The following is a 115,343-nucleotide window of genomic DNA, read 5'->3' as shown; positions in this document are numbered from 1 at the left end:
TCATCACCGCGGCCAGCTTGTCCGAGTGCTGCTCGCACTTGGCCTGCAGGTCGGCCAGGTCCACGTTGCCCATGGCGTCGCAGGCGGTCACCACCACCTGCATGCCCACCATCTGCGCGCTGGCCGGGTTGGTGCCGTGCGCGGAGGAGGGGATCAGGCAGACGGTGCGGTGGTGGTCGCCGCGGCTCTCGTGCCAGGCCTTGATCGCCAGCAGGCCGGCGTACTCGCCCTGCGAGCCGGCATTGGGCTGCAGGCTGATGCCGGCATAGCCGGTGGCCTGGCACAGCCAGGCGCGCAGCTGCTCGTCGAGCTCGGCGTAGCCCTCGAGCTGATCACGCGGCGCGAAGGGGTGCAGGTGGGCGAACTCCGGCCAGGTGATGGGGATCATCTCGCTGGTGGCGTTCAGCTTCATGGTGCACGAGCCCAGGGGGATCATGCTGCGGTCCAGGGCCAGGTCCTTGTCCGACAGCGCGCGGATGTAGCGCAGCATGCCGGTCTCGCTGTGGTGCGTGTTGAACACCGGGTGCGTGAGGTAGGCGCTGGTGCGGCGCAGCGACTCGGGGATCAGCGGCTCCACGCCCTTCTCGAAGGCCTCGAAGCCGGGCACGGCCTGGTCGCGGCCGGCGAAGGCGGACCACAGCAGGGTGAGGTCCTCGCGGGTGGTGGTCTCGTCCAGCGAGATCGACAGCGTGGTCGCGTCGACGTGGCGCAGGTTGGCGCCGGCGGCCAGGGCGCGCTCGGCGATGCGGCGCACCGCCTCCTCGCCGGCCTTCACGCACAGGGTGTCGAAGGCGGTGGCGTTCACGGCCTGGAAGCCCAGCTGCGCGAGGCCGCGCGCCAGGATGGCCGTGTAGGCCGCAACGCGCTGCGCGATGCGCCGCAGGCCCTGGGGGCCGTGGTAGACGGCGTACATGCTCGCCACCACCGCCGGCAGCACCTGCGCGGTGCAGATGTTGGAGGTGGCCTTCTCGCGGCGAATGTGCTGCTCGCGCGTCTGCAGCGCGAGGCGGTAGGCGGGGTTGCCGTGGCTGTCCACGCTCACGCCGACCAGGCGGCCGGGCAGCGAACGCTTGTACTCGTCGCGGCAGGCCATGTAGGCGGCGTGCGGGCCGCCGGCGCCCATGGGCATGCCCAGGCGCTGGGTCGTGCCGACCACGATGTCCGCGCCCCATTCGCCGGGCGGCACGATCAGCGCCAGGGCCAGCAGGTCGGCGGCGGCGATGAAGGCGCCGTGCTGGGCGTGGGTCTTGTCCGCGTCGGCGCGCAGGTCGTCGATCCGGCCGGTGGAGGCCGGGTACTGCGCGAGCGCGGCGAAGTGCTCGCCGGCCAGGGCCGCGGCCCATTCATCGGCGGTCGTCGTGACCAGCACCTCCAGGCCCAGGGGCTTGGCGCGGGTGCGCACCACCTCGATGGTCTGCGGGTGGCAGTCGCCCGAGACCACGAAGCGGTTGGACTTGCTCCTGACGCTGCGCTTGGCCAGCGTCATCGCCTCGGCGGCGGCGGTGGCCTCGTCCAGCATCGAGGCGTTGGCGATGGGCATGCCGGTCAGGTCGCAGACCATCGTCTGGAAATTGACCAGCGCCTCCATGCGGCCCTGGCTGATCTCGGCCTGGTAGGGCGTGTAGGCGGTGTACCAGGCCGGGTTCTCCAGGATGTTGCGCAGGATCACCGGCGGCGTGAGCGTGCCGTAGTAGCCCTGGCCGATGAAGCTGCGCATCACCTTGTTGCGCGAGGCGATGGCCTTGAGCTCGGCGAGCGCGGCGGCCTCGGTCACCGCCGGGGGCAGCTTCATCTCGGTGCTGCGCGCGATCGAGCGCGGCACGATGCCTTCGATCAGGGCGCGGCGCGAGGCTTCGCCCACGACCGAGAGCATGTGGCGCTCGTCGGCCTCGGAGATGCCGATGTGGCGCGGGATGAATTCGCTGGGGTTCTCGAGTTCGCCCAGCGGGCGGGCGGCTTGCATCAGCATCGCGGCGGGTCCGTCAGAGGTGTTGGGGAGGAAGGGTCAGGCGCCGTTCTTGGCGAAGGCGTCGTAGGCGGTCTCGTCCATGAGGGCGTCGACCTCGGCGGGATTGGCCAGCTTGACCTTGAAGAACCAGCCGGCGGCCAGCGGGTCGCTGTTGGCGAGCGACGGGTCGGCGCGCAGGGCCTCGTTGACCTCGGTGATCTCGCCGTCCAGGGGCATGTACACGTCGGCCGCGGCCTTGACGGACTCGACGACGCCGGCGACCTCGCCCTTGGCATAGCTGCGGCCGACCTCGGGCAGGTCGACGAACACCACGTCGCCCAGCGCATCCTGCGCGTGCACGGTGATGCCCACCGTGGCGGGGCCGTCGCCCTCGGCGCGGATCCATTCGTGGTCGGGGGTGAACTTCAGGGTCATGGTTTTTCTCCGGTTGTTGTCTCGTTGAGGGGCGTTGCGGCGGTTCAGCCGCGGAAATAGCGGGGCGGCACGAAGGGTAGGGGCGCGACCTCCATCGGCACGGCCTTGCCGCGCACGATGGCGTCGACGCGGGTGCCGTGGGCTGCCAGCGCGGCGTCCACGTAGGCCATGGCGACCGGCTTGTCCACGCTGGGGGCCAGCAGGCCGCTGGTGACCTCGCCGACGCGTCGGCCCTGCGCGTCGCGCAGTTCGGTGTGCTCGCGCACCGGCACCCGCTCCAGGGCCACCAGGCCGACGCGCCGGCGCGCCGGGGGGGCGGTGCCATCGAGCTGGGCCAGCACCCGGGCGGCGCCGGGGAAGCCGCCCGCGCGCGCGCCGCCGCTGCGGCGCACCTTCTGGATGGCCCAGGCCAGGCCGGCCTCGACCGGGGTGGTGGTGGTGTCGATGTCGTTGCCGTACAGGCACAGGCCCGCCTCCAGGCGCAGCGAGTTGCGCGCGCCCAGGCCGATCGGCATGACGCCGGGCTGCGCCAGCAGCGCGCGGGCCAGGGCCTCGGCCTTGCCGGCCTCGACGGAGATCTCGAAGCCGTCCTCGCCGGTGTAGCCGCTGCGGGTGATGAACAGCTCGGTGCCATCCCACAGGAAGGCGGCGCCGGTCATGAAGACCAGCTTCTCGACCCCGGGCACCAGGCCGGACAGGGCTGCGGCGGCCTGCGGCCCCTGCAGCGCCAGCAGGCCCCGCTCGGGCAGGGGCACGACCTCGCAGCGCGAGCCGATGCGGGCCTGGATGTGGGCGATGTCGCCGGCCTTGCAGGCGCCGTTGACGACGACGAACAGGTCGCCGCCGCGGTTGACGAACATCAGGTCGTCGATGATGGTGCCCTCGTCGGTGAGCAGCAGGCCGTAGCGCTGTCGGCCCACCGCGAGATCGACCACGTCCACCGGCATCAGCGTCTCGAAGGCGGCCGCGGCGTCGGGGCCGACCAGCCGCAGCTGGCCCATGTGCGAGACGTCGAACAGGCCGGCGGCCGCGCGGGTGTGCTGGTGTTCGGCCATGAGGCCGGCCGGGTACTGCACCGGCATCGCGTAGCCCGCGAAGGGGACCATGCGCGCGCCCAGTTCGAGGTGCAGCGCGTGCAGCGGCGTGTGCTGCAGGGAGGGCTCAGGGGTGGCGTTCGGGGCGGACATCCGGGTCTCCGGGAAAGGGCTGCGGGCCATGGTACGACCATGTGGTACGACCATGGGGGAGCCCTGCTGTCCGCTTTACCTGAGAGATTCACCCCGCGCGGGGGCTTGCTCCTTCGGTGGGTACCGCGAAAGTACCTCTCTCCAGCAAGGAAACGCGGCGCGAGCGCCGCGCGTTGCCAGTCCTGGGTGCCTGAGCGTTCGGCGATGAGCCTGCGCCTTCGGCGGCCTGCTCGGGGGCAGGCGCTCTCCTGACAACCCGGCGATTGTAGCCGCCAGGCGGGCGCCGTTTACATGTTGGCGTAGTTGGGGCCGCCGCCGCCCTCGGGCACCACCCACACGATGTTCTGCGTCGGGTCCTTGATGTCGCAGGTCTTGCAGTGCACGCAGTTCTGCGCGTTGATCTGCAGGCGGTCGGCGCCGGTGCTGTCGTCCTTGACGAACTCGTACACGCCGGCCGGGCAGTAGCGCGCCTCGGGGCCGGCGAACTTCGCCAGGTTCACGTTCACGGGCACCGAGGCGTCCTTGAGCGTGAGGTGGGCCGGCTGGTCCTCGGCATGGTTGGTGTTCGAGATGAACACCGACGAGAGCCGGTCGAAGGTGAGCTTGCCGTCGGCCTTGGGGTACTCGATGCGCGGGCACTGGTCGGCCGGCTTGAGGTACACGTGGTCGGGCTTTTCGCGGTGCAGGGTCCAGGGGATGTGCCCGCGCAGCACGAACTGCTCGATGCCGGTCATGACGGTGGCCAGGGGCAGGCCCTTCTTGAACCACTGCTTGAAGTTGCGCGCCTTGTTCAACTCGGCGTACAGCCAGGACTGCTCGAAGGCCTCGGGGTAGGCGGTGAGCTCGTCGCCCTGGCGGCCGGCGCCCAGGGCCTCGAAGGCGGCCTCGGCGCACAGCATGCCGCTCTTGATGGCGGCATGGCTGCCCTTGATGCGCGACGCGTTGAGGTAGCCGGCGTCGCAGCCCACCAGCGCGCCGCCGGGGAACACCTGCTTCGGCAGGGACAGCAGGCCGCCCACCGTCAGCGCGCGGGCGCCATAGGCCAGGCGCTTGGCCGGCTTGCCGCCCTCGGGCGTGTCGAAGTACCAGCGGATGTTGGGGTGCGTCTTGAACCGCTGGAACTCCTCGTAGGGCGAGAGCCAGGGGTTGGCGTAGTCCAGGCCGACCACGTAGCCCACGGCCACCTGGTTGTCCTCCATGTGGTACAGGAAGGAACCGCCGTAGGTGTTGTTGTCCAGGGGCCAGCCGGCGCTGTGCAGGGCCAGGCCCGGCTTGTGGCGGGCCGGGTCGATCTCCCAGACCTCCTTGATGCCGATGCTGTAGCTTTGCGGGTCGCGGCCCTCGTCGAGCCTGTACTTCGCGATCAGCTGCTTGCCCAGGTGGCCGCGCGCGCCCTCGGCGAACACGGTGTACTTGGCGTGCAGCTCCATGCCGAGCTGGAAGTTCTCGGTGGGCTCGCCGTCCTTGCCGATGCCCATGTTGGCGGTGGCCACGCCCTTGACCGAGCCGTCCTCGCGGTAAAGCACCTCGCCGGCGGGGAAGCCGGGGAAGATCTCCACGCCCAGCGCCTCGGCCTGCTGCGCCATCCAGCGCGTGAGGTTGGCCAGGCTGATGATGTAGTTGCCTTCGTTGTGGAAGTTCTTCGGCAGCAGCGCGTTGGGCGTGCGGGTGGCGCCCTGCTCGGTGAGGAAAAGGAAGATGTCCTCGGTGACGGGCTGGTTCAGCGGCGCGCCCAGGGCCTGCCAGTCGGGGAACAGCTCGCTGATCGCGCGCGGGTCCATGATGGCGCCGGACAGGATGTGCGCGCCGGGCTCGGAACCCTTCTCGAGCACCACCACCGACACCTCCTTGCCGCTTTCGGCAGCCAGCTGCTTCAGGCGGATCGCGGTGGCCAGGCCCGCGGGGCCGGCGCCGACGACGACCACGTCGTACTCCATCGCTTCGCGGGGTCCGTATTGCGACAGGATCTCTTCTTGCGTCATGTTGTCTCGCTGATAATGGTTCCAGTCCGTCTTGAGCCGCTGCCCCGAGGGGTACCGGCGCACCGCGAACGATTCTATTGCCTGCCGCGGGACGCTCCGGCGCACCCTGGCGCCCCGAGGAGACGACATGAGCTACACCATCGACCTGTCCGGCCGCGTTGCAATGGTCACCGGCGCATCCAGCGGCCTGGGCGCGCAGTTCGCGCGCACCCTGGCGCGGGCCGGCGCCGCCGTCGTGCTCGCGGCCCGCCGCGTGGAGAACCTCAAGGACCTGCGCGCGCAGATCGAGGGCGAGGGCGGCGACGCCCACATCACGCCCATGGACGTGACCGACCTCGACAGCATCCGCGCCGCCGTGGCCCATGCCGAGACCGAGGTCGGCTCCATCGACATCCTGGTGAACAACGCCGGCGTGGGCACGACCCAGCGCCTGCAGGACGTCTCGGAGGAAGACTTCGATTTCGTCTTCGACACCAACGTGCGCGGCGCCTTCTTCGTCGCGCAGGAAGTCGCCAAGCGCATGCTGGCGCGCGCGCGCGGCGCGGCCCCCGGCACCTTCACCGGCGGGCGCATCATCAATGTCTCCTCGATGGCCGGCCTGCGCCCGCTGCCGCAGATCGGCGTGTACGCCATGGCCAAGGCGGCGGTGGTCCACATGACCAAGTCGATGGCGCTGGAGTGGGGCCGCTTCGAGATCAACGTGAACGCGATCTGCCCCGGCTACATCGACACCGAGATCAACCACCACCACTGGCAGACCGAGCAGGGCCGCAAGCTGGTGGACATGCTCCCGCGCAAGCGCATCGGCCATCCCGAGGACCTCGACGCGCTGCTGGTGCTGCTCGCCAGCAGCGAGAGCCATTTCATCAACGGCTCCATCATCGCCGCCGATGATGGCTTCGCCCTCTAGGGTGTGTCATCGGATTCCCCGGGCCGCGCTCCTGCCTTGGCGGGATGGGGCGCAAGGCGCAAAACCCAGGGCAAGGCTGTACGCCTTGCCCGGTTTTGCAACGCAGCGCACCGCCCGCCAAGGCAGGAGCCCTTCGGGTTGGGGCGAAATCGGGCGTCTTGCACGCCTCGTCGCTTGCATGGGCATCAGCCCATGCCGCGCTCCGTCGGTGCGCAATCCATCCCGATTGCGCCCCAACGCGGGCCCGGGGAATTCGAGGACACACCCTAGTGCTCCGGGGCGTCCTGGCGGGCCTCGCGGCCGGGGCCCTGTGGGGCCTGGTGTTCGTCATGCCCCGCATGGTCGAGGGCTTTTCGGCGGTCGACCTGGCCAGCGGCCGCTTCGTGGCTTACGGCGCCTTCTCCGCGCTGGTGATGGCGCTGGCGCGCCGCCCGCTGCCCACCCTGCGCCAGGCGCTGGGCGCCCTGGGCCTGAGCCTGCTGGGCTTCACCGGCTACTACACGCTGCTGGTGTTCGCGGTGCGCGACGCGGGCGCCGAGGTGCCCGCGCTGATCATCGGCACCATCCCGGTGTGGGTGATGTTCCTCGGCAAGCCGGGACACCTGCGCTGGATGGCGCTGCTGCCGGGCCTGCTGCTCACGGCGGCCGGCCTGGCGCTGATGATGTCCGCGCCGCAGGCGCAGGAGCCGGGCTCGGCCGTCCACTGGTGGCGCGGCGTGGCGCTGGCCGTGGTCTCCCTGGCGAGCTGGACGGCCTTCGCGCTGCTCAATGCCGCCTGGCTGCGCCGGCACCGCGAGGTGGCCGCCACCGACTGGGCCAACTGGCTGGGGGTGGCCACCGGCCTGGGCGCCCTCGCGCTGTGGCTTCTGGCGGGCTCGTCGCCGGCCGAGATGCTGGCCCAGCCCCAGGCCGGGCGCTACCTGTTCCTGAGCCTGGCCACCGGCCTGGGCTCGGCCTGGCTGGCCACGATCCTGTGGAACGTGGCCAGCCAGCGGCTGTCCGCCAGCCTGTGCGGGCAGCTGATCGTCAGCGAGACGCTGTTCGCGCTGCTCTACGCCTTCGCGTGGGAGGGCCGCTGGCCCGACCCCGCACAATCCGTCGCCTGCGTGCTGTTCACGCTGGGCATCCTTTCCTCCGTCAAGGCCCACCGATGAAGATCGAGATTCCCGAGAAGAAGAAACTGGTGTTCGAGATGACGTTCCCCGTGCGCTGGGGCGACATGGACGCCATGGGGCACGTGAACAACACGGTCTACTTCCGCTACCTGGAGATGGCGCGGGTGGACTGGATGCAGTCGCTGGGCGGCCCGCCCACGCCCACCGGCCAGGGCCCGGTGATCGTCAACGCCTTCTGCAACTTCTACAAGCAGCTGGAGTACCCCGACGTGGTGCTGCTTCGCATGTACGCCAGCGACCCCGGCCGCACCAGCTTCGAGACCTGGGCGACCATGGCCCGCGCCAGCGAGCCCGACGTGATCTGCGCCGCCGGCGGCGCCACCACGGTGTGGGTCGATTTCCCCAGGCAGAAGTCGGCGCCGCTGCCCGACTGGCTGCGGCCCCACCTCGAGTAAGGCCCGGCCCTACCCTACTTCTGCCGCGGCACCCGCCCGAGCAGGTAGAACTCGGGATTGGGCGCCATGCCCGTGACGTTGGCCATGCGGTTGGACAGGCCGAAGAACGCGGTGATGGCGGCGATGTCCCAGGCGTCCTCGTCGTCGAAGCCATGGGCCTTCAGGGCCTCGAAGTCGGCGTCCTCGACCTCGTGCGAGCGCAGGCAGACCTTCATCGCGAAATCCAGCATCGCGCGCTGGCGCGGCGTGATGTCGGCCTTGCGGTGGTTCACCGCCACCTGGTCGGCCACCAGGGGCTTCTTCTCGTAGATGCGCAGGATCGCGCCGTGCGCCACCACGCAGTACAGGCAGTGGTTGGCGGCGCTGGTCGCGGTGACGATCATCTCGCGGTCGCCCTTGGTGAGGCTGCCGCCCTCCTTGAGCATCAGCGCGTCGTGGTAGTCGAAGAAGGCCCGCCACTCGGCCGGCCGGCGCGCCAGCGCCAGGAACACGTTGGGCACGAAGCCGCTCTTTTCCTGCACCTCCAGGATGCGCGCGCGCATGTCCTCGGGCAGGCCGGCGAGTTCGGCCAGGGGGTAACGATTGCTCACAGTTGTCTCCTTGTATCGCTTCGGGGCCAAGCGTAGCGTGCCTCGGCCATTGATGAGTCTTGCGCGTGGCCCGGCAGAAAAGCTATCGCTGCGATTCATGCAATTGGCTTTGTCCATTTTGCAGCGGCAAACACACTTCGCACCGAACCCCCGACCCCACGACCAGGAGAAGATCGAATGAGCATCCAGCGCCTGACCACCGCCTCCGGCATCCCGGTGGCCGACAACCAGAACTCGATCACGGCCGGTCCGCGCGGGCCCATCCTGCTGCAGGATTTCCACCTGCTCGAGAAGCTCCAGCACTTCAACCGCGAGCGCATCCCCGAGCGGGTGGTGCATGCCAAGGGCTCCGGCGCCTACGGCACCTTCACCGTCACGCACGACATCACGAAGTACACCCGGGCGGCGCTGTTCAGCGCGATCGGCAAGAAGACCGAGACCTTCGTGCGCTTTTCCACCGTCGGCGGCGAGCGGGGCAGCGCCGACACCGAGCGCGACCCGCGCGGCTTCGCGATCCGCTTCTACACCGAGGAGGGCAACTGGGACCTGGCGGGCAACAACACGCCGATGTTCTTCATCAAGGACCCGATCAAGTTCCCCGACTTCGTGCACACGCAGAAGCGCGACCCGCAGACGAACCTGAAGTCGCCCACGATGATGTGGGACTTCTGGAGCCGCGCGCCTGAGTCGCTGCACCAGGTGACCATGCTGTTCTCCGACCGCGGCACGCCCGACGGCTACCGCCACATGGACGGCTTCGGCAGCCACACCTTCAGCCTGATCAACGCCGCCGGCGAGCGGGTGTGGGTGAAGTGGCACTTCAAGACCCTGCAGGGCATCCGCAACCTGTCCGCCGCCGACGCGGTGCGCCTGGCCGGCGAGGACCCGGACTATGCGCAGCGTGACCTGTTCGATGCGATCGCCCGCGGCGACTTTCCGCGCTGGAACGTGTTCATCCAGGTGATGACCGAGGACCAGCGCATCGCCTGGGAGGCCCGCACCGGCTGGGACGCCTTCGACCTCACCAAGGTCTGGCCGCATGGCGACTTCCCGCGCCTGCCGGTGGGCGTGCTGGAGCTCGATCGCAACCCCGAGAACTACCACGCCGAGGTGGAGCAGGCCGCGTTCTCGCCGGCCCATGTGGTGCCGGGCCTGGGCTACTCCCCGGACCGCATGCTGCAGGGGCGCCTGTTCGCCTACCACGACGCCCAGTTGTACCGGGTGGGGACCAACCACCAGCACCTGCCGGTGAATCGCCCGCGCTGCCCCTTCCACAACCAGCAGCGCGATGGTGCGATGGCGATCCACAACGGCGGCGCCGCGCCGAACTACAACAGCGTGCAGGCCGGCGGCGTGGACACCCGCGGCTTCGGCCACGGCGACCCGGGCTGGGTGCTGGACGGCGTGGCCGGGCGCAGCGATCCCCGCGCCACCAGCGACGACTTCACCCAGGCCGGCAACCTGTTCCGCCTGATGTCCCCGGACGAACAGGACCGGCTCACCACGAACATCGCCCACGCGATGGCCCCGGTGGCCGCGGAGATCCAGGAGCGCCAGGTGGCCCACTTCACCCGCGCCGACGCGCGCTACGGCGCCGAGGTGGCGCGCAAGCTCGCGGCGCAGCGGGCCTGACGCTGCGGGGATTCAAGTTCCTGGCGGTCGCTGCCGAAAAGCGGGGGGACACCCCCGTCCTACCCGGTGACTTCCATGAACCTGATCCGATCCCTGCGCATCGGCCCGCGCCTGGCGGCCGGCTTCGCCCTCCTCGTGCTCCTGCTGGCGGTCATCGCGGCGGTGGGGGCTTCCCAGATCCTGGCCGTGCGCCAGGGCATGTCCACCCTGGTGCTCGATCGCTACGGCAAGGTCGAATTGATCAACGGCATCCAGAAGCAGTTCCTGATGCAGGGCGTGCGTATCCGCAACCTGGTGCTCGTGTCCGACGCCATGCAGGTCGAAACCGAGATCGCCGAGATGGAGGACACCGTCCGCTTCATCTCGGCCCGCATGGAGCAGCTGCGCACGGGCATCACCGACGAGACCGGGCGCGGCCTGCTGGCCGCCGCGGCCCAGGTGCGGGGCACCTTCCTCAAGGCCCGCGAGGAGATGGTCAGGCTGGCCCAGGCCGGCAAGGTCGCCGACGCGCGCAAGTTCCTGGTGGACGAGGCCATCCCCGCGCACCAGGCCTACTACGACGCCCTGGACAAGCTCAGCGCCTTCCTGGCCGCGCAGGCCAGCGACGCCCAGCGCGCGACCGACGCCCTGGTGATGCGGGCGCTGTGGGTCATCGGCATCCTGGCCGGCGTCGCGGTGCTGGTGGCGGCGGCGGTGGCGCTGGCGATCAGCCGCTCGATCAGCCGCCCCCTGGCCCAGGCCCTGGCGGTGGCCCGCACGGTCGCTGCCGGCGACCTGACCTCGCGCATCGTGGCCGACGGCCGTGACGAGCCCGGCCAGCTGCTCGCCGCGCTGCAGGCCATGAATGACAGCCTGGTGCGCCTGGTCGGCCAGGTGCGCACCAGTAGCAGCAACATCGCGACCGGCGCCAGCCAGATCGCCACCGGCAACGAGGACCTGAGCCAGCGCACCGAGCAGCAGGCCTCCAACCTGGAGGAGACGGCGGCCTCGATGGAGGAACTGACGTCCACGGTGAAGGCCAATGCCGAGACCGCCCGCGAGGCCAGCGAGCTGGCCAGCGCCGCCAGCGCGGTGGCGCAGCAGGGCGGGGCGGCGGTGGGCGAGGTGGTGCAGACCATGCAGGCCATCACCGCGTCGAGCCGCCGCATCGCGGACATCACCGGGCTCATCGACGGCATCGCCTTCCAGACCAACATCCTCGCGCTCAATGCGGCGGTGGAAGCCGCCCGGGCCGGCGAGCAGGGCCGCGGTTTCGCGGTGGTGGCCGGCGAGGTGCGCAGCCTGGCGCAGCGTTCCGCCGCGGCCGCCCAGGAGATCAAGGGCCTGATCGGCGACAGCGTGGCCAAGGTCGAGGCCGGCGGCGAGCAGGCCGACGCGGCGGGCCGCACCATGGCCGACATCGTGGCCCGCGTGCAGCGCGTGAGCGACCTGATCGGCCAGATCAGCACCGCCACGACCGAGCAGGGGCGCGGCATCTCCCAGGTCGGCGACGCGGTGACGCAGCTGGACCAGGTGACGCAGCAGAACGCCGCCCTGGTGGAGGAGAGCGCCGCCGCCGCCGAGAGCCTGAACCAGCAGGCGGTGCACCTGGTGGCGGCGGTCAGCGCCTTCCGCCTGGAGGCGGGCGCGGCGGCCCTCGTGGCCGCGGCTCCCCGCGCCGCCGCCGCGGCGCCGGCCAAGGGCGCCACCCAGGCGCCGGCCCACACGACGGGCCACACGACGGGCCACACGACGGGCCACACGACGGGCCACGCCCCGGCGCACGCGGCATCCCCAGCCCCGGCCCACGCGCCTGCCAAGGCCGCCCAGGCGGACCGCGAGCCGGCGATCGTCAGTCCCCTGTCCGGCAAGCCCTCGCCGGCTGCGGCGGACGGCTGGGACAGCTTCTGAGCGCTGCGCGTGCCGTCCTGGCGGGGGTTCAGACCCCCGCCATCAGCTTGTGCACCAGGTCCGCGGTCGTCCCGGACTTGTACTTGCGCATCAGGCGGGCCCTGTAGATCTCCACCGTGCGGTGGCTGATCGACAGGGCCTTGCCGATTTCCTTGGAGGTCATGCCATCGAGCAGGCGCGCGGCCACCTCGCGCTCGCGCGGCGTGAGCTCGGCGCGCACCGGCCGCTGCGCGCTCAGGTCCTCGAACGACCAGATGCCCGCCTCGTGCGGGTGCTCCCGATTGAGGGCGCGGCCGGTCACATGGCACCAGAACATCTCGCCGCTGGCGCGCTTCATGATGCGGTCGTCGGCGTAGTAGCCGCGGGCATTGAGGATGGGGGCGATGCGCGCGCCCAGTCGCTCGTATTCGTCGGCGCTGGGATACAGCACCTGGAAGGTCTGCCCGATCAGGACCTCGCGCGCCGCGCCGAACATCTCGCACAGGTGCTGGTTGCAGTCGACGATGCGGCGCTCCCGCGAGAGGCACAGGCCCACCGGGGCGAGGTCGAAGGCGGTGCGGTAGTCGATGGTGTCCATGCGGGTGGCTCTTTACGGGATACTACGTAACGTGCTACGTAGTATCGTAGCGCCATGCCGGGGCTGTCCATGCCGCGGCGAATCCACCAGGAGACACATCCCGTGAACAAGGTATTCCCCTCCGCCGCTGCGGCCCTGGCCGACATCGTGCGCGACGGCCAGCTGCTGGCCGTGGGCGGCTTCGGCCTGTGCGGCATCCCCGAGGCGCTGATCGACGCACTGCGCGACTCGGGCGTCAAGGACCTGACCGTCATCTCCAACAACGCCGGCGTCGACGGCTTCGGCCTGGGCAAGCTGCTCGACACGCGCCAGATCAAGAAGATGATCTCCAGCTACGTGGGCGAGAACAAGGAGTTCGAGCGCCAGTACCTGGCCGGCGAGCTCGAGCTGGAATTCACGCCCCAGGGCACGCTGGCCGAGAAGCTGCGCGCCGGCGGCGCGGGCATCCCGGCCTTCTTCACCAAGACCGGCGTCGGCACCCTGGTGGCCGAGGGCAAGGAGCTGCGCGAGTTCGACGGCGAGACCTACGTCATGGAGCGCTCGCTGGTGCCGGACATCGCCCTGATCAAGGCCGACGTCGCCGACCGCTCGGGCAACCTGCGCTTCAACCTCACCGCGCGCAACTTCAACCCCGCCGCGGCGACTGCCGGCAAGATCTGCATCGTCGAGGTCGAGCGTGTCGTCGCCACCGGCGAGATCGCCCCGGACGACGTGCACCTGCCCGGCATCTACGTGCACCGCATCGTGCACAACCCCACCCCGGAAAAGCGCATCGAAAAGCGCACCACCCGCGACCGCAAGTAAGGAGACGGACATGCCCTGGACCCAAGACCAGATGGCCGCGCGCGCGGCCGCGGAGCTGCAGGACGGCTTCTACGTGAACCTCGGCATCGGCATCCCGACGCTGGTGGCCAACCATGTGCCCGACCACATCGAGGTCTGGCTGCAAAGCGAGAACGGCATGCTGGGCATCGGCCCCTTCCCGTACGAGGACGAGGTCGACGCCGACCTGATCAACGCCGGCAAGCAGACCGTCACCACGATGAAGGGCTCGTCGATCTTCGGCAGCGACCAGTCGTTCGCCATGATCCGCGGCGGCAAGATCAACCTGTCCATCCTGGGCGCCATGCAGGTCAGCGAGAAGGGCGACCTGGCCAACTGGATGATCCCCGGCAAGATGGTCAAGGGCATGGGCGGCGCCATGGACCTGGTGGCCGGCGTGCCGCGCGTGATCGTGCTGATGGAGCACGTCGCGAAGAAGAAGGACGGCACCGAGGACCTCAAGATCCTGCCCCAGTGCACCCTGCCGCTGACCGGCCTGGGCGTGGTGGACCGCATCATCACCGACCTGGCCGTCATGGACGTGACGCCCCAGGGCCTGAAGGTCGTCGAACTGGCGCCCGACGTGACCCTGGAGCAGGTGCAGGCCAAGACGGGCGTGAAGCTGATCGCCTGACCGCCCGCCAAGCCCAGGCAAAAGGCCTCCCTCGGGAGGCCTTTGTCATGGGCGTGGCGCCTTGCTCAGGGCGCCGTGAGGCCCAGCGCCGCGGCGAGTGCGGGCGTGGGCATCGCGCCTTCCTTGACCACCAGCTCCCCGGTGACGGCATGCTTGGCCACGATCACCGGCACCCCGCCGAAGCCGTAGCGGTTCATCAGCGCGGTGTTGGCCGCGACCTGGGCCTTCTGCGCGTCGAGGTCGCCGATGGCGGTGATGCCGCCCTGCTTGGCGCTCATCGAGGCTTCGTGCTGGTCCATCGCCGCCACCGGGTCGGCCGCGGCCAGCAGGGCCGCGCCCTGCGGCGCGCTGGCGGCATTGAGCAGGCCCACCGGGATCCAGATGAAGCGCGCCTGCGGCTTGAGCGGCTTGGCCGCCGTCCACAGCGCCGCGCAGTGCGGGCATTGCGGGTCGAAGAAGACGAAGATGCGGCGCACCGACATCTCGGAGCCGACGGTGAAGCCCTTGGCCTCGGCGGCGATGGCCTCGATGGACACCGCCTGCTGCGCCTTCTGGGCGGCGGGCGCGGCGCCCGGTGCGGGGGCGTCCTTGCAGGCTGCCAGGCCCGCGGCGAGCGCGGCGGCGGCCAGGAAAGTCGTGAGGGGACGGAAGTTCATGGTAAGAAAAAAGGCACCGCGCATGCGGTGCCTTGACCTTACCAGAGTGGCGGCGGGTTCAGCCCCGGGGGGCGTCGCCTTCCTGCAGCAGCGGCACGCCGGTGCCGGCGTAGCAGGCGAAGGAGGCCAGCACCACGCGGTGCGCGCTGTGGAACACCAGCAGGCCGCCCCCCCGGGCGCGCACCATCAGGCGCGGGGCGACCAGCCACTCCAGGCCGGGCACCGCGATCAGCTTGGCCTGGGCGATGTCGGTCCAGGCGACCCGCTTGTTCCAGATCCAGGTCTGGTGGATGCCCTGGGCGTCGACGCCGGTGCGGCTGCGCCACATCCAGACCAGGACCCACAGCACCAGCACCAGCGCGCCGATGAAGACGGCCAGCGCGGTGGGGTTCCAGTCGGTGGCGGCGAGGGCGCCGCCGGAGCGCAGGCCCCAGTACGCCATCCACCCCACCAGGGCGGTGGCCAGCACCCGCGTGGTCAGCGGGAAGGCCGGGCCTTCCGCGCTCAGGGGCTGGGGGCCACCCTCAGGCAAGGCCATCACTTCTTCTCGCCTTCCGGGGGCAGGGCCTGCTTGAACAGGTCGTCGATGGCCTTCTGGTCGTCGCCGCCCGGGGCACTGGCGCCCGACAGGGCCGCGGCACCCGGGTCAGCCTCGACCGGCATCTCGATCTTGACCTTGTCCAGGTCGACCTTCTCCTCCTTGTCCAGCATCATGGTGACGGACTGGGGCACGAAGATCACGATCACCACCAGCACCAGCTGCAGGATCACCCAGGGGACGGAGCCCAGGTAGATGTCCTTGGATTCCACCTTGGCGGGCAGGGCGCCGTTCTTGTGCAGCGTGTCGGCGATGCCGCGCAGGTAGAACAGGGCGAAGCCGAAGGGCGGGTGCATGAAGCTGGTCTGCATGTTCACGCACAGCAGCACGCCGAACCAGATCAGGTCGATGCCCATCTTGTCCGCGACCGGGCCCAGCATCGGCAGGATGATGAAGGCGATCTCGAAGAAGTCGAGGAAGAAGGCCAGGAAGAAGATGAAGATGTTGACCACCAGCAGGAAGCCGATCTGGCCGCCCGGCAGGTGCGACAGCAGGTGCTCCACCCAGCGCGCGCCATCGACGCCCTGGAAGACCAGGGAGAACACGCGCGAGCCGATCAGGATGAACACCACCATCGCGGTGATGCGCATGGTGCCCACCATGGCCTCCTGGACCAGAGTCCAGTTCAGGCGGCGGTGGATGGCCGCCAGCACGAAGGCGCCCACCGCGCCCATGGCGCCGGCTTCGGTCGGGGTGGCGATGGCGTGGTCGATGCCCGGCAGGCCGCCCATGGAGCCCAGCACGGTGAAGATCAGCACGGCCGACGGGATGATGCCGCGCAGGCACTTGGACCACAGGGCCCAGCCGTTGAGGGTGCGGGCCTCGGGCGGCACGCCCGGCACATGCTCGGGCTTGATGCGCGAGAGCAGGAAGGTGTAGAGCGCGAACAGCAGGACCTGCAGCACGGAGGGGCCCCAGGCGCCCTTGTACATGTCACCCACCGAGCGGCCCAGCTGGTCGGCCATCACGACCAGCACCAGGGAGGGCGGCACCAGCTGCGTGATGGTGCCCGAGGCGGCCAGCACGCCGGTGGCGTAGCGCATGTTGTAGCCGTAGCGCATCATCACTGGCAGGGAGATCATGGCCATGGCGATCACCTGGCCGGCCACGGTGCCGGTAATGGCGCCGAGGATGAAGCCCACGATGATCACCGAGTAGCCCAGGCCGCCGCGCACGGGGCCGAAGAGCTGGCCCATGGAGTCGAGCATGTCCTCGGCCAGGCCGCACTTCTCCAGGATGGCGCCCATCAGCGTGAAGAAGGGAATGGCCAGCAGCAGCTCGTTGGACAGGATGCCGAACACGTTCAGCGGCAGGTTGGCCATGAAGCTGGCGGGGAACCAGCTCATCTCGATCGCATAGAAGCCGCACAGCAGGCCCAGGGCTGCCAGTGAGAACGCCACGGGGAAGCCGATCAGCATGATGACGATCAGCCCCGCGAACATCAGCGGGGGGAAGTTCTCCATCGTCATTGCAGCGGCCTCTCGTAGTGGATGTCCATGTCGTAGGTGTGGGTGAGCCAGCCGATGCGCTTGATGGCCTCGGATACGCCTTGCAGCCCGACCATCGCGAAGCCCAGCGGCAGCGTCAGCGCGGCGGGCCAGCGGATCAGGCCGCCGGCGTTGCTGGACATCTCGCCGGTGCGGAACATGTTCAGGAACAGCGGCCAGCTGTAGTACAGCAGGATCGCCATGGCGGGCAGCAGGAAGAACAGGATGCCCAGCAGGTCGATCCAGACGCGGCCCTTGCTGGAGAGCTTGCCGTAGAAGATGTCCACGCGGACGTGCTCATTCAGGCGCAGCACCTGCGAGGCGCCGAGCATCACGCACACGGCGAACAGGTACCACTGGATTTCGAGCCAGGCGTTGGAGCTGATGTCCAGGCCGTAGCGTATGAAGGCGTTGCCTGCGCTGATGGCGCAGGCCAATGTGACAGCCCATTTGGCGATGGATCCGAAGCGGTCGTTGATCCAGTCGATCAGATGGGCGAAGGCGAGCAGTTGTTGCACGTTGTCTCCGGCCGTAGATGGGGAAAATTGAACAAACGGTCGAATTTAAACCAGGGGGGATGGTCACTCTGACTCTCCCCTGACGCAAGGACGAGCGCCTGTCCTACGGGAAGCGGCGGCTCAGGAAGGGTGATCCGGCCAGCCCGAAACGCCAGGGCTGTTCGACGGCCCGCGAGATGCCGATGCGGGGCCCCGCCACCACCTCCGCCGGCGCCGACCCGGCCGGCGCCAGCACCTCGAAGGGCGGCTGGTCGAGCGCCAGCCCGTCCAGCGCCCGGGTGATGCACAGGGCCTGGCCCAGCCGGCCCGGGCCGGCGCACAGCAGGCGCACCGCTGCCAGTCCACGCCGGGCGCGCATCCGGTCCAGCCCGTCGGTGGGCTCCAGCGCGCGGATCAGCACTCCGGCGCCATGGCCGGCCTCCCGGCAGACGAAGTTCAGGCACCAGTGCATGCCGTAGGAGCGGTAGACGTAGGCATGGCCGGGCGGGCCGAACATGGAGCGGTTGCGTTCGGTCGGTCCGCCGTGGCTGTGGGAGGCCGGGTCGGCCATGTCGTAGGCCTCGGTCTCGACGATGCGCCCGCCCACCCCGTCCACCCGCAAGGTCGCGCCGATGAGCGCGCGCGCCAGGTCCACGGCGTTGCCGCTGAAGTCGTCGGGGTGGAGCGTCCGGGCCATGGAAAAAGCTCTGCAGTCACGGCAGAATACTGTATAAAAATACAGTTTTGAGGTGTCTGCCGTGGCTGGATCCGCGATTGTCCGTCCTGATTTCTCCCTGCCGGAGGCGGTCTGGCGCGCCCACGAGCTGGCTGCGCGGGACGAGGCCGTCCTGCCCAGCGGCCTGCCGGCGCTGGACGCGGTGCTGCCGGGTGGCGGCTGGCCGGTGGGGGCGCTGGTCGAGCTGCTCCAGGCGGTGCCGCACCAGCAGGTCTGGCGCCTGCTGGCGCCGGTCCTGGCCCGGGCCCTGGCGGCGCAGGCCGGGCCGGTGCTGCTGGTGGCGCCGCCGCACCCGGTCTTCGCGCCCGCGCTGGCGGCGCAGGGGCTGCCGGCGGGCCGGCTGCTGTGGGTGCGGGCCGAGGCGCCGTCCGCCCGGCTGTGGGCGGCCGAGCAGGCCCTGCGCTGCACCGAGGTGGCGGCGGTGCTGGCCTGGCTGCCGCAGGCCCGGCCGGCCGACCTGCGCCGGCTGCACCTGGCCGCCCAGCCGCGCCGGCGCCTGCTGTTCGTGATGCGGCCACAGGCCGCCGCCGCCCAGGCCTCGCCGGCGCGCCTGCGGCTGCGGGTGGCGGGCGGGGCGGGGGCCAGCGACTCCCTGCAGCTGGACGTCCTCAAGCGCCGCGGCCCGCCGCTGGCCGCGCCGGTGTGCCTGCCTCCCTGGCACGGCCTGCTGGGGCAGCTGCTGCGCGCCCGTGCCGGCGACCCCCTTCCCGGACGCTCCCATGGACTGGATCGCGCTGCAGCCTTCGCGTGAGGACGCGGCGCCGGCCTGGGGCTGGCAGGCCCTGCGCTTCACGCCGCGCGTCGCCCGGGTGGAGGAGGCGGTGCTGCTCGAGGTCTCGGGCAGCCTGCGCCTGTTCGGCGGGGGCGAGGCGCTGCTGCGCGCGCTGCTGGCGCCCGGGGCGGCGGTGGGCCTGGACCTGGACCTGGACCTGGACCTGGACCTGGAGCCGGAGCCGGAGCCGGAGCCGGAGCCGGAGCCGGAGCCGGAGCCGGAGCCGGAGCCGGAGCCGGAGCCGGGGTCGGGGTCGGGGCCGGAACTGGGGCCGGTGACTTGGGCGCGTGCCGCCACCTCCCTGGTGGCGCTGGCCCTGCTGCGGCTGCGGGCGGCCGGCGTGCCGCCGCCGGCCCGCCTGCCCGACGACCTGCCGCTGGCGGTGCTGTCCGCCGCCGCGCCGCACCAGGACCTGCTGGCGCGCGCCGGCCTGCGCACCTGGGGCCAGCTGCGCGCCCTGCCGCGCGGCCCGCTGGCGCGGCGCTTCGGACCGCCGCTGCTCGACGCGCTCGACGCCGCCTGGGGCCTGCGCCCCGAGCGCTACCCCTGGCTGCAGCTGCCCGAGGTGTTCGACCAGGGCGTCGAGCTGCCCGCCCTGGTGGCCGACGCGCCGGCGCTGCTGGACGCGGCCCAGCACCTGCTGGCGCTGCTGCAGCTGTGGCTGCGCGCGCGCCAGCGCGGCGTGCTGGCCTTCGAACTCGAGTGGACGCTGGACCTGCGCCGGCTCGACGGCGTCGAGCTGCCGCCGCGCCAGCAGCTGGCGGTGCGTACCGCGCAGGCGGTGCAGGCCCCGGACCACCTGCGTCGCCTCGCCGGCGAGCAGCTGGCCCGGGTGCGCCTGGCCGCCCCGGCCAACCACCTGCGCCTGCGCACGCTCGAGACCGTGCCCTGGCCCGGCGCCAGCCGCGGCTTCCTGCCGGAGGATGCGGTGGAGGGCGAGCGGCTGCACGAGCTGGTCGAGCGCCTGTCGGCCCGCCTGGGCGAGGACGCCGTGCAGGTGCCCGTGCCGCAGCAGGACTGGCGGCCCGAGCGCCGCCAGCGCTGGGAGCCGGCGCTGCGGCACCTGCACGGGCTGGCTGGCGGGACGGTCGCAGGACGGGGCGCGGGACAGGGAGCAGGGCAGGGAGCTGGACAGGGAGGCAGCACGGTGCGCCACCTGGCGGGCCAGGGCGCCTCGCTCGCCGACAGCCTGATGCCGCCCTGGCTGCTGCCCGAGCCGCTGCCGCTGGAGGTGCGCGGCGACCGGCCCTGGTACCAGGGGCCGCTGCGCCTGCTCACGCGCCGCCAGCGGGTGGAGACCGGCTGGTGGGAGGACGGACCGCACGGCCGCGGCGCCGTGGTGCGTGACTACTGCATCGCGCGCAGCGAGCGCGCCGGCCTGCTGTGGGTGTTCTGCGAGCACGGGCCCGGGCCGGCCGGCTCGCCGCGATGGTTCCTCCAGGGGCTGTATGCCTGAGCCGCCGCCGAAGCCGCAGCTGCCGCCCCTGGAGGACGAGGACCCGCCGCCGCACCTGCCCGGCGACGAGCCGCCCCTGCCCGCGTACGCCGAGCTGCAGTGCCTCACCAACTTCAGCTTCCAGCGCGGCGCCTCGCACCCGCACGAGCTGGTGCGCCGCGCCTTCAACCTGGGCTATGCCGCCCTGGCCCTCACCGACGAATGCTCGGTGGCCGGCGCGGTGCAGGCCTGGACCGCGCTGCGCGAGCACCTGCAGGCCGCGCGCCGGCTCGAGCAGGAGGACGGCCTGCCGCGCCTGCGCCCGTTCCGCCTGCTTTTCGGCAGCAGTTTCGCGCTGCCCGAGGGCGAGGTGGTGGCCCTGGCGCGCAACGCCTTCGGCTGGGGCGACCTGTGCGAGTTCATCACCGCCGCGCGCCGCGCCGCGCCCAAGGGCGGCTACGCCGTCGACTGGGCCGGCAGCGACTGGGCCCTGCTGGCCGGCTGCGAGTGCCTGTGGGTGCCGCGCCGCGACCGGCCCGACGCGATGGACGCCGCCACCCTGCGCGCCGGCCTGCGCCGCGCGCGCGAGTGCCTGGGCCCGCGCCTGTGGCTCGGCGTGTCCCTGGCCGGCGAGCTGGGCGACGACCTGTGGCTCGCGCTGCTGCGGCAGGCCGGCGCCGAGCTGGGCGTGCCCCTGGTGGCGGTGGGCAGCGTCCACATGCACCGGCGCTCGCGCAAGCCGCTGCTGGACGTGCTCGCCGCAGTGCGCCAGGGCCGCCCGGTGGCCGAGTGCGGCTTCGCGCTGGCGGCCAACGGCCAGCGCCACCTGCGCTATCGCGCGGCGCTGGCCCAGGCCTTCCCGCCCGACCTGCTCGAGGCCACCGGCCTGGTGGCCGCGCGCTGCCGCTTCGACCTCGGCGACATCCGCTACAACTATCCGCTCGAGTCGGTGCCGCCGGGGCGCCGCCCGATCACGCAGCTGGCGCGCCTGGCCCTGCGCGGCGCGCGCCGGCGCTACCCGCAGGGCCTGGCGCCCGTCCACCGCGCGCAGCTGGCCAAGGAGCTGCGGCTGATCGCCGAGAAGCGCTACGAGATGTTCTTCCTCACCGTGGAGGACATCGTGCGCTGGGCCCGGGGGCAGGACATCCTGTGCCAGGGCCGCGGCTCCTCGGCCAACTCGCTGGTGTGCTATTGCCTGCACATCACCGAGGTCTCGCCGGAGAAGTCGAACATGCTGTTCGAGCGCTTCATCAGCCGCGAGCGCGACGAGGCGCCCGACATCGACGTCGACTTCGAGCACCAGCGCCGCGAGGAGGTGATCCAGTACATCTACGCCAAGTACGGCCGCGAGCGCGCCGCCATCGCCGCGGTGGTGGTGCGCTGGCGCACCCGCAGCGCGCTGCGCGACGCCGGCAAGGCCCTGGGGGTGGACGCGCGCCTCGTCGATGCCTTCGCGAAGGACCACCATTGGTTCGACCGCGAGCTGCTGGCGCAGCGCCTCGCCCAGGCCATGCAGGAGACCGGCGTGCAGGAGCCGCCGCACCGCCTGCGCCTGTGGCTGGCGGTGGCGCGGCAGCTGGCCGGCTTCCCGCGCCACCTGAGCCAGCACGTCGGCGGCTTCGTGCTCACGCAGGACAAGCTCACGCGCCTGGTGCCGGTGGAGAACGCCGCCATGCCGGACCGCTCCATCATCCAGTGGGACAAGGACGACCTCGAGGCCATGGGCCTGCTGAAGGTGGACGTGCTGGCCCTGGGCATGCTCAGTGCCTTGCGCCGGTGCCTGCAGCTGTCCAACCAGTGGCGGGGACGTGACTGGCGCCTGCAGCAGGTCCCCACCGAGGACCCGCAGGTCTACGACATGCTGTGCCGCGCCGACACCGTGGGCGTGTTCCAGGTGGAGAGCCGCGCGCAGATGGCGATGCTGCCGCGCCTGCGCCCGCTGACCTACTACGACCTGGTGGTGCAGGTGGCCATCGTGCGGCCCGGGCCGATCCAGGGCGGCATGGTCCACCCCTACCTGCAGGCGCGCCAGCGCCGGCGCGAGGGCCGGCCCATCGCCTACGTCAGGGACGAACTCGCCGGCCCCCTGGGCCGCACCTTGGGCGTGCCGATCTTCCAGGAGCAGGTGATGCAGCTGGCCATGGTGGCCGCGAAGTTCAGCGCCGACCAGGCCGACGCGCTGCGCCGCTCCATGGCGGCCTGGTCCCGCAAGGGGGGGGTGCACCGCTTCCGCGAGCCGCTGGTGGAGGGCATGGTGGCCAACGGCTACCCGCGCGACTTCGCCGAGGGCATCTTCCGGCAGATCGAGGGCTTCGGCGAGTACGGCTTTCCCGAGAGCCATGCCGCCAGCTTCGCGCTGCTGGTGTACTTCAGCAGCTGGTTCAAGCGGCACGAGCCGGCCTGCTTCCTCGCTGCGCTGCTCGACGCGCAGCCCCTGGGCTTCTACTCGCCCTCGCAGTTGATCCAGGACGCGCAGCGCCACGGCGTCGAGGTGCGGCCCATCGACGTCACCGCCAGCGGCTGGGAGTGCGCGCTCGAGGTGCCCGGCACGGCGCTGGGCGAGGAGGCGCCGGGCTTCGACCCGCGCCGCCTGCAGCCCGCCGTGCGCCTGGGCCTGCGCCTGGTCGGCGGCCTGGGCGAGGCAGCGGCGCGGCGCATCGCCCGGGCGCGGGCGCAGGCCCCGTTCACCGACGTGGAGGACCTGGCCCTGCGCGCCGGCCTGGACCGCGGCGACCTCGGCGCGCTGGCCTCGGCCGACGCCCTGGCCACGCTGGCCGGCCACCGCCGCCAGCAGGTGTGGGCCGCCACCGGCGCGCGCCGCGCCGCCGGCCTGCTGCGCGAGGCGCCGGTGCGCGAGGACCTGCTGCACCTGCCGGCCGCGGGGGAGGGCGAGGACATCGTCTTCGACCATGCGGCCACCGGCTTCACCCTGCGCCGCCACCCGCTCGCGCTGCTGCGCGCGCGGCTGGACGCTGCGGGCTGGCGCAGCGCGCAGCACCTGAACACCCTGGCCGACGGCCGTCCCGCGCGCGCCTGCGGCCTGGTCACCCTGCGCCAGCGCCCGGGCACCGCCAAGGGCGTGATGTTCGTGACGCTGGAGGACGAGACCGGCAGCATCAACGTGATCGTCTGGCCTTCGCTGGTGGACCGCCTGCGCGACGTGCTGCTGCGGTCCCGCCTGCTGGCCATCTCGGGCACCTGGCAGCGCGACGCCTCCAGCGGCGGGCGGGCGCGCCACCTGGTCGCCCGCCATGCCGAGGACCTCACGCCGCTGCTGGGGCGGCTGGCCGGGGCCCACGGGCGCAGCCGGGATTTCCACTGAAGCCGCCGCGCGGCCGCCGTTATCCTGCGGCCATGCCCGAGCCCACGTGCCGCCTCTTCGTCGGCCTCGTTCCCGACGAGGCCACGCGCGCGGCCCTGCTCGCCTGGCGCGCCCGCTGGGCCTGGCCGCGCGGCACCGCGCTCTCGGCCCCGGCCCATGCGCACCTGACCCTGTCCTTCCTCGGCGAGATCGATGCCGCGCGCCTGCCGGCGCTGCGCGCGGCGCTGGACACGGTGGCCGTCGCGCCCTTCACCCTGCGCCTGGGCCGGCCCGAGGCCTGGCACCACGGCCTGGTGGTGCTGCGCCCTGACCCCTGCGAGGCTCTCGACGCGCTGCAGGGCCGGGTCACCGCGGCCCTGCGGTCCGCCGGCTTCCCCGCCGGCGAGGCCCGCTGGAAGCCCCACCTCACCCTGGCGCGCAAGGCCCCGGGCGCCCAGCCGCCGGCCGTGCCGCCGGACATCGACTGGCCGGTGCGCGGCTTTGCCCTGGTCTGGTCACGCCTGCCGCCGCAGGTGCCGGTGGCGCGCTACGAGCGCGTGGCGGCCTGGGGCGAGGTGCCGCCCATTCCGGGCCGCTGACGTCGCCGGCCCGATGCCCTGGTGCGTCGAGCCGCTGCGACTGCTTCGGCTTGACAGGGGACACGGTGTTCAGTCTTCGCCTGGCGGCGCCTGCCCCAGGCTTTCCAGCAGCAGGTCCAGCGCCAGCCGGGGCACCGGCTTGAGCGGCGCCCCGTGCCGTGCCATCACGCCGATGGTGCGCTCCACGCTGGCGCCCTCCAGCGCGACGCCGACGAGGCCCGGGTGGGTCTCGGGCAGCGACATCCGCGGCACCAGGCCCAGCCCCAGGCGGGCCTCCACCAGGCTCAGGACGGTGGACACCCGGTTCACCTCGATGAACACCGGCGGCAGGTCGCCGGCCGACCGCAGCAGCTGGTCGACATAGGGCCGGTTGCCGCTGGCGCGCGAGACGGTGATCAGGCGCTCCTTCTGCAGTCGCGCCCACCCGATGCGCTTGCGCCCGGCCAGCGCATGGCCGCGCGGCACCGCCACCACGTACGGGTCGCGGCTCAGGGGCGTGAAGTCGACCTCCGGCGCGCGCCGCTGCATGAAGCCGATGCCGAAATCGGCCTCGCCGGCAATCACGTGCTGGGTGACCAGGGCCTCGGTGGAGTCGAGCAGGCGGAACTGCACGCCGGGCAGGCGCTCGGCGAACAGCCGCAGCATGCGCGGCACCAGGGTGAAGGTGGTGGAGGGCACGCAGGCGATGGTGACCTTGCCGCTGCGAAGCCGCGAGGTCTCCTGGATGCCGAGGGCGGCGCGCTCCAGCGCGTCCAGCGCATCGCGGGCGGGGTCGACGAACGCGCGGCCGGCCGGCGTCAGCGCCACCCGGCGCGTGGTGCGTTCGAGCAGCCGCGCGCCCAGCGTGCGTTCGAGCTTGTCGATGCGCCGCGACAGCGCGGGCGCCGACAGGTGCAGCCGCTCGGAGGCCGCGCGGAAACTCGCGCACTCGGCCACCTCGACGAAGGCCGAGAGCTCCTGGAGATCGAGATTGATGCGAGTCATGCAGCAATAGTTTGAAAAATTGCAATTTACACAATTTTCACCGACACCCAGAATCCGCGGAATGCCCGCCGGGCTTCGTCCTGCACATCCCTCGCACTCCTTCTGAGGCTCCCCATGAACCGACGCTCCACCTTCCGCCTGCTGCCCGTGCTGCTCGCCGCCCTGACCGGCACCGCCGCCATGGCCCAGGCCTTCCCGCCCAAGCCCACCATCACCCTGACCGTGGGCTTCGCCGCCGGCGGCGCGGCCGACACCGCGGCGCGCATCATCGCCAAGAAGCTGGGCGAGAACATCGGCGCCACCGTCGTCGTCGACAACAAGCCCGGCGCGGGCGGCAACATCGCCCACTCGCTGGTCGCCAACGGCCCCGCCGACGGCAGCACCATCCTGCTCGGCTCCATCGGCCCGCTGGCGCTGGCGCCGCACATGATGAAGGTCACCTACGACCCGCTGAAGGACCTGGCGCCCATCGCCATGGCGATCAACACGCCCAACCTGCTGGTCGTGCCCGCGAACTCCCCCTACAAGACCTTCGCCGAGTTCATCGCCTTCGCCCGCAAGAACCCGGGCAAGATCGACTTCGCCTCGACCGGCCCCGGCTCGGCCTCGCACCTGGCGGGCGAACTGGTCAACGACATCGCGGATGTCGACATGCTGCACGTGCCGTACAAGGGCGGCGCCCCGGCGATGCAGGACCTGCTCGGCGGCCGCGTGGCTGCCCACTATTCGACCGTCTCCACCGCCAAGCCCCACATCGACGCGGGCAAGCTGATCCCCCTGGCCAGCACCGGCCCGCAGCGCCTGGCGAGCTACCCCAAGGTCCCGACGGTGGCCGAGTCCGGCTTCCCGGGCTTCAGCGCCACGAACTGGTATGCCTTCGTGGCCTCGTCCAAGGTGCCCAAGGCCACCCTGGACCGCTGGAACACCGAGATCGTCAAGGTGCTCAAGTCGCCCGACGTGATCGAACAGCTCAATACCCACGGCCTGACCCCGCAACCCAGCACCCGCGAGGAGCTGGACAAGACCATCCGCACCGAGTACGCGACCTACGGCCGCGTGATCAAGCAGCGGAACATCAAGGGCGAATAAGCCCCCCCTACCGACAACACCCGGAGACATCCCCATGGCATTCCTTCGTTCCGTCGCCGCGCGTTCGCGCTTCCTGGTCCTCGCCGGCTCGCTGCTGTTCGCGCAACTGGCGTCCGCCGCCGAGATCAAGGTGATCACCTCGGGCGCCTTCACCGAGGCCTACAAGGTGCTGGTGCCGATGTTCGAGGCGGCCACCGGCCACAAGGTGGTCAGCTCCTTCGGCGCCTCGGTGGGCAACGCGCCCGACTCGATCCCGAGCCGCTTCGCCCGTGGCGAGCGCTTCGACGCGGCGATCCTGTCCGAGGGCGGCCTGGAGGCCCTGGTCAAGGAAGGCAAGCTGGTCGCGGGCAGCCGCATCGACCTGGCCCGCTCGCAGATCGGCGTGGCGGTGAAGAAGGGCACGCCGAAGCCCGACATCAGCACCGTCGAGGCGCTGAAGAAGACGATCCTGGAAGCCAAGTCCATCGCCTACTCGGCCAGCGCCAGCGGCACCTACCTGTCCAGCGAGCTGTTTCCCAAGCTGGGCGTGACCCATCGCACCGACGTGACTGCCAAGCGCATCTTCAGCGAGCGCGTGGGCGCCGTGGTGGCGCGTGGTGACGCCGAGCTGGGCTTCCAGCAGGTCAGCGAACTGATCTACTTCAAGGAGCTGGACTTCGTGGGCACGCTGCCGGAGTCGGTGCAGCAGACCATCTTCTTCTCGGGCGCGATCGTCAGCGGCGCCGAGCAGGCTGAGGCGGCGCGCCAGCTGCTTCGCTTCCTGTCCTCGGCGTCCGTGGCGACCATCGTGCGCGGCACCGGGCTGGACCCGGTGGCCAACAAGTAAGGTCGGCCGCCAGGCCCGCGCCCCGGGTTCGGGGTGGCGGGCGCGGCGCTGCGGCCACTCGCCCAACCCGGCGCGTGGCCGCCAGGGCCTGCCAGCGAATTCCACGGATCCGGGGAATTCGCTGACAGGCCTTAAACTTGCGGCGGGTGCCGTCTCGCGCTGGGGCGAGGCGGCAGGTTGTCGCGATGGTCGGGCCGCCTCGCGGATTTGCCGCGACCATGACCTCACCCACGTCCCTCCAGATCATCGGCGCCGTCCTTTTCGGGCTGGCCGTCCTGCACACCTTTTCCTCCCGCATCTTCGAGCGCCTCGCCCACCGCCACCCACGGCATGCCGGGGTCTGGCACCTGCTCGGTGAAGTCGAGGTCGTCTTCGGCTTCTGGGCGATGGTGCTCATGGTCTTCATGTTCGTCCTGGCGGGGAAGGCCGAGGCCACCAACTACCTGGACAGCCGCAACTTCACCGAGCCGATGTTCGTGTTCGCCATCATGGTGATCGCGGGGACGCGGGCCGTCCTGCAGGTGACGGGGAGCCTGGTGCGCGTGGTGGCTGGATTCCTCCCGCTGGACAGAGGCCTGGCGCTGTACTTCCTGCTGCTGGCGCTGGTGCCGCTGCTCGGGTCGTTCATCACGGAGCCGGCGGCGATGACGCTCGCGGCGCTGACCTTGCGACACACCCTGTTCGCGCATCCCGTGTCGCGGAAGCTGAAATACACCACGGTCGGCGTGCTGTTCGTGAACATCTCCATCGGCGGGACGCTCACGCCCTTCGCGGCCCCGCCGGTGCTGATGGTCGCCGCCAAGTGGGACTGGGACCTGTGGTTCATGGTCTCCAATTTCGGCTGGAAGGCGGCGGTGGCCGTGGTGGTCAACGCCGGTTGCGCCATGCTCCTGTTCCGGCGTGAACTCGGCGCCATGGCGGCCCGGCCCGCGCGGGCCGAAGCGCCGGTGCCGTGGCCGGTGGTGCTGGTGCACCTGCTGTTCCTGCTCGGCGTGGTGGCCTTTGGGCACCATCCTGCGATGTTCATGGGGCTGCTGCTGTTCTTCCTGGGCTTCGCGACCGCGTACAGCCGCCACCAGTCGCCCCTGATCCTGCGGGAGGGGTTGCTCGTGGCGTTCTTCCTCGCAGGGCTGGTGGTGCTGGGCGGGCAGCAGCAGTGGTGGCTGCAGCCGTTGCTCATGGGCATGGACGGCACCACCGTCTTCTTCGGCTCCATCGCCCTGACGGCCATCACCGACAACGCGGCGCTCACCTACCTGGGCTCGCTGGTCGACGGCCTGACGGAGGAATTCAAGATCGCGCTGGTGGCGGGTGCGGTGACGGGGGGCGGCCTGACGGTGATCGCCAATGCGCCGAACCCCGCAGGCGTGGCGATCCTGCGCGGGAATTTCGAGGGCAATGCGGTGCACCCGCTGGGGCTGCTGGTGGCGGCGCTGCCGCCCACGCTGGTGAGCGTGCTGGCGTTCCGGCTGCTGTAGCCGGGGCGCATCCGCCGCGGAGGGTGGAGCGGGCGATGGGAATCGAACCCACGTCTTGAGCTTGGGAAGCTCAGGTCCTGCCATTGAACGACGCCCGCAGGAGTGCCGCGATTCTAGCCGGCTGGCGGAAGGCGCATCCGGCGGCGGCACCTTTGTGCAACTCTCCTGCGTTGTCCATGTGTGAACAAGTGATTACACTATGTCCATCCTCGCCATCAAGCGCACGCCGGAGTTCGATGCCTGGATGAGCGGGATCAAGGATGGCATGACCCGCATTCGCCTCGCGCGTCGCTTGGACAAGGCGCAGCGCGGCTTGCTGGGCGATGTGGCCGCTGTGGGTGAAGGAGTTTGGGAAATGCGCGAGCACTTCGGCCCCGGCTGGCGCATGTACTACGTGGAACGGGGCGAGGTGCTGGTGGTGATGCTCGGCGGCGGTTCCAAGGGCACCCAGCAGGCCGATATCAGCGCGGCGATAGCCCTGTCCCGCACCCTCGAGGAGTAGTTGACCATGTCCCGAAAGCTCAAAGTCTCCGAACTGCCCGACTTCGACATGGCCGAGATGCTCAAGTCGGAGGAGGACATCGCCAACTACCTGACCCTGGTGCTGGAAGAAGGCGACATGGCGGAACTGACCCATGCGCTGGGGGTGGTGGCCCGTGCCCGGGGCATGAGTGTGGTCGCCGAGCAATCGGGCCTGACCCGAGAGGCTCTGTACAAGGCATTGCGTCCCACCTCGCATCCTCGCTTCGACACGATCCACCGCGTGTGCCAGGCCTTGGGGGTCCGCCTGGTGGTCCAGCCCACCCAACGCTGAGTCCGGCTCAGATCTCGCCCGACGACTCCCGACCCGCCGGTGTCGGCTGGAAGCCGCCGCCTGTGCCAGCACCGCCGCCGCCCTGGCGGCCGCCCGGCAGGGGGCCTGCTGTCATCGAGCCCACACGGCTGGATGCCGCCTGCGTGGTCCGTGCCAGCTCTTCGCGATTGGCCTGTCCTCGCGCCCACCAGCTGCGCACGACTTCGGCGGCCGTGTCCCGCCCCCCGAGCCCGAACGACAGCCCCAGCGCCAGCGCGATCGCCCCCACGAAGGCCATGAACAGCGTGTTCACCAGCTCGGTGGCGATGCCGATCTGGTTGACCGCCACCACGATGGCGAAGGCCCACACCAGGGTGTTGGCCACCTTGGCCAGGAACTCGGGGTTGCCCAGGCCGCCCTCGGCCGCCGCGCCCCGCACCACGTTCGACAGCGCCCGCGCCGCCAGCCCGCCGATCACCAGCACCATCAGCGCCACCACCACGTTGGGCAGCCACAGCAGCAGCTGGCGCAGCACCTCGGACACCGCCGGCAGGCCCAGCGCGTCGAAGGCCACCACCAGCGCGATCAGCCGGATGAACCACTTCGCCACCAGCCCGATCATCCCGGACGAGTCGGTGCCCGCGCCCATCTTTCGAACGAAGTCCGCAAAGCCCGAGCGCTCGGCCAGGTCGTTGAAATGGATCGCCCTGAGCACCGCCGCCACCGCCCGCTCCGCGAGCGACGCGATCAGCCAGCCGGCCAGCACGATGACGACGAAGCCCAGGATCTTGGGGACCGCGGAGAACAGCATCGCCATCGCTGCGGCCAGCGATGACATGAGGGCGGTGCCCCAGTCGGAAATGATCGTCGTGTCCATGGCAGCCTCCGGTACATCGGGTGAGGCAGCCACTTTCACGAGGCCGGGCGACGGGCGACGTCGTCTGCCGCCCGCCGCGCATGTAGGAGGCGGAAAGCGCCGCGGCCGCCCGGGCAGGTGCCCAGGGCGGCCGCGTCACGACCCGGGGCCGGCAGGTCAGGCCGGCAGGTAGCCCTCGACCGAGAGGTAACGCTCGCCCGTGTCGTAGTTGAAGCCCAGCACGCGGCTGCCGGCCGGCAGCTCGGGCAGCTTCTTGGCGATGGCCGCCAGCGTCGCGCCCGAGGAGATGCCCACCAGCAGGCCTTCCTCGCGGGCGCTGCGGCGGCCGTATTCGCGCGCCTCCTCGGCGCCGACCTGGATCACGCCGTCGAGCAGCTCGGTCTTGAGGTTCTTCGGGATGAAGCCGGCGCCGATGCCCTGGATCGGGTGCGGCGCGGGCTGGCCGCCGGAGATCACCGGCGAGGCCTCGGGCTCGACGGCGAAGACCTTGAGCTTCGGCCACTTGGCCTTGAGCACCTGGGCCACGCCGGTGATGTGTCCGCCGGTGCCCACGCCGGTGATGATCGCGTCCAGTCCCTCGGGGAAGTCGGCCAGGATCTCCTGCGCCGTGGTGCGCACGTGCACGTCGATGTTGGCCGGGTTCTCGAACTGCTGCGGGATCCAGGCGCCCGGGGTCTGCGCGGCGAGTTCCTCGGCGCGGGCGATCGCGCCCTTCATGCCCTTTTCGCGCGGGGTCAGGTCGAAGGTGGCGCCGTAGGCCAGCATCAGGCGGCGGCGCTCGATGGACATGCTGTCTGGCATCACCAGCACCAGCCTGTAGCCCTTGACCGCGGCCACCATAGCCAGGCCCACGCCGGTGTTGCCCGAGGTCGGCTCGATGATGGTGCCGCCGGGCTTGAGCTGCCCGCTGGCCTCCGCCGCCTCGACCATGGACAGGGCGATGCGGTCCTTGATCGAGCCGCCCGGGTTGGCCCGCTCGGATTTCACCCACACCTCGTGGCCGCCGCCGAACAGGCGGTTGATGCGGATGTGCGGGGTGCCGCCGATGGTGGCGAGGATGCTGTCTGCCTTCATGCTGGGGGTCTCCGTGAGGGGGTGGATCGGGTTACTTGAGGATATCGCCCACGCAGAGGTATTTCATCTCCACGTACTCGTCGATGCCGTGCGCGGAGCCTTCGCGGCCCAGGCCGGACTGCTTGACGCCGCCGAAGGGCACGTGCTCGGTGGCGATGATGCCCACGTTGATGCCCACCATGCCGTACTCCAGCGCTTCGCTCACGCGGAAGATGCGGCCGACGTCGCGGCTGTAGAAGTAGCTGGCCAGGCCGAACTCGGTGTCGTTCGCCGCGGCGATGGCCTCCTGCTCGGTCTTGAACTTGAAGACCGGCGCGAAGGGGCCGAAGGTCTCCTCGCGCGCGCACAGCATGTCGGCGGTGGCGCCGGCCACCACGGTGGGCTCGAAGAACTGGCCGTGCAGCCGCTTGCCGCCGGCGACCACGCGGCCGCCCTTGGCCACCGCGTCCTCCACGTGGCGCTGCACCTTCTCCAGCGCCGCGTCCTCGATCAGCGGGCCCTGCACCACGCCGTCCTCGAAGCCGTTGCCGACCTTGAAGGCCTTCACCCTGGCGGCGAACTTCTCGACGAAGGCGTCGTACACGCCCTCCTGCACGTAGATCCGGTTGGCGCAGACGCAGGTCTGGCCGGCGTTGCGGTACTTGCTGGCGATCGCGCCCTCGACCGCGGAGTCCAGGTCGGCGTCGTCGAAGACGATGAAGGGCGCGTTGCCGCCCAGCTCCAGCGCCAGCTTCTTCACCGTGGGCGCGCTCTGCGCCATCAGGATGCGGCCGACCTCGGTGGAGCCGGTGAAGCTGATGTGGCGCACCGTGTCGCTGGCGCAGAAGGTCTTGCCGACCGCGATGCTGTTGGCGCCGTCGGCGGTGACCAGGTTGATGACGCCGGCGGGGATGCCGGCGCGCACCGCCAGTTCGGCGGCGGCCAGGGCGGTGAGCGGGGTGAGCTCGGCGGGCTTGATCACCACCGGGCAACCGGCGGCCAGGGCGGGCGCGACCTTGCGGGTGATCATGGCCAGCGGGAAATTCCAGGGCGTGATCGCGGCGCACACGCCGATGGGCTGGCGCACCACCATCAGGCGGCGGTTGTTGTCGAACTGGGGGAGGGTCTCGCCGTTGATGCGCTTGGCCTCCTCGGCGTACCACTCGACGAAGCTGGCGGCGTAGGCCACCTCGCCCTTGGCCTCGGCGAAGGGCTTGCCCTGTTCGGCGGTCATGAGGCGGCCCAGGTCCTCCTGGTTCGCCATGAGCAGGTCGAACCACTTGCGCAGGAGGATGCTGCGCTCCTTGGCGGTCTTGGCGCGCCACGCGGGCCAGGCGGCGTCGGCGGCGGCGATGGCGGCCTCGGCCTCGGCGGGGCCGAGGTTGGCCACGTCGGCCAGCTTGTGGCCGGTGGCCGGGTCATGCACCGCGAAGCGGCCGGCGCCCGGGACCCAGCGGCCGCCGACCAGGGCATCGGTCTTGAGCAGGCTGGGGTCCTTGAGCAGGGCGAGGGGGGAGGTCTTCATGTCCATTCGTGTCTCCTGGATGGCTGTCTCGCGCCGCATTGTGCGCCCGGCGCGGACCGGTTGCCGGCGGCGCCGGCACGCGCAGGGGCGAAACCTATAATCGCAGGCTTCGCCTGGGCCATCTCGCGCCCGGGCCACGACACGCCCAGACCATGAGCTCCACCCACGCCAAGCCCTCGATCACCGTCGCCGACATCCGCAAGACCTTCCTGGACTTCTTCGCCGCCAAGGGCCACACGGTGGTCGAGTCCAGCCCGCTGGTGCCGGGCAACGACCCCACGCTGATGTTCACCAACTCCGGCATGGTGCAGTTCAAGGACGTCTTCCTCGGCACCGACAAGCGCCCCTATGTGCGCGCGGCCTCGGTCCAGGCCTGCCTGCGCGCCGGCGGCAAGCACAACGACCTGGAGAACGTGGGCTACACCGCCCGCCACCACACCTTCTTCGAGATGCTGGGCAACTGGTCCTTCGGCGACTACTTCAAGCGCGAGTCGCTGAAGTGGGCCTGGGAGCTGCTCACCGAGGTCTACCAGCTGCCGGCCGAGCGCCTGTGGGCCACCGTCTACATCGACGACGACGAGGCCTTCGACATCTGGACGAAGGAGATCGGCCTGCCCGCCGAACGCGTCGTGCGCATCGGCGACAACAAGGGCGCCAAGTACGCCTCCGACAACTTCTGGATGATGGCCGACACCGGCCCCTGCGGCCCGTGCTCCGAGATCTTCTACGACCATGGCCCCGAGGTCGCCGGCGGCCCCCCCGGCAGCCCCGAGCAGGACGGCGACCGCTACATCGAGATCTGGAACAACGTGTTCATGCAGTTCGACATGCAGCCCGATGGCTCGCTGCGCCCGCTGCCCGCGCCCTGCGTGGACACCGGCATGGGCCTGGAGCGCCTGGCCGCCATCCTGCAGCACGTCCACAGCAACTACGAGATCGACCTGTTCGACACGCTGATCAAGGCCGCCGCGCGCGAGACCGGCGTCACCGACCTGGCCAACCCCTCGCTGCGCGTGATCGCCGACCACGTGCGCGCCACCGCCTTCCTGGTGTCCGACGGCGTGATCCCGTCGAACGAAGGCCGCGGCTACGTGCAGCGCCGCATCATTCGCCGCGGCATCCGCCACGGCTACAAGCTGGGCCGCAAGCAGCCCTTCTTCCACAAGCTGGTGCCGGACCTGGTCGCCCTCATGGGCGACGCCTACCCGCGCCTGAAGGCCAACGCCGCCCGCATCACCGAGGTGCTGAAGGCGGAAGAAGAGCGCTTCTTCGAGACGCTCGAGAACGGCATGGACATCCTCGACGCCGCCCTGAAGGACGGCGCCAAGGTCCTGCCCGGCGAGGTGGCCTTCAAGCTGCACGACACCTACGGCTTCCCGCTGGACCTGTCGGCCGACGTCTGCCGCGAGCGCGACGTGTCGGTGGACGAGGCCGGCTTCCACGCGGCGATGGAAAAGCAGAAGGCCGCCGGCCGCGCCGCCGGCAAGTTCAAGATGGACCGCGCGCTGGAGTACACCGGCGCCGGCAACACCTTCATCGGCTACGAGAAGCTCGAGGCCCCCGCGAAGGTGCTGGCTCTGTACGTCGACGGCACGCCCGTGGCCGACATCAAGGCCGGCCAGGTCGGCGTGGTGGTGCTGGACACCACCCCCTTCTACGCCGAGAGCGGCGGCCAGGTGGGTGATGCCGGCGCCCTCGTCGCCGGCTCGGCCCGCTTCACCGTGGACGACACCCAGAAGATCAAGGCCGACGTCTTCGGCCACCACGGCACCGTCGCCGAGGGCACGCTGGCCGTGGGCGACGCGGTGACGGCCCAGGTCGACATGGCCCGCCGCGCCGCCACCATGCGCAACCACTCGGTCACGCACCTGATGCACAAGGCCCTGCGCGAGGTGCTGGGCGACCACGTGCAGCAGAAGGGCTCGCTGGTCGACGCCGACAAGACCCGCTTCGACTTCACCCACAACGCCCCCGTCACCGCGGCGCAGATCCGCGAGATCGAGGCCCGCGTGAATGCCGAGATCCTGGACAACCACGCCACCCAGGCCCGCGTGATGGACATCGAGTCCGCCAAGGCCACCGGCGCGATGATGCTGTTCGGCGAGAAGTACGGCGACACCGTGCGCGTGCTGGACATCGGCACCAGCCGCGAGCTGTGCGGCGGCACCCACGTCGCGCGCACCGGCGACATCGGCCTGTTCAAGGTGGTGGCCGAGTCCGGCGTGGCCGCCGGCGTGCGCCGCCTCGAGGCCGTCACCGGCGCCAACGCGCTGGCCTACCTGCAGCAGGTCGAGGCCACGGTGAATGCCGCCGCCGCCACGCTCAAGGCGCCGGCCACCGAGCTGCAGTCGCGCCTCGGCCAGGTGCTGGAGCAGGTCCGCGCGCTGGAGAAGGAAGTCGCCGCCCTCAAGGGCAAGCTGGCCTCCTCGCAGGGCGACGAGCTCGTCTCCCAGGCGGTGGACGTCAAGGGCATCAAGGTGCTGGCCGCCACCCTGGCGGGCGCCGACGCCAAGACGCTGCGCGACACCATGGACAAGCTCAAGGACAAGCTCAAGACCGCGGCCATCGTGCTGGCGGCCGTCGACGGCGGCAAGGTACAGATCGCCGCCGGCGTCACTGCCGACAGCATGGGCAAGGTCAAGGCCGGCGAGCTGGTGAACTTCGTCGCGCAGCAGGTCGGCGGCAAGGGGGGCGGCAAGCCCGACATGGCCATGGCCGGCGGCACCGACGCCGCGGCCCTGCCGGCGGCGCTGCAGTCGGTGCAGGCCTGGGTGGCCGAGCGCGCCTGAGCCCCCGCGGCGTGATGCGACCCTCCGCGCGAACGCCCCGAGCCCTGCGTGCCTGCCTGGCCGCGGGGCTTTTTCTTTGCGGCCTCGCCGCCGCCATGGGCGCCCGGGCCGCCGAGCCCGAAGCCGTCGCCTTCGACAGCCTGGACGGCACGCCCCTGCAGGCCTGGGTCTACCGCCCCGAGGGCCCGCCGCGCGGCGCGGTGGTGGCCCTGCATGGCTGCGGCGGCCTGTATGCCCGGGCGGGCGCACGGGCCGGGCGGCTCAACCCGCGGCACCACGCCATGGGCGAGTGGCTGCAGGCCCGCGGCTACCTGGCGGTGTTTCCCGACAGCCTGCGCCCGCGCGGCATCGATTCCCTGTGCGCGCAGAAATTCGCCGAGCGCCGCATCGACCCCGGCGGACGCCGCGCCGACGCCCAGGCCGCCATGGCCTGGGCCGCGGGCCAGCCGGGGAGCGACGCGAACCGCATCGCGCTGCTCGGGTGGTCGCATGGCGGCAGCACGCTGCTGGCCACGACCAACGCGAACCGTGAGGAAGTGCGCCGCCACCCGGTGCAGCCGCGCGTGGCCGTCGGCTTCTACCCGGGCTGCGGCGCCTCGCTGCGCGCGGGCTACCGGGCGGCCGTGCCGCTGGTGCTGATGCTTGGCGAGCTGGACGACTGGACCCCGCCCGGCCCCTGCGTGGAGCTGGGCCAGGCGGTGGGCGCCGAGGTCCATGTATTCCCCGGCAGCTACCACGACTTCGACACCCCGGTGGGCCGGGTGGTGCTGCGCACCGACATTCCCAACGGCCTGCGCCCGGAGATGGGCGTGCACACGGGGCCGAACCCGGCGGCCCGTGAGGCGGCCTACCGTCGCCTGGCCGAGGTGCTGGACACCGCCCTGCGCTGAGCCGGTCGCGCCCGCGTCCGGCGCTCGCGTCCGGCGCGTGGGGCTGGCGTGCGAGGCTGGCGTGCGAGGCTGGCGTGCGAGGCTGGCGGCGGCCTGACTCCCGACGAGAAAAGGCATACGTTTTGCGTCATCGCAGGACGTCCAACAGCCGTCGCCCGGGGAGGGCCTGCGCATGCCATCACAGCACTTCGAGGATTTCTGCCGCCAGGTCTGCGCGGCGGCGGGCGTGGCCGCGCCCCGGCTGGAGCCGGAGGGCGAGGGGCCGCCGACCTTCAGCCTCGACTACCAGGGCGTGCGCATCGGCCTGGTGCAGGCGCGCGCCGGGGACGCCGCGGCGGCGGTGATGCTGGTGGACTTCGGGCCGCCGCCCGTGCAGCGCCAGGCCGAGGCCTTCCGCGTGCTGCTCGAGTCCAACTTCCTGATGCTGGGCGAGCGCTCGCCGGCGTTCGGCCTCGACCCCACCACGGGGCATGTCATGTACCACCAGGGCTTCCGGCTCACCGAGGCGGATCCCGGGGGCCTGGGCCGCAGCCTCGGCGCCATCACCGAGGCGGTGGCGCGCTGGCGCGACGACCCCTTTCCGCCGCAGGACGCGCACCCCGTCCCCGCCGACCTGGCCTGACAGGCCGAGGCCCGGCCCCGCGGCCGCCGATACCCGATTCCGCCGTTTCCAACCCGGGAGCATGCCCATGATCCGCAACGACAGACCCGCCCTCGCGGCCCCGCAGCCATGGCAGGTGCCGGACGACCCGCCCGAGCCGCCCTCCGGCGTGCCCGTGCCCCTCGGCCGCTCGCTGGCCACCGTCGCCCGCGCCGGCGTGCGGGGCTGCCTGCATACCTTCGGTGTGCTGATGGTCGGCCTGCTCGCCAAGGCCGGCACCTACGCCTGCTCGGCCACCGGCCCGCGCACCGCCGGCGTGGTGGCCAACGGGCTGGTGATCGGCGCCTCGGGGCTGGGCATGGTGCGCGGGGTCGAGGTCGCCGTCGAGGGCGTGCGGGCGGCGGCGCAGGCGCCGGGCCGGCCGCAGGCCGTCGGCCGCACCTGCAAGGCCATCGGGACCTCGCTGGCCCTGGCGGCCTCGCTCGTGCCCGCGACGGTGGCCCTGTGCGGCGACCGCGACGCGCAGCGCCTGGGCGCCCAGTTGCTCGCCATCAATGCCGGGCGGGTGGTGCAGGGCCTGGTCTCGGACGTGGCGGCGGACCTGAGCGCCGGCATGGCGCTGCCGACGCGGCTGGCGGGGCCGGACGGCCGCACGGTGGCCCCCGGCACCCTCGCGTACCAGCACGCCCTGCTGGCGGGGCCGCAGGCGCCGGCCCGGGGGCTGGCGACCCTGGGCGGCATGACGGTGCCGGCCCTGGTGCCCTATGCCCTGGCGGTGTGGGGCGTCAGCGCCCACGTGATGCCGCGGGTGGCCGAGTCCCTCGGCGTGGCCGAGCCGCCCGCCTTCGGCGAGGGGCCGTGGCTGGACCACTACCTGTCGTCGTTGTCGGTGGGGGTGGGCATCGCCCTGATCGAGGGCCTGCAGACCCTGGCCGCGACGGCGATCGACGCCGCCGTCCTGGGGGCCCGGGGCCTGGCCACCGACGAGGCCCTGGCGCCGCCCCAACCGGGTGCGGCGGCGCGGCCCGAGTCGGGGCGCTGCCTCGACGCGGTGCGCCGGCTCACGGAGAACCTGCGCGACCGCGCCAGCCTGCGGCTGTTCTTCAATGCCCTGTTCCTCGACACCAGCGTGGCGCTGACGCTGATGGCGCCGCAGCACCTGGCGCCGGCGCTGTCGGCGGTGGCCTGGGCGCTGATCGATCCGCAGCGGGCGCTGGGGACGCTGGCCAGGCACCGCAGCGCGCTGGCCGAGTTGCCGCCACAGTCCGGCGACTTCCTGACCGAGGCGGTGGCCGACGAGGAGGCCGCGCCAGTGCGGGTGCATCCCGCGCCCCGGCTGCTGGGGGAGGGCGCGCCGGACCGGCGGGTGATGCGTGACGCCTGATCAGGCTCGCCGGAACACCACGTCCCACACCCCGTGGCCCAGCTTCAGGCCGCGGTTCTCGAACTTGGTGAGGGGGCGGTAGTCCGGCTTGGGCGCGAAGCCCTCGGCGGTGTTTTTCAGCAGCGGCTCGGCGCCCAGCACCTCGAGCATCTGCTGCGCGTAGGGCTCCCAGTCGGTGGCGCAGTGGAAGTAGCCGCCGGGCGCCAGGCGCTTCGCGAGGCGGGCCACCAGCGGCGGCTGGATCAGGCGGCGCTTGTTGTGGCGAAGCTTGTGCCACGGGTCGGGGAAGAACACGTGGATGCCGGCCAGGCTGCCCTCGGGCAGCATGTGGTCGACGACTTCCACCGCGTCGTGCGCGCAGATGCGGATGTTGGTCAGGCCCTGCTCGCCGATGCGTTTGAGCAGCGCGCCGACGCCCGGCTCGTGCACCTCGCAGCACAGGAAGTTGTCCTGCGGGCGGACGCCGGCGATGTGGGCCGTGGCCTCGCCCATGCCGAAGCCGATCTCCAGGATGGTGGGGGCGGGTCGGCCGAAGGCGGCGGTGAAGTCCAGCGGCTGGCCGGTGTAGGGCAGCAGGAACTGCGGGCCGTAGACCTCGAACGCCTTGGCCTGGCCGGTGGTGGTGCGGCCGGCGCGGCGCACGAAGCTGCGGATGGTGCGGGGGTGCTGCACGCCTTCGGGAGGGGTCCCCTCGGGCGTTTCCTTGGAATCAGTCATCCCCGTATTGTCGCGGCCCAGGCGCGGGTCGCCGCGGCGAGCCAGGCGGCGATGCGGGTGCCGGTGGCGGCGGTGGCGGATGCCGCGGCGTGCGCGCCGGCGATGTCCAGGCCGAGGCAGGCCCCGGCCTCGCGCAGCCGCTGGAGCGGGTCGGCCAGGTCCAGCGGTGCGGCGCCGTTCTGCTTGGACAGCTTCTCGCCGTTGGGGCCCAGCACCAGCGGCGTGTGCAGGTAGCGCGGCGTGGGCAGGCCCAGCGCGCGCTGCAGGGCCACCTGGCGCGCGGTGTTGTCGGCCAGGTCCTCGCCGCGCACGACGTCGGTGATGCCCTGGTCGGCGTCGTCCACCACCACCGCGAGCTGGTAGGCCCACAGGCCGTCGGCCCGGCGCAGCACGAAGTCGCCGACCTCGCGGGCCAGGTCCTGGCGCTGCGGGCCGAGGCGGCGGTCGGTCCATTCGAGGGTGCCGGCGTCGCGGGTGAGGAAGCGCCAGGCCCGCGCGGGCCTGCCGTGCAGGCCGTCGCGGCAGGTGCCGGGGTAGACCAGCTCGCCGTGGCGCTCGCGGGCATGGCCGGCCGCCTGCAGGGCCTGCTCGATGTCCTTGCGCGAGCAGCCGCAGGGATAGGCCAGGCCGGCGGCGGCGAGCCGGTCCAGGGCCGCCTGGTAGTGCGCGCCGCGGGCCGACTGCCACACCGGCGGCGCGTCGGGAACCAGGCCGCAGGCGGCGAGCTGGCGCAGGATCTCGCGGTCGGCGCCGGGCACGCAGCGCGGCGTGTCCACGTCCTCGATGCGCACCAGCCAGCGCCCGCCGTGGGCGCGCGCGTCCAGCCAGCTGGCCAGCGCGGCGACCAGCGAGCCGGCGTGCAGCGCGCCGGTAGGGGAGGGGGCGAAGCGGCCGGTGTAGCTCAAGGCCCGCGCAGGCGCTCGGCGGCCTCAGGCCGCGGCCAGGGCGAGCTCCAGGCCGGAGACGAAACCGTCCTCGACGCGGTGGCCCAGGCACCAGTCGCCGCACACGCCCAGGCCGGACTTCGCATCCCACAGGAAGGACTGGCCCAGCGGCACCTGGGTCTTGGCGAAGCGCCAGCGGTGCACCTGGGCATGGGTCGGCTCGGCGCGGATGCCGGTGACCTCGGCGAAGCCCTTGAGCAGCTTGGCGGCCACGCGCTGGGGGTCGTCCTCCAGGTGCTCGAGCGACCACTCCGGGCTGGCCTGCACCGTCCAGCGCTCGATCAGCGCGCGCCCGGGCTTGGACGACTCGCGCGAGAGCCAGGTGATGCGGTGGTGCGTGCTCATGGCCGCATTCCACTGCGGCCCGAGGTGGAACATGCCGGGCTGCTGGGCCTGCGGGAAGGCGACCATCAGCGTCCAGCACGGCGCAACCTGCACCTGGCCGATGCGCTTGACGAAATCGGGCGCCAGCGAGGAGGCGCGCAGCAGGTCCGCCGCCTGCACCGAGGGGATGGCCAGCAGCACCTGGTCGAAGCCGGAGTGCACATGCACCGTGTCGCCGGGGCCGGCGGTGTGCAGCTGCCAGCGGGCCTGGTCGATGGCGTCGCGCTCGATGCGGGTGGCCTGGGTCTCCAGGTGCACCCGGCCGGCGTCGGCCAGGGGCTGGGCCCAGGCGCGCGCCAGCGCGTTCATGCCGGGGACCGGCACCCAGTGCGCCTCGACGCCGGTGCGCGCGGCCTCTGCCACGCGGCCATGCGGGTCCAGCACGCGCACCGCGTTGGCGCTCCAGGGGCGCACCAGGCCGGGCGTGAGCTGGAGCACGCGCTCGAAGCGCTCGTCGCGCACGGTGAAGTACTGGGCGCCGTGGTCGAAGCCGCCGAAGGGCGTCTGCCGGCAGGCCATGCGGCCGCCGAAGCCGCGGCTCTTCTCGAACACGATGACCTCGTGCCCCGCCTGCGCCAGGGTGCGGGCGCAGGCCAGGCCGGCGACGCCCGCGCCGATGACGGCGATGCGGCGCGGGGGGTTGGAGACCGCCGTGTCAGCGGCGGGCGAGGCGAGGGTCTTGGAGGTCTTGCGCGGCATGGTCGGTCGATTGTGTCATCACGGCAGGGTGGGGCCACCCGGGCGATCCAGGAGGGCTCGGCGGGTGGCCGGTGTTTCGAGGCGGTCGAGCCACCACTGGAGCGCCAGCCCGGGACCGAGGCCGCCGGTGTCGCGCCAGGCGTAGCTGGTGCGGGTCAGGCGGTCCGGGCGGCGCACCGGGCGCTCGACCAGCCGGCCCGACTCGATGTAGGGGCGCGCCAGCGGCTCGGGCAGGAAGCCCGCGCCCAGCCCGCGCAGCTGGGCGTCGAGCTTGGCGCGCATGGTGGGCACGGTGAGCACGTCCTGCCCCGCCAGCAGGCCCAGGGTCATGCCGCTGCCGCGCGTGACCGAGTCGGCCACCGCGACGGCGCGGTGCTTGACCAGCAGGTCGTCGTCCAGCGGCCCGGGCGCGCGGGCCAGCGGGTGGTGCGGCGCCACGGCGAACACGAAGCCGATCTCGCCCAGGACCTGGCTGCGGATGCCGGGCGCGGTGCCGGCCTCCAGCGACACGCCCAGCGCCAGGTCGGCCTGGCCGGAGACCAGCGCCTCCAGCGTGCCCGAGAGCGCCTCGTCGCGCAGGCGCAGGCGGGTCTGCGGCGCCACCTCGAAGAAGTCGTGGGCCAGCTCCATCACCGTGCTGCAGGAGATGATGGTGTCCACCGCGATCGTGAGCTGCGACTCCCAGCCGGTGGCCACGCGGCGCACCCGGTTGGCCACCGCGTCCACCTCGCCCAGGAGGCGCTCTCCCTCGCGCAGCAGTTCGGTGCCGGCGGGCGTCAGGCGGGCCTGGCGCGAGGCGCGGTCGAACAGCAGGGCGTCCAGCGCGTCCTCCACCTGGCGCACCCGGTAGGTCACCGCGCTGGGCACCAGCCCCAGCTCGCGCGCCGCGGCAGCGAAGCTGCCGGCCCGCGCCACCGCCTGCAGCAGGGCCAGGGTCTCCGGGGTGAGGACTTCGCGCGGGCTGGGCATGGGCATTCAGTTTTTTTGAATGATGCCATCAAACGCGGAGGCTCCGGGAGGCGGGGCCGGCCCCTACAGTCCCTCCATCGGGACGCCAACGCACCCCAGCACGAAAGGAGACCGGACATGTTGACCCTGCGCAAATCCCAGGACCGCGGCCACGCCAACCACGGCTGGCTCGACTCGTACCACAGCTTCTCCTTCGCCGGCTACTACGACCCCGCGCACATGGGCTTCGGCCCGCTGCGCGTGATCAACGAGGACCGCATCGCCCCGGGCACCGGCTTCGGCACGCATGGTCACCGCGACATGGAGATCATCAGCTACGTGCTCGAGGGCAACCTCGCGCACAAGGACAGCATGGGCAACGTCAAGGGCATCCCGCCCGGCGACGTCCAGCGCATGAGCGCGGGCTCCGGCGTGATGCACAGCGAGTTCAACCACGCGCCGGCCCAGGTGACGCATTTCCTGCAGATCTGGATCGAGCCGAACGAGACCGGCATCGCCCCGAGCTACGAGCAGAAGACCTTCGCCGAGGCCGACAAGCGCGGCCGCCTGCGCCTGGTCGCCTCGCCCGACGGCGCGCAGGGCAGCGTGACGATCCATGCCGACGCCCGCCTGCATGCCGGCCTGTTCGACGGCGCCGAGTCCGCCGAACTCCCCCTGGCCGCCGGCCGCAAGGCCTACGTGCACCTGGTGCGCGGCGAGCTCACCGTCAACGGCACGCCCCTCAAGGGCGGCGACGCCGCCAAGCTCGAAGGCGAGCAGGCCGTGCGCCTGGCCGCCGGCCGCGAGGCCGAGGTGCTGGTGTTCGACCTGCCCGCCTGACCCTTCCCTCTTTTCCTTTCAACTTCATTCCAAGGAGAAACACCGTGACCGCTTCCCCCAACGACAAGCTGCAGGACCTCTTGAGCCTGGCTGGCCGCATCCTGCTGGCCGCGCTCTTCGTGCCCGCCGGCTACGGCAAGATCGGCGGCTTCGAGGGCACCGCCGGCTACATCGCCTCGGTCGGCCTGCCGATGCCGCAGCTCGGCGTCGCCATCGCCATCATCGTGGAGCTGGGCCTGGGCCTGCTGCTGCTGGCGGGCTACCGCACGCGCCTGGTGGCCCTGGTGCTGGCGGCCTTCACCGTCGTGGCCGGCGTGTTCTTCCACAACTACTGGGCCATGCCGGCGGACAAGGTCATGATCCAGCAGATCATGTTCTTCAAGAACCTGGGCATCGCCGGCGGCCTGCTCGCCTTCGCGGCCTTCGGCGCCGGCGGCTTCAGCCTGGACGCCCGCCTCAAGCGCGATTGACGCGCCACCCATTTCCGCCCCCCGGGGCACTTTCCATCACCCACTGACTCAGGACAAGAACCATGGCATCCATCGCTATCGTCTACCACTCCGGCTACGGCCACACCCAGCGCCAGGCCCAGGCCGTCGCCGAAGGCGCCGGCGCCACCGCCCACCTGGTGGCCATCGACGCCGAGGGCAACCTGCCCGAAGGCGGCTGGGACCAGCTGCTGAACGCCGACGCCATCATCTTCGGCTCGCCGACCTACATGGGCGGCGCGAGCTGGCAGTTCAAGAAGTTCGCCGACGCCTCCTCCAAGGCCTGGTTCACCCAGGCCTGGAAGAACAAGGTCTTCGCCGGCTTCACCAACAGCGCCAGCACCAACGGCGACAAGAACAGCACCATGAGCTACTTCATGACGCTGGCCATGCAGCACGGCGGCGTGTGGGTCGGCACCGGCATGATGCCGTCCAACAGCAAGGCCGCCACCCGCAACGACGTGAACTGGATGGGCGCCTCCGCCGGCGCCATGGCCACCACGCCCTCCGACGCCTCGGTGGCCGAGATGCTGCCCGGCGACCTCGAGACCTCGCGCCAGTTCGGCGCCCGCGTGGCGGAAGTCGCCCGCAAGTGGGCCAAGTAAGGCCCGGGTGACGGCCATGTCCACCGGGCTCGAACTGACGGGACACGACAAGGACCTGGGCGGTGGCTTCACCGTGCGCCGCCTGCTGCCGGCGGCGCGCCGCCGCAGCGTGGGGCCCTTCGTCTTCTTCGACCATTTCGGCCCGGTGACCCAGGTCCCGGGCGCCAGCCATGATGTGCGGCCGCACCCGCACATCGGCCTGGCCACCGTGACCTACCTGTACGAGGGCGCGATGATGCATCGCGACAGCCTCGGCTGCGAACAACTGATCGAGCCCGGCGCCATCAACTGGATGCGCGCCGGGCGCGGCATCGTGCACTCCGAGCGCCGTCCGCAGGCGCTGCGCCAGACCGAGATGGTGGTGCACGGCCTGCAGCTGTGGGTGGCCCTGCCCGAGGCGCTGGAGGAGGCCGAGCCGGCCTTTACCCACACGCCGGCGGCTGCCATCCCCGTGCTGGACCTGGGCGGCGCCCGGGTGCGCGTGCTGGTGGGCGAGGCCTTCGGCGCGCGCTCGCCGGTGCGACCCGAATCGCCCACCACCTACCTGGACCTGCAGCTGCCCGCCGGCGCCACGCTGGACCTGCCCGCCGTAGCGACCGAGCTGGCGCTGTACCTGGTCGAAGGTGAGGCGGTGGTCGACGGCCAGCCGCTGGCCGCGCGGCGCATGCGCGTGCTGGAGGGCGGGCAGGGGACGCGCATCGAGGCGCGCGACGCCAGCCGCATCGCGGTGGTCGGCGGCGAGCCGCTGGGCCCGCGCCACATGTGGTGGAACTTCGTCCACTCCCGCCCCGAGCGGATCCACCAGGCCGCGGCCGACTGGGAGGCCGGCCGCTTCGCGCCGGTGCCGGGCGAGACCGAATCCATCCCCCTGCCGGCGCAGCGCTTCGTGCAGGCGCCGCCGCTCTGAGCGCCGCGGGCCGGCCGACGCGTGCCGGCACGTGAGGAGGCATGCCGCGCCTCTATGATGCGCGGCATGTCCCTGACCGACGTCTTCCCCTGGTACGACTGGCTCGCGCTGGCCTGGTTCATCGCCGTCTGGTGGGGCTATGCCTGGTACTCGCGCGCCGCGAGCGCGCGCGGCCAGACCCTGCTGGCGATCACCAACCGCTGGCGCCGCGCCTGGCTGTTCCAGGCCACCCAGCGCGATCCGCGCGTGGTCGACGGCGTGATCGTGCAGAGCCTGTCCTCCAGCCCCTCGTTCTTCGCCTCGACCACCATCATCATCATCGGCGGCCTGCTGGCGCTCCTGGGCACCACCGACAAGGCCGCCGAGGTGGTGCGCGAGCTGCCCTTCGCCGCCCGCACCAACATGCTGCAGTTCGACCTGAAGCTGGTGCTGCTGCTGGTGATCTTCACCTTCGCGTTCTTCCGCTTCACCTGGTCGATCCGCCAGTACACCTTCGCCGCTCTGATGCTGGGTGCCATGCCTGCGCCCGGCGAGTTCGCGGCCGGCCGCAAGGACCGCGAGGCGGTGGCGGACCAGGGCGCGGCCCTCGTGGGCATGGCCGCGGAGTCGTTCAACGACGGCGTGCGGGCCTACTACTTCGCCTTCGCCGCCATCGCCTGGTTCGTCTCGCCGCTGGCCTTCGCGGTCGGCGCGGCGCTGGTGGTCGCGGTGCTGTACGGGCGCGAGTTCCACTCGCAGGTGCTCACCGTCCTGCGGGGCTGAGCCCGCCGCGGGCTCAGTCGCGGGCGGGCGCGAGCGCCGGGTCGAGCGCCTCGCGCTCGTCGAACACGAAGCAGCCGCCCCGGTAATGGGCGCCGCCGGCTTCCTCGAAGTAGCGCAGGATGCCGCCTTCGAGCTGCCACACGTTGTCCAGGCCGGCCTCCTGCAGGTAGATCGCGGCCTTCTCGCAGCGGATGCCGCCGGTGCAGAAGCTCACCACGGTCTTGCCCTCGAGGTCGGCGCGGTGGTCCTGCACGGCCTGCGGGAAGTCGCTGAACTTGGTGATGCGCCAGTCGATCGCGCCCTCGAAGGTGCCGTGGTCCACCTCGAAGGCGTTGCGCGTGTCCAGCGTCACCACCGGGCGGCCGGCGTCGTCATGCCCCTGGTCCAGCCAGCGGCGCACGGTGAGCGCGTCGACCGCCGGGGCGCGGCCGTCCTGCGGGCGGATGGTGGGGTGGTTCATGCGGATGATCTCGCGCTTGACCTTCACCAGCATCTTGCGGAACGGCTGGTGGGCCGACCAGCTCTCCTTGACCGGCAGGCCGCCCAGGCGCGGGTCGGACTGCAGGCGCGCCAGGAAGCCGCGCAGGGCCTGCGCCTCGCCGGCCAGGAACAGGTTGATGCCCTCGGTGGCCAGCAGGATGGTGCCCTTCAGGCCGCAGGCCAGGGCGTCGGCGAGCAGGCGCTCGCGCAGGGCGGGGCAGTCGTCGAGTTCGACGAACTTGTAGGCGGAAACGTTGAGGATTTCAGGCACGAGGCCACGGATTTTAGGCGGGGTCAACCCCCGGCGACTTCCTACAATCGCAGGCTATGTTCGTCCACCTGCGCCTGCATTCCGAGTTCTCCGTGGTCGACGGCACCTGCCGCATCGACGACACCCTGAAGGCCGCAGCGGCCGATGGCCAGCCGGCCATGGCCATCACCGACCTGAACAACCTGTTCGGCGGCATCAAGTTCTACAAGGCCGGCCGCAGCACGGGCGTCAAGCCGGTGCTGGGCGCCGAGGTCATGCTCCAGGGCCTGGGCAAGGACGCCGCCCAGGTCTCGCGCATCGTGCTGCTGGTGCAAAGCCGCCAGGGCTACCTGAACCTGTGCGAGATCCTGGCCCGCGGCTGGACCGCCAACGTGGTCAAGGCCCAGGCCGTGTGCAAGCTCGAGTGGCTGCAGGAGCTGGGCGAGGGGCTGATCGCGCTGTCCGGCGCGCAGGCCGGGCCGGTGGGCCAGGCCCTGGTGCAGGGCGACGCGCACCGCGCCAGCCAGGCGGCGCTGGCGCTGGCGGGCGTGTTCCCGCACCGCTTCTACATCGAGCTGCAGCGCGCCGGCCGCGCCGACGACGAGGCCCATGTGGCCGCCGCGGTGCAACTGGCCGCCAAGCTGCACCTGCCCGTGGTCGCCACCCACCCGATCCAGTTCCTCACCGAGGACGACTACGAGGCCCACGAGGCGCGCGTGTGCATCTCCGAGGGCGAGATCCTGGGCAACCAGCGCCGCGTGCGCAAGTTCACCCGCGAGCAGTATTTCAAGTCCAGCGCCCAGATGGAGGCGCTGTTCGCCGACGTGCCCTCGGCCATCGCCAACACGGTGGAGATCGCCCGCCGCTGCAGCCTGACCCTGGAGCTGGGCAAGCCGCGCCTGCCGCACTTCCCGACGCCCAACGGCATGCCGATGGAGGAGTACTTCCGCTTCGCCTCGCACGAGGGCCTGAAGGAGCGCATGGCGCACCTCTACCCCGACGAGGCGCAGCGCGAAAAGGAAATGCCCCGCTACGTGGAGCGCCTGGAGTTCGAGATCAGCACCATCCTCAAGATGGGGTTCCCGGGCTACTTCCTGATCGTGGGCGACTTCATCAACTGGGCCAAGAACAACGGCTGCCCGGTGGGCCCGGGCCGGGGCTCCGGCGCCGGCTCGCTGGTCGCCTACGCGCTGAAGATCACCGACCTCGACCCGCTGCAGTACAACCTGCTGTTCGAGCGTTTCCTGAACCCGGAGCGGGTGTCGATGCCCGACTTCGACATCGACTTCTGCCAGGGCAACCGCGACCGGGTCATCGAGTACGTGAAGGACAAGTACGGCCGCGACGCCGTGTCCCAGATCGCCACCTTCGGCACCATGGCGGCCAAGGCCGCCATCCGCGACGTCGGCCGCGTGCTGGACATGAGCTACACCTTCTGCGACGGCATCAGCAAGCTGGTGCCGCAGAAGCCCGGCCAGCACATCACCATCGACGGCGCCATCGAGCAGGAGCCGATCCTGGCCGAGCGCCTGGAGAAGGAGGACGAGGTCAAGACCCTGATCGGCCTGGCCAAGAAGCTCGAGGGCCTGACGCGCAACGTCGGCATGCACGCCGGCGGCGTGCTGATCGCCCCGGGCAAGCTGACCGACTTCACGCCCCTGTACCAGCAGCCCGGCTCCGATTCCGCGGTGAGCCAGTATGACAAGGACGACGTGGAGGCCGCCGGCCTGGTGAAGTTCGACTTCCTGGGCCTGGCCACGCTCACGATCCTGGAGATCGCGCGCGAGTTCATCATGAAGCGCCACAAGGGCCAGGAGAACTTCGCGTTCGAGAACATCCCGCTCGATGACGCCGCCACCTACAAGCTGTTCTCCGACGGCAAGACCGAGGCGGTGTTCCAGTTCGAATCCCGCGGCATGCAGGGCATGCTGCGCGACGCCCGGCCCACCCGCCTGGAAGACCTCATCGCCCTGAACGCGCTGTACCGCCCGGGCCCGATGGACCTGATCCCCAGCTTCGTGGCCCGCAAGCACGGGCGCGAGGAAGTGGAGTACCCGCACCCCCTGGTGGCCGACATGCTCTCCGAGACCTACGGCATCATGGTCTACCAGGAGCAGGTGATGCAGACCGCGCAGATCCTGGGCGGCTACTCGCTCGGCGGCGCCGACCTGCTGCGCCGGGCCATGGGCAAGAAGAAGGCCGAGGAGATGGCCGAGCACCGGCAGATCTTCCGCGCCGGCGCGGCCAAGAACGACATCCCGCAGGAGAAGGCCGACGAGATCTTCGACCTGATGGAGAAGTTCGCCGGCTACGGCTTCAACAAGTCGCACGCCGCCGCCTACTCGCTGCTGGCGTACCACACGGGCTGGCTCAAGGTTCATTACACGGCGGAGTTCTTCTGCGCCAACATGACCGTGGAAATGGACGACACCGACAAGCTCAAGGTGCTGTTCGAGGACGCGGTCAAGAACTTCGGCATCACCTTCGAGCCGCCGGACGTGAACCGCGGCGTCTACCGCTTCGAGCCGGTCACGGACAAGGTGATCCGCTACGGCCTGGGCGCGGTCAAGGGCACGGGCCAGTCGGCCATCGAGGCGATCGTGGCGGCGCGCGAAGGCAAGGGCAGCGGCCCCTCCGGCTCCGAGAGCGGGCCGTTCACGAGCCTGTTCGACTTCGTCAAGCGCATAGACCGCAGCCGCATCAACAAGCGCACGGTGGAGGCCCTGATCAAGGCCGGCGCTTTCGACGCGATCCAGCTCAATCGCGCCTCCCTGGTGGCCAGCATCGACCGCGCCTGGGAGTTCGCCATCGCCGCCGAGGCCAACGCCAACCAGGGCGGCCTGTTCGACCTGGGCGACGACACGCATGGCGCCAGCACCACCGAGCCCGACCTGGTGGAGGCCACGCCCTGGGGCGTGAAGGAGCGCCTCACCTTCGAGAAGACGGCGGTGGGCTTCTACCTCTCGGGCCACCTGTTCGACGAGGTGGCCGCCGAGGTGCGCCGCTTCGCCCGGCGCACCATCGACGACCTGATCGACTCGCGCGAGCCGCAGCTGATCGCCGGCATCATCAGCGACCTGCGGGTGATCAACGGCCAGCGCGGCAAGGTCGCGATCTTCAAGCTCGATGACAAGTCCGGGATGATCGAGGCGGTGGCCGACGAGTCCGTCATCAACGCCAGCCGCAACCTGCTCAAGGACGACGAGCTGGTGATCGTCATGGCCAAGATGCAGCCGGATCGCTTTTCCGGCGGCTTCCGCCTGAACGTGCAGCAGGTCTGGGACCTGGCCACCGCGCGCTGCCGCTTCGGCAAGTACCTGAAGGTGGCCGTCAACGGGCGCGCGCCCGACATCCACCGCCTGGTGCGTGAGTTCCCGCCGCAGCGCATCGAGAGTGAGCAGGGCGAACTGGTGCGCGGCCTGCCGGTGCGCCTGGCCGTGCGCCGCGAGCAGGCGGTGGCCGAACTGCTGCTCGGCGAGGAGGCCCGCTTCTTCCCCAGCGACGCCGCCTTGGCCAGCTGGATGGCCCAGGCGGACCAGGGGCAGGCGCAGATCGTCTACGAGGCCTGAGAGGCTTCGTTCACGGCGTCTGAGCCTGCTTGCCGTCCGCCGCGGCCGCGGCGGAGGTGTAGGCCATGTCGGTGTGGACCTGCACCAGTAGCGGCGCCTCATTGCCCGCGCGCAGGTCGAACACGCATTCGACCGCCATGCGCACCGCCGAAGCGGGCGTCTCCACCTGCTCGACGCCGATGATGGCGGCCGAGAAGCGCTGGAAGGTGCCGGCGCGCGCATGGAGCAGGCCGTCCGCGCCGGTCCACAGGTCGTAGCTCTGTCTCGAGCCGCCCGTGTTGTCCTTGCCCTGGAGGAACCCGTGCAGCGCGGTGAACTTGGCCAGTTGCATCTGCAGGGCCTGGCACAACGCGGCCGACACCTTGGGCAGCATCCGCTCGCCGGGCTCGCCGGCGGGCAGGGCCGAGAGCAGGCCGGCCGCCACCGCCTCGGGGGTGCGCGCAAGCGTCCGGCCCTGGACCGAGTAGTCGGCGCCGACCGCGTCGCGATGGACCTGGTGGGCGATCTGCACGGTGCGGCCGTCGGCGATCTTCACGGACATGGGCTCGACGGCGGTCTGCATCAGGCCGACCTGGCGTGCCACCTCCCGGTGCAGGTCCCGCAGGCCGGGGTTCGGGCCGGCGAGGAAGCTGGTCTCGGACTTCATCGCCTCGGCGAAGGCCTGGCGGTCGCTGCTGCCGGTGGCGGCGATCGTGTCGGGCAGGGTGCCGGCGATGGCCGTCCCCGGCAGGACCGTCGGGCCTGCCTGGTTCGGCCGCTCGAGGGCGGTCTCGCGCGCCAGCACGGTGCGGACCTGGTCGGCCGGGCCGGCGAGCGCGAATTCGAGGGTCGCCATCAGGCGGGGCATCGACATGCCCGGGGTCTGCCGCATGGCGTCGAACCACGCCGCGGCCTTGCCGGCGTCCTCGCGGATGTCCTTCGAGGAGGCCGAGAGGATGTCCTTGACCATGAAGGCCTGCCGCAGCAGCTCGCAGCAGGCCCGGTCGGGGAAGCTGCGGTGGAACGGGGGCGCTGGCTCGCCGGGCCCGGGTGTGCCGGCGCCGTCCTGGACCAGGCTGCCCCGGAGGGTCGCCGCGAAGGCGTCGACCTTGCCGGCGCGGAACTCGGCCTGTTCCCGGTCCGCCATCGCGATGGCGCGGTTCATCAGGGACAGCGTGAGCTTGTCGCCTTCCAGGGTGCGGGCCACGTTCGCCCCGATGTCGCCGTGGTAGCCCGACGCCAGGGCGGACCGGAACTGCAGCAGGGTCACCTCGCCGCCGGCCGAGGGGGCGGCCGTGGTCGGGGTCGGGGTACCGACCAGGGCGCCGACCAGCGAGCTCCAGAGGGAGGGTGGGTTGGTCGGTTTCTGCAGCGAGAGCGTGGCCGGCTCCTGGCCGCTGCCCAACTTGACCTGGACCAGGTCCGAGGCGGACTCCGGGCCCGCCTGCAGGCCCAGGGCCCGGAATTGCTGGATGCTCACGACCGGCTGCATGCGCGCCTCCTCGGATCCCGGCGAACTGCTGGGCAAAGGCGTGGTAACGGATGAGCTGGCCGGGTTCCCCGCTCGTCGGGTCCGGCCGGGGCTTCAGCCCTTGGGCCGGAACTCCATCAGCAGCGGGCTGTGAACGCGCCCGTCGGTGTCGCGGGGCAGGACCTCGGTGCGGTCCAGGGCGCGCAGCACCGCGTCGTCCCAGGCCTTGTTGCCGCTGGACTTGGTGACCTTGCGGCTGGTGATGGTCCCGTCCGGGGCCATGCGCACCTCGACCTCGGCGACCGGGTTGCCCGGCACGTCGTCGCTGAAGACGATGTTGGGCTTGACCCGGGCGCGGATGCGGCCGGCGTAGCTGTCCGAGGGGCCGGCCGAGCGCAGCGCGTTGCCGGTGGCCGTGGCCCCGCCGGTGGCGCCGGCCAGGCCCTGCATGCGGCGCAGGTTCTCCTGGCGCAGGGCCTCGGCGCGCTTGGCCTCGGCCTGCTCCTGCGCCTGCGCCTTGGCCAGCTTCTCGGCGGCCTCGCGCTTCTTCTGGTCCTCCAGGCGCTTCTGCTCGGCGAGCTGCTTCTTCTTCGCTTCGGCCTTTTCCGCCTCCAGCTTCTTCTGCTTCTCGCGCTCGGCCTCGAGCTTCTTCTTCTCCTCGGCGGCCTTGCGCTGCTTCTGCAGGGCGATGTCGGCGTCCTTCACCGCGGGTGGCGGCGGCGGGGCCTGCACCCGGGGCGCCGGGGCGGGCGGCGGGGGAGGGGGCGGCGGGGCCTCGACCAGCCTGGGCGCGGCCTCCTGCGCGGTGGGGGCCCACAGTTCGGCCTCGGCGGCCAGCGTCTGCGGGTCGCGCTTCCAGCCCACGCCCCAGGTCAGGGCCGCCACCAGCACGAGGTGGGCCAGCACCGCCAGGCCCAGGGCGCGGCCCCGCCCGGGTTCGGGCGGCGGCGCGAAGGCCTGGGGGTCGGCGACGTGCATGGCGTGCTCGAGGTGTCGGGGGCCGGGGAGGGTCAGGGCGCGAGCTGCACCGACAGGCCCACGCGCTGCACGCCGGCGCGCTGCAGGGTGTCCATCACCCGCACCACGGACTCGTACTTCACGTTGCGGTCGGCGCTGATCACCACCGCGCTGCTGCCGGGGGCCTGGCCCTGCTGCGCGCGCTGCACCACCGCGGCGACCTCGGCGGCGCTCACGCGCTGCAGCTTGTCATCCAGCCGCACCTCCAGCGATTCGTCCTTGCCGATCACGATCTCGATCTTCTGGTCCGGCTGGCGGTTGGCCTTGCCCACGCTGGGCAGGTCGATGGTGCTGGGCGTGATCAGGGGCGCGGTGACCATGAAGATGATCAGCAGCACCAGCATCACGTCGATGAAGGGGACCATGTTGATCTCGTTCACCGCGCGGCGGCCCTTGCCGCGGGAGGCGACGCCGGGCATTACTCAGGCCTCCGACGGGCCGCCCCCAGGCAGGCCTGGGCCCCCTCGGGGGGCAGCGCACGACGCGCAGCGAGAAGCGTGGGGGTCATGTTTCAGTGGGCCGACGCGGTGCCCGCGCCGACGTTGCGTTGCAGGATGTTGGAGAACTCCTCGATGAAGGTCTCCAGCTTGATCGAGACGCGGTCGATGTCGCGCGCGAAGCGGTTGTAGGCCAGCACCGCCGGGATCGCCGCGAACAGGCCGATGGCGGTGGCCACCAGCGCCTCGGCGATGCCGGGGGCCACGGTGGCCAGGGTCACCTGCTGCAGGCTGGCCAGGCCGGTGAAGGCGTGCATGATGCCCCACACCGTGCCGAACAGGCCCACGTAAGGGGAGACCGAGCCGACCGAGGCGAGGAAGGAGAGGTGGTGTTCCACCGCGTCCACCTCGCGCTGGTAACTGGCCCGCATGGCGCGGCGCGCGCCATCGAGCAGGGTGCCGGCGTCGGTGATGCGGCGCTCGCGCAGCTTCTGGAACTCGCGCATGCCGGAGGCGAAGATGCGCTCCATCGGGCCGGCGAGCTTGGCGTTCTTGGCGGCCGCGGCGTACAGGTCGTTCAGGCTGGTGCCGGACCAGAACTCGCGTTCGAAGTCCTCGTTCAGTGCCTTGATCCGCTTGAGGGAAATGAGCTTGCGGAAGATGGCCGCCCAGCTCGCGACCGAGACGGTCACCAGCAGGGCCATCACCAGCTGCACCACCCAGCTGGCGTGCAGCACCAGGGTCAGGATGGACATGTCTTGGTTCATGGCTTGAGCACTTCGAGGAGGGAGGTGGGGATTCTGGCAGGGCGCAGCGTGGCGGCCTCGACCCAGCCGATGCGGATGGTGCCTTCGGCCAGCACCGTGCCGCCGGATTTCAGGCGCGCGTCCTGCGCGATGACCAGCGAGGCGCGTCCCGCTTCTTCGAGCCGGGCGGAGACCAGGAGTTCATCATCGAGCCGCGCGGACCGCAGGTAGCGCACCGCGGTCTCGCTGACGACGAACATCCCGCCGGTCTGCTCGCGCAGCGTGCTCTGGGCGATGCCCAGGGACCGCAGCCACTCGGTGCGGGCGCGCTCGAAGAACTTCAGGTAGTTGGCGTAGAACACGATGCCGCCGGCATCGGTGTCCTCCCAGTAGACGCGGACGGGGAATTCAAAACTCATTCGAAGGTGTCCCGCAGCGCGCGCAGGCGCTCGATGGCCAGTTGCAGCTGCGGCATCGAGCTGGCGGTGGAAAAGCGCACGTAGCGGTCCATGTCGGTGTGGCCGAAGTCACGGCCCGGGGTGATGGCCACATGGGCGCGCTCCATCACCGCGAAGGCCAGCTCCCAGCTGCCCGCCACGCCCAGGCGCTCGCACCACGCGCGGCAGTCGGCCCAGGCGTAGAACGCGCCGTCGGGCCGTACCGGCACCGTCAGGCCCAGGGCCTCCAGCTGCGGGATGAACCCGTCGCGCCGCGCCTTGAACTCGGCGCGCCGGCGCTCGTACTCGGCCAGGCTCGCCGGCTCGAAGCAGGCCAGGGCCGCGTGCTGGGCCACCGCGCTCGGGCAGATGAACAGGTTCTGGGCGAGGCGCTCGACCACCGGCACCAGGGCGTCGGGCACCACCAGCCAGCCCAGGCGCCAGCCGGTCATGTTGAAGTACTTGCTGAAGCTGTTGACGCTGATCACGTCCTCGCCCAGGGCCAGGCCGGTGTGGCCGTAGGCCGCCTCGTAGCTCAGGCCCAGGTAGATCTCGTCCAGCAGGGTGATGCCGCCGCGGGCGCGCACGATCTCGTGGATGCGCGCCAGCTCGGCGAACTCCAGCGAGGTGCCGGTGGGGTTGGAGGGCGAGGCGAGCAGCACGCCGCGGGTCTTCGGGCCCCAGTGGGCCTCGACCTTCGCCGCACTGAGCTGGAAGCGCTCGGCGGCGGTGGCCGGCACCAGCACCGGCGTGCCCTCGGCGGCGCTGACGAAGTGGCGGTTGCAGGGGTAGCTCGGGTCCGGCATCAGCACCTCGTCGCCGGCCTCCACCAGGGCCAGGCAGGCCAGCTGCAGGGCGGCCGAGGCGCCGGCGGTCAGGACGATGCGGCGGGCCGGCACCGCCACCCCGAAGCGGGTGCGGTACCAGTCGCTGATGCGCTCGCGCAGGGCGTCCAGGCCCAGGGCGTCGGTGTACTGGGTGAGGCCGTCGCGCACGGCGCGCGCGGCGGCTTCCTGCACCAGCGGCGGCGCGGTGAAGTCCGGCTCGCCGATGTTCAGGAACACCATCGGCCGGTCGCCGCCCGCGTTCTCGCGGGCCAGGCGGGAGGCGGCCTTGGCCACCTCCATCACGTAGAACGGCTCGATGCGTTCGGCGCGCCTCGCGATGCGCAGCGTCACTTCGCCTTCCCGGTGGCGCGGTCGGCCTCGACCTCCAGGGGGCGCAGCTGGGCGGCCAGGCCGTTGAGGACGGCGTTGACGTACTTGTGGCCGTCGGTGCCGCCGAACTCCTTGGCCAGCTCCACGCACTCGTTGATCACCACGCGCCAGGGCACCTCGACGGCGTGCTGGAACTCCCAGGTGCCGATCCACATGGCGGCATGCTCGATGGGGGAGATCTCCTCCCACTTGCGATCGAGCAGGGGCGTGATCAGCGCATCGAGTTCGGCGGCCTGCGCGATGCAGCCGTGCAGCACCGCGTCGTAGTGGGCCGCGTCGGCCTTGTGGAAGCCGGACAGGTCGCGGGTGAAGTGGTCGATGGCCTCGGCCTCGTTGCCGCCCACCAGGCGCTGGTAGAGGGCCTGCAGCGCGAACTCGCGCGCGCGGGTGCGGGCCGACTTGGCCGAGGCCTTGCGGGCGCCGGTGGCGGTCAGGCCGGGGCGGCGCGCGGGACGGGCGCCTTCGTTCTGGGGCTCGTCGCTCATTTCTTCAGGCCTTGCAGGAGGTTGCACATTTCCACGACCACGCGGGCGGCGTCGACGCCCTTCTCGACCTGGCGGGCCACGGCCTGCTCCAGGTTCTCGGTGGTGAGGATGACGTTGGCGATGGGCAGGCGGTAGTCCAGGCCCACGCGGGTGACGCCGGCGGCCGATTCATTGGCCACCAGCTCGAAGTGGTAGGTCTCGCCGCGGATGATGCAGCCCAGGGCCACCAGCGCGTCGAAGCCGCCCCGGTCGGCCAGCGCCTGCAGCGCCAGCGGCACTTCGAGCGCGCCGGGCACGAAGACATGGGTGATGTCGGCATCGGCCACGCCCAGGCGGTGCAGTTCGCCCTTGCAGGACTGCGCCAGGGTGTCGGTGATGCTCTCGTTGAAGCGGGCCTGGACGATGCCGACCTTCAGGCCGGTGCCGTCGAGGGCGTGGGCCTGGCCCTTGTCTGCGCCTTGCATGCGGTGTGTTCTTTCGGTTCTCTGGCTGTTTCGGGGCGCCGCGCTCAGGCCGCGCCGGGGGTGACGTAGCCGGCGATCTCGAGGCCGTAGCCCGCCATGCTGGGCATGCGGCGGGGCGAGCCCATGACGGTCATGCGGTGCACGCCGCATTCGCGGATGATCTGCACGCCCACGCCGTAGGTGCGCAGGTCCATGCGGCCCCGCTCGGGAGCCTGGGCGGAACGGGCCGTGCCCTCGAACTGCGCCAGCAGCTGCTCGGCGGACTCGCCGGCATTGAGCAGCACCACCACGCCGCGGCCTTCCTTGGCGATGTGGGCGAGGGCGGCGTCGAGGCTCCAGGAGTGCATCTTGCGACCCACCTCCAGCGCGTCGAGCACCGACAGGGGCTCGTGCACGCGCACCGGCACGGCGTCGGCCGGGCCCCACTGGCCCATGACCAGGGCCAGGTGCAGGCCCTCGCTCGGCTGGTCCTGCCAGGCGTGGGCGGTGAACTCGCCGTAGGCGGTCTTCAGCGGGCGCGAGGCGACCTTCTGCACCAGCGACTCGTTGCGGCTGCGGTACTCGATCAGGTCGGCGATGGTGCCGATCTTCAGGCCGTGCTCGGCGGCGAAGACCTGCAGGTCCGGCAGGCGGGCCATGGTGCCGTCGTCCTTCATGATCTCGCAAATCACCGAGGAGGGCGTGAGGCCGGCCATGGCGGCGAGGTCGCAGCCGGCCTCGGTGTGGCCGGCGCGCATCAGCACGCCGCCGTCGACGGCCTGCAGCGGGAAGATGTGGCCCGGCTGGACCAGGTCCTCGGCCTTCGCGTCCTTGGCGACGGCGGCCTGCACGGTGCGGGCGCGGTCGGCGGCGGAGATGCCGGTGGTCACGCCCTCGGCCGCCTCGATGGAGACGGTGAAGGCGGTGGAGTGCTTGGTGCCGTTGCGTGAGACCATGGGCGGCAGGCGCAGCAGCTCGCAGCGCTCGCGGGTCAGGGTCAGGCAGATCAGGCCGCGGCCGAAGCGGGCCATGAAGTTGATGGCCTCGGGGGTGACGTGGTCGGAGGCGAGGACCAGGTCGCCCTCGTTCTCGCGGTCTTCCTCGTCGACCAGGATGACGATGCGGCCGGCCTTCATGTCGGCCACGATGTCCTCGACCGGCGAGATGGCCACCGGGTTGACGGGGGAGGTCAGTGCGTTCATTGGGAGACTTTCTCGGGCAGCGAGCCGCCCAGCATGCGCTCGACGTAGCGCGCGATCAGGTCGATTTCCAGGTTCACCGGGGTGCCGTCCTGGAGGGCGTGCAGGGCGGTGTTCTGGACGGTGTGCGGGATCAGGTTGATGCTCACCTCGCAGCCCTCGGGCAGGTCGCGCACCGCGTTGACGGTGAGGCTCACGCCGTTGACGGTGATGGAGCCCTTGTAGGCGAAGTACTTGCCCATCTCGCCCGGGGCCAGCACCCGCAGCTCCCAGCTCTCGCCCACCGGGGCGAAGCGGCTGACGCGGCCGATGCCGTCCACATGGCCCGAGACGATGTGGCCGCCCAGGCGGTCGTGCGCGCGCAGGGCCTTCTCGAGGTTGATCGGGACGCCCGCCCGGTCGAGGCCGGCGGTGCGGGCCAGGGACTCGGCGGAGATGTCGATGGTGAAGGTGCGCGCCGCGGGGTCGAAGCTGGTGACGGTCATGCACGCGCCGTTGAGGGCGATGCTGTCTCCCAGGCCGACGTCATCGAGGTACCCGTCGGGCGCCTCCAGGGTCAGGCGCTTGCCGTGCTGCGAAGAACTTCCGAGGTCGTGGACGGCGGCGATACGCCCCACGCCGGTGATGATGCCGGTGAACATCCGGCTATTTTCGCAGGTATTCGGCAGGGCCTCAGAAGCGGTCGCGGCCGGGGACCCGGGCGAGCACGCGCAGGTCCGGGCCGACCGGCGTGGCGGACGTGAATTCCAGGTCCACGCCCTGCGCCAGTGCGGTGAGCGGGCCGAGGGCGGCCATGCCGCGGCCGGGGCCCAGCAGCCGGGGCGCGAGGTAGACGAGGAACTCGTCGACCAGGCCCTCGCGCACCAGGGAGCCATTGAGCTTGTGGCCGGCCTCCACGTGCAGCTCGTTGACCTCGCGCGCGGCCAGGTCCCGCAGCATGGCGGCGAGGTCCACCTTGCCGCCGGGGCCGGGTCGGGCGATGACGGTGGCGCCGCGCGCCTGCAGGGCCGCGCGGCGGGCCGGGTCGTCGCTGGCGGTGTAGACCAGGAGCTCGCGGCCCGGTCTGAGCAGGCGGGCCTCCAGGGGCAGTTCGAGGCGGCTGTCCACCAGCACCACGCGGGGCTGGCGGGGGGTCTCGACGAGGCGCACGTCCAGCTGAGGGTCATCCTCCAGCACGGTGCCGATGCCGGTGAGGACGGCGCAGGCCCGGGCCCGCCAGGCGTGGCCGTCGGCCCGCGCGGCGGGGGAGGTGATCCACTGGCTGGCGCCGTTGTCCAGGGCGGTGGTGCCGTCCAGCGAGGCGGCCACCTTCATCCGCACCCAGGGGGTCTTGCGGACCATGCGGCTGAAGAAGCCGAGGTTCAGCTCGCGCGCGGCCGCCGCGCCGGGGCCGACCTCGACCGCGATGCCCGCGGCGCGCAGGCGCTCGAAGCCGCGGCCGCCCACCAGGGGGTTGGGGTCGCCGAGGGAGGCCACCACGCGGGCGATGCCGGCGGCCGCCAGCGCGTCGCAGCACGGGCCGGTGCGGCCGGTGTGCGAGCAGGGCTCCAGGGTGACCCAGGCCGTGGCGCCGCGCACGTCCTGGCCGCGGGCCTGGGCGTCACGCAGGGCCATGACCTCCGCATGGGGGCCGCCGGCAGCCTGGGTGGCGCCTTCGCCGAGCACGCGGCCGTCGGCGGCCGTGATCACGCAGCCCACGCGCGGATTGGGGCTGGTGATGAAGAGGGCGCTTTCGGCCAGCGCGAGGGCCCGGGCCATCGGCGCGGGCACGGCGGATGCGTCGGGCGGGGGGCTGGTCGGGGAGGTCGGTTCGGTCAAGGCGGGCGGTCGGTGGTTCAGCGCCAGCAGGACTGTACATCGCTGTCGCCGCTGACCGTGCGCTGGCCCGCCTGGTCCAGCCGCAGGCTGCCGCAGCCGGTGTCGGCCGACTGCTGGTTCTGCGGGTCGGCCTGGAGGACGTAGGTGGTGGCGGTGGGCTGGCTGGCGGCGAAGGCGAAGGAGTAGCGGTTCTCGAGCTCCCGCACGCAGCCGGCGGCAGGCACCGCGCTGGCGGCGTCGTAGGCCATGTCGGTGGTGTAGCGCCGCTCCATCTGGTGCGCCAGGGACTGCAGGCAGGCGGCGGCGGTGGCGCGGTAGGCGCGCCGGGCATGGCTGGCATACCCCGGGTAGGCCACCATGGCCAGCAGGGCGACGATGACCAGGGCGACCAGCAGCTCCATCAGCGTGAAGCCGCGCGGGAGTGCGGCGGTCGGGGCCTTGCGGGCGGCGCGGGGCGTCGTCATGCTCACTCCGCCAGGAGTTCGCGCCAGGCGATGCGGCGGCGCAGGGGGCCCGGGCTGCGGGCACGGACGGCGGCCAGGGCCGGGGTCGCGTCCTGGGCGTCCTTCGTGCCGGAGCCGCCGACCAGGACCAGGGTGAGGTTGCCGGCGTTCATGGCTGCGGCGGCGGACGGGGCGCCGACGGAGAGTTCGACCGAGCCGATCGGGCGGTCCCCGAGCCGGTCGTCCTCGAACCGGTTGCTGCCATTGACGTCGAGCAGGCCGACCTCGGTGCCCCCGCCGGTGAAGGGCTCGACCACGTTGAGGAAGCCGCGGCCGCCGGGGTCGCAGGGCTTGTCGGCCGTGGGCACCAGGGACACGGCAAGCAGGGCCGGGATGCCCAGGTTCAGGACCTGGGAGTTGGTGACGATGCGCTCGCCCGCGGGCGGCTGGTTGAAGTCGATGTACCAGCCCTGGCGGCCGGTCATGTCACCGCTGGCGGCGCGCGAGAAGGTGCGCACGGTGCGGCCTGCGAAGGTGCCGACCTGCTCGATGCGCCGCTTCACCAGAGTCCCGCGGTCCTGGCCTATCGGCGAGCCTGCCTCGGCCAGCAGGCCGTACCAGCTCTGCACGCGGGTGCTGGCCGGATCCTCTTCGCGGAAGTAGGCGCCGGTGCCGAAGAACGCGAAGAGCTTGCCGAAGTTCTTGTCGCTGGCGCGGTCGTTGCGCGCCACGTGCAGGCGCGCCGTGATGGGCTGAGGCTGGTTGTCCGGCCCCCGGGCCTTGAACAGAGGCAGGCCGTCCAGGCCCACGCGCCAATCCCCCGGAGCCTGGGCAGAGATGTCGAAGCGCCAGACGTTGCCCTTGAGGTCTCCCGCGACGACCAGGTCGGCCCGGCCGTCGTTGTCGGTGTCGATGACGGCGGGAGCGGCCAGGCCGTTGTCGCCGCCGCTGCCGGTGGCGAGCTTGCGGACCGAGGCCAGCTTGCCGTCGGCGCTGACGATGAAGATGTAGAGGACCGCGTCGCCTTTGCGGCTGTTGTAGCCGTTGCCGGCCACCACGCCCAGGCGGCCGTCGGCCAGGCGCACCGGCACGGCCTCGCCGAGCATCAGGCCCAGGTCGTCGTCGCCTGCGGCCTCGGTGCTGCCCTCGGGCGTGTATTCCCACAGGAAGTTGGCGGCGCCGAAGGACGCGGGGTTGGACACGTCCAGCGAGAACATGCCCTTGCCGCCCCGGCCCAGGAGGGCGTAAAGGTAGCCTCGGCTGGAGGTGTTCGTGCTCCGCGGAGCGAGGGCGATGGCGCCGTCGACGAAGTACTGGTGGCTGTAGTCGCTGCGGGCGAGTGCCGGCAGGCGCGAGACCACGGCGCGCGGGATGAAGCCGAACAGCTCGACGCCATCCTGCGCCCGGAAGGCGTGGAGCATGCCGTCGTTGCCACCGACGAACAGGGTGTCGGTGTTGCGGTCGTAGGCCGGGCCGGAGTGGACGAAGTCACCCAGGGCGCCGTCGCGATCGCGCAGGGTGCCGCCACTGGCCCGCTCCGCGGCGCGGTTGCCGCGCAGGTAGTCGAACACGTCGGCGCTGCCGAGGGACTTCTGGTCGTCGGAGGGCAGGGCACCGAACGAGGTGACCGCCGCGGTTCCGCCCGTGGCCGTGCGCATGAACAGACGCCGCTGCTGCCATTCGGGGAGCATGGCGTTGGCGGACCACGCCGTGGTGCTGCCGATGCCGCTGGCGCTGACGGCGCGCGCCACGAGGTCGCCGGACCAGCGGCGCGAATCGAAGCTGGCCTGGAAGACCCGCGAGCCCTGGCGCACGCTGGGGCCGGTGGTCGCCACGCTGCTGGCGCTGCTGGTGCGGCGCAGGATCTCGCCCAGGGCCTTGCGCAGTGCCGCGCGCAGGCGGGTCGGGTTCTGGACCATCAGGTAGGTATCGGGTACGCCGTCCCCGTCGGCGTCCCATTCCGTGCTCAGGTCGGGCTGGTGCGGCTCGGTCTCGGGGGTGGACTCGACGAAGCCGCCCCACTTGGCGGCGTACCACAGCGGGTCCTTGAGGAAGGTGGCGGCAGCGGCCGTGCCGGGGCGGAAGGTTCGCCTGGCCACCTCTGTCACGCCCAGGCGGTACATCGGCAGGCGCTCGCAGGCCTGCGGCGGCGAGGCGGCGTCGCAGTCGCCGGGGCGCTGGCCCGGCGGGGTGCTCAGGAAGTAGGAGACCCGGGCGGGTTCCTTCTGCGGGTCGCCATTGGTTTCATCGTTCTGGACCTCGAGGTAGACGCCGTCGGCCTCGGTCCCCGAAATCACGTACCCGATGCGCAGGCGCACGCCGGTGAACTGCGTGCGGGTGGGCCGAAGCTGGACCTGCAGGGTGCCTTCCGCAGTGACCTGGACGGTGTACTCCACGACGAAGTCCATGTCGTGGTCGGCTCCCTGTTCGGCATCCTCGAAGTTGATGAGGAATCGTGCGAAGTAGCGGCCTCCGTTGACGGAGGCATTGGCGTCCCCGGGCCCTGTGTTGGCCAGGCTGTCGACATAGAAGTCGACGATCTGCGCGGTGGGCTGGTAGTTGCCCTTGGCCTCGGAGACCCCACCGCCGCTGATGGACTTGCCGAAAGGCACGAGCGTGATCGACTTGCCGTCGCCCATGGGCACCGTGATCCGCGGCAGGGGCGACGCCAGGGCCACGACGAAGGTGTCGACGGACTGGCGGCCGGCGAGGTCGGCCCGCAGGTCGGTGCGCTTGCCGAAGCGGGCGACCGCGGCGGCGGTATAGCTGCCCTGCTTGGTCGGCTCCTCGGGGACGAGCCCGCGGACGCTCGCCAGGGACTCCACCGGCTTGGCGGTCGACGCCGCGTCGAACCTGTTCCCCGACTGGCCGATGAAGTGCAGGCCCTTGACGTCCGCCTCGGCCGCGGTGATCGCGTCGAGTTCGCGGCTGGTGTCCAGGCCCGCCAGGGCCTGGCTGCCGGCGCCCGCCGAGAAGGCCGGGTCCGCGCCCGGGACCTGGTCGGAGTCGTACGAGAGGTTGGTGTCCGAGATCACCAGCAGGCTGGCGCGCGAGCAGCTCGCGGCCTTGGCGCTGCCGGAGGCGCCATAGGGATCGTCCCAGGCGGGCAGGGGCAGCCCCACCGCGGTGTCCGCGCCGGTGGGGGCCGAGAAGGCGGGTGTCGCCGCGCCCGCGCCGGCGAAGTAGCGCAGGGCCTCGTACATCATTTCGCCCACCGGATTGCCCCAGTCCGGGTAGTCATCGGGCTTGGGGGGGTAGTCGGTCTTCCAGGTGCGGTAGCGGCTGCTCGTGTAGCCGTTGTTGAAGTCCCGGATGCGCAGTGCGTTGAAGGTTCGCACCAGCGTGGCCGATGCGGTGAAGGTGCCGTCTTCCGGCTTGACCTCCGAGGCGAAGGGCCCGACGGCCTTGCGCAGGCGCCCCCCCGCCATGCTGTTGTCGTAGCTGCCGGTGATCAGGCCGAAGTCCATCAACCCGGTCTCGCCGAACTCGTGCAGCAGGCCGGCGGGCTTGTAGCCCGCGGGGTAGGAGCGGCACCGGTCACTGCCATGGAAGGCCGCGGTGCAGGCCTGCACCCGCACGGTCAGGTCGCTGCGGGTGCCTGCGTGGTTGCTGTTGCTCAGAACGGGCCGCTCGCTCGAGGCCCAGTCCCAGACCCGGCGGGTCGAGTTCGTGACCACCGAGAGCCAGGGCGGCAGGTCGCTGCAGGTCTGGAGCCTTTCGCAATTGACTGCAGCGTTCGGCGTGAGGTTGCCGAAGAAGTGGCGCCTGCCATCCATCGGCGCCTTCAGGGGCGTGTACTCCTCGATGGCGTAGCCGTCCACCGCCTTGCTCGTGTACTCCTTGGCCCAGGAGTGGGCGTCCTGCGGGATGTAGGCGCGGCGCAAGATGGTGCTTTTCGCTTCGTCGACCTCGCGCATGCCCCCGTAGAGGACCACGCGCAAGGCGTCGATCCGGCTGGTGGTGACGTAGTTCAGCCAGTTGCCGGACCACTGTCCGGTGCAGGTGCCTAGGCTTCCGGCCGAGGCCGCTGGCGTGAACAGGCCGGCGTTGTCCGCCCGCCCGTTGTGGCTGTAGCAGGTGTTGCTGTCGAACAGGCCCAGGTAGGTGATGGCGGGCTTGAAGCGGGTGTCCGGGACGCCGTCACCGTCGATGTCGCTGGCGTCGTTGTACGCCTCGTAGAACAGCCGGTGGTCCTTGGCCGCGACCAGCATCACCAGGGGCTTGACCGCGGGGCGGCTGGCCAGCGGCACCCCGGGGATGGTGAAGTCGGCCCGCGCGGGCCAGGCGCTGCACCAGGCTGCGAGCAGGAGGGCCATGACGCCGTGGCGGGCGGCCAGGGCGGTGGGGGTCCGGGGGCATGGTGACATGTTCGAGGCTCCGGGTGGGCGCGGGATGGGCGGGCGTGACGGATTCGTTCCCGGCTTCTCAGTCGATGGCGTAGACCGACTGCAGCATCACGGCGGCGCGCCCGTTGCCGCCGGCACGTGCGGTGATTCGGTAGCGGCGGCAGTTCCGGGGGGCGTCCGGGCTGTCGCCGCAGGGGAATTCATTGCCGAGGTACTCCGCGAAGTACTGGGGCGTGACGGCGAGGGTGCCGCTGCCGACTGTGGTGGCGTCGCGCCAGCCGGTGAAGGCGGTGTCGGTCCAGCGCGGGGTGTCCTGCGGCGCGGGGATCGTGCAGGCACGCACGGAGGCGGGGGGCTGGGAGACATCGGTGCAGGCGGAGGCCGCGCCGGCTGTTGGCATGGGCTGGATGGCATCGACCAGCGCCTCGGCCTCGCGCAGCGCCGCCTCGGCGGCCTGGAAGGCGAGGCTGCGGTCCTGCGCGTAGCCGGCCATGCGCTCCTCCATCGCCCCCAGGCGCAGTGCGGCCAGCCCCAGCACCATCACGACGACCAGGATCACCAGGCCGACGACCAGGGCCAGGCCGCGGGACTGGCGGCGACGAGGGTGCCCCGCGGGCCTGCGCATGGCGTCAGCGGTCACGGTTTCGCAAGGTGGCGACGGAGACCAGCGTGCGCTCCAGCGGCTTGCCGCCGGCGCCGACCGCGTCCTCGCTGCGCAGGGTGAGCGTGATGCGCAGCGAGACGACGCGCTGGCTGTCCTGGCTCCAGCCGGCGGCGAAGCTCGCCGGCGGCGACCAGGCGGTGGCGAGTTCGCCATCCAGTTGGTCGTCCCGCGTGAGGGCCTCCACCTGCAGGTCTTCCACGCCGCGCGCGATCTCCTGGCTGCCTGCCACGGCGCTGCTGCCGCCTCCTGCGTTGAGGGCCATGCGGTACAGGGAGCGGGTGCCCTGGTCGTTCATGCCCACGAACCAGAACGATGGGTCCCAGCGGGCCAGCACGATCCCGCTCGCGGGCTCGAACTCGGCGTCGACCGGGTTCAGGCAGCCGGTGCCGACCGCGCCGAGGCGGTCTGTGCAGTTCCGGCCGGTGGCCTTGTGCTCCAGCGTGGCGCCCTGGGTGTTGACGGCGCTGGCCTGGAACAGCGCGCTGCGCCGGCCGTCGCAGGCCAGGATGATGTCGTTCGTGCGCAGGTCGCCCACGTCGGTGAGCGTGAATCGCCGGGCGGCGATGGCGTGGCCGGTGGCGCGCTGCACCAGGCCTGGGTCGTCGCTGGGGCGCATCAGCAGCAGTGCGCCGGTGCCCTTCAGGCGCTGGCCCGGTCCGGTGCCCCAGTCGGCGATGCCGGTGCTGGCCTGCGAGCCGCTCCACGCGCGTACCAGGCCGGCGTCGGTGTCGGCCCACCAGTCCATGGCGGGGCTGTTCACGGTGCGCAGGGTGTTGGCGTCCAGCCGGGTGCCGCAAGGCACCTGGCCCGCCTGGCGCGCCTCGCGCATCAGGCGGTCCAGCGCGAAGCGGCCGCCTTCCTGCAGGCGCGCCAGGCCCTCGTGGGTGCGGAACATGTCGCGGCTGGCGAGGTACAGGCCGATGACCCCGAGGAGCACGACCAGGCCCAGCACCAGGCTGACCAGCATTTCCACGAGGCTGAAGCCGCGCACGCGGCGAGGGGGAGTGGAGGGTGTCACAGGCGGGAGCTGACCGAGAGTTTCTGGGCGCCCAGGCCGCCGCCGAGGCGGTCGTCCCAGAGGACATCGACGGCGCAGACGGCGCTGGCCTCGCAGCGCACGAGCGCGCACGTGGTGGTGTCGCCGGACTGGCCCAGGTGGGCCTTGAGGGCGTCGAGCCAGGCTCGCAGGCTGTCGGCGGCGAAGGTGGTGCCCGCGATGTCGCTGCTCACGCAGGCCGGCTTCTCGAGGCTGGCGCCGAGGTCGTAGGCACCCGTGGCGGCGGAGGCCCGGTCGGCGCGCAGGATGTCGAGCAGGTGCTGAGCCATCACCACGCCCTGGGTGCGCTGCAAGCTGCTCACGTTGCCCTGGAGGCTGCGCGCCTGGAGCGCGGCCAGGCCCAGCATGCCGATGCTCAGGACCAGCACCGCGACGAGCACCTCGATGAGGCTGGCGCCGCGGTGCGCCCGGGTCCGGGGGCGGGAGGGGCGTACGGGCAGGTGCCTCATGGCCCCGGACAGGTCCCCTGGATGCCGGCGACGCGCTCGACGACGACGCGGCCGGTCTGCTGCATCACGAGCTGGCGGGCCCGTGCATCGTTGCCCAGGCCCGGGTCCGCGCTGCACACCCTCAGCGTGCCGTTGGCGCGCGCCCCGCCGGAGGGGACGAAGGTGACGCGATCGGTCAGGGTGCCGTTGCCCCGCACACGCAGGTCGGCATCGAGCGGGGAGACCTGGTAGGTGAGGGTCTCGGTGCCGCTGCGCGAGCCGTTGCCGTCGGCGTCGATGAAGGTGATCCAGCCGCTGCCCCAGTGGCGCTTGGCATCGGTGTCGCAGGTGGACTGGTCCTGGCTGCGGCATACGGTGACACGCCGGCCCAGGCGCACGGCCAGCGCGCGCGCCTGCATCAGGCTGCCCGTGAGCTCGCTGGTGGCGGACGACAGGCGCGCCGCGGCGAGCTGGGTGCGGAAGGAGGGGGCGGCGAGGGCGCCGAGGACGGCCAGGATCGCGATGGCGACGAGGGACTCGACGAGCGTCACGCCGCGCGTGGAGCGCAGGGCGCCGGCGCGTGGGGCTCGGGCGGTCGCAGTCGTGGACATGCCGCGACTATGCGAGGCGCCCTTCCGGGCTCACAGGGTGTGCCGACGAATGCAGGCGACGGCCGGGCGGCCGGGCCCGTCGCGGGCTTATCTGCGGACTTCGTCGACGAGGGTCTTGAACTCGTCGATGTCCTCGAAGCTGCGGTAGACGCTGGCGAAGCGCACGTACGCCACCTTGTCCAGCTTCTTGAGTTCTCGCATCACCAGCTCGCCGATGCGCGAGGAGGGGATCTCGCGCACGCCGAGGTTCAGGAGCTTTTCCTCGATGCGCTCGATCGCGGAGTCGACCTGCTCGGTGCTCACCGGCCGCTTGCGCAGGGCGAGGTTGAGGGAGTCGAGCAGCTTGGCCCGCTGGTACTCGATGCGCCGGCCGTCCTTCTTGACGACGGCCGGGAACGAGACGTCAGGCCGCTCGTAGGTGGTGAAGCGCTTCTCGCAATGGGCGCACTGGCGGCGCCGGCGCACGATGTCGCCGTCTTCGGCGACACGCGTTTCCACCACCTGGGTGTCGGCGTTGCCGCAGAAGGGGCATTTCATCGTGCCGCTGCCGCTTTAGCCGTAGACCGGGAAGCGGCGGGTCAGGGCGTTGACCTTCTCGCGCACCGCGGCGATGTTGGCCGGATCGCGCGGGTTGTCCAGCACGTCGGCGATCAGGTTAGCCGTGATGCGGGCTTCTTCTTCCTTGAAGCCACGGGTGGTCATGGCCGGGGTGCCGATGCGCACGCCGCTGGTCACGAACGGCTTCTCGGGGTCGTTCGGGATGGCGTTCTTGTTGATGGTCATGTGGGCGTCGCCCAGCACGGCCTCGGCTTCCTTGCCGGTGATGCCCTTGGCGCGCAGGTCGACCAGCATCACGTGGCTCTCGGTGCGGCCGCTGATGATGCGCAGGCCACGCTGGGTCAGGGTCTCGGCGACGACCTGGGCGTTCTTCACGACCTGCTGCTGGTAGGCCTTGAATTCGGGCGTCAGGGCTTCCTTGAAGGCCACCGCCTTGGCGGCGATCACATGCATCAGCGGGCCGCCCTGCAGGCCGGGGAAGATGGCGGAGTTGATCGCCTTCTCGTGCTCGGCCTTCATCAGGATGATGCCGCCGCGGGGGCCGCGCAGGCTCTTGTGGGTGGTGGAGGTCACCACGTCGGCGAAGGGCACCGGGTTGGGGTACACGCCCGCGGCGATCAGGCCGGCGTAGTGGGCCATGTCCACCATGAAGATGGCGCCGACTTCCTTGGCGATCTTGGCGAAGCGCTCGAAATCGATGCGCAGGGCGTAGGCGGAGGCGCCGGCCACGATCAGCTTGGGCTTGTGCTCGCGGGCCTTGGCTTCCATCGCGTCGTAGTCGATCTCTTCCTTCTCGTTCAGGCCGTAGGAGACGACGTTGAACCACTTGCCCGACATGTTCAGGGGCATGCCGTGGGTCAGGTGGCCGCCTTCGGCCAGGCTCATGCCCATGATGGTGTCGCCGGGCTTGAGGAAGGCCAGGAACACGGCCTCGTTGGCGGAGGCGCCGCAGTGCGGCTGCACGTTGGCGGCATCGGCGCCGAACAGCTGCTTGACGCGGTCGATCGCCAGTTGCTCGGCGATGTCCACGTACTCGCAGCCGCCGTAGTAGCGCTTGCCGGGGTAGCCCTCGGCGTACTTGTTGGTCAGCTGGGTGCCCTGGGCCGCCATGACGGCGGGGGAGGCGTAGTTCTCGCTGGCGATCAGCTCGATGTGCTCTTCCTGCCGACGGTTTTCGGCCTGGATCGCGGCGAACAGTTCAGGATCGGTTTGCTCGATGAGGGTATTGCGGTGGTACACGGCGGCAGTCCTTCGGTCTTTTCAGACGGTGGTCCCTGATGTCGAACAAGCGTCGAACAAGGGCTGCCCAGGCGAACGGCGGATCACCGGCACGGCCGGCGGTACGCTCCCCCGTGGTGTCCCACGTCGGCGCGTGCCGCCTGCTCGAGGCGGACGCGCCTATCGCCAGTCGCGTACGGGCGTAAGTGTATCCGAGGCCCGGGGGGCTTCAGGACAGGGCGAGGGCGGCGACGCGCGCCGGCCCGGTCTCGGGCTTGTTGGCGCGCAGGCCGGTGGGGGCGGAGTGCGGCACGTTCTGGCCGGCCGCGACCTGCTTGAGGCGCTGGTGCTCGGCCAGCACCTTGTCGGCGTAGCCGTTGTCGTCCTCGACGTTGGCGGCGCCCACGTAGTAGCGCAGGCCCGCCTCGAGCGAGCCGGCGCGCTGGATGCACTCCTGCAGCACCTTCACGCCCACGCGCAGGTTGGACACCGGGTCGAAGGCGGCGAGCTTGCCGCCGAACAGGCTGTACTTGTCGCTGTGGACCTTGGTCATCACCTGCATCAGCCCCTGGGCGCCCACCGGGCTCTGGGCGAACGGGTTGAAGCCGGATTCCACGGCCATCACGGCCAGGATCAGCGTCGGGTCGAGCTTGACCTTGGCGCCGACCTGGTAGGCCTCGGCGACCAGCGCGCTGATCGGCTCCGGCGCGACGCGGTACTTGCGGCTGAGCCAATGCGCCACGGCGGCCTGCTGCTTGGGCAGGTCGGCCGGATCGGTGGCGGTGGCGCGGTCGATCGCGGCCAGGTCGGCCTCGATGCCCAGCGCATCCGCCTGGCGGGCCTGGAGCCAGCCCATCAGGCGCGCCTCGCCGCTTTCGCGCAGGTCGGGGCGGACGGTGAGGGTGACGGTGGCGAACACGACGGCCAGGCCGACGAGGGCGAAGCTGTTGTGGGTGATTTCGAAAAAGCCCTGGGCGACGTCGGATGCGAAGACTCGCAAGCCCTGGACGATGTTCTCGAACGCTGTCATAGCACTTCCTTTCTACGCGGGGGACGGGCCGGAAAGACGCTGTGAGCGTCTGGCTCGGGCTCGTGCACCTCGTTTGGATTGGTACGCTGTCCGCGGCGACAGGCCTTGACAGGACTCTGCGGGGTTGCCGGGACTTGGCCGGGGTCGGCAGCGGGTTTCGGGAGTCCCTGTGACGTTTTACAGGAATGGGCGGATTCTAGGGGGCTCCTAATAACCGGTCAATATTAAGGGAATCGTTCTTTATTCCTCCCGGTTTGACTTCTTGGCCACCCATCCCGGGGCAATCGACGCGCCCGGAGCCATTGAAAACTCAAACTTGAACAGCTGGCGGCCGGCGGTTACGCTGACTTCGCTCGAGTGATTCGAGCATCCCGCTGGCGATGCCGCTTCGGTGGTCCGCCGGCCAACCCGGGAAGCAATCGTTGCTTCCGCTGCGGGCGGGACGAGAACCTCCCAACCGCGCCTGGCGCCGGACTTCGGGTCCGGGCCAAGCCCGGCAGATGGCTTCAGGCTTCTGCCGGGCTTTCTCTTTTCCGGGCCCCGTGGCGCGGGCCGCGCGCCAGCCGCCCGGTTTCGAGGGGACAATACGCGATTGCTTTCGAATCCCGGGCGCCCCGTGGCGCTCCAGAAGACACAGTGACCCAAGCCCCGACCCGACCCCACGATACCCAGGCCCTCGACACGCTCACCGGCGGCGCCTTCACGGCCGCGACCTCCGGCGAGCGCGCCGCGCGACTGCGCGAATGGCTGGCCAGCGAACCCGCCGTCGAGCAGATGCAGGAGGTCTACCGAGAACTCAGCAGCCGAGACAAGGGCGCGGCCCGCGTGCTGCGTGAGCGGCTGGACGAGATCAAGCGGGCCAAGGGGCAGGAAGCCATCGCGGCCGAGTGGGCCGAGAAGGCCCAGGCCCTGCTGGCCCAGGCCAAGCTGAACATCGCCGATGCGCTGGCCTGGCAGCGTGACGCCGCCAAGGCCGGCGCCCCCCTGAGCCGCGAGCCGCTGGCCGGCCTCAAGTCGCAGCTGGCCGAGCGCGTGAAGGGGGTCGAGGACCTCCAGCACCGCGTGCAGGTGCAGCGTGAGGCAGCCGTGCTGCTGGCCCAGCGCATCGAGGTGCTCTCCACCAAGTCCTGGCGCGACGCGCAGGCGGCGGCCGAGGCGCTGCGCGCCGACGTGCCGGTCTGGCAGCAGCAGGCCCAGGCCCTGGTCGAGGACCCGACCTGGCCCAGCGTCGACGCCCGTTTCCCGCCCCTGCTGGAGGCCTCGCGTGCCCAGCTGCAGGCGGTGTGGGAGGCTTTCGAGAGCGCCTTGGCCCAGGCTGGCGCGGCCGAGAACGATCCCGCCGCGCCGCTGCCGCCCGTGCCGGTGTGGGCCGATGAGCTGCGTGTGGCGCGCGGCCTGCCGGCCGAGCTGCCGGCCAAGCCGGCCCGCCCCAAGGTCGATCCCGAACTGCGTGCCAAGGCCAACGAGGCCGTGCGCGCGGCGCTGGCGAAGGTCGAGCAGGAAGTGGGCGAGGGCCATGGCAAGGCCAGTGCCGGCGCCGCCGCTGCACTGCGCAACGCGCTGAAGGAGTACGGCAAGCTGGTCGATGCCGACCTCGACCGCCAGGCCCACGGCGCCCTGGCGGCTGCCGGCGAGATGGAAGGCTGGCAGCGCTGGCGCACCGACCAGCTGCGCCAGGAGCTGGTGGCGAAGGCCGAGGACCTGTTCGAGCGCGTTGCCGCGCCGGCGCCGGCGACCGCACCCGCACCTACGCCCGTGCCTGCGCCCGCTGCGGACGAGGCAGCGGCTGAGGCCGCCGCACCCGCCGCCGAGGGCGAAGAGGCCGTGGCCGCCGCGGCTCCCGCGCCGGCTTCCGCCCCGGCGCCCGCCGCGACCCCGGCCGCCGTCGTCAAGAAGCCCCGCTTCGGCGGCCGCAAGATGCAGGAACAGCTGCGCAGCCTGCGCGAGCAGTGGAAGAAGCTGGACCAGGGCGGCGCCCCCAACCATGCCTTGTGGAAGCGCTTCGACGAGGCCTGCAATGAGGCCTACAAGGTGGTCGAGTCCTGGCTGGAGAAGGTCAAGTCCGAGGCCGCCGAGCACCGGGCTCGCCGCACGGCGCTGATCGAGGAGGTCCAGGCCTGGGCGGCTGCCCACCCGGCCCCCGCGAACAACGACTGGAAGAGCTTCGCCCGCGCGATCCACCAGTTCGAGAGCCGCTGGCGCGAGGCCGGCCACCTCAGCGAGAAGGCCTTCGCCGAAATGCAGCCGCTGTGGAAGGCCGCGATCCATGCGGCCGAGGCGCCGCTGGCCGCGGCCCAGAAGCAGAGCCTGGAGCGCCGCCACGCCATGATCGAGGAGGCCAAGGCGCTGGGCGCCGCGCCGTCCCTGCGCATCGACGCCGTCAAGGCGCTGCAGCAGCGCTGGCAGGCTGAAGCCCAGGCGGTGCCGCTGGACCGCAAGCACGAGCAGAAGCTGTGGGACGCGTTCCGCAAGCCGATCGACGAGGCCTTCCAGCGCAAGGGCGCCGAGCGTGACCGCGCGGCGTCCGCACTGAGCGACCGTGACCGCGTCGTGCTCGAGGCTTCCAAGGCCCTCGAGGCGGCCAACGCCTCCGGGGATGCCCAGCGCATCCGCGAAGCCATGACCGCCCTGGAAGCCGCCCTGAAGGGCCAGGCCCAGGCCCGTGCCGAGATGGCCCAGGCCAACGCGGCGGCCCAGGCGGCGCCCGCGGCGCCGGCCGGCGAAGCCGCAGCGGCCGATGCCACCGCGGCTGGTGCGCCTGCCGCCGATGCCGAGGCCCCGGCTGGCGAAGTCGCGGCTCCCGCGCCCGCGGCCAAGCCCGCGCCACGTCCCGTGGTGGCCATGCGCGGCGATGACCGCCCCGGCATGAAGAAGGCCGAGCCGGCCCCCGTGCGCGGCGGAAAGTTCGGTGACCGCAAGCCGGGCGGCCCGGGCCGTTTCGGTGAGGGCGGTGGTGACCGTGGCGACCGCGGCCGCGGCCGCTTCGGCGACCGTCCCGAGCGCGAGGACCGCGGCCCCCGCCTGGGCGACGTGGCCTTCCGCGCCCAGCGCGACGCCCTGGAGCATGCCCAGTCGGCCCTGCGCAAGCTGGCCGCCCAGGCCCACGGCGAGGCGCTGGCCCACCTGCTGTCCGCCTGGGAGCAGCGTGCCGGCGACCAGGTGCCCAGCGCCAGCGAGCTGGGCAAGTCCGTGCCGCCCGCCGTGCGTGGCGGTTGGGTGCAGGCCCTGCAGGCCAACCCCTCCGGTGACGCCGCCGAGGCGCTGCTGCGCCTGGAGATCGCCGCCGAGGTGCCTACGCCCGCCGAGCACCTGGCGGCCCGCCGCATGCTGCAGCTGCAACTGCTGACGCGCCGCAACGACCCGTCCCCGGCCCAGACCTGGGGCCAGGACGTGGCCCGCGTGCTGGCCAGCCCGCACCAGGCCCAGGCGGCCCGCCGCCTGCAGAATGCGCTCAAGGCGCTGATGCGCTGATGCGCTGATGCGCTGATGCGCCGGCGCGTCCTCGCGCTGCGGTGGAGCCCCGGGCAATCCCGGGGCTCAGTTTTTTGGGGCGCCGGCCGAAAGACGGGCTGGGGGCGTCGGCGAATTGCCGTGGCGCCCGGACTTCCTGGAGCCCGTCTCGATGCCCTCACATTCCCTGATCGTCTGGTCGTTGCGAGGCCTCGCCTCGGCGTGGCTGCTGGCGCCTGCGGGCCTCTACCTCCTCACCGGCCAGCCTGCGGCGCTTTCCGCGGTGGTGCTGGCCTTGCCGGCGGCCTGGGTGGCCAGCCGCTGGGGCCGGCTGGCGCGCGAACGCGACCAGGCCCAGGCCGTGGTCGACATCGTCCGCCAGGCCGCGCCGGCCCTGTCGCGTGCCTCGTTCGATGCGGCCCGCGCCGCCACCCGCTCGCACGAGGTGGCGGGCAGCACCGGCGAGGCCGCCGGCGGCGTCGGCCGCACCGCCGCGAGTTCGCGCGAGGCCGCAGCCTCGGTGCAGGCGGCCGCCAGCGCCGCGCAGCAGACGCTGACCGCCGCACGCAACACCTCCGAACGCCTGGGCCGCATTGGCGCCGAACTGGGCCAGGTGGCCGAGGGCTCGCGGCACGCGCAGCAGCGCGTGGGTGAGCTCGCGCAGGCCATCCGCGCGGTGGAGGCGGCGGCCGCGACCATCGAGAAGATCGCGGTGCAGACGCGCCTGCTGGCGTTGAACGCCACCATCGAGGCCGCCCATGCGGGTCCGGCCGGCAAGGGCTTCGCGGTGGTGGCCGCGGAGGTGCGCAAGCTGTCCGAGGAAGCTTCGGGCCGCGCCAGCGACATCAAGCGCGAGGTGGCCCAGATCATCACCCTCAATGGCGAAGCGGTGGCCGCCGTCGAAGGCATGGCCGCGACGACCGAGGCCACGACGCGTCAGGTCCAGGCCACGCTGGCCGAGGTCGCGGAGGCGGTGGCGGGGGTGTCGGCGGTGACCGAGCGCCTGCAGGGCGCGCAGCAGGTCTGCGAGGGCGCGGCCGGGGAGGCGATGGGCCTGTCCGGCCAGGCGCAGGCGCTGTCCGCGGACATGGGCGCGCTGGGCGACCTGTCGGCCGCCTCGGCGCGCGAGGTGGGCGAGTGCCTGGAGCAGCTCCTGGGCGGGTTGGCTGAGCAGGGGGTGGCCTGCGAGCACACCACGCGCAAGGGACAGGCCCTGGCGCTGGCGGCGCAGGCCGGCCGCGCCCTCGAGGCGATGCTCGATCGCGGCGAGGTCCAGGAGCAGGACCTGTTCGCGCCGCGCTACGTGGACATCCCCCGCACCCATCCCGTCAAGAAGACCACCGGCTGGGACAGCCTGTGCGACCAGGCCCTGCCCCCGCTGCAGGAGCCGCTGCTGGAGCAGGGCGCCGCCTATGCCATCGTGGTCAATGCCGACGGCTACTGCCCCACGCACAACGCGCGCTTCTCGAAGCCCCTGACCGGCGACGCCGCCACCGACCTGGCGAACAACCGCACGAAGCGCGTGTTCGACGATGCGGTGGGCAAGCGCTGCCCGAAGCACCAGGGCGTGCTGGTCCAGACCTACCTGCGCGACACGGGGCAGACCATGCACGACCTGTCGGTGCCGGTGTGGGTGCGCGGGCGCCACTGGGGCGCGGTGCGCGTGGGCTACCTCGCGGCGGAGTGAGCGCCGGTCAGGCGGCTGGCTTCGGGCCGAAGAAGCCGTCGAACAGCGGCACGAGCACCGGGAACTCCGTGGCAAAGCGCTCACGCTGGACGAAGTAGGCCTCGCAGGCGACGGCGAAGAACTCGTCGACCGACTGCGCGCCGTACGGGTCCAGCCAGGTCGGCTCGCCGCCAAAGCGCTCGGCGATGACCACGCGCTCGCGGAAGGCCTCGTACTCGGCCTGCATCACCGACAGCCAGGCCTGGCGCGCCGCCCGCGAGGGTAGGGGCGGGCAACCGTCGCTGGCCCCGTCGCGCATGTCCAGCTTGTGGACGAACTCGTGGACCACGACGTTGTAGCCGTCGTCGCGTCCCTGGCCGGCCTCGCGCACGTCGCGCCAGGACAGCATCACCGGCCCCCGCTCCATGGCCTCGCCGGCCAGGACCTCGTCCCAGTCGTGCACCACGCCGGCCTCGTCGACGGCGCTGCGGCGCGCCACCACCTCGTCGGGGTGGACCACGATGCCGACGAAGTCGTCGTACCAGCCGAGCCCCAGGTGCAGCACCGGCAGCACCGCCTGGGCGGCGATCGACAGGGCCAGGGCGTCGGTGATCACCAGGCCCTGGGCGCCGTGGAATTCCTTGTCCCGGAGGAAGCGCGCGGCCAGCTCGCGCAGGCGGGTGAGGTCCGCGGCCGGGCGCTGCGCGAGGAAGGGAAAGTCGGCGAGCACCTGCAGCCACAGGTCCTCGGGAATGGCCGGTGCGGTCCGCCGCCTGCGCCACCAGCCGAACATGCCGGGCTGCCTCCTCAGGCGAGCGCGATGCGCTCGCTACGCCCGTCCGCGTGCAGGCGCAGGGCCTCGGCGCGCGGCGTGCCCGCCTCCAGGTCCCAGTCGGAGAGCACGAGCCGGCGCAGCCCGCCCCCCAGGTCGTGGTCGGCGGGGCGGTGTGTGTGGCCATGGATCATCGCCGTGGCGCCGGCCGCGGCGAGCCAGGCCCGGGTGAGGTCGGTGTCGGCGTCGGCGTACTCGGTGGTCACCGCGTGGCGGGCCTGGCTGGCGTCGCGCAGCTGGCGCGCCACGGCCTCGCGTTCGGCCAGGGGGCGGGCCAGGAAGGCCTCGATCCACTGCGGCGTGCGCACCTGGGCGCGAAAGCGCAGGTACTCGGTGTCCGCCAGGCACAGCGCGTCGCCATGCGAGAGCAGGTAGCGGCGGCCGCCGAAATCCAGCACCGCCGGGTCCTGCAGCAGCCGGAAGCCGCAGCGGCGCGCCAGCGCCTCGCCGACCAGGAAGTCGCGGTTGCCGTGCAGCAGGAACATCGGCCGGCGCGCCGCAGCCTCCTGCAGCACCCGGGCGCAGTCGGCGGCGAAGCTCGGCACCAGGGCCGCGTCGTCACCGACCCAGGCCTCGAACAGGTCGCCGAGGATGAACACCGCATCGGCGGGCGTGCCCGCCAGGTAGTCGCGCCAGGCCGCGAAGGTGGCCGGCTGCGAGGGCTGCAGGTGCAGGTCGGAAATGAAATCGGCGCAGGCCCAGGAGGCCGGCGCCGACATCTCGTCGAAGGAGGGCGCGGTCGCCGTGCCCACCGCGGATCAGGCCTCGACGGCCTTCTCGATCACCACGGACTCCTTCGGCACGTCCTGGTGGAAGCCCTTGCTGCCGGTCTTCACGCGCTCGAGCTTGTCGACGATCTCGGCGCCCGAGACCACCTTGCCGAACACGGCGTAGCCCCAGCCCTGGGCGGTGGGCGACTTGAAGTTCAGGAAGTCGTTGTCGGTGGCGTTGATGAAGAACTGCGCGGTGGCCGAGTGCGGGTCGCTGGTGCGGGCCATGGCGATCGTGTACTTGTTGTTCTTCAGGCCGTTGTCGGCCTCGTTCTTGATCGGCGCGTCGGTGGGCTTCTGGTTCATGTCGGCGTCGAAGCCGCCGCCCTGGATCATGAAGCTGGGGATGATGCGGTGGAAGATGGTGCCGTCGTAGTGGCCCTTCTTCACATAGGACAGGAAGTTGGCGGTCGACACCGGCGCCTTCTCGGCGTCGAGTTCGAGGGTGATGACGCCGTGGCCGGCGATGTGCAGTTCGACCTTGGGATTGCTCATGGTGGTGTCCTGTGGGCTGTTGTTCGAGGGGGTTACTTGACCAGCGTGGCCGAGTTGATGACCACGGGGGTCCTCGGCACGTCGGAGGGGAAGGGGCCGCCCGGGCCGGTGGGCAGGGCCTTGATGCGGTTCACGATGTCCATGCCGCTGACGACCTTGCCGAAGGCCACGTAGCCGTAGCCCCGCGCGGTGGGCGCGGTGTGGTCCAGGAAGGCGTTGTCCTTCACGTTGATGAAGAACTGCGCGGAGGCGGAGTTCGGGTCCATGGTGCGGGCCATGGCGATGGTGCCCACGGTGTTGCGCGGGCCGCCGGCGGCCAGGGCCTCGGCGCCTTCGTGCGGGATCGGCGCGCGGGTGGGCTTTTGCGCGTAGCGCGTGTCGTAGCCGCCACCCTGGATCATGAAGTTGTCGATGACGCGGTGGAAGATGGTGCCGTCGTAGTGGCCGTCCCGCACGTATTGCAGGAAGTTGGCCACGGTCTTCGGCGCCTTGTCGGGGTAGACCTCGACGACGATGTCGCCCTGGCTGGTGGCCAGGCGCACGCGCGGCGCGTCCTGGGCGAGGGCGGGCAGGGCGGGGGCCAGCGCCAGGGCGGTGAGCCAGGTGGCGGCGAAGCGGCAGGCCGTGCGGCGGGCGGTGCGGATCATGCGTGGGTTCCTTGGGGACGAGGGTGCGCTCAGCGCGCCAGGCTGCGGGCGGCGGCCAGCTTGGGCGCGACGCTGCGCGCCAGGCCCGGCTCGAGCTGCTGCGCGCGCTCCCAGGCGCGTGCGGCCAGGCCCAGGTACACGTCGCCCAGGTTCTCGTGCGCGGTGGCGTACGAGGGGTTGACGCGCAGGGCGGCCTCCAGCGCGGAGCGGGCCTTGTCCAGGTCGCCGCGCGCGGCGTGCAGCACGGCGAGGTTGTTGTGGGGCTCGGGCAGCTCGGGGTACTCCTCGACCAGCCGGGTTAGGACCTCGAGGGCCTCGGCGGAGCGGCCCGCATCGCCCAGGGCCACGCCCTTGAGGAAACGCATCTGCGGGTCGCGCGGGCTGGCGGCGAGGTAGCGGTCGGCGCGGGCCAGGGCCTCGGCGCTCTGGCCGGCGCGCAGCAGGCGGGCGACGTCGGCGTAGTCGTCGGCCAGCGCGGAGCCGGCGGCCACCGCCAGCACGAGGGCGGCGGCGAGGTGGCGGGCGCGGACGGGATTCTGGAGGCCAGGCGACATGGGCTGTCAAGGGGCGCCGGGCTCGGCGCGGGGCTATATACTGCGCCGGATTGTAGCCGTGGCCCCCCAGCGGGAGTGCCTGCGGCGCAGGTCCCGAACCCGTTCCCGACAACTGCCGGCCGCATCCCCGCCGCCCGCCCTCCCGACACCCATGAGTCTGCGCATCTACAACACGCTGTCGCGTGCGCTGGAAGATTTTTCGCCGATCGATCCCGGCCATGTGCGCATGTACGTGTGCGGCATCACGGTCTACGACCTGTGCCACGTCGGCCATGCCCGCGCCAACGTCGCCTTCGACGTGGTGCAGCGCTGGCTCAAGGCCAGCGGCCTGCGCGTGACCTTCGTGCGCAACATCACCGACATCGACGACAAGATCATCCGCCGCGCCGTGGAGAACGGCGAGACCGTCCGCGGCCTCACCAGCCGCATGATCGACGAGATGTACCGGGACTTCGATGCCCTGGGCATCGAGCGCCCCACGCACGACCCGCGCGCCACCGACTACGTGCCGCAGATGCTGGACATCGTGCGCGCGCTCGAGGGCCGGCAGCTCGCCTACCGCACGCCCGGCGGCGACGTGAACTTCGCGGTGCGCCGCTTCCCTGGCTACGGCAAGCTCTCGGGCAAGTCGCTCGACGAGCTGCACGCCGGCGAGCGCGTGGCGGTGGCCGAGGGCAAGGAGGACCCGCTGGACTTCGTGCTGTGGAAGTCCGCCAAGCCCAGTGAGCCGGCCGACGCCAAGTGGGACAGCGCCTATGGCCCGGGCCGCCCGGGCTGGCACATCGAGTGCTCGGCGATGGCCTGCGCCCTCCTGGGCGAGACCTTCGACATCCACGGCGGCGGCGCCGACCTGGCCTTCCCGCACCACGAGAACGAGATCGCCCAGAGCGAGGGCGCGCATGGCGTGCCGCTGGCGAAGACGTGGATGCACAACGGCTTCGTGAACATCGACAACGAGAAGATGTCCAAGTCGCTGGGCAACTTCTTCACCATCCGCGACGTGCTGAAGAAGTTCGACGCGGAGACGGTGCGCTTCTTCATCGTGCGCGCCCACTACCGCAGCCCGCTCAATTACAGCGACGTCCACCTGGACGACGCCCGCGGCGCGCTCAAGCGCCTGTACACCGCGCTGGACGCGGTGGCGCCGGCCGAGGTCGTGATCGACTGGGCCGAACCCCATGCCGCGCGCTTCAAGGCCGCCATGGACAACGACTTCGCCACGCCCGAGGCGGTGGCGGTGCTGTTCGACCTCGCCGGCGAGGCCAATCGCACCCGGTCACCGCAGGTGTCGGGCCTGCTCAAGGCCCTCGGGGGCTGCCTGGGCCTGCTCCAGGGCGATCCGCGTGATTTCCTGCGCAGTGGCGCGGCGCTGGACGAGGCGACCATTGCGTCCATGATCGAACAACGCGCCGCCGCCAAGAAGGCCAAGGACTTCGCCGAGGCCGACCGCATCCGCCAGGCGCTGCTCGCGCAGGGCATCGTGCTCAAGGACTCGGCCGCCGGCACCACCTGGGAGGCCGCGTCGTGAGCGCACCCGACAAGCGCGCCGCGGCGCCGGACCCGGATGCGGTGACGGGCAGCCCCGTCGAGCTGACCACCCCGGCGTACTGGGCCGAGGCCTGCAAGTACCTGGCCCGCAAGGACCGGGTGATGAAGCGGCTGATCCCGCAGTTCCCCGACTCCACGCTGCGCTCGCGCGGCGATGCCTTCACCACCCTGGCGCGCAGCATCGTGGGCCAGCAGATCTCGGTGAAGGCCGCGCAGAGCGTGTGGGACCGCTTCGCGGTGCTGCCCAGGAAGATGACGCCGGCCAGTGTGCTCAAGCTCAAGGTCGACGACATGCGCGCGGCCGGGCTGTCGGCCCGCAAGATCGAGTACCTGGTCGACCTGGCCCTGCACTTCGACTCCGGCGCGCTGCACGTGGCGAAGTGGCAGGACATGGACGACGAGTCCATCATCGCCGAGCTGGTGGACATCCGCGGCATCGGCCGCTGGACCGCCGAGATGTTCCTCATCTTCCACCTGATGCGGCCCAATGTGCTGCCGCTGGACGATGTCGGTCTCATCAATGGCATCAGCCAGAACTATTTTTCGGGCGACCCGGTGAGCCGCAGCGAAGCCCGCGAGGTGGCCGCCGCCTGGTCGCCCTTCTGCAGCGTCGCGACTTGGTATATTTGGCGGTCGCTCGACCCGCTGCCCGTCGAGTATTGAAACGCGACGGGCCACGCCCCACGAGGAGAACAATTTGGCAAAGAAGACCTTTCTTGATTTCGAGCAGCCCATCGCGGAACTGGAAACCAAGATCGAGGAACTGCGCTACGTGCAGTCCGAGTCCGCCGTCGACATCTCTGACGAGATCGACCAGCTGTCCAAGAAGAGCCAGCAGCTCACGAAGGACATCTACAGCGACCTGACCCCCTGGCAGATCACCAAGATCGCGCGCCACCCCGAGCGCCCGTACACGCTCGACTACGTGAACGAGATCTTCACCGACTTCATCGAGCTGCACGGTGACCGCCACTTCGCGGACGACCAGTCCATCGTCGGCGGCCTGGCGCGCTTCAACGGCCATGCCTGCATGGTGCTGGGCCACCAGAAGGGGCGCGACACCCGCGAGCGCGGGCTGCGCAACTTCGGCATGAGCCGGCCGGAGGGCTATCGCAAGGCCCTGCGCCTGATGAAGACCGCCGAGAAGTTCAAGCTCCCGGTGTTCACCTTCGTCGACACGCCCGGCGCCTACCCCGGCATCGACGCCGAGGAGCGCGGCCAGTCCGAGGCCATCGGCCGCAACATCTTCGAGATGGCGCAGCTGCAGGTGCCGATCATCACCACGGTGATCGGCGAGGGCGGCTCCGGCGGCGCGCTGGCCATCTCGGTGGCCGACCAGGTGCTGATGCTGCAGTACTCCGTGTACTCGGTGATCTCGCCCGAGGGCTGTGCCTCCATCCTCTGGAAGACCTCCGACAAGGCGCAGGACGCGGCCGAGGCCATGGGCATCACCGCTCACCGCCTGAAGGCCCTGGGCCTGGTCGACAAGATCGTCAACGAGCCGGTGGGCGGCGCCCACCGCGATGCCAAGCAGATGGCGGCCTACCTCAAGCGCGCGCTGAACGACGCCTGGCGCCAGCTGGCCGACCTGAAGCCGCGCGAGCTGCAGGACCGGCGCTACGAGCGGCTGCAAAGCTATGGCCGCTTCACCGACACCAAGGCCGAACGCTGATCCCCCGCCGGCCGTGCAGGGCGCCCTCGAGGCGATGCTGCGCGGCCCGGCTCCCTCCCTTCCCCTCGCCGTTGCCCTGAGCGGCGGCGCCGACTCCACGGCGCTGCTGCTGCTGGCGGTGCGCGCCTTCCCGGGGCAGGTGAGGGCGGTCCACATCCACCACGGCCTGCAGGCCGCGGCCGACGGCTTCCAGCGCCATTGCGAGGCCCTGTGCGGGCGCCTGGGCGTGCCGCTGGCCACGGTGCGGGTGCAGGCCGCCCACGCCCCGGGCGAGAGCCCGGAGGACGCCGCCCGCCGCGCCCGCTACGCCGCGCTGGCCCGGGCCGCGCGCGAGGCCGGCGCCGCCTGCGTGTGGCTGGGGCACCATGCCGACGACCAGGCCGAGACCCTGCTGCTGGCCCTGAGCCGCGGCGCGGGCCTGCCGGGCCTGGCCGCCATGCCCCGGCGTTTCGAGCGCGAGGGCCTGGCGTTCGAGCGCCCGCTGCTGGCCGTGCCCGGCCCGCAGCTGCGGCGGTGGCTGCAGGCCGAGGGCGTGCCCTGGGTGGACGACCCCACCAACGCGGACACCGCCTTCACCCGCAACCGCATCCGCCACGAACTGCTGCCGGCGCTGGAGGCGGCCTTCCCGCAGTTCCGCGAGACCTTCGCGCGCTCGGCGCGCCATGCGGCGCAGGCCCAGCAGCTGCTGGCGCAGGTGGCGGCCGACGACCTGCAGGCCATGGGCGGCCCGCCCGCCCTGGCGTCGCTGCAGCGCCTGTCCCGCGAGCGCCAGGCCAACCTGCTGCGGCACTGGCTGCGCGTGGCCCATGGCGCGGCGCCCAGTGCGGCCCAGCTCGAGGCCCTGCTGGACCAGGTGGCGGCCTGCCGCACGCGCGGCCACCGCATCCACCTCAAGGTGGCCAGCGGCTTCGTGCTGCGGGCCGGGGATCGCCTGGCCTACCAGGCCGCGGTGTAGCCCAACGGTATAATCGTCGGCTTCGCGCAGGACGCCCGTCCTGGCCGTGCGGGACGCTGGACCGCGCTGGTGCGCACTGTGCGCGCGATCCACCTCCCATTTTTCCCATGGCATTGATCGTTCACAAATACGGCGGCACGTCGATGGGCTCCACCGAGCGCATCCGCAACGTCGCCAAGCGCGTGGCCAAGTGGGCGCGGGCCGGCCACCAGATGGTGGTGGTGCCCAGCGCCATGAGCGGCGAGACCAACCGCCTGCTGGGCCTGGCCAAGGAGCTCTCTCCCGCCAAGTCCTCCGACGCGCTGCTGCGCGAACTGGACCAGCTGGCCTGTACCGGCGAGCAGGTCTCGGTGGGCCTGCTGGCCATCGCGCTGCAGGCCGAGGGCGTCGAGTCGGTGAGCTACTCCGGCTGGCAGGTCCCGATCCGCACCAACAGCGCCTTCACCAAGGCCCGCATCGAGTCCATCGACGACCAGAAGGTGCGCGCCGACCTGGCCGCCGGCAAGGTGGTGGTCATCACCGGCTTCCAGGGCGTGGACGAGGCCGGCAACGTGACGACGCTGGGCCGTGGCGGCTCCGACACCTCCGCCGTGGCCGTGGCCGCCGCGATGAAGGCCGCGGAATGCCTGATCTACACCGATGTCGACGGCGTCTACACCACCGACCCGCGCGTGGTGCCGGAAGCCCGCCGCCTCTCCACCGTCTCCTTCGAGGAGATGCTCGAGATGGCCTCGATGGGCTCCAAGGTGCTGCAGATCCGCTCGGTGGAATTCGCCGGCAAGTACAAGGTGCCGCTGCGCGTGCTGTCCAGCTTCACCGCCTGGGACATCCCGATCGAGGAAGAGGCCAAGTCCGGCACCTTGATCACTTTTGAGGAAGACGAACAAATGGAACAAGCCGTCGTTTCCGGCATCGCGTTCAACCGCGACGAAGCCAAGATCTCGATCCTGGGCGTGCCCGACAAGCCCGGCATCGCCTTCTCCATCCTGGGTGCCGTGGCCGAGGCCAACATCGAGGTGGACATCATCATCCAGAACGTCTCGAAGGACGGCAAGACCGACTTCAGCTTCACGGTGCACCGCAATGACTACCAGCGCACCGTCGACCTGCTCAAGGCCAAGGTGCTGCCCGCGCTGGGCACGGACCGCATCGAGGGCGACACCAAGATCTGCAAGGTCAGCATCGTCGGCATCGGCATGCGCAGCCACGTGGGCGTCGCCTCCAAGATGTTCCGTTCGCTGAGCGACGAGGGCATCAACATCCAGATGATCTCGACCTCGGAAATCAAGACCTCGGTCGTGATCGACGAGAAGTACATGGAGCTGGCCGTGCGCGCGCTGCACCGCGCGTTCGATCTGGACCAGCCCGCCGCCTGAAGAGGCCATTCTTCGGGCATAATGCCGGTCTGCTGGAAACGTGACCGAGAGGCCGAAGGTGCTCCCCTGCTAAGGGAGTATGCGGTGTAGAGCCGCATCGAGGGTTCGAATCCCTCCGTTTCCGCCAAGCACCCGACCCCAGGCAAGCGATTGCCTGGGGTTTTTTCTTGTCCGGCGCGACTCCTAGAATCACGGATGGACCTGACGCAATGCATGCCGGCATGAATACCCATGATCTTCCCGAGGTGGCAGCGCCCGCACACGCGCAGGAGCCCCCCTTCTGGAACGCCGAGGTGGAGGCCATCCCCTTCTGCCAGGCGCTCAAGCAGCGCTACCCCGACATCCTGATGGAGCTCAACGAGCTCGCGCTGTCGCACAAGCCCTTCAACGACTTCCCCGATTACGGGCTTTACAGCAATGGCTGGGAGGCTTTCCCGGTCTCGGTCTACGAGGGGGAGTTCAATGACTTCCTCCCGAATGCGGCCTCGATCGACATGGCCGCCACGATGCGCCGGATCCGCCAGCACCTGCCGGTGCTGTCCGCGCTGGTGGAGCCCCTGGAGCGTGAGGGCGTCCTGCGCAATGCCTTCGTCAGCCGCCTGCGCCCCGGGTCGGTGATCCATCCCCACCGGGGCTGGACGCCCCATTACCTGCGCATCCACCTCGGGCTGCTGTGCGACCCGGGCTGCCGCCTCACCGTGGGCCCTGAAACCCATGCCTGGAAGCCGGGCGAACTCCTGGCCTTCAAGGACGGCGGCCCCTACGAGCACAGCGTCCGCCACGCCGGGGCACGCGAGCGGATCGTCGCCTCGTTCGACCTGCGCCTGACCTACGTGGCCCGGTTCATCCCGGGCATCTGCGGGCCCTGGCATGCCGCCTGACAGCCTGCCTCGCGCCGTGCCGCCCGTTTTCCGCGACTACGCCCAGTTCCCCTTCCTGCAGCCCCTGGAGGCCCGGTGGGAGGCGATCCGCGACGAGTACCTGGCCATCGCCCACCGCGGCAAGCCCTGGCACGAGGCCGGCCTCCACAACGGGCGCTGGGACACCGTCGGCCTGTACCAGTTCGGCAAGTGGCTTCCCGAGGCCGGCGCCTGCCCCGAGACCACCCGCGCCCTGGAGGGCGTGCCGGGCCTCTTCCTTGCCGGCTTCTCGGTGCTGAAGGCGAACTGCCGCATCCACCCGCACCGGGGCTACACCCAGGAGGTGCTGCGCTCCCACCTGGGCCTGGTCTGCCCCCAGCCCGCCTGGATTCAGGTCGCCGGCGAGTCCTACAGCTGGACGGCCGGGCAGGGGGTGGTCTTCGACGACACCGAGCTGCACAGCGCCGCCAACGAGTCGGCGCAGGACCGGGTGGTCCTGATCGTCGACTTCTTCCGCTGAAGGCGGCGCGGCGGGCCGCGCCGCGCCTCACGCGGGCAGGGTGATGGTGAACACGCTGCCCCGGGGCGTGTTGGCCTCCACGCGGATGGTGCCGTGATGGCGGTCCACGATCGACCGCGCGATGTAGAGGCCCAGGCCCGTGCCGGCGGGCTTGTGCGTGTGGCGCCCCCGGAAATACCGCTTGAACAGGTGCTCGCGGTCGTCGCCGGCGATGCCCTCGCCCTGGTCCAGCACCTGGATCACCAGCTGGTTGTCCGCCTGGTGCTGCCGCAAGGTCACCGGCTCCTCCTCGGGGCTGTGGTCGCAGGCGTTGCGCAGGAGGTTGCCGATCGCGATCCGCAGGAGCCCGGCGTCGCACATGACCCGGGCCGGGGCGGTGATCTCCAGCGTGATCCGGCCCCGCTCGGGCTCGGGCAGGTCGTCGATGGCCAGCCGGCACACGGCCGCCAGGTCGTGCCAGCCCAGGTCCGGGCTGCAGGCATCGAGCAGCAGCCGCTCGGTGGTGAGGTAGCTGGTGATCAGCGAGGACATGCGGTGGTTGGCACGCTCGATCTTGTCCAGGCGCTTGAGCAGGCCCTCTTCGCCGGAATGCAGGGCGCGCAGGTTGTCGACCGAGGCCTGGACCACGCTCAGGGGCGTCTTGAACTCATGCGAGACCATGTCGATGAACTTGCCCTGGTCCTCCCGCAACTGCGTTTCCAGCCGCAGCCGGGTCTCGGCCGCATCCTTGTCCCGCATCAGCTTGTTGTACCCGGCGAAGATGGCCACGCTCATGACCATCATGTGGGCGAAGGCGCCGATCTGGTAGCTGTTGTCGTTCCAGAAAGTGGGCTCGATCCAGCCGATGTTGCGCAGGTAGCGCCAGCACACGCCCAGGTAGAAGGGGCTGAAGGCGACCAGGAAGATCCTCGATTCGCGGTCGCCCGCCAGGGCGAGCCGCAGGGCGAGGACCAGGAGGAGGGCGATCACGCTGATCGAGACCAGCTGCATGACCGGCACGATCGTCCGGTACTGGCCGCCGAGCACGAGGACGAGCCCGACGGCGGTGAGTGCCATCGCCATGTAGCGCAGGGCCGTGGACAGCCTGGGCGCATGGTCCGGCAGGCGGATGAACTCGGTGGAAAAGAACATCCCGGAGGTGAGCGACAGGGCGAGCCAGATGCCGAGCCAGGTGACGTAGGTGCCGCTGGGCATCGCGTCGACGTACTGGATCGGCCAGCCGCTCGTGAAGAGCGCGGCGAGGAAATTGATCCCGACATAGCCCAGGTACCACAGGTGCAGGCGTTCGCGGGTCCACGTCCAGTAGAACGCGTAGAAGACGACCACGAAGGCATAGGCCCCGAACATCAGGCCCCAGATGAAGTTCTCCCGCGAATGCTGGAGCAGCAGGGATTCCTGCGGGTGCAGTTCGATCGTGGAATTCAGGGCCGTCTGAGTGCTGATGCGCAGGAGGTACAGGTCGGCCGCCTCGTCCTGCTTGAGGATGTGGAAGGTGGGCTGGCGCAGGGCAAGCTCCCGTCGGGCCTCGGCTGAAAGCGTCGTGCCCAGCCGCTCGTGGGGCCGTCCCTCGCGGTCGATGGCGTAGAGCCGAACGTCCATCAGCAGGGGCTGGCCCAACGCCAGGTACCAGCTGGTCGGGTCGTCCGCCGCCTCGCGCGCCAGGCGGAAGCGCAGCCAGATCGCGCTCGCCGTGAACCCCTCCGACAGTTCCCCGGTGAGATTCGACCACTGCGCTGCCGGCGCCTGGAGGACCTCGGCCGCCGTGAGCGCGCCGCTGCTGTCCCGGAGGACCTGGGCATGCCGCTTGAGGTCCAGCTTCTTGGCCTGGGCCAGCCGCAGGGGCGGGGGCAGCGGCTCGCTTTGCGCAAAGGCCAGCGCGGGCAGCCAGGCCAGGGCCAGCGCGAGGAACCAGCGGGCCGGGCTTATACGCCAATTAAAAGTGACTGAAAATAGCCGGAACGTCATATTTGATCAGGAATCGGAATCGCCCGATGGGCATGATTGCTCAACATGACCAAAGTGCTATTGCTGGACGACGAGCAGGATCTTAGGGAAGAGGTGGCTACCTTCCTGCGGGAGCGGGGGGGATTCGAGGTGGTCGAGGTCGGCTCGATCCGGCAGTTCTACCAGTACTTCAAGCCGGACGCCTTCGACATTGTCGTGGTGGATGCCATGCTTCCCGATGGCGATGGCACCTCGGTCACCGAGGAGCTTCGCCGGGAACACCCGAAGTGCGGCATCGTGATGTTCACCGCCCGCGACAGCACGCGCGACCGCATCAACGGCTACCGCGGGGGCGTGGACCACTACGTCACCAAGCCGATCCGCATGGAGGAGCTCCTCGCGATCCTGGAGGCGCTGGCCCGCCGGGTCTGTGAGCCGCCCTCGTGGAGCCTGCAGCTGGGCGGCTGGTCGCTGCGCTCGCCGCGGGGGGCCGAGGTGCGCCTCACGGCCATGGAATACCGCTTCCTGGTGGCCCTCAATGCCCGCCAGGGGCAGGCCCTGACGCGCCGCCAGCTGATCGAGCAGCTGGGCAAGGATGCGACGGTTTATGACGACCGGAACCTCGACGCCCTGGTGCTGCGCCTGCGGCGCAAGGTGCGCGACCATACCGCCGAGGACCTGCCGCTGAAGACCGTGCACGGATCGGGCTACATGCTCTCCGAGGCCCTCTCGGAAGAGAAATATTGAGTGAATAAGGCTTCACTTCTTCAGGCCTTAATACCGGGTCTTTATCTACTTTGAAATCATAAATTGACAGTTCGCGGGGACTGTCGATTTCGACAATCCATGAGCTTCCACTCAGTGGGCCGTCCGGCCCACCGGACGTCTCATGGTCATCACCGCCGCCCCGCCTGAACCTGTTTCCTTTTTCCAGAAAAACCCGATGGAGGTGGCCCGGCAGGCCATCGACGCGGCCGACTGGGAATTGCTGCGCTCCGTCGCCGTCCGCAAGCCCGCCGCCTGCCTGACCGTGCTGCAGCAGGCGCAGGTGCTCGAGCCGGACTCGCCCCTGCACCAGCCGCAGCCCCTGCAGCTGTTCGCCTCGATCTGCCTGCGCTTCGGCTCGCATGCCGATGCGGGGTGGGGCCTGTACTACGCGGCCCGGCTGCTGGGGGGCGCGCAGCACCTGCCCCTGCCGATGCAGAACGCGCTGCTGCGCAACCACCCGCTGTGGCACCAGGACGTGAAGGGCGACCGGGTGGTGCTGGCCCGCCCGCGCGAGCACCATGCCCCGGCCCTGGTCGAGATGCTGGGCGACGCGGAGTTCCGGGCCAAGTACAACGCCTTCCTGCCGGCGCCGGAAGCCGCGGCGCGCGAGTACATCGAGCGCGTGGGCCGGCCCGTCGAGGCCGCCCGCCAGATCAACTGGGTCGTGCAGAGCCCGTCGGGCGAGGTGGCCGGCCTGGCCACGCTGGCGGCGCTGGACTTCGTCAACCGCCGCGCCGAGCTGGTCTTCGGCTTCCGGGGTGACGCGGCCGATGGCCGCGCGCGCATGGAGGCCTTCCAGCTGGTCCTCATGCTGACCTTCCAGGAGCTGCGCCTGGCCAAGCTGTGCAGCATGGTCTACGCGACCAACCCCGAGGCCCAGGACATGACCCTGCGCATGGGCCTGACCCAGGAGGGCTACCTGCGCCGCCACCTGGTGGTGCCCGGCCACCCCGAGGGCGTGGACGTGTACCTCAACGGCCTGCTGCTCTCCGACTTCCACACCGACCCCCGGATCCAGCAGCACTCGCGCCTGGCCTTCCGGCGCACGGACCCGACCCGGCTGTTCGACCACCGGCGCTGATGCCGGCCTCCACCGCCCCCTGAATTCCCAGACTCAACGCCTCCGCCCCCTCCATGACCGCACAGAACATCCTTTTCATCGACTCCCGCGTTCCTTCGCCTGAACTGCTGATGGCGGGCCTCGATCCGTCGACCGACGTGATCATGCTCAACGATCAGGAGTCGGGCCTGGTCCAGATCGAGCGGGCGCTGCAGGGGCGCCAGGATGTCTCCGGGGTCCACGTGGTCTCGCACGGCGGCCCGGGTGCGTTGCTGCTTGGCAGCAGCCTGGTGAACGCGGACACCCTGGCCGCCGAGAGCGCCACGCTGGCCGCCATCGGCGCCAGCCTGTCGGCCGATGCCGACATCCTCCTGTATGGCTGTGACGTGGCGGCGGGCGATGCGGGCCAGCGCTTCATCCAGGCGCTGGCGGCCGGAACCGGCGCGGATGTGGCGGCGTCGATCGACGCGACGGGCAGTGCCACGGCGACCAGTGACTGGTCGCTGGAAAGCGCCACCGGCCCGGTCGAGGCGACGTCGCTTGCGCCGGCCGACTACGGCTTCGACCTGGGCTGGTGGGCCAACGTGTCGATCACGAGCCCGGGGGGCACGGACCCCTGGGCCATCAACCGAGGCACCCAGTACACGATGATCTGGGACGCCGACGGCGGCGGCAAGGGCTCGAAGTACGGCGTGGCCAACAACGTCAGTTCGTACAACGTCTCCAACCTCTACGCCAGCGGCTACAACGGCGACTGGGAAGCGATCTGGTACACGTTCACCGGCTCGCCGGGCGCGATCCCCGGCTCGCCGTGGTACGTGTCGAACTGGGACCCGGATGCGGGCGGCTACACCTACTGGGGTGCGTACGCCAACGCCACGCCCTGGCGCGTGTCCAATGACAGCTCGATCGGGCTGTCCGGCGGCAACGTCTTCATCGGCCAGGGCGCCAGCCGCACGATCGACGTGTCCAAGCTGGTCGCGGACGACTACTACGACGCGGCCAACACCTGGCGCTACTTCACTGGCGGCTATGCGACCCAGGCGTATGCCGGCGTGATCTCCGCGTCCTCGTTCACCGTTGACGACGCGACTGCGAACTACGCCACCTTCAACGCGCCCAACCGCATCGATTGGAAGGGCACGGTCTACCTGGGCAGCATCACCTACTCCGTCAACGACGGCGTGGACTACAGCCGGGGCGACAACCTCAACCCCGACTACTACTCCGCCTACAGCCGCTACAAGTCGGCGACGTACACGACCTACGTCTACGGCACGTATGCGAACGACGCGATCACCTGGACGTCCGCGCCGGCGGACCAGTCCTGGACCAGCGCCTCCCGCTCGACCTTCAACTTCGCCCGCGGCGCGCAGGACCCGGACAGCGCCGATTACGTCACCGGCTACAGCTTCGTCGGCATCCAGGAGAAGGTGTCCGGCAGCTACACGTCCATCACCAGCACGCTGCCGACCTGGCTGAAGCTCAGTGGCACCACCTTCTACGTGGACAACCTGGCGCCGGAGTACGCGGGCAAGGAGTACCGGATCACGGTGCGGGCCACGTCGAGCGACGGTACGACGATCGACAAGCTGTTCACCCTGACCACCGGCACGGCGGCGCAGGTGAACGACGCGCCGGCCAGCTCGGGCAATACGGTCACCTTCAACGAGGACACGGCCTTCACCTTCCGTGAGGCGCTGTTCACGTTCACCGACCGTGACAACACCACGGGCGGCTCCACCGGCTTCGGCGCGACCCTGGTCAGCGTGAAGATCACCTCGCTGCCGTCCGCCTCGGCGGGCGTGCTCACGCTGGGCGGCACGGCCGTCACCGTGGACCAGGTCATCCCGAAGGCCTCGCTGGGCCAGCTGGTGTTCACCCCGGTGGCCAACTACAACGGCACGGCCTCGTTCACCTACAAGGTCAATGACGGCATCGCGGATGCCACGGCGGCGGCGACGATGACGCTGTCGGTGCAGTCGGTCCGCGACCTGCCGGTGATCACGGTCACCCCGGCCCAGACGATGACCGTCGCCGACACGGCGGCCTATGACACCAGCTACACCGCGCTCACCGGCACGCTGAGCGCCACCAACCCCGAGAACACCGCCTCGGTGACCCTGGGCATCCTGGGCGGCACCGTGTCCGGCGACTCGGTGACCAAGTCGGGCACCTACGGCACGCTGACGCTCACGCCCTCCACCGGCGCGTGGAGCTACGCGCCGAACAAGTACGCGGCGGTCAACAAGCTCTCGTCCAATGCGACCGAGGTCTTCACCTTCAAGGCCACCGATGCGGGCGGCTACAGCAGCACCCAGACCCTGACCGTCTCCCTGACGGGCACGGACGATGCACCCAAGGTGGGCGGCGTGCTGGGGAATGAGACCTTCAGCGCCACCGGCAACTGGACGTACCAGGTGCCCGCCAATGCGTTCTGGGATGCGGAAGGCACGGCGCTGACCTACACGGCGAAGCAGGCGGACGGCAGCGCGCTGCCTGGCTGGCTCAGCTTCAATCCCGCGACCCGCACCTTCAGCGGCGATCCGACGGCGGATGAAACCCTGCACCTGAAGGTCACGGCCAGCGACGGGACTTCGTCGGTCGACCAGGCGTTTGACGTGACGTTCTCCGGTCAGGGCAACCGCGCGCCCGTAGTGGCTAGCCCTATCGCCTACCAGATCAAGGCGGCGCAGCACGAAACGACCGAGGTGACGTTCTCCACCGGCGTAGCAGACGGCATGATCATCGACGTTGCCCTGCCGGCGGCAGGCGCAACCGTTCCCGTTACTGTTGCGGCAGCAACGCCGGGCGATACCGCTACCCCTGAAGAAGTCGCTTTTTCCATTGCTGGGGCGGCCTACACGGGCTACACGGTCACGAGTGCCGGCGCCAAGGTCACCTTCACTGCGACCGATTACAGCAACCAGGCAAACATCACGGACGCTGGTTTCACGCTCAATGGCACGCAGCTGGGTGGGCTCACCGTCGTTACGACCGATGGCGCATGGACTTACCAAGTCCCGGCGGGCACTTTCACCGACCCCGAGGGCGGGGCGCTGACCTACTCCGCCTATGACGGAGCAACGCTGCTGTCGACGTCTGGCACCTCGATCAGTTTCGATCCTGCCACACGCACCTTCAGCGGTGACGGAAGCACCTTCAACAAGACCATCAAGTTGGTTGCGACCGATTCGGCCAACGCCAGCACCGAGCTGTTGTTCGGCCTGCAGGTCTACACCGGTGCCCCGGTGACGAGCCTGACCGCCGGCACGACTCCCGGCACCGGTGGCCACGTGACCTTCGGCAGCGGCGCCGGCTCCTTCAGCTACACCGTGCCGCCGGATGCCTTCGCCATCAGCGGCCAGGTGCCGACCTACACGGCAACGCTGGCGGACGGCACCACGCCGCTGCCGTCCTGGCTGACCTTCGATCCCGTCACGCAGACCTTCAGCGGCAATCCGCCGGCGGGGGCATCGAGCGTTGCGGTCCTGGTCACGGCCACCACCGGCGGGCTGACCGCCACGCAGTCCTTCACGCTCGACGTCACCGGCTCCAACGACCCCCTGGTCCTGGCCAACCGCATCCCGGACCAGACCGTCAACGCCCGCAGCGCGGTGGACTTCACCATCCCCGCCAACACCTTCACCGACGCCGATGGCGAGGCGGTGACCTATGCCGCCGAGTGGAGCTACGACAACGGCACCACCTGGGTGGCGCTGGACGATGCCACCCATGGCACCGGCCTGACGTTCGACTCCGCGACCCGCAAGATCAGCGGCACCCCGCTCGACACCCTGCCGTTCCTTCAGGTCCGCGTCACCGGCACTTCGGCCGACACCACGACGGCGTCGACCAGCTTCACCTTCAACTTCACCAACGTCCCGGCCAACACCGCCGGCTCGGCCACGCTCGCCGTCACCACGGATAACGCGCCTTCCGGCACCACCGTCGGCGACGTGGTCACGGCCACCGTCACCGACGCCAACGGCGTCACCGCCGGCAACGTGCAGTACCAGTGGCAGGTGTCGAACGACTCCGGCACCACCTGGACCAACGTTCCGGGCGCCCGCGGCACCGCCGGCAACACCCTTACGCTGACCCAGGCCGAGGCCACCGGCCAGGTGCGCGCGCTGGCGTTCTATGACGACAACCAGGGCAACGTCGAGACCCTGACCACCAACGCCCTCACCGTCGCCGCCAACAACGTGGCTGGTACCGTCACCATCCTGGGCTACCCCGCCCCGGGCGACAACCTGTTCGCGCAGGTGAGCGACGCCAACGGCATCTCGGGCGCCTCGTTCAACTACCAGTGGCACCGCGGCACGTCCACCGGCTTCACGCCTTCGGTCAGCACCGCGATCTCCGGCGCCACCTCCGCCAACTACACGCTGACTCCCGACGACGGCGGCAAGTTCATCACCGTCGTCGTCTCGTACACCGACGCCCAGGGCTTCAGCGAATCCATCACCCAAGCCGTCAACAGCGGCAACCCGATGGAGCTCGCCCCCACCGCGCCCGTGGCCGTCAACGACACCGGCAACCCGCTGACCGAGAACTCCGGCATCGCCAACGCCACCGTCGGCACCGCCACGTCCAGCGGCAACGTGCTGACCAACGACACCGACGTGAACGTCAACGGCCGCGCCGAGTTCGCGGTGTCCGCCGTCATGCTGGGGAGCACCGAAGGCGTGGGCGAGCAGGCCACCGTCACCGGTAGCCTGAGCTACCCGGGCGGCGTGCTCACCGACACCCGCGAGTACACCCTCGCTGGCAAGTACGGCACCCTGGTGGTGCAGGCCAATGGCCAGTACACCTACACCCTGGACCAGGCCAATGCCGACGTGCAGGCCCTCGCCGTCGGCCAGACCCTGACCGAGGAATTCAACTACGAACTCAGCGACGGCCGCCCGGCCTACCTCACCGACACCGCCACGCTGACCTTCACCATCAACGGCGCGAACGACAAGCCGACGGTGACCGGCTTCGACCGCTTCACCCCCGTGGTGCTGGAGGACGTGGCCACCTTCCTGCCCACCGGCGCGCTGGTCTTCACCGACCCCGACATGGGCGACACGGCCCAGCGCACCAGCGGCGTCAACACCAACTTCAAGGTGGTGTTCTCGGTCGCGGAAGGCCACCTCAAGGTGCCGGTGCTTCCCGCCGGCACGGGCGTCAACGCCATCACGGTGACCGGCAACGGCACCGCCAAGCTCGTCCTGACCGGCTCCATGGCCGCCATCCAGGACTGGCTGGGCGCCGACCGCATCCAGTACATCACCGCGCCCAACGACGAGGGCACGACCACGATCAACGTGGCGGTGGACGACGGCTACGGCCTCGTCACCTTCCCGGCGATCAACATGACCATCACCGCGCAGAACGACTCGCCGGTGGTGGACCTGAACGGCCCGGCCGGCACGGCGGGCAACGCGGGCTACGGCTACACCGTCCTGTTCCGCCCGCGCGGCGACGCCGTCAAGATCGCCGACACCGACGCGGTGGTCTTCGACGCCGACACCGGCGACACCATCCAGTCCGCCGTGATCCGCCTGTCCGGTGGCGCCGTGGACAACGAGTTCGGCACGATCTACGAGACCCTGACCTCCTCGCTGGGCGACACCTACAGCGTGGGTGGCCACAGCTTCACGATCACGGGGAACGGCACGCCGGAGATCACCGTCTCCGGCCTCGGCACCCACGCCGAGTACGCGACGATCATCAAGTCCGTCAGCTACCTCAACGCCAACCCCAACGCCTACGGCGGCGACCGCGAGGTCACCGTGCGCCTGGTGGACACGGCGGATTCCGCGGCGAACCGCTCCGACTCCAACAAGTCGCTGCTGATCGCCGCTGCCGCCAACACCAGCGTGGCTCCCGGCCTGCGCATCATCATCGACGGCGTGGACACGGGCATCTCCGTGGCCCAGGTGCTGGACTCCAAGCACTACGTCACCAGCAGCCCGATGCCGGTGCTGACGCCGACCTCGACCATCACCCTGGCCGACGCGGCCGTCATCGCCACCGGCAGCGGCAGCACGCTGACGCTGGAGGTGGCCGACGCCGCCATCCAGGCCGGCCAGAAGATCGTCGTGGGCGGCAGCGTGGTGGCCACGGTCAGCGCGGTCAACACGACGGGCGGCGTCACCACGGTGACCACCACCGCCGCCCACGGCCTCTCGGCCGGCGCCCAGGTGTCCTTCGAGACCACGCTGCCGCTGACCGAGACCGGCAGCTCGGCGACGCGCAACGTGACCTCCGCGGTGAGCGGCGGCACCTCGCTGGCCCTGAACGCCATCGACCTCACCCTGAAGGTCGGCCAGCACATCTTCATTGGCGGCACGGACACCGGCAAGACGATCACGGCGATCAGCCATGCCGCGTCCGGCACCACCGTCACCGCGAGCGCCGCGCTGAACGTGGCCACGACCGACGCGCTGACTTTCCGCAGCTTCGCGACCAATACGGTGCCCACCGCCACGGCCACCATCCAGAACATCTGGACCACCGAGGTGGACCTGAACGGCGTGCTGGCCAACGGCCGCGACTACACCACCAGCTTTACCGAGGGCAATGCCAACGGCGTCGAGATCGCCGCCGCCTCCGCCAGCCTGGACAACCAGGAGGTCAACGTGCGCCGCGTGGTCGCGGTGCTCACCAACCCGGTCGACGGCACCGCGGACCAGCTGCGCCTCAACCCGGCCTACACCACGGCGCTCCTGGGGCGCGGCATCACCGCCACGGTGAGCGGTGACCAGCACACCATCACCCTGGCGGCCATCAACACCGGCGCCGGCGTGAAGGCTGCCGACATGCAGCTGGCCCTGCGCGCGGTGCAGTACCTGAACACCAGCGAGAACCCGAATGTCACGCCGCGCGTGCTGAGCGTGACGGTGGAGGACACCAGCGGGCTGTCCGGCGTGTCCGCGAACACCACCATCAACATCATCCCGGTGAACGACGCGCCGACCCTGGGCGGCGACTTCAAGGCCACGATGGACGAGGGCGGGGTCTACGTCATTACGGGAGGCGCCGGCAACGACTTCAACCCGGCCGACATCGACAACGATGTCACCACCCTGACCTACGCGGTCACTACGCTGCCCGCTGCCGGCCTGACCGTCTTTGTCGACGCCAACGGCGACGGCAACGTCGACCCGGGCGAAGCCCTGGCCGTGGGCTCCAGCTTCACGCATGCCGAGCTGCTGGCGGGCCGCGTCAAGCTCTCGCAGTCGGGCGCCGACCGCGTCTTCGCCGGCTTCAGCCAGGCCGACGCGCAGGCCCTGGTGCAGGCGATGTCGTTCGAGAACAAGCTGGGTACCGATGCCAGTACCGCCACGGTGCCGGGCGCCGGCCTGCGCAAGGTGACCCTGGTCGAGGCGACCCCCTGGAACCACTCGGGCACCGAAGGCTCGGCCGTGTCCCTGGGCACGGTGGCCAACGTGACCGACCTGGCGGTGGTCTCCACGCTGTTTGCCAGCACCACCCTGACCGCCCTCGGCGCCGACGACTACAAGACCCTGAAGTTCCAGGTCGAGGGTGTCCGTGACGGCCTCTCCGAAGTGCTGCACATCGGCGGCCAGGACATCCCGCTGGTCCCCGGCAGCATCACCGCCGGCGGCACGGTCTACGCCGTGACCGCGACCGGCACCGCCGGCACCTACCTGGTGACGGTGTCGAAGTCGTCCTACGCCCTGGGCCTGGACCTGGCCGATGGCGGCCAGGACGGCGCCCTGCCGGTCCGCGCCACGCTGAACATCACCCTCAACCCGGTGAATGACGCACCGGTCGTGACCGCCACGGCCGCCACCGGCGGCTTCACCGAGGGCGGCGCGGCCGCCCCGGTGTTCAGCGCGGTCACCGTGTCCACCGGCGACACCAGCGGCGCGGCGCAGTCCATCGCCCAGGCCACCCTCACGGTGTCCGGCGTGAAGAACGGCGCCGACGAGAAGCTGCTCCTGGGCAGCACGGCCGTCGCGGTCGACCTCGTGGCCACCGGCTCCGGCAACCTCACGGTGACCGTGGGCGGCTCCACCTACACCGTGGTCCGCACCGTGACCGTGAGCGGCGACGTGGCCACCGTCACGCTGGCCAGCACCCAGTCCACCGCGGCGTGGAAGGGCCTGCTGGAAAGCCTGGCCTACACCAACGCCAGCACCGACCCGGCCGCCAACGCCCGCGTCATCACCCTGGCCTCGGTCACCGACAGCGGCAGCAGCACCGCGCCGAACGTCAACACCGCCACGCTGGCCCTGGCCCGCACCGTGCCCGTGACGCCGGTCAATACCGCGCCGACGCTGAACACCGCGCCCTTTGCGCTGTCGGTCATCGACGGCGCCACCGGCCTCATCAGCTCCACGCTCATGGGCGCCACCGACGGCGACGGCGCGGCCGCGACCGCCAAGCTGGCCTACACGCTGGCCACCGCGCCTGCCAAGGGCGACCTGTTCATCGACAGCAACGGCAACGGCAGCATCGACTTCGGCGAGAAGCTGGTGGCCTCCGGCGCCCCGCTGCAGGGTGGGGCGCTGCGCAGCACCTTCACCCAGGCCGAACTGGCCGCCGGCAAGCTCAAGTTCCAGGCCGCGGGCACCAGCACCGGCGCCGACAGCTTCAGCTTCACCGTCACCGACGGCGTGATCGCCACGCCCCTGAGCCGCGGCTTCGACATCACCATCGTGCCGGCCTCGAGCGTGCGCGGCGCCGTCAGCGGCACCAGCACCACGGCGACCGACGTGTTCAGCGGCGTGAGCATGAACGTGCCGGCGGGCGAGACCGTGCAGTCGTTCACCTTCACGGTGTCGGGCATCAAGGACACGGGCGAGAAGCTGACCATCAACGGCCAGACGCTGGCCCTGGTCAACGGCACGACCGTCACCGCGGGCGGCGTCACCTACACCGTGACCGTGGATGCCGATGGCAAGGCGACCGTCACCGTGGCCGATACCACCGCCCCGGGCTGGACCGCCTCGGACGCCGCGGCCCTGATCGACGGCGTCACCTACACCAACACCTCGGGCACGCCGACGGCCGGCCCGCGCGTGGTGGAGCTGACCAGCACCAGCAACTACAGCGGCTCCGGCACCACCCTGCCGCAGACCCCGATCCAGCAAGGCACCGTGACGGCCACGCCGGCCGACCCGGTGACCGATGTCGCGGCCGGCGCCACGGTGACCAGCAGCACCGATGGCTCGCAGCCGCTGTTCACCGATGTCGCGGTGAGCATGCCCGCCAGCGAAGGCATCGACCGCCTGACCTTCACCGCCGGCCCGGTGCGTGACGGCGCGGACGAAGTGCTGAAGATCGGCGGCAAGTCGGTGCCGCTCGTGAACGGCACGACCGTGACCGACGCCGCCAACGGCGTGACCTACACCGTCACCGTCGATGTGAACGGCATCGCCACGGTGACCGCCACCTACGCCACCGACCTGACCGCCGCCACCCTGCAGGCGGCCCTGGAGAGCGTGGCCTACGCCAACCTCCATGTCCCGCCCACCCCGGGCCAGCGTTCGGTGGAATTCACCAGCATGTCGGACTCCGGTACGCCGGGCTCCACCGTCGCCGTCAACCTCGACGGCGTGGTCAACGTGAAGCCGGCGGTGGACGCCTTCGGCGCCTCCGCCCTCGCCAAGCTGGACACCGCGGTGCCCACGGGCAGCACGGTGGGCAGCCTGACCTTCAGCGTCAGCGGTGTCGCCGATGGCGCGAGCGAGGTGCTCAAGGTCAACGGCCAGGACATCCCTCTGGTGGCGGGCATCACCGTGATCGACGGCGTGACCTACACCGTCACCGTCACCGGCGGCGTGGCCACCGTCACCGCCAGCAAGGCGGCCCCGGGCTTCACCGAAGCCCAGGCCGTGGCCCTGGTCGACGGCGTCACCTACGTCAACAACGCCGAGCCGCCGGCCGCGGCCAGCAAGTCCATCTCCCTGGACGGCGTGGGCGTGCTGACCGGTTCGTCCACCACCCCCACGGCCACGCCGATCACCGACGCGGACAGCACCACCTCCTACGGCAACGCCGGCACCGACCCGTTCAGCGCCAGCGACATCACCGCGGCCAATGCGGCCATCCCCGCCGGCGGCGCCAACGCCCTGAGCTTCACGGTCAGCGGCGTGCAGGACGGCAGCAGCGAAGTGCTGAAGTTCGGCGCCACCACCGTGGCGCTGGTTGACGGCACGACGGTGACCGATGCCACGACGGGCGTGGTCTATACCGTGTCCGTCGTCGGCGGCGTGGCCACGGTCACCGCGACGCCCGCGGCGCCCGCGACGGTCCTGGCCGAAGCCGTGGCCGAGGCTGTGGTGAACAGCCTGACCTACGACAACACCTCGGGCACGCCGCATGCCGGCGACCGCACGGTGTCCTTCACCAGCGTGACCCCGACCACGGGCTCCGCCATCGCGGTGACGGGCGTCAGCGGCACGGCCACCGAGCTGGCGCAGCCGGCCAACGCCGCGCTGCCCACGGTGACCCACACCGGCTTCACCATCGCGGAAGGCGGCCTGGTCCAGGTCACCACCGCGATGCTGAATGCCAGCGACTCCGAGAGCGCCGCTTCCACGCTGAAGTTCACGCTGACCGGCCTGACCGATGCGACCCTGTTCCGCGACATCAACCTCAATGGCGTGGTCAACGCCGGCGAGGCGATCGCGGTCGGCGAGTCGTTCAGCCAGCAGGACATCGCCAACGGCCTGCTCAAGATCCGCCACAACGGCAGCCAGCCGACGACCAACACGCTGTCGGTCAAGGTCTCCGACGGCATCGGCTCGACCACCAGCTCGCACGCCTTCACCGTCACCAACGTGAACGACGGCCCGGTCGGCCTGCCGGTGATCACCGGCACCGCCGGCCGCGGCGAGGTGCTGACGGCCAGTGTCGCCAGCCTCACCGATGCCGACGGCCTGCCGGGTTCTCTGAGCTACCAGTGGAAGGCCGACGGCGTCGCCCTCGGCGGCGCCACCGCCTCCACTTACACCGTGCAGCGTGCGGACATCGGCAAGCAGCTGACCGTGACGGTGAGCTACACCGACCAGGGCACCACGGCCGAATCCGTGGACAGCCTGCCGACCGCCACCGTCGTCAACATCAACGAGGCGCCGTCGCTCACGGCCGGCACCGTCACCGTGGCCGAGGGCGGCTCCATCACCCTCACCGGCGGCGCCAGCGCCATGGTGCGCGCGGTGGACAACGACGGGCTGACCGGCTCGCATGTCTTCACCGTCACCGCGGCGCCCGCCGCGGGCACCCTGTACCGCGACGCCGACGGCGACGCGGTGCTCGACGACGGCGAGGCCATCGCCGCCAGCGGCCAGTTCACCTGGGCCGACCTGAGCTCGGGCCTGATCCGCTACCGCCATGGCGGCTCCGAGGCGGGCGACACCTTCTCGTTGAAGCTCGGCGACGGCCTGCTGCAGACGTCCGCCGTGGCCTTCACCGTCGGCAAGACCGAGGTGAACGACGCGCCGGCGATCGGCGGCCTGTCCACCACGAGCGGCGCGGACGTGGTGAGCGACCTGCTCACGTATCCGACGCCGAACGTGAAGATGCTGCTGGACCAGGGCACGACCTTCGCGTCGGTGACCGACAGCGACTCCACGGACTTCAGCGGCGGCTCGCTGCGGGTCTCGATCACCCTGAACAAGAACGCGGCCAAGGACAGCCTGTCGATCCGCCACGTGGGCACGGGCGCCGGCCAGGTGAACGTGAGCGGCAACACGGTCAAGGTCGGCACGACCGCGATCGGCACCTTCAGCGGCGGCACCGGCGCGGACGACCTGGTCGTCTCGCTCAACGCGGATGCCACCCCGGCCCGGGTGGCGGCGCTGGTCAGCGCGATCGAGTTCTCCAATGGCGAGACCGTGCCGAGCCGGGCCAGCCGCGCGGTCAGCTTCACGCTGAGCGATGGCGACGGCGGCACCTCGGCGCCGGCCACCGTGCTCGTCGACCTGACCGCCTCGGCCGCGCCCGTGATCCAGAACAGCGCGACCCAGGTGTCCGTGAACGAGAACAGCACCGACGTGGGCTTCTTCGTCGCGCTGGACCCGGGCCAGCTGGCTGTGACCTACAGCATCAGCACGGCCAACACGGCGGACAACGAGGACAGTGCCAAGTTCACGATCAACGCCCAGACCGGCCTGCTGAAGTTCATTGCCGCACCGGACTACGAGAGCCCGCTGGACCAGGGCGCCAACAACAGCTACCGCGTGATCGTGCGCGCGACCAACAGCCTCAACCTCGTTGACGAGGCCCCGCTGCAGGTGCTGGTCCAGAACATGACGACGGGCCCGGGCGAGAACGAGAACACCCCGCCGGCGCTGACGCTGGCCACGGTCAACGGCACCTCGATGACCGTGTACCTGTCGGACACGAGCCGGCTCGACGCGACGAACCTGCCCGCGACCAGCCGATTCACGGTCACCAGCAACGGCGCCGCCGTGCCGGTGACGGCGGTGAGCGTGGATGCCACGGCCAAGACCGCGACGCTGACCCTGGGCCAGTTCATCGCCAATGGCGCGACGGTGACGCTGGGGTACACGGATCCCACCGCGTCCAACGACGCGCTGGCGCTGCAGGACGAGTTCGGCAACGACCTGGCGACGGTCAGCAACCAGAGCGTGGTCGTCCTGACCCCGGCCCCCGCCACCGGCGGTGGCGGCACGGGCGGCACGGGCGGCACGGGCGGCACGGGCGGCACGGGTGGCACGGGTGGCACGGGTGGCACGGGTGGCACGGGTGGCACGGGTGGCACGGGTGGCACGGGTGGCACGGGTGGCACGGGTGGCACGGGTGGCACGGGTGGCACGGGTGGCACGGGTGGCACGGGCGGCACGGGCGGCACGGGCGGCACCGGTGGCACCGGTGGCACGCCGGGCGTCAAGGTCGACGTCACGCCCACCCTCGAGAACGCCGTCCCCTCGCTGCCCAGTGGCACGTCGGGCGGCGCGACCGTGGCCGGCGACGGCAACGGCGACGGCATCGCCGATTCGCAGCAAAGCGCCGTGGTGTCCGTCCCGCTCAAGGTCACGTCGACGCCGAGCACCGCAGGCGCAGGCACCGCGCAGACCTACATCACGCTGGTGGCGGCCTCCGTCAGCGGCAAGGTGGGCGCCTCGGAGATGACCCAGATCACCGACATCCAGCAGCTGGACGCGCCGGCGGGCCTGCCGCAGCCGGTCTCCATGCCGATGGGCCTGATCGCCTTCAAGTCCACGGTGCCGGTCGGCGGCGCGACGAGCAGCTACAGCCTGTACGTCGATGCCACCCTGAGCTTCAACGGCTACTGGAAGCAGAACGCCGCGGGCGTCTGGACCAACCTGGCGAGCGCGGCCTACGGCGGCGCCATCGTGCGCGAGGGCGACAAGCTGCGCATCGACTTCCGCGTCCAGGACGGCGGCGAGTTCGATGCCGACGGCGTGGCCAACGGCGTCGTGGTCGACCCGGGCGCCGTCGGTTCCCTGCCGCTGTCCCTCATGGGAACGCCGGCCGCCATGCCCGAGGGCCATGGCTGGTTCTGACCTGCGAATTTTCCGACTTGTGTGTCAAAATGAAACTAATGTGTATGGTTGAAACTAAGACGATTCGCGGGACCCGCGCCCTGGCGGCCCTGGCCCTGGCTGGCCTCCTGGCGGCCTGCGGGGGCGGCGGCGGCGGCGCTGCTGCGCCGGCCACCAAGGCGGCCAGTTCGGTGCAGGACATGCAGGGGCGTTGGGAGAACGCCGCCGCCAACTGGGATGCCAAGTGGCTGGCGCCGGCTGCAGGCCAGTCGGCCTCGCCGATCTGGCTGCTGGCGCGTGATGGCAGCTACCTGGCGTACCTGGAAGGCACCGTCGCCGCGGACGGCAAGGTCCGTGCCTCGGGCACCCGCTACACCCTCGATTCGGCGACCCAGACCACCTCGGCCGCGTCCTGGGACGGCACGGCGACGATCGTCGACGGCGCCACCCGCCTGGCCTTTGCCGATGGAACCAGCATGACGCGCAGCGCGGCGCAGCCGCTGGCGGTGCAGGGCGAAGTCACCGGTGCGTGGACCTCGCAGCTCGGCGCCGACCTGGTCACCCTCAGCTACGCCATCGATGCCCAGGGTGTCTTGACCGGCAGCAGCACCACCGGCTGCACCTACGCGGGCTACGTGGTGGTCCGCCCGAACAGCTTCGTCTACGACGCCAAGGTCAGCGAGACCTGCATCGACGGTGTCGCCAAGCTCCTCGAGGGCATCGGCAGCCTGGCCTCCGACAAGGCCCGCCTGACCCTGACCCTGCGCGGGCCCGCCGGGGCCTATGCCAAGGCGCTCTATTTCATCAAGAAAACCTGATTCCACAGCCTGAACAGAAAGCCTCCTCCATGAACAGCCTGTACCCGCACGCTACGTCCTCCACCCCGCGTCCCGCCTCACGGTCCGCGCTGATGCCTGAACACGCGCGCGAGTTGATCCTTGCCGACGGCCTGGCCACCGACATCGGCAGGCTGCTGGAGGGCGCCCAGGCGCCCGTGCTGCGGGTGGGGGAGGTCGCGGACCCGGTGCGCGCGATCAGCCTGGCGCTGGCGGGGGAGTCGGTCGATGTCCTGCACATCGTCGCCCACGGCCGCCGCGAAGGTTTCCGCCTCGGCGGGCACTGGGTCGACGCCGCGGCCCTGCGCGCGCAGGCGCACCTGGTGGCCGGCTGGAACGTTCGCCGCATCGCGCTGTGGTCCTGCTCGGTGGGGCAGGGCTCGGCGCTGGTGCGCACCCTGGCGCGCCTGACCGGGGCGCAGGTCTTCGCGAGCGACCGCCCGCTGGGCCGGGTGGGCGAGGAGCGGCTCTGGCGCCTGGACGGCGAAGGTGAGGGCGCGCCCCAGGTGCCGTTCGCGGCGCCGGTGCTGGCGGCCTGGGACCACCAGCTCGCCAGCTTCACCTTCAGCCAGGTCTGGCAGGTCACCAACACGGCGGACAAGGAAAGCAACAACCACACGTTCAACTACGCCACGCCGCTGTTCAGCGCGGCGGACGGCACGATCGTGGACGGCACCACCAGCCGCACCTTCACCGGCAACGACGTCTCGGCCACCCTGACCATCCCGGGCCTGGCCCAGCCGGTCTACGGCTGGATCAGCCGGCCGATCAAGGTGGGCGGCCAGGTCGTCGGCTTCTACATGTGGACCGACAGCGACTTCACCTCGCTGGCGCTGGCGCAGGCCGACGGCAACGCGGACGCCGACGGCAACACCGCGCAGAACACGGGCTACATCCTGGCGGTGCCGGGCAAGGAGAGCGCCTTCAGCTCGGGCAGCATCGGCTCCTCGTCGGACCGGGTGGACACGGCGCTGAACTCGCTGATCCCGGTCAACTCCGGGCCGGTGGCGAAGAACGATACGGCCACCCTCAACGAAGACGCGGTGAACGCCACCGGCAGCGTGCTGACCAACGACACGGACGCCAATGGCGACACGCTGGTCGTCACCGGCTTCACCTACACGGTGAACGGCACGACCAACTCCGTGACCGTGACCACCTCCACGGCCGGCTCGGCCAGCATCTCCGGCGTCGGCAGCTTCACCCTGGCCTCCAATGGCACCTGGACGTTTACCCCGGAGGCGAACTACACCGGCCCGGTGCCGGTGTTCACGTACACGGTGGCCGACCCCTGGGGCCTGACGTCCAGCGCCACGCTGTCGCTGTCCATCACGCCGGTGAACGATGCGCCCACGGTGACCGCCGCGGCCGGCGCGCCGGCCGGCAGCGCGGACCTCGTCACCACGCCGGAAGACACGCCCATCGTCCTGGCCCTGTCGGACTTCGGCACCTTCGCCGATGTCGACGGCGACGCCCTGGTCAAGCTCCAGATCACCGGCCTGCCCACCGACGGCCGCCTGCAGTACGACAGCGGCTCGGGCTTCACCAACGTCTCGGCGACGGGCCTGGAAGTGACCGCCGCGAACATCACTGCCGGCAAGCTGCGCTTCGTGCCGGACGCCAACGAGAACGGCAGCCCGTACGCGACCTTCACTTTCAAGGTGAGCGACGGCACCACCTACAGCGCCTCCTCCTACACCGTGACGGTCAACGTCACCCCGGTGAACGATGCGCCGGTTGCCAACAACGACAACACCATCTCCGGCGGCACCTATGCCGCCTTCGCCGTGGAGTCGGGCTGCCACGTCACCGGCACCGACCAGTCGGGCGCCACGCTCACGAACGCCGGCTCCAACCAGTCCGGCAACGTGCGCACGAACGACACCGACGTCGACACCGGCACCACGCTGACGGTGACCGCCGCGGCCAGCATTGCGGCCAACGATTCGAAGGCTGTCACCGCGGGAAGCACCTCGGTCTCCAACTATGCGACCGTGACGGGCCTGTATGGCTCGCTGCGCATCGGGGCGGACGGGTCCTATATCTACCTGCCCGCCAACACGAACACCACGGTCCAGAAGCTTCGCGCGGGCGACCTGCTGACCGAGACCTTCTCGTACACCGTGTCCGACGGCAGCAGCACGGCGACGGCCACCCTGACGGCCGTCATCAAGGGCTCGAACGATGCGCCGGATGCGGTGGACGATGTCGACTCCCTGCAGGAGCGGGCCCTGTCGGGCGGCAACTACGGGATGGCGACGGGCAACGTGATCACCAACGACACGGACCCGGACACTTCGCCCACCCTCACCGTGGTGTCCTCCACCGCCGCGGCGACTGGATCTTCGCAGGGCAATGCCTCGTACCAGGTCGCGGCATCGAGTTCGGTGAGCGTCGGGGACTACGTTTTCTGGGATGCGGACAACAGCGCCACCACGCGTACCCTGGGAACGGACGCGGTACTGCTGACGGTTTCCGGGCAGCCCGTCACCGTGTCCGCCAAGGACGCGAATGGCTACGTGACCCTGAACTACCCCAACGCCCTAGCTTCGAACGACCAAGGCAAGGTCTTTGCCACCACCGGGGCTTCACGGTACATCGGTTTTTCCGCGAACTCGGATGCCTCCGGCAACTACAAGACCACGGCTTATGCCGGCACCGTGAGTCCCTCTTCGACGACGGTTAACGTGTCGTCCATCACGGGTGCCATCAGCGCCGGGATGTCCGTCTCGGACGGGACCACCACCCGTCAGGTCACGGCTATCACCACGGATGGCAGCGGCCAGGTGACGGCAGTTACCCTGGACCAGGCTGTGTCCTGGAGCGGGGCATCTCTCAGCTTCACCGCGACTGCGGGCACTACCCTCACCGGCAAGTACGGCACGCTCACCTTCGCTGCCAACGGCGGCTACACGTACACCCTGACCAGCAACGCGCTGACCGACAACCAGTCGTACGTCGAGGCCTTCGCCTACACGCTGTCCGACGGCACCTGCACCGACGCCGCCATCCTGCGCATCACGGTCAACGGAACGACGAATGCCGTCCTCGCCGACGACACCGTGACGGTGGCGGAAGACTCCGGGACCTATGTCTCGGGCGCCACCAGCGTCCTCACCAACGACCTGGTGAACGGCTCGATGCCCACGGGCAGCGCTGTCGCCTCGTTCAAGTGGAACGGGCAGTCGGCCAGCGCCGGCTCTTCCCTGACCGTCTCGGGCGTTGGCGTCCTGACGATCAACGCGAACGGCTCCTTCACCTTCAACCCGGTCGACGACTACACCGGCGCGGTGCCGGTGGCCACCTATGTGCTCGCCACCTCGGGCGCCTCGGCCACCCTGTCCCTGACCATCCAGCCCGCCAACGACGCGCCGACCGTCACGGCTTCGACGGATGCTCCCGGAGGCAGCGTCGACCTGGTCACCACCCCGGAAGACACGCCCATCGTCCTGGCCCTCTCCGACTTCGGCACCTTCGCCGATGTCGATGGCGACGCGCTGGCCAAGGTCCAGGTCACGACGCTGCCGGCCGACGGCAAGCTGCAGGCCTACAACAGCGGCACCAGCAGCTGGGAAGACATCCTGGCCAACGCCGAGTTCACCGCCGCCGACATCACCGCCGGCAAGCTGCGCTTCGTGCCGGACGCCAACGAGAACGGCACCGCCTACACCACCTTCGGCTTCAAGGTGCATGACGGCACCACCTACAGCGCCTCGGCCTACACCACCACGGTCAACGTGACCCCGGTGAACGACCCGCCGGTGAATACCGTGCCGGCCACGCAGGTGCTGAACGCCACGCCCACCACGGCCTTCACCACGACGCTCGCGTTCAACAGCGGCAACGGCAACGCCATCACCGTGGCCGACGTCGAGAACAGCCTGTCCACCGTGGTCCTGAGCGTGTCCCACGGCACCCTGGCCGCCACCGCTGGCACCGGCGTCACGGTCAGCGGCTCGGGCACCGGCACGCTGACCCTGACCGGCACCGACAAGGACAACCTCAACGCCGTCCTGGCCACGCTGCAATACACCGCCAACGACCTGTTCAGCGGCAACGACCAGCTGCGGATCCAGACCCGCGATTCCGGCGGCCTCACCGACCTCGACACCGTGACCCTCACGGTCGACGCGGACAACCGGCCCCTGACGGTCACCGGCTCCACCGTCAACGAGGCCTCGCCGTACCTGATGTTCACGGTGGCGGGTGTCCAGGGGCAGTATGTCCAGCTCTCCGTCGCGGGCGTTTCCGCCACCCTCGGCCTCGACGCGCTGCCCAAGCTGCAGTACTACGCCGGCGCTGTCACCGGCTGGGTGAATTACACCGCCGGCAGCTTCTTCAAGCTGCCCTCGGCCACCACCCCGGTGCGCCTGGCGGTGCTGCAGGACAAGCTCGACGAAGGCTCGGAAACCCTCACGCTGACCGCCAGGAACCAGGCCGCGACGGCCCACAACGGCACCGGGACGATCAGGGACGACGGCCAGGGTGACATCTACCTGGAGGACGCGACCAGCCTGACGCCGTCCAACTTCACCGACCCCCTGGACGACGACCGCCCGCTCACCATCACCGACCCCAACGACGCCACCCTCAACGGCATCGTGGTGAACGAGGACTCGCCCTACGGCGTGCTCAAGGTCACCGGCGCCGCGGGCCAGAAGGTCCAGCTCAGTCTCGTCAACGGCTCCGCCGTCGATGCGGACCATGGCCTGCTCACCAACAACAGCGGCACGACCGAAGTCGAGGTCTACAACGGCGCGGGCTGGGTGAAGTACACCACCGGCGAGTGGGTCACCCTCACCGGCACCTCCCTGCTGGTGCGCGTCGCGATCAAGGACGACGCCGTCTACGAGGGCCCCGAGACCCTGGGTGTGCTGGCGACCACCACGGGCGGCCAGACTGTCAGCGGCACCATCGTCATCGTCGACGACGGTACGGGCAGCAAGTACCCGGACAACATCACCGGCGCGGTCGACAACACCGGCACGCTGGACAACGACCTCGCGGTCACCGTGACCGGCTACGGCCCGGTGAACGAAGGCTCGACCTGGGCGATGTTCAAGGTCGACGGCTCGCAGGGTGCGCCGATCCTGCTCGGTGTGGCGGGCTCGGGCACGACCCAGGCCACCACCACCGGCTTCACGATCCAGTACTCCACCAACGGCACGACCTGGAAGGCCTACAGCGCGGACGCGCCCCCGGTCGTCCCGGGCACGCTGGGCGGTGGCACCGGCACCTTCTACGTGCGGGTCAACATCACCAGCGAGGCCGATGGCTCGTATGAGGTGTCCGAGACCTTCAGCCTCACCGGCACGGTGGGTGCCGGCGCGACGCCCGCACCCGCGTCCTCCGCGGAGGTCGCGATCGTCGACGCCGGCAACGGCACCCTGTACACCGGCGATTTCAGCGGCGGCGCACCGGCGACGGACTCCTCCAGCACGAAGGACGACGACAGCAGCATCGGCGTCTCCAGCCCCACGGTGAACGAGGCCTCGCCCTACGCCGTGTTCGTGGTGAACGCGGTCGCGGGCAGCTCGCTCACGCTGACGGTGGTCGAGGGCAGCGGCGCCGGCTTCGCCGACATCGACCAGACCCAGCCGATCAAGTACTGGAACGCGGCCACCAGCCAGTGGTCCACCTACTCCTCCTCGGTGGTGGTCCCGGCCAACGGCACGCTGCTGGTGCGCATCGACATCCAGGCGGAGCAGGACTCCCCGGCGGTCAACGAGGCGAATGAAACCTTCCAGCTGCGCGTGTCCAACGGCACGGCGATCGCCTCCGGCACGGCCACCATCGTCGACGACGGCAACGGCACGATCTACCCCGCCGGCAACCCCACCAACGCGACGACGCCGCTGACCGACACCACCCCGGCCAACCTCGACGACGACCGGGCGCTGGGCGTCAACTCCATCCGGGTCAACGAAGCCTCCACGCACGCCGTCTTCGAGGTGACCGGCATCGCCGGCCAGCTGGCGAAGCTCGCCCTGGCCAACGGCACGGCCCTCGGCGGCGCCACCACGCCCACCGACGGCTCGGTGGACTATGGCACCGGCCTGGAGTACTGGCACGCCACCAACGGGTGGGTGGCCTACACCACGAACAGCTGGGCGTTGATCCCCGCGGGCAACCTGCTGTACGTCCGCACCACCCTCGTCAACGACACGGCGGCCGAGGGCGACCAGACCTTCACCCTCGCCGCGACGAACACCGGCGGCCGCGCCACCACCGGCACGGCGACCATCGACGACACGGGCGGCGGGGTCATCTACACCTTCGACCCGACCACGAACGCCCCCACCGGCACGACGACCACCGGCCTGAACACCGACGCCGCCGCGCCCCCGCCGCCCCCGCCGCCGCCCCCGCCGGCGCCGCCCCCGTTCACCGCCAACCTCGACCCCACCACCGACACCGGCGCGCTGGACAACGTGACCCGCATCACCGAGCCGCAGTTCACGCTCAACGGCGGCACCTACCTGCAGCCCGGTCGCACCGCGCGCCTGGTGGACCCGTCGGGCGCCGTGATCGGCTCGGCCACCGTCACCACCACCGAGGCCCAGTCCGGCAAGATCAACGTGCCCACCGGCCAGCTCGATGATGGCGTCTACACCTACACGGCGCAGATCCTCGACGCCCAGGGCAACGTGGTCGCCTCGGCGCCGGTCACCGTGACCATCGTCACCGACCGCGACGGCGTGGCCCCCTCGATCGAGCTGTCCGCCAACGGCGGCGACTTCAACGACGACGGCATCCTGGACTGGGAGCAGAACAACGTCGCCCAGCTGCCGGTGACTTCCTATGCGGACTTCCTGCAGGGTCGCAACGCGCCCGACGCCACCTTCGGCGCCATCCTGGCCGGCCGCCCGGACGCGTCGCAGCCCGGCGGCGTGGCGCTGGATGCCGGCGCGCAGCTGGTCGGCATCAGCCTGGCGCCGCTGCCCGCGGGCGCGCCGCTGCCCACCGGCACGCGCGCCGTCTCGGACCTGTACAAGTTCAGCGTCACCTCGGTCGCCGGCGGCCAGCTCACCGACATCGACGTGCGCCCGGGCCTGCAGACGCAGACCGTGATCGACCTGCCCGCCGGGGTCCAGGCCAACGCCTACCTGAAGTACAACGCCACGACCCGCACCTGGAAGGACTTCACCAACCCCGCCGCGCAGTTCGGCCTCGTCGATGGCGCGGCCCTGCTCGACACGAACGGCGACGGCCGCATCGACCGCATCGTGCTGACCCTCACCGACGGCGGCCCCGGTGACGAGGACGGCGTGGTCAACGGCACCATCGTCGACCCCGGCCTGCTGGCCCTGACCGGCCCCCTCATCACCGGCCCCTCCGGCGGCCCTGGCGCGGCCGCCAGCGAGAAGACCGTGCCCGAGGGCACGGTGCCGGTCACCCGCTTCACCGCCAACGAGCCGGTGACCTGGAAGGTGAGCGGCGGCAGCGAGGCCGGCCAGTTCAGCATCGCCCCGGACGGCCAGCTGGTCTTCAAGGCCGCTCCCGACTACGAGGCACCGCTCGACGCGGACCACAACAACAGCTACCTGCTGCAGGTCGAGGCGACCAACGCCGCCGGCGCGAAGAGCGTGCAGTCGGTGACGGTCTTCGTCACCGACCGGGGTGTCCCCATCTATTACGCCGCCACCGGCACCGTGGGCGACCGGACCCTGTCCGCCACGCCCGCCGGTTCCGCCGACGACCGGCCCCTGCCCAACGCGCCGACCAGTGCCACGCTCGCGGCCCAGGTGCAGTTCTACGCCGCCGACCCCGGCACCCCGGGCACGGTGCCGCTCAAGGCCTGGCAGAACGTGCTCACGGGCGACTGGTTCTACGGCCGTGCCGACGTGGCGCCGCCCTATGCCTGCTACGTGGAGCGTCCCGAGGTGGTCCTGGGCAACGTCCTGCCCGCGGGCCAGGGTGTCTTCGACGTCCACACCTACCTGAACGGCGCGGGCGTGACCCAGGTCATGGGCCAGGCCGCCGCCGAGAAGCTCGGGCTGCTGGCCCAGGGCTACGTGGACCTGGGCGCGGCCTACCTGTTCGCTTCCGCCGACAATGTCACCCTTGTCGGCGTGGCATCCTGATCACGCCGTCCGCCAAACCACCCGAATCGAGATCGACATGAAAGCAACGGGCAAATCAATGGGCCTCTGGACTCGCGCCGGCATCGCGCTGGCGCTGGCTGCGGTGACGGGCGCCGCGTTCGCGGCCGCCCCCAGGCTCGGGCCGCAGGAGAAGGCCGAGCGTGAGCGCCAGGAGACCTTCTGGTACGGCCAGGCCCAGGTGGGCCAGGGCCGCAGCGGCAGCCAGGACGTGGACCTCGCCCTCGGCGCCGGCGTCAACCTGAGCGGCCAGGCCAGCCTCGGCGCCGGCACGGTGTACTCGCTGGCCGTGGGCCGCCAGTGGCTCGGCGGCGAGCGCGACGACGACGAGCGCACGCCCTGGCGCCTCGAGGGCGAATTCTGGTCGGGCTCGGCCAAGCGCGAGCAGGTCTCCCTGGGCGCGCTGACCGTGCGCCCCGGTGACACGGTGCGCGCCTCGGCCCTGTTCCTGAACGGCGCGGGCCGCGTCTGGGAATCCGAGGAGCGGGGCAAGCGCCGCTTCACGCCCCTGTGGCGCGCCTGGCTCGGGGCGGGCGTGGGCTTCGCCCGCGTCACCGTCCCCGACGCCAGCGCGCTCGCGCCCTGCAACTGCCTGGCCAGCGCCAGCGGCTCCGGCGTCGCCTTCCAGGTGAAGCTGCAGGCCGAGCGGCAGCTGTCGGAGAGCGCGCAGCTGGTGCTGCAGGCCGGCCGCGTCTGGCTGCCCGACGCCACCACCGGCGGCGGCCTGCCGAAGACGACCTGGGGCGCCCGCTCGGTCGATCAGCTCCTCGTCGGCGTGCGCTTCGCCTTCGACTGAGCCCGCGCCGGGGCGTCGATCCCCGGCATCTGCGCCTCCAGCCAGTCGCACAGCGCCGCCACCGGCGGCAGGCCGGCCTTGCGCCGCGGGATGAAGGCCTTGAACCAGGCCTCCTGCGGCGGGTAGGCCGGCAGCAGCGGCCGCAGCTCGCCGCGCGCCAGCGCCTCGCCGGCGATGTAGCGCGGGAGCATGGCGATGCCCAGGCCCAGCAGGGCCGCACTCAGCACCGCGCGGTTGTCGTCCACCAGCAGGCGGGCCGGCACGTCCACATGCAGCGCGCCCCGGGTGGACTGGAAGACCCAGTTGCGCCCCAGCGGCTCGAACACCAGGCACGCATGCCTTGCCAGGTCCGCCGGATGCTCCAGCGCCGGCGCCTCGCGCAGGTAGGCCGGGGCGGCGCACAGCGCGTAGTGGATCGGCGCCAGCGGGCGCTGCACCACGCCCTCGTAGCTGGCGAGCCGGCCGCTGACGATCAGGTCGAAGCCGTCCTCCAGCGGGTTGGTGGAGCGGTTGCCCAGCACCACCTCCATCGTGATCCCCGGGTGCTGCTGCAGGAAGCGCGCGAACAGCGGCCCCAGGTGCAGGGTGGTCAGGGTGGCCGGCGCCATCACCCGCAGGTGGCCGTGCGGCGCCTCCTGCCCGTCCCGGGCCGCGACCTCCAGCGCCAGTTCCTCCATGCCCGCGAGCAGGGCGGCGGCCCGCGCCCGCAGGCGCTCGCCGGCCGCCGTCACCTGCACCCTGCGCGTGGTGCGCTCGAACAGCCGCACCCCCAGCGCCGCCTCCAGCTGCGCGATGCGCTTGGCCACCACCGAGGGCACCACGTGCAGCTGCCGCGCCGCCTGCACGAAGCTGCCCGCCTGCAGCACGGCGAGGAAGGCGCGCAGCGGCTTGAGGTCGTCGATTGATTCCATGGCGCGATCAAATTAAACGAAATTGAGCGGCACTCATTCTCCTGCATTGACGTAAATTGCCTCGCACCCACCCTTGGAGACACGCCCGCGATGCAAGACACGCCCACCCGCCCGGCCGCCGCCGCGGCCCCCCGGCCCGGCCTGCAGATGGCCGACCACCTGACCCCCCTGGTCCGCAACTGCTGGTACGTGGCCGCCCGCTCCGACGAGGTGGGCCGCACGCTGCTGGAGCGCACCCTGCTCGGGACCACCGTGGTCCTCTATCGCCGCGAGGACGGCACGCCGGTGGTCCTGAACAACCGCTGCGCGCACCGCTCCTTCCCGCTGTCCCGGAGTCGCCTGGTGGGCGACAACATCGTCTGCGGCTACCACGGCATGTCGTATGCGCCCTCGGGCCAGTGCGAGGGCATGCCCTCGCTGCCCAATTGCCCCAGCCACGCGCGGGTGGCCAGCTACCCCGCGGTGGAGCGCTTCCCGCTGGTGTGGGTGTGGATGGGGGACCCGGCCCTGGCCGACCCCGCGAAGATCCCCGACACCTCCTGGCTGGCCGACCCGGCCTGGGCCACCGTGCAGGGGCAGTTCCGCATCCAGTCGAACTACGTGGCCATGCACGAGAACCTCCTTGACCAGACGCACTTCGGCATCCTCCACCCCGGCGCGGTGGGCACGCCGGAGTACGCGCGCTCCACGCTGGACTTCCGCGCCGAGGGCGACCGCGTCTTCATCCTGCGCACGCTGCACGACTCGCCCCCGCCCGGCATCTACGACACGCCGATGAAGCTCGGGGGCAAGCGGGTGGACCGCTACTCGGACAGCCGCTTCGAGTCGCCGGCCGGCCACATCGCCCATGCCCGCATCGTCGACCCGTCGCCCGCGCCGGGGCGGCCCGCCGAGTTCCGCGTGAACATCACGCACCTGTTCACGCCGGAGCGCCGGAACAGCATCCACTACTGGTGGTTCAACAGCCGCGACTTCGACCTCGACGACGCCCACGCCAGCGACTTCCTGCGCGAGCAGTCCCAGACCGCCTATGCGCAGGACGAGGAGGCCCTGAACTGGATCCAGCAGACCTACGACGACCTCGGCCACGCGCCGCCCGAGCTGAGTTTCGGCCCGGACCGCCCGGGCCTGGCGATGCGCAAGATCCTGCTGCGGCTGGCGCAGCTCGAGGCCTGAACACCCGGCACCGCCCGCGACCCCCACGACAACAACGACACGGAGACACCCATGACCCCTTCCCTCAGCAAGCGGCAACTGCTGCAATCCGCCCTGGCCGCCGGCCTGGGCGCTTCCCTGCCGGCCTGGGCCCAGGCCGACGACACGCTGCGCATCGGCATGCTCGCGCCCATGACCGGCCCCTTCGCCTCCACGGGCAAGCAGATGGAGGCGGCGGTCAGGCTGTACATGGCGCAGAACGGCAGCAAGGTCGGCAACAAGAAGATCGAGCTGATCCTGCGTGACGACGGCGGCACGCCGGACAACACCAAGCGCCTCGCGCAGGAGCTGCTGGTGAACCAGAAGGTGCATGTGCTCGCCGGCTTCGGCCTGACCCCGCTGGCCCTGGTGACCGCGCCCCTGGCCACGCAGGCCAAGGTGCCGATGGTGAACATGCTGGCCGCCACCTCCTCGGTGATCGACGCCTCGCCGTACATGGTGCGCACCTCGATGACCCTGCCCCAGATCACCCTGGGCATCGCCGACTGGGCGCCGAAGAACGGCATCCAGAAGGCCGTGACCCTGGTGGCCGACTACGGCCCCGGCCACGACGCCGAGCGCACCTTCCGCGACCGCTTCTCGTTCAACGGCGGGCGCGTGCTGGAGTCGATCCGCGTGCCCCTGCGCAACCCGGACTTCGCGCCCTTCCTGCAGCGGGTGCGCGACCTCTCGCCCGACGCCGTCTTCGTCTTCGTGCCCTCGGGCGTGGGCACCCAGGTGATGAAGCAGTTCGCCGACCGCGGCCTGTCCAAGGCGGGCATCCGCATCATCGGCACCGGCGAGGTGGTGGACGACGACCTGGTCAACGAGATGGGCGACGTCGCCCTGGGCGTGGTCACCTCCTACCCGTACTCCACGGCCCACCCCTCGGCGAAGAACAAGAAGTTCGTCGCTGACTTCCGCAAGCTCAATAACAACCTGCGTCCCAACGCGGTGGCCGTGTTCGCCTACGACGGCATGCACGTGATCTACGAGGCCCTGCGCAAGACCGGCGGCAAGACCGATGGCGACGCGCTGCTGGCCGCGATGAAGGGCCAGATCTTCGAGAGCCCGCGCGGCCAGATCTACATCGACGCCAATACGCGCGACATCGTCCAGAGCATCTACATCCGCAAGGTGGAGCGCC

Annotated in this window: 90 protein-coding genes, 2 tRNA genes and 3 riboswitches (2 of these 95 only partly in view); of the genes, 44 read left to right on the top strand and 48 right to left on the bottom strand. The window is 70.9% G+C overall.

Annotation, left to right across the window (positions count from 1 at the left end; all coding sequences use genetic code 11):
• From gcvP to ACFQZY_RS01670, 4 genes are all read right to left on the bottom strand, one after another.
• Positions 1–1,969: the 5' portion of an aminomethyl-transferring glycine dehydrogenase gene (gene gcvP, locus ACFQZY_RS01685; protein WP_377411805.1), read on the bottom strand. 926 nt of this gene lie to the left of the window's left edge; only the first 1,969 of its 2,895 coding nucleotides appear in the window; its start codon is at positions 1,967–1,969; its stop codon lies off the left edge, out of view.
• 36 nt (positions 1,970–2,005) lie between these two features.
• Positions 2,006–2,383 (bottom strand): glycine cleavage system protein GcvH, encoded by a 378-nt coding sequence (gene gcvH, locus ACFQZY_RS01680; RefSeq protein WP_377411803.1) that lies wholly within the window; start codon positions 2,381–2,383, stop codon positions 2,006–2,008.
• A gap of 44 nt (positions 2,384–2,427) precedes the next feature.
• The gene (gene gcvT / locus ACFQZY_RS01675; RefSeq protein ID WP_377411801.1) at positions 2,428–3,570 is read right to left on the bottom strand and encodes a glycine cleavage system aminomethyltransferase GcvT; all 1,143 of its coding nucleotides are present in this window, start codon (positions 3,568–3,570) and stop codon (positions 2,428–2,430) included.
• Positions 3,571–3,626: 56 nt separating this feature from the next.
• Positions 3,627–3,725, bottom strand: a riboswitch (glycine riboswitch).
• Positions 3,726–3,737: 12 nt separating this feature from the next.
• Positions 3,738–3,831: riboswitch (glycine riboswitch) on the bottom strand.
• Positions 3,832–3,857: 26 nt separating this feature from the next.
• Complete coding sequence (locus ACFQZY_RS01670; protein ID WP_377411800.1) at positions 3,858–5,552, bottom strand: 4Fe-4S dicluster domain-containing protein; 1,695 nt, start codon at positions 5,550–5,552, stop codon at positions 3,858–3,860.
• A 127-nt stretch (positions 5,553–5,679) separates the two neighbouring features.
• Between ACFQZY_RS01670 and ACFQZY_RS01665 the strand changes: the two genes are divergently transcribed.
• The 3 genes from ACFQZY_RS01665 to ACFQZY_RS01655 all read left to right on the top strand — a co-directional run bounded on the left by ACFQZY_RS01665 (position 5,680) and on the right by ACFQZY_RS01655 (position 8,032).
• Positions 5,680–6,462, top strand: a complete 783-nt coding sequence (locus ACFQZY_RS01665) for an SDR family oxidoreductase (protein WP_377411798.1) — start codon at positions 5,680–5,682, stop codon at positions 6,460–6,462.
• A 269-nt stretch (positions 6,463–6,731) separates the two neighbouring features.
• The gene (locus ACFQZY_RS01660) at positions 6,732–7,616 is read left to right on the top strand and encodes a DMT family transporter (RefSeq protein ID WP_377411796.1); all 885 of its coding nucleotides are present in this window, start codon (positions 6,732–6,734) and stop codon (positions 7,614–7,616) included.
• Entirely contained in the window at positions 7,613–8,032 is a 420-nt protein-coding gene (locus ACFQZY_RS01655) for an acyl-CoA thioesterase (RefSeq protein WP_377411794.1), read from the top strand. Before ACFQZY_RS01660 ends, ACFQZY_RS01655 begins: the two co-directional genes overlap by 4 nt.
• A 14-nt stretch (positions 8,033–8,046) precedes the next feature.
• Here the strand turns inward: ACFQZY_RS01655 and ACFQZY_RS01650 are convergent, their stop codons facing one another.
• Positions 8,047–8,622 (bottom strand): peroxidase-related enzyme, encoded by a 576-nt coding sequence (locus tag ACFQZY_RS01650; RefSeq protein WP_377411792.1) that lies wholly within the window; start codon positions 8,620–8,622, stop codon positions 8,047–8,049.
• Positions 8,623–8,799: 177 nt separating this feature from the next.
• On the opposite strand from ACFQZY_RS01650, the gene ACFQZY_RS01645 reads away from it, so the two are divergent.
• Both ACFQZY_RS01645 and ACFQZY_RS01640 read left to right on the top strand, forming a co-directional pair.
• Positions 8,800–10,254: a catalase gene (locus ACFQZY_RS01645; RefSeq protein ID WP_377411790.1), complete on the top strand. Its 1,455-nt coding sequence runs from the start codon at positions 8,800–8,802 to the stop codon at positions 10,252–10,254.
• Between the two features lie 75 nt (positions 10,255–10,329).
• Entirely contained in the window at positions 10,330–12,144 is a 1,815-nt protein-coding gene (locus tag ACFQZY_RS01640) for a methyl-accepting chemotaxis protein (RefSeq protein ID WP_377411788.1), read from the top strand.
• A gap of 28 nt (positions 12,145–12,172) precedes the next feature.
• Here the strand turns inward: ACFQZY_RS01640 and ACFQZY_RS01635 are convergent, their stop codons facing one another.
• Positions 12,173–12,721, bottom strand: coding sequence for a LuxR C-terminal-related transcriptional regulator (locus ACFQZY_RS01635; protein WP_377411786.1), 549 nt, complete (start codon positions 12,719–12,721; stop codon positions 12,173–12,175).
• A 102-nt stretch (positions 12,722–12,823) separates the two neighbouring features.
• On the opposite strand from ACFQZY_RS01635, the gene ACFQZY_RS01630 reads away from it, so the two are divergent.
• Together ACFQZY_RS01630 and ACFQZY_RS01625 are read left to right on the top strand one after the other, a co-directional pair.
• Positions 12,824–13,525 carry a CoA transferase subunit A gene (locus tag ACFQZY_RS01630; protein ID WP_377411784.1) on the top strand — a complete coding sequence of 234 codons (702 nt, stop codon included), beginning with the start codon at positions 12,824–12,826 and terminating at the stop codon, positions 13,523–13,525.
• A gap of 10 nt (positions 13,526–13,535) precedes the next feature.
• Positions 13,536–14,177 carry a 3-oxoacid CoA-transferase subunit B gene (locus ACFQZY_RS01625; protein WP_377411782.1) on the top strand — a complete coding sequence of 214 codons (642 nt, stop codon included), beginning with the start codon at positions 13,536–13,538 and terminating at the stop codon, positions 14,175–14,177.
• 65 nt (positions 14,178–14,242) lie between these two features.
• Here the strand turns inward: ACFQZY_RS01625 and ACFQZY_RS01620 are convergent, their stop codons facing one another.
• From ACFQZY_RS01620 to ACFQZY_RS01600, 5 genes are all read right to left on the bottom strand, one after another.
• Positions 14,243–14,833 (bottom strand): thioredoxin fold domain-containing protein, encoded by a 591-nt coding sequence (locus ACFQZY_RS01620; RefSeq protein ID WP_377411780.1) that lies wholly within the window; start codon positions 14,831–14,833, stop codon positions 14,243–14,245.
• A gap of 58 nt (positions 14,834–14,891) precedes the next feature.
• A complete protein-coding gene (locus ACFQZY_RS01615) occupies positions 14,892–15,371 on the bottom strand; it encodes a hypothetical protein (RefSeq protein ID WP_377411778.1) in 480 nt (159 codons plus the stop codon).
• The gene (locus ACFQZY_RS01610; protein ID WP_377411776.1) at positions 15,371–16,900 is read right to left on the bottom strand and encodes a TRAP transporter large permease subunit; all 1,530 of its coding nucleotides are present in this window, start codon (positions 16,898–16,900) and stop codon (positions 15,371–15,373) included. The genes ACFQZY_RS01615 and ACFQZY_RS01610 overlap by 1 nt, the downstream gene beginning before the upstream one ends.
• Positions 16,897–17,436 (bottom strand): TRAP transporter small permease subunit, encoded by a 540-nt coding sequence (locus tag ACFQZY_RS01605; RefSeq protein ID WP_377411774.1) that lies wholly within the window; start codon positions 17,434–17,436, stop codon positions 16,897–16,899. Before ACFQZY_RS01605 ends, ACFQZY_RS01610 begins: the two co-directional genes overlap by 4 nt.
• Before the next feature lie 103 nt (positions 17,437–17,539).
• Positions 17,540–18,112, bottom strand: a complete 573-nt coding sequence (locus tag ACFQZY_RS01600) for a DNA-3-methyladenine glycosylase (protein WP_377411772.1) — start codon at positions 18,110–18,112, stop codon at positions 17,540–17,542.
• A 61-nt stretch (positions 18,113–18,173) separates the two neighbouring features.
• On the opposite strand from ACFQZY_RS01600, the gene imuA reads away from it, so the two are divergent.
• From imuA to thpR, 4 genes are read left to right on the top strand one after another with little or no spacing between them, the layout of a single operon-like run.
• Positions 18,174–18,902 carry a translesion DNA synthesis-associated protein ImuA gene (gene imuA / locus ACFQZY_RS01595; RefSeq protein ID WP_377411770.1) on the top strand — a complete coding sequence of 243 codons (729 nt, stop codon included), beginning with the start codon at positions 18,174–18,176 and terminating at the stop codon, positions 18,900–18,902.
• A complete protein-coding gene (locus tag ACFQZY_RS01590) occupies positions 18,871–20,379 on the top strand; it encodes a DNA polymerase Y family protein (RefSeq protein ID WP_377411768.1) in 1,509 nt (502 codons plus the stop codon). The genes imuA and ACFQZY_RS01590 overlap by 32 nt, the downstream gene beginning before the upstream one ends.
• Positions 20,372–23,680, top strand: a complete 3,309-nt coding sequence (locus ACFQZY_RS01585; protein ID WP_377411766.1) for an error-prone DNA polymerase — start codon at positions 20,372–20,374, stop codon at positions 23,678–23,680. Before ACFQZY_RS01590 ends, ACFQZY_RS01585 begins: the two co-directional genes overlap by 8 nt.
• A 32-nt stretch (positions 23,681–23,712) precedes the next feature.
• Positions 23,713–24,258, top strand: a complete 546-nt coding sequence (gene thpR / locus ACFQZY_RS01580; protein ID WP_377411764.1) for an RNA 2',3'-cyclic phosphodiesterase — start codon at positions 23,713–23,715, stop codon at positions 24,256–24,258.
• A 69-nt stretch (positions 24,259–24,327) separates the two neighbouring features.
• Here thpR and ACFQZY_RS01575 read toward each other — a convergent pair whose 3' ends face one another.
• A complete protein-coding gene (locus ACFQZY_RS01575) occupies positions 24,328–25,242 on the bottom strand; it encodes a LysR family transcriptional regulator (RefSeq protein ID WP_377411762.1) in 915 nt (304 codons plus the stop codon).
• Between the two features lie 114 nt (positions 25,243–25,356).
• Between ACFQZY_RS01575 and ACFQZY_RS01570 the strand changes: the two genes are divergently transcribed.
• The 3 genes from ACFQZY_RS01570 to ACFQZY_RS01560 all read left to right on the top strand — a co-directional run bounded on the left by ACFQZY_RS01570 (position 25,357) and on the right by ACFQZY_RS01560 (position 28,635).
• A complete protein-coding gene (locus ACFQZY_RS01570) occupies positions 25,357–26,331 on the top strand; it encodes a Bug family tripartite tricarboxylate transporter substrate binding protein (RefSeq protein WP_377411760.1) in 975 nt (324 codons plus the stop codon).
• Between the two features lie 34 nt (positions 26,332–26,365).
• Positions 26,366–27,157, top strand: a complete 792-nt coding sequence (locus ACFQZY_RS01565; protein WP_377411758.1) for a substrate-binding domain-containing protein — start codon at positions 26,366–26,368, stop codon at positions 27,155–27,157.
• A gap of 218 nt (positions 27,158–27,375) precedes the next feature.
• Entirely contained in the window at positions 27,376–28,635 is a 1,260-nt protein-coding gene (locus ACFQZY_RS01560; RefSeq protein ID WP_377411756.1) for a putative Na+/H+ antiporter, read from the top strand.
• A 24-nt stretch (positions 28,636–28,659) separates the two neighbouring features.
• Here the strand turns inward: ACFQZY_RS01560 and ACFQZY_RS01555 are convergent.
• Positions 28,660–28,733, bottom strand: a tRNA-Gly gene (locus ACFQZY_RS01555).
• Positions 28,734–28,840: 107 nt separating this feature from the next.
• Here ACFQZY_RS01555 and ACFQZY_RS01550 point away from each other — a divergent pair.
• Together ACFQZY_RS01550 and ACFQZY_RS01545 are read left to right on the top strand one after the other, a co-directional pair.
• The gene (locus ACFQZY_RS01550; RefSeq protein ID WP_377412612.1) at positions 28,841–29,137 is read left to right on the top strand and encodes a type II toxin-antitoxin system RelE/ParE family toxin; all 297 of its coding nucleotides are present in this window, start codon (positions 28,841–28,843) and stop codon (positions 29,135–29,137) included.
• A 6-nt stretch (positions 29,138–29,143) separates the two neighbouring features.
• Complete coding sequence (locus ACFQZY_RS01545; protein WP_377411754.1) at positions 29,144–29,449, top strand: addiction module antidote protein; 306 nt, start codon at positions 29,144–29,146, stop codon at positions 29,447–29,449.
• 7 nt (positions 29,450–29,456) lie between these two features.
• Here ACFQZY_RS01545 and ACFQZY_RS01540 read toward each other — a convergent pair whose 3' ends face one another.
• The 3 genes from ACFQZY_RS01540 to ACFQZY_RS01530 all read right to left on the bottom strand — a co-directional run bounded on the left by ACFQZY_RS01540 (position 29,457) and on the right by ACFQZY_RS01530 (position 32,889).
• A complete protein-coding gene (locus ACFQZY_RS01540) occupies positions 29,457–30,305 on the bottom strand; it encodes a small-conductance mechanosensitive ion channel (RefSeq protein WP_377411752.1) in 849 nt (282 codons plus the stop codon).
• Positions 30,306–30,461: 156 nt separating this feature from the next.
• Entirely contained in the window at positions 30,462–31,379 is a 918-nt protein-coding gene (cysK, locus tag ACFQZY_RS01535) for a cysteine synthase A (protein ID WP_377411750.1), read from the bottom strand.
• Positions 31,380–31,410: 31 nt separating this feature from the next.
• A complete protein-coding gene (locus tag ACFQZY_RS01530; RefSeq protein ID WP_377411749.1) occupies positions 31,411–32,889 on the bottom strand; it encodes an NAD-dependent succinate-semialdehyde dehydrogenase in 1,479 nt (492 codons plus the stop codon).
• Between the two features lie 146 nt (positions 32,890–33,035).
• On the opposite strand from ACFQZY_RS01530, the gene alaS reads away from it, so the two are divergent.
• The 4 genes from alaS to ACFQZY_RS01510 all read left to right on the top strand — a co-directional run bounded on the left by alaS (position 33,036) and on the right by ACFQZY_RS01510 (position 38,547).
• Complete coding sequence (gene alaS / locus ACFQZY_RS01525) at positions 33,036–35,672, top strand: alanine--tRNA ligase (RefSeq protein ID WP_377411747.1); 2,637 nt, start codon at positions 33,036–33,038, stop codon at positions 35,670–35,672.
• 95 nt (positions 35,673–35,767) lie between these two features.
• Positions 35,768–36,562, top strand: coding sequence for a dienelactone hydrolase family protein (locus tag ACFQZY_RS01520; RefSeq protein WP_377411745.1), 795 nt, complete (start codon positions 35,768–35,770; stop codon positions 36,560–36,562).
• A gap of 172 nt (positions 36,563–36,734) precedes the next feature.
• Positions 36,735–37,184 (top strand): CesT family type III secretion system chaperone, encoded by a 450-nt coding sequence (locus ACFQZY_RS01515; protein ID WP_377411743.1) that lies wholly within the window; start codon positions 36,735–36,737, stop codon positions 37,182–37,184.
• Between the two features lie 67 nt (positions 37,185–37,251).
• Positions 37,252–38,547, top strand: coding sequence for a hypothetical protein (locus ACFQZY_RS01510; protein ID WP_377411741.1), 1,296 nt, complete (start codon positions 37,252–37,254; stop codon positions 38,545–38,547).
• Here the strand turns inward: ACFQZY_RS01510 and trmB are convergent, their stop codons facing one another.
• The 4 genes from trmB to ACFQZY_RS01490 are packed head-to-tail and all read right to left on the bottom strand — an operon-like array spanning position 38,548 to position 42,260.
• Positions 38,548–39,264 carry a tRNA (guanosine(46)-N7)-methyltransferase TrmB gene (trmB, locus tag ACFQZY_RS01505; protein WP_377411739.1) on the bottom strand — a complete coding sequence of 239 codons (717 nt, stop codon included), beginning with the start codon at positions 39,262–39,264 and terminating at the stop codon, positions 38,548–38,550.
• Positions 39,261–40,169 carry a tRNA glutamyl-Q(34) synthetase GluQRS gene (gene gluQRS, locus ACFQZY_RS01500; protein WP_377411737.1) on the bottom strand — a complete coding sequence of 303 codons (909 nt, stop codon included), beginning with the start codon at positions 40,167–40,169 and terminating at the stop codon, positions 39,261–39,263. The genes trmB and gluQRS overlap by 4 nt, the downstream gene beginning before the upstream one ends.
• A 24-nt stretch (positions 40,170–40,193) precedes the next feature.
• Complete coding sequence (locus tag ACFQZY_RS01495) at positions 40,194–41,291, bottom strand: NAD(P)/FAD-dependent oxidoreductase (RefSeq protein ID WP_377411735.1); 1,098 nt, start codon at positions 41,289–41,291, stop codon at positions 40,194–40,196.
• An 18-nt stretch (positions 41,292–41,309) separates the two neighbouring features.
• Complete coding sequence (locus tag ACFQZY_RS01490) at positions 41,310–42,260, bottom strand: LysR substrate-binding domain-containing protein (protein ID WP_377412610.1); 951 nt, start codon at positions 42,258–42,260, stop codon at positions 41,310–41,312.
• Between the two features lie 117 nt (positions 42,261–42,377).
• On the opposite strand from ACFQZY_RS01490, the gene ACFQZY_RS01485 reads away from it, so the two are divergent.
• The 5 genes from ACFQZY_RS01485 (at position 42,378) to ACFQZY_RS01465 (ending at position 45,841) form a co-directional block, all read left to right on the top strand.
• Positions 42,378–43,079, top strand: coding sequence for a pirin family protein (locus ACFQZY_RS01485; RefSeq protein ID WP_377411733.1), 702 nt, complete (start codon positions 42,378–42,380; stop codon positions 43,077–43,079).
• A 44-nt stretch (positions 43,080–43,123) separates the two neighbouring features.
• Entirely contained in the window at positions 43,124–43,549 is a 426-nt protein-coding gene (locus tag ACFQZY_RS01480; protein WP_377411731.1) for a DoxX family protein, read from the top strand.
• A 62-nt stretch (positions 43,550–43,611) separates the two neighbouring features.
• Positions 43,612–44,172: a flavodoxin family protein gene (locus ACFQZY_RS01475; RefSeq protein ID WP_377411729.1), complete on the top strand. Its 561-nt coding sequence runs from the start codon at positions 43,612–43,614 to the stop codon at positions 44,170–44,172.
• 16 nt (positions 44,173–44,188) lie between these two features.
• The gene (locus ACFQZY_RS01470) at positions 44,189–45,079 is read left to right on the top strand and encodes a pirin family protein (RefSeq protein ID WP_377411727.1); all 891 of its coding nucleotides are present in this window, start codon (positions 44,189–44,191) and stop codon (positions 45,077–45,079) included.
• Positions 45,080–45,145: 66 nt separating this feature from the next.
• Positions 45,146–45,841: a DUF599 domain-containing protein gene (locus ACFQZY_RS01465; RefSeq protein ID WP_377411725.1), complete on the top strand. Its 696-nt coding sequence runs from the start codon at positions 45,146–45,148 to the stop codon at positions 45,839–45,841.
• Positions 45,842–45,854: 13 nt separating this feature from the next.
• Here the strand turns inward: ACFQZY_RS01465 and ACFQZY_RS01460 are convergent, their stop codons facing one another.
• Positions 45,855–46,592, bottom strand: coding sequence for a sulfurtransferase (locus tag ACFQZY_RS01460; RefSeq protein WP_377411723.1), 738 nt, complete (start codon positions 46,590–46,592; stop codon positions 45,855–45,857).
• Positions 46,593–46,648: 56 nt separating this feature from the next.
• On the opposite strand from ACFQZY_RS01460, the gene dnaE reads away from it, so the two are divergent.
• Complete coding sequence (dnaE, locus tag ACFQZY_RS01455) at positions 46,649–50,140, top strand: DNA polymerase III subunit alpha (protein WP_377411721.1); 3,492 nt, start codon at positions 46,649–46,651, stop codon at positions 50,138–50,140.
• 10 nt (positions 50,141–50,150) lie between these two features.
• Here the strand turns inward: dnaE and ACFQZY_RS01450 are convergent, their stop codons facing one another.
• The 20 genes from ACFQZY_RS01450 to ACFQZY_RS01355 all read right to left on the bottom strand — a co-directional run bounded on the left by ACFQZY_RS01450 (position 50,151) and on the right by ACFQZY_RS01355 (position 69,744).
• Positions 50,151–51,611 carry a hypothetical protein gene (locus ACFQZY_RS01450; protein ID WP_377411719.1) on the bottom strand — a complete coding sequence of 487 codons (1,461 nt, stop codon included), beginning with the start codon at positions 51,609–51,611 and terminating at the stop codon, positions 50,151–50,153.
• A 93-nt stretch (positions 51,612–51,704) separates the two neighbouring features.
• Positions 51,705–52,568, bottom strand: a complete 864-nt coding sequence (gene tolA, locus ACFQZY_RS01445; protein WP_377411717.1) for a cell envelope integrity protein TolA — start codon at positions 52,566–52,568, stop codon at positions 51,705–51,707.
• 32 nt (positions 52,569–52,600) lie between these two features.
• Complete coding sequence (locus ACFQZY_RS01440) at positions 52,601–53,026, bottom strand: biopolymer transporter ExbD (RefSeq protein ID WP_377411715.1); 426 nt, start codon at positions 53,024–53,026, stop codon at positions 52,601–52,603.
• A gap of 92 nt (positions 53,027–53,118) precedes the next feature.
• Complete coding sequence (gene tolQ / locus ACFQZY_RS01435) at positions 53,119–53,811, bottom strand: protein TolQ (protein WP_377411713.1); 693 nt, start codon at positions 53,809–53,811, stop codon at positions 53,119–53,121.
• Entirely contained in the window at positions 53,808–54,209 is a 402-nt protein-coding gene (gene ybgC, locus ACFQZY_RS01430; protein WP_377411711.1) for a tol-pal system-associated acyl-CoA thioesterase, read from the bottom strand. Before ybgC ends, tolQ begins: the two co-directional genes overlap by 4 nt.
• Positions 54,206–55,399, bottom strand: a complete 1,194-nt coding sequence (locus ACFQZY_RS01425; protein WP_377412608.1) for a pyridoxal phosphate-dependent aminotransferase — start codon at positions 55,397–55,399, stop codon at positions 54,206–54,208. Before ACFQZY_RS01425 ends, ybgC begins: the two co-directional genes overlap by 4 nt.
• Positions 55,400–55,401: 2 nt before the next feature.
• On the bottom strand, positions 55,402–55,929 hold the full coding sequence (gene nusB / locus ACFQZY_RS01420) for a transcription antitermination factor NusB (RefSeq protein WP_377411709.1): 528 nt from the start codon (positions 55,927–55,929) through the stop codon (positions 55,402–55,404).
• Positions 55,926–56,393 (bottom strand): 6,7-dimethyl-8-ribityllumazine synthase, encoded by a 468-nt coding sequence (gene ribH, locus ACFQZY_RS01415; RefSeq protein ID WP_377411707.1) that lies wholly within the window; start codon positions 56,391–56,393, stop codon positions 55,926–55,928. The genes nusB and ribH overlap by 4 nt, the downstream gene beginning before the upstream one ends.
• Before the next feature lie 44 nt (positions 56,394–56,437).
• Positions 56,438–57,574 (bottom strand): bifunctional 3,4-dihydroxy-2-butanone-4-phosphate synthase/GTP cyclohydrolase II, encoded by a 1,137-nt coding sequence (gene ribBA, locus ACFQZY_RS01410; protein WP_377411705.1) that lies wholly within the window; start codon positions 57,572–57,574, stop codon positions 56,438–56,440.
• Positions 57,571–58,212 (bottom strand): riboflavin synthase, encoded by a 642-nt coding sequence (locus tag ACFQZY_RS01405; protein WP_377411703.1) that lies wholly within the window; start codon positions 58,210–58,212, stop codon positions 57,571–57,573. The genes ribBA and ACFQZY_RS01405 overlap by 4 nt, the downstream gene beginning before the upstream one ends.
• A 31-nt stretch (positions 58,213–58,243) precedes the next feature.
• Positions 58,244–59,329: a bifunctional diaminohydroxyphosphoribosylaminopyrimidine deaminase/5-amino-6-(5-phosphoribosylamino)uracil reductase RibD gene (gene ribD / locus ACFQZY_RS01400; protein WP_377412605.1), complete on the bottom strand. Its 1,086-nt coding sequence runs from the start codon at positions 59,327–59,329 to the stop codon at positions 58,244–58,246.
• A gap of 77 nt (positions 59,330–59,406) precedes the next feature.
• On the bottom strand, positions 59,407–59,853 hold the full coding sequence (locus tag ACFQZY_RS01395) for a type IV pilin protein (RefSeq protein ID WP_377411701.1): 447 nt from the start codon (positions 59,851–59,853) through the stop codon (positions 59,407–59,409).
• A gap of 2 nt (positions 59,854–59,855) precedes the next feature.
• Positions 59,856–64,199: a pilus assembly protein gene (locus tag ACFQZY_RS01390; RefSeq protein ID WP_377411699.1), complete on the bottom strand. Its 4,344-nt coding sequence runs from the start codon at positions 64,197–64,199 to the stop codon at positions 59,856–59,858.
• Positions 64,200–64,257: 58 nt separating this feature from the next.
• Entirely contained in the window at positions 64,258–64,818 is a 561-nt protein-coding gene (locus ACFQZY_RS01385; protein WP_377411697.1) for a PilX N-terminal domain-containing pilus assembly protein, read from the bottom strand.
• Positions 64,808–65,833: a PilW family protein gene (locus ACFQZY_RS01380; RefSeq protein WP_377411695.1), complete on the bottom strand. Its 1,026-nt coding sequence runs from the start codon at positions 65,831–65,833 to the stop codon at positions 64,808–64,810. Before ACFQZY_RS01380 ends, ACFQZY_RS01385 begins: the two co-directional genes overlap by 11 nt.
• A gap of 23 nt (positions 65,834–65,856) precedes the next feature.
• Complete coding sequence (gene pilV / locus ACFQZY_RS01375; protein ID WP_377411693.1) at positions 65,857–66,348, bottom strand: type IV pilus modification protein PilV; 492 nt, start codon at positions 66,346–66,348, stop codon at positions 65,857–65,859.
• Complete coding sequence (locus tag ACFQZY_RS01370; RefSeq protein WP_377411691.1) at positions 66,345–66,938, bottom strand: GspH/FimT family pseudopilin; 594 nt, start codon at positions 66,936–66,938, stop codon at positions 66,345–66,347. Before ACFQZY_RS01370 ends, pilV begins: the two co-directional genes overlap by 4 nt.
• 87 nt (positions 66,939–67,025) lie before the next feature.
• Entirely contained in the window at positions 67,026–67,475 is a 450-nt protein-coding gene (nrdR, locus tag ACFQZY_RS01365; RefSeq protein ID WP_377411689.1) for a transcriptional regulator NrdR, read from the bottom strand.
• 15 nt (positions 67,476–67,490) lie between these two features.
• Entirely contained in the window at positions 67,491–68,735 is a 1,245-nt protein-coding gene (gene glyA, locus ACFQZY_RS01360) for a serine hydroxymethyltransferase (protein ID WP_377411687.1), read from the bottom strand.
• A gap of 58 nt (positions 68,736–68,793) precedes the next feature.
• A riboswitch (ZMP/ZTP riboswitch) is annotated at positions 68,794–68,918 on the bottom strand.
• 25 nt (positions 68,919–68,943) lie between these two features.
• Positions 68,944–69,744, bottom strand: coding sequence for a lytic transglycosylase domain-containing protein (locus ACFQZY_RS01355; RefSeq protein ID WP_377411685.1), 801 nt, complete (start codon positions 69,742–69,744; stop codon positions 68,944–68,946).
• A 636-nt stretch (positions 69,745–70,380) separates the two neighbouring features.
• On the opposite strand from ACFQZY_RS01355, the gene ACFQZY_RS01350 reads away from it, so the two are divergent.
• Together ACFQZY_RS01350 and ACFQZY_RS01345 are read left to right on the top strand one after the other, a co-directional pair.
• Positions 70,381–73,215 carry a DUF349 domain-containing protein gene (locus ACFQZY_RS01350; RefSeq protein ID WP_377411683.1) on the top strand — a complete coding sequence of 945 codons (2,835 nt, stop codon included), beginning with the start codon at positions 70,381–70,383 and terminating at the stop codon, positions 73,213–73,215.
• 151 nt (positions 73,216–73,366) lie between these two features.
• Positions 73,367–74,881: a methyl-accepting chemotaxis protein gene (locus ACFQZY_RS01345; RefSeq protein ID WP_377411681.1), complete on the top strand. Its 1,515-nt coding sequence runs from the start codon at positions 73,367–73,369 to the stop codon at positions 74,879–74,881.
• Positions 74,882–74,888: 7 nt separating this feature from the next.
• Here the strand turns inward: ACFQZY_RS01345 and ACFQZY_RS01340 are convergent, their stop codons facing one another.
• From ACFQZY_RS01340 to ACFQZY_RS01320, 5 genes are read right to left on the bottom strand one after another with little or no spacing between them, the layout of a single operon-like run.
• On the bottom strand, positions 74,889–75,653 hold the full coding sequence (locus ACFQZY_RS01340; protein ID WP_377411679.1) for a zinc-dependent peptidase: 765 nt from the start codon (positions 75,651–75,653) through the stop codon (positions 74,889–74,891).
• Positions 75,654–75,667: 14 nt separating this feature from the next.
• Positions 75,668–76,444, bottom strand: a complete 777-nt coding sequence (locus ACFQZY_RS01335; RefSeq protein WP_377411677.1) for a UDP-2,3-diacylglucosamine diphosphatase — start codon at positions 76,442–76,444, stop codon at positions 75,668–75,670.
• 6 nt (positions 76,445–76,450) lie between these two features.
• Positions 76,451–76,957: a peptidylprolyl isomerase gene (locus ACFQZY_RS01330; RefSeq protein WP_377411675.1), complete on the bottom strand. Its 507-nt coding sequence runs from the start codon at positions 76,955–76,957 to the stop codon at positions 76,451–76,453.
• Positions 76,958–76,989: 32 nt separating this feature from the next.
• Positions 76,990–77,604 carry a peptidylprolyl isomerase gene (locus ACFQZY_RS01325; protein ID WP_377411673.1) on the bottom strand — a complete coding sequence of 205 codons (615 nt, stop codon included), beginning with the start codon at positions 77,602–77,604 and terminating at the stop codon, positions 76,990–76,992.
• 29 nt (positions 77,605–77,633) lie between these two features.
• Positions 77,634–78,158: a tetratricopeptide repeat protein gene (locus ACFQZY_RS01320; RefSeq protein ID WP_377411672.1), complete on the bottom strand. Its 525-nt coding sequence runs from the start codon at positions 78,156–78,158 to the stop codon at positions 77,634–77,636.
• Between the two features lie 151 nt (positions 78,159–78,309).
• Between ACFQZY_RS01320 and cysS the strand changes: the two genes are divergently transcribed.
• The 8 genes from cysS (at position 78,310) to ACFQZY_RS01280 (ending at position 85,089) form a co-directional block, all read left to right on the top strand.
• Entirely contained in the window at positions 78,310–79,686 is a 1,377-nt protein-coding gene (gene cysS / locus ACFQZY_RS01315) for a cysteine--tRNA ligase (RefSeq protein WP_377411670.1), read from the top strand.
• A gap of 41 nt (positions 79,687–79,727) precedes the next feature.
• Positions 79,728–80,369, top strand: coding sequence for a DNA-3-methyladenine glycosylase family protein (locus ACFQZY_RS01310; protein ID WP_377412603.1), 642 nt, complete (start codon positions 79,728–79,730; stop codon positions 80,367–80,369).
• Between the two features lie 34 nt (positions 80,370–80,403).
• Positions 80,404–81,378 (top strand): acetyl-CoA carboxylase carboxyltransferase subunit alpha, encoded by a 975-nt coding sequence (locus ACFQZY_RS01305; protein ID WP_377411668.1) that lies wholly within the window; start codon positions 80,404–80,406, stop codon positions 81,376–81,378.
• A gap of 34 nt (positions 81,379–81,412) precedes the next feature.
• Complete coding sequence (gene tilS, locus ACFQZY_RS01300) at positions 81,413–82,333, top strand: tRNA lysidine(34) synthetase TilS (protein WP_377412601.1); 921 nt, start codon at positions 81,413–81,415, stop codon at positions 82,331–82,333.
• Positions 82,334–82,440: 107 nt separating this feature from the next.
• Positions 82,441–83,709, top strand: coding sequence for an aspartate kinase (locus ACFQZY_RS01295; RefSeq protein WP_377411666.1), 1,269 nt, complete (start codon positions 82,441–82,443; stop codon positions 83,707–83,709).
• Positions 83,710–83,743: 34 nt separating this feature from the next.
• Positions 83,744–83,836: transfer RNA gene (locus ACFQZY_RS01290), tRNA-Ser, on the top strand.
• Between the two features lie 94 nt (positions 83,837–83,930).
• Positions 83,931–84,590, top strand: a complete 660-nt coding sequence (locus tag ACFQZY_RS01285; protein WP_377411664.1) for an aspartyl/asparaginyl beta-hydroxylase domain-containing protein — start codon at positions 83,931–83,933, stop codon at positions 84,588–84,590.
• Between the two features lie 16 nt (positions 84,591–84,606).
• Positions 84,607–85,089 (top strand): aspartyl/asparaginyl beta-hydroxylase domain-containing protein, encoded by a 483-nt coding sequence (locus tag ACFQZY_RS01280; RefSeq protein ID WP_377411662.1) that lies wholly within the window; start codon positions 84,607–84,609, stop codon positions 85,087–85,089.
• 27 nt (positions 85,090–85,116) lie between these two features.
• Here the strand turns inward: ACFQZY_RS01280 and ACFQZY_RS01275 are convergent, their stop codons facing one another.
• Positions 85,117–87,054: a 7TM diverse intracellular signaling domain-containing protein gene (locus ACFQZY_RS01275; protein WP_377411660.1), complete on the bottom strand. Its 1,938-nt coding sequence runs from the start codon at positions 87,052–87,054 to the stop codon at positions 85,117–85,119.
• Between the two features lie 45 nt (positions 87,055–87,099).
• On the opposite strand from ACFQZY_RS01275, the gene ACFQZY_RS01270 reads away from it, so the two are divergent.
• The 6 genes from ACFQZY_RS01270 (at position 87,100) to ACFQZY_RS01245 (ending at position 112,091) form a co-directional block, all read left to right on the top strand.
• Positions 87,100–87,780: a response regulator transcription factor gene (locus ACFQZY_RS01270; RefSeq protein ID WP_377411658.1), complete on the top strand. Its 681-nt coding sequence runs from the start codon at positions 87,100–87,102 to the stop codon at positions 87,778–87,780.
• 196 nt (positions 87,781–87,976) lie between these two features.
• The gene (locus ACFQZY_RS01265; protein WP_377411656.1) at positions 87,977–88,882 is read left to right on the top strand and encodes a GNAT family N-acetyltransferase; all 906 of its coding nucleotides are present in this window, start codon (positions 87,977–87,979) and stop codon (positions 88,880–88,882) included.
• A gap of 53 nt (positions 88,883–88,935) precedes the next feature.
• Positions 88,936–102,378, top strand: coding sequence for a DUF4347 domain-containing protein (locus ACFQZY_RS01260; RefSeq protein ID WP_377411654.1), 13,443 nt, complete (start codon positions 88,936–88,938; stop codon positions 102,376–102,378).
• Between the two features lie 44 nt (positions 102,379–102,422).
• Positions 102,423–103,175 carry a hypothetical protein gene (locus ACFQZY_RS01255; RefSeq protein ID WP_377411652.1) on the top strand — a complete coding sequence of 251 codons (753 nt, stop codon included), beginning with the start codon at positions 102,423–102,425 and terminating at the stop codon, positions 103,173–103,175.
• A 29-nt stretch (positions 103,176–103,204) separates the two neighbouring features.
• Positions 103,205–111,277 carry a tandem-95 repeat protein gene (locus ACFQZY_RS01250; RefSeq protein ID WP_377411650.1) on the top strand — a complete coding sequence of 2,691 codons (8,073 nt, stop codon included), beginning with the start codon at positions 103,205–103,207 and terminating at the stop codon, positions 111,275–111,277.
• Between the two features lie 37 nt (positions 111,278–111,314).
• A complete protein-coding gene (locus ACFQZY_RS01245; RefSeq protein WP_377411648.1) occupies positions 111,315–112,091 on the top strand; it encodes a hypothetical protein in 777 nt (258 codons plus the stop codon).
• Here the strand turns inward: ACFQZY_RS01245 and ACFQZY_RS01240 are convergent.
• Positions 112,055–113,002, bottom strand: coding sequence for a LysR family transcriptional regulator (locus ACFQZY_RS01240; protein WP_377411646.1), 948 nt, complete (start codon positions 113,000–113,002; stop codon positions 112,055–112,057). The two genes, ACFQZY_RS01245 and ACFQZY_RS01240, sit on opposite strands and share 37 nt — an antisense overlap.
• Before the next feature lie 90 nt (positions 113,003–113,092).
• Between ACFQZY_RS01240 and ACFQZY_RS01235 the strand changes: the two genes are divergently transcribed.
• The gene (locus ACFQZY_RS01235) at positions 113,093–114,178 is read left to right on the top strand and encodes a Rieske 2Fe-2S domain-containing protein (protein WP_377411644.1); all 1,086 of its coding nucleotides are present in this window, start codon (positions 113,093–113,095) and stop codon (positions 114,176–114,178) included.
• 51 nt (positions 114,179–114,229) lie between these two features.
• Positions 114,230–115,343, top strand: the 5' portion of a protein-coding gene (locus ACFQZY_RS01230; RefSeq protein ID WP_377411642.1) for an ABC transporter substrate-binding protein. It continues 68 nt past the right edge of the window; only the first 1,114 of its 1,182 coding nucleotides appear in the window; its start codon is at positions 114,230–114,232; its stop codon lies off the right edge, out of view.

The sequence above is a fragment of the Ramlibacter sp. GCM10027632 genome, from assembly GCF_042675325.1.
Classification (GTDB): Bacteria; Pseudomonadota; Gammaproteobacteria; order Burkholderiales; family Burkholderiaceae_C; genus Ramlibacter.
Note: the sequence above shows the minus strand (reverse complement) of the source record. Positions and strands in the feature narration are given on the sequence as shown.

Excerpts from the sequence above, each read along its gene's own strand:
- ACFQZY_RS01485 (WP_377411733.1), top strand. The coding sequence starts at position 42,378 with ATGTTGACCCTGCGCAAATCCCAGGACCGCGGCCACGCCAACCACGGC.
- ACFQZY_RS01495 (WP_377411735.1), bottom strand. The coding sequence starts at position 41,291 with ATGCCGCGCAAGACCTCCAAGACCCTCGCCTCGCCCGCCGCTGACACG.
- dnaE (WP_377411721.1), top strand. The coding sequence starts at position 46,649 with ATGTTCGTCCACCTGCGCCTGCATTCCGAGTTCTCCGTGGTCGACGGC.
- ACFQZY_RS01440 (WP_377411715.1), bottom strand. The coding sequence starts at position 53,026 with ATGCCCGGCGTCGCCTCCCGCGGCAAGGGCCGCCGCGCGGTGAACGAG.
- ACFQZY_RS01515 (WP_377411743.1), top strand. The coding sequence starts at position 36,735 with ATGCCATCACAGCACTTCGAGGATTTCTGCCGCCAGGTCTGCGCGGCG.
- ACFQZY_RS01625 (WP_377411782.1), top strand. The coding sequence starts at position 13,536 with ATGCCCTGGACCCAAGACCAGATGGCCGCGCGCGCGGCCGCGGAGCTG.
- ribH (WP_377411707.1), bottom strand. The coding sequence starts at position 56,393 with ATGCAAGGCGCAGACAAGGGCCAGGCCCACGCCCTCGACGGCACCGGC.
- nusB (WP_377411709.1), bottom strand. The coding sequence starts at position 55,929 with ATGAGCGACGAGCCCCAGAACGAAGGCGCCCGTCCCGCGCGCCGCCCC.
- cysK (WP_377411750.1), bottom strand. The coding sequence starts at position 31,379 with ATGAAGGCAGACAGCATCCTCGCCACCATCGGCGGCACCCCGCACATC.
- tolQ (WP_377411713.1), bottom strand. The coding sequence starts at position 53,811 with ATGAACCAAGACATGTCCATCCTGACCCTGGTGCTGCACGCCAGCTGG.
- ACFQZY_RS01665 (WP_377411798.1), top strand. The coding sequence starts at position 5,680 with ATGAGCTACACCATCGACCTGTCCGGCCGCGTTGCAATGGTCACCGGC.
- tolA (WP_377411717.1), bottom strand. The coding sequence starts at position 52,568 with ATGCACGTCGCCGACCCCCAGGCCTTCGCGCCGCCGCCCGAACCCGGG.
- ACFQZY_RS01570 (WP_377411760.1), top strand. The coding sequence starts at position 25,357 with ATGAACCGACGCTCCACCTTCCGCCTGCTGCCCGTGCTGCTCGCCGCC.
- ACFQZY_RS01645 (WP_377411790.1), top strand. The coding sequence starts at position 8,800 with ATGAGCATCCAGCGCCTGACCACCGCCTCCGGCATCCCGGTGGCCGAC.
- ACFQZY_RS01560 (WP_377411756.1), top strand. The coding sequence starts at position 27,376 with ATGACCTCACCCACGTCCCTCCAGATCATCGGCGCCGTCCTTTTCGGG.
- ACFQZY_RS01285 (WP_377411664.1), top strand. The coding sequence starts at position 83,931 with ATGAATACCCATGATCTTCCCGAGGTGGCAGCGCCCGCACACGCGCAG.
- ACFQZY_RS01540 (WP_377411752.1), bottom strand. The coding sequence starts at position 30,305 with ATGGACACGACGATCATTTCCGACTGGGGCACCGCCCTCATGTCATCG.
- cysS (WP_377411670.1), top strand. The coding sequence starts at position 78,310 with ATGAGTCTGCGCATCTACAACACGCTGTCGCGTGCGCTGGAAGATTTT.
- thpR (WP_377411764.1), top strand. The coding sequence starts at position 23,713 with ATGCCCGAGCCCACGTGCCGCCTCTTCGTCGGCCTCGTTCCCGACGAG.
- ACFQZY_RS01585 (WP_377411766.1), top strand. The coding sequence starts at position 20,372 with ATGCCTGAGCCGCCGCCGAAGCCGCAGCTGCCGCCCCTGGAGGACGAG.
- alaS (WP_377411747.1), top strand. The coding sequence starts at position 33,036 with ATGAGCTCCACCCACGCCAAGCCCTCGATCACCGTCGCCGACATCCGC.
- ACFQZY_RS01390 (WP_377411699.1), bottom strand. The coding sequence starts at position 64,199 with ATGTCACCATGCCCCCGGACCCCCACCGCCCTGGCCGCCCGCCACGGC.
- pilV (WP_377411693.1), bottom strand. The coding sequence starts at position 66,348 with ATGAGGCACCTGCCCGTACGCCCCTCCCGCCCCCGGACCCGGGCGCAC.
- ACFQZY_RS01275 (WP_377411660.1), bottom strand. The coding sequence starts at position 87,054 with ATGACGTTCCGGCTATTTTCAGTCACTTTTAATTGGCGTATAAGCCCG.
- ACFQZY_RS01340 (WP_377411679.1), bottom strand. The coding sequence starts at position 75,653 with ATGTTCGGCTGGTGGCGCAGGCGGCGGACCGCACCGGCCATTCCCGAG.
- ribBA (WP_377411705.1), bottom strand. The coding sequence starts at position 57,574 with ATGAACGCACTGACCTCCCCCGTCAACCCGGTGGCCATCTCGCCGGTC.
- ACFQZY_RS01590 (WP_377411768.1), top strand. The coding sequence starts at position 18,871 with ATGGACTGGATCGCGCTGCAGCCTTCGCGTGAGGACGCGGCGCCGGCC.
- ACFQZY_RS01250 (WP_377411650.1), top strand. The coding sequence starts at position 103,205 with ATGAACAGCCTGTACCCGCACGCTACGTCCTCCACCCCGCGTCCCGCC.
- ACFQZY_RS01575 (WP_377411762.1), bottom strand. The coding sequence starts at position 25,242 with ATGACTCGCATCAATCTCGATCTCCAGGAGCTCTCGGCCTTCGTCGAG.
- ACFQZY_RS01655 (WP_377411794.1), top strand. The coding sequence starts at position 7,613 with ATGAAGATCGAGATTCCCGAGAAGAAGAAACTGGTGTTCGAGATGACG.
- ACFQZY_RS01270 (WP_377411658.1), top strand. The coding sequence starts at position 87,100 with ATGACCAAAGTGCTATTGCTGGACGACGAGCAGGATCTTAGGGAAGAG.
- ribD (WP_377412605.1), bottom strand. The coding sequence starts at position 59,329 with ATGGCCCGGGCCCTCGCGCTGGCCGAAAGCGCCCTCTTCATCACCAGC.
- ACFQZY_RS01245 (WP_377411648.1), top strand. The coding sequence starts at position 111,315 with ATGAAAGCAACGGGCAAATCAATGGGCCTCTGGACTCGCGCCGGCATC.
- ybgC (WP_377411711.1), bottom strand. The coding sequence starts at position 54,209 with ATGAGTTTTGAATTCCCCGTCCGCGTCTACTGGGAGGACACCGATGCC.
- ACFQZY_RS01530 (WP_377411749.1), bottom strand. The coding sequence starts at position 32,889 with ATGGACATGAAGACCTCCCCCCTCGCCCTGCTCAAGGACCCCAGCCTG.
- ACFQZY_RS01240 (WP_377411646.1), bottom strand. The coding sequence starts at position 113,002 with ATGGAATCAATCGACGACCTCAAGCCGCTGCGCGCCTTCCTCGCCGTG.
- ACFQZY_RS01565 (WP_377411758.1), top strand. The coding sequence starts at position 26,366 with ATGGCATTCCTTCGTTCCGTCGCCGCGCGTTCGCGCTTCCTGGTCCTC.
- ACFQZY_RS01510 (WP_377411741.1), top strand. The coding sequence starts at position 37,252 with ATGATCCGCAACGACAGACCCGCCCTCGCGGCCCCGCAGCCATGGCAG.
- ACFQZY_RS01610 (WP_377411776.1), bottom strand. The coding sequence starts at position 16,900 with ATGACGATGGAGAACTTCCCCCCGCTGATGTTCGCGGGGCTGATCGTC.
- ACFQZY_RS01670 (WP_377411800.1), bottom strand. The coding sequence starts at position 5,552 with ATGACGCAAGAAGAGATCCTGTCGCAATACGGACCCCGCGAAGCGATG.
- ACFQZY_RS01470 (WP_377411727.1), top strand. The coding sequence starts at position 44,189 with ATGTCCACCGGGCTCGAACTGACGGGACACGACAAGGACCTGGGCGGT.
- ACFQZY_RS01405 (WP_377411703.1), bottom strand. The coding sequence starts at position 58,212 with ATGTTCACCGGCATCATCACCGGCGTGGGGCGTATCGCCGCCGTCCAC.
- trmB (WP_377411739.1), bottom strand. The coding sequence starts at position 39,264 with ATGACTGATTCCAAGGAAACGCCCGAGGGGACCCCTCCCGAAGGCGTG.
- ACFQZY_RS01465 (WP_377411725.1), top strand. The coding sequence starts at position 45,146 with ATGTCCCTGACCGACGTCTTCCCCTGGTACGACTGGCTCGCGCTGGCC.
- ACFQZY_RS01235 (WP_377411644.1), top strand. The coding sequence starts at position 113,093 with ATGCAAGACACGCCCACCCGCCCGGCCGCCGCCGCGGCCCCCCGGCCC.
- ACFQZY_RS01620 (WP_377411780.1), bottom strand. The coding sequence starts at position 14,833 with ATGAACTTCCGTCCCCTCACGACTTTCCTGGCCGCCGCCGCGCTCGCC.
- nrdR (WP_377411689.1), bottom strand. The coding sequence starts at position 67,475 with ATGAAATGCCCCTTCTGCGGCAACGCCGACACCCAGGTGGTGGAAACG.
- ACFQZY_RS01320 (WP_377411672.1), bottom strand. The coding sequence starts at position 78,158 with ATGTCGCCTGGCCTCCAGAATCCCGTCCGCGCCCGCCACCTCGCCGCC.
- ACFQZY_RS01640 (WP_377411788.1), top strand. The coding sequence starts at position 10,330 with ATGAACCTGATCCGATCCCTGCGCATCGGCCCGCGCCTGGCGGCCGGC.
- ACFQZY_RS01520 (WP_377411745.1), top strand. The coding sequence starts at position 35,768 with ATGGGCGCCCGGGCCGCCGAGCCCGAAGCCGTCGCCTTCGACAGCCTG.
- ACFQZY_RS01475 (WP_377411729.1), top strand. The coding sequence starts at position 43,612 with ATGGCATCCATCGCTATCGTCTACCACTCCGGCTACGGCCACACCCAG.
- ACFQZY_RS01450 (WP_377411719.1), bottom strand. The coding sequence starts at position 51,611 with ATGCAGCCGGTCGTGAGCATCCAGCAATTCCGGGCCCTGGGCCTGCAG.
- ACFQZY_RS01325 (WP_377411673.1), bottom strand. The coding sequence starts at position 77,604 with ATGATCCGCACCGCCCGCCGCACGGCCTGCCGCTTCGCCGCCACCTGG.
- ACFQZY_RS01330 (WP_377411675.1), bottom strand. The coding sequence starts at position 76,957 with ATGAGCAATCCCAAGGTCGAACTGCACATCGCCGGCCACGGCGTCATC.
- ACFQZY_RS01490 (WP_377412610.1), bottom strand. The coding sequence starts at position 42,260 with ATGCCCAGCCCGCGCGAAGTCCTCACCCCGGAGACCCTGGCCCTGCTG.
- ACFQZY_RS01255 (WP_377411652.1), top strand. The coding sequence starts at position 102,423 with ATGGTTGAAACTAAGACGATTCGCGGGACCCGCGCCCTGGCGGCCCTG.
- gcvT (WP_377411801.1), bottom strand. The coding sequence starts at position 3,570 with ATGTCCGCCCCGAACGCCACCCCTGAGCCCTCCCTGCAGCACACGCCG.
- tilS (WP_377412601.1), top strand. The coding sequence starts at position 81,413 with ATGCTGCGCGGCCCGGCTCCCTCCCTTCCCCTCGCCGTTGCCCTGAGC.
- ACFQZY_RS01545 (WP_377411754.1), top strand. The coding sequence starts at position 29,144 with ATGTCCCGAAAGCTCAAAGTCTCCGAACTGCCCGACTTCGACATGGCC.
- ACFQZY_RS01370 (WP_377411691.1), bottom strand. The coding sequence starts at position 66,938 with ATGTCCACGACTGCGACCGCCCGAGCCCCACGCGCCGGCGCCCTGCGC.
- ACFQZY_RS01355 (WP_377411685.1), bottom strand. The coding sequence starts at position 69,744 with ATGACAGCGTTCGAGAACATCGTCCAGGGCTTGCGAGTCTTCGCATCC.
- ACFQZY_RS01260 (WP_377411654.1), top strand. The coding sequence starts at position 88,936 with ATGACCGCACAGAACATCCTTTTCATCGACTCCCGCGTTCCTTCGCCT.
- ACFQZY_RS01295 (WP_377411666.1), top strand. The coding sequence starts at position 82,441 with ATGGCATTGATCGTTCACAAATACGGCGGCACGTCGATGGGCTCCACC.
- ACFQZY_RS01265 (WP_377411656.1), top strand. The coding sequence starts at position 87,977 with ATGGAGGTGGCCCGGCAGGCCATCGACGCGGCCGACTGGGAATTGCTG.
- ACFQZY_RS01635 (WP_377411786.1), bottom strand. The coding sequence starts at position 12,721 with ATGGACACCATCGACTACCGCACCGCCTTCGACCTCGCCCCGGTGGGC.
- ACFQZY_RS01345 (WP_377411681.1), top strand. The coding sequence starts at position 73,367 with ATGCCCTCACATTCCCTGATCGTCTGGTCGTTGCGAGGCCTCGCCTCG.
- ACFQZY_RS01395 (WP_377411701.1), bottom strand. The coding sequence starts at position 59,853 with ATGACGACGCCCCGCGCCGCCCGCAAGGCCCCGACCGCCGCACTCCCG.
- ACFQZY_RS01600 (WP_377411772.1), bottom strand. The coding sequence starts at position 18,112 with ATGGCCCGGACGCTCCACCCCGACGACTTCAGCGGCAACGCCGTGGAC.
- gcvH (WP_377411803.1), bottom strand. The coding sequence starts at position 2,383 with ATGACCCTGAAGTTCACCCCCGACCACGAATGGATCCGCGCCGAGGGC.
- ACFQZY_RS01615 (WP_377411778.1), bottom strand. The coding sequence starts at position 15,371 with ATGGCCTTGCCTGAGGGTGGCCCCCAGCCCCTGAGCGCGGAAGGCCCG.